This is a genomic window from Coprobacillus cateniformis, from assembly GCF_009767585.1.
Taxonomy (GTDB): domain Bacteria; phylum Bacillota_I; class Bacilli_A; order Erysipelotrichales; family Coprobacillaceae; genus Coprobacillus; species Coprobacillus cateniformis.
This window is the reverse complement of the sequence record NZ_WSNW01000001.1, coordinates 1,355,132-1,470,474: the sequence shown is the minus strand read 5'-3', so window position 1 is coordinate 1,470,474 and position 115,343 is coordinate 1,355,132. Positions and strand designations below refer to the sequence as shown.

The following is a 115,343-nucleotide window of genomic DNA, read 5'->3' as shown; positions in this document are numbered from 1 at the left end:
ACTCTTAGATACAAATCAATTAGTACAAAAGGAAAAAAATAAAAAAGGAATTATTGATGTCACATGTCATCAATTGATGAAACTACTCAATAAAGATATTATTTTCTATCCAGTTGATGAACTCAATCTTCAAAATCCCATTGTGTTTTCAATAGATGACTCAAAAGATATTGAAAAATGTATCAATAATAATGAAACTGCAGTTGCAACCTGGGTTTATAAAAATAATAAACATGCAGGAGCAACAACACATACATTAGGAAATGCAAAGTGTTTATACTTGGCTTTGCGTGTGAATGAGAATGTTTATGGTGTTGTAGGGATTAGAATTAAAAATAAACCTTTAGATCCATTTGAACATAGTATAGTCTTGTCAATTCTAGGGGATGCGGCTATGGCTCTAGAAAAGGAGCAGGTCATAAGAGAAAAGTCTAAAGCTGATTTAATAGCTAAGAATGAGCAGTTACGTGCAAATTTACTACGTTCAATTTCACATGATTTAAGAACACCATTAACATCTATATCTGGCAGTGCAGGGATACTTTTATCGAGTAGTGATACACTAGATGAAAAAAATAAAAAACAATTATATACTGATATTTATGATGATTCTTTGTGGCTTATCAATCTTGTTGAGAATCTCTTATCAGTAACACGTATCGAAGATGGAACGATGCAATTAAATATGACAACTGAATTAATTGAAGAAGTTGTTCATGAGGCATTACAGCATATTAGTCGTCAAGGAAGGGAACATCATATTCAGGTTCAACAAGATAATGAATTCATTCTTGTAAAAATGGATACAAGACTTATGATACAAGTGATTATTAATTTAATTGATAATGCTATTAAATATACACCAAAAGGTTCGCATATTCTGATTCATGTTTTTAAGCAGAAACAAGAGGTATGTATTGATGTTCAAGATGATGGACCAGGTATTACTGATGAGATGAAACCACATATCTTTGATATGTTTTATACAGGTAATATGAAAGTCGCAGATAGTCGAAGAAGTTTAGGACTAGGATTGGCTTTGTGTAAATCTATTGTGAATGCTCATCATGGTACAATGAGTGTTCTTGATAATCAACCAAAAGGTGCTATACTTAGAGTCATATTACCAGTAGAGGAGGTCATATTGCATGAATAAAACATCAACAATTCTTGTAGTTGAAGATGATAGTGCAGTACGCAACTTAATTTCAACAACCTTACAAGCTCACAATTATAAGTATTTATTAGCATCAAATGGTGAAACAGCTATTTTAGAAGCATCTTCACACAATCCAGATATTATTTTGTTGGATCTTGGCTTGCCAGATATAGATGGCATTGAGATTATTAAAAAGGTCAGAAGCTGGTCAAATATGCCAATTATTGTGATTAGTGCACGTAGTGAAGATAGTGATAAAATAGAAGCACTTGATGTAGGGGCTGACGATTATTTAACCAAACCTTTTTCTGTTGAAGAACTTCTTGCAAGATTACGTGTAACTTTAAGACGATTAAGTTATATTGAGAACACAAATGTACATTCATCCACTTTTTTGAATGGTGGATTAAAGATTGATTATAGTGCTGGATGTGCATATTTAAATGATGAGGAATTACATTTGACACCAATAGAATATAAATTGTTATGTGTGCTTTCAAAAAATATGGGGAAAGTTCTGACTCATACTTATATAACTCATGAAATATGGGGAAGTTCTTGGGAAAGTGATGTTGCTTCATTGCGTGTATTTATGGCTACATTAAGAAAGAAAATAGAAAAAGAACCATCTTCTCCACAATATATCCAAACTCATGTTGGTGTTGGATATAGGATGTTAAAGGTTGAGTGAACTCCTTTAGACATCTATTATTCATTCTAATAAAAAATGACTTATAAGAATAAAGCCATTTCATATATGTTATTGATAATCTTTTTCAATACATTCCTTCTGATGGATATAAATTTGTTCAATGATTGGTTTTCCTTCAATATAGTTCCATCTTTGTATAAAAGTTGGTTCAACCATGAACAATCTTTCATTTTCTAAATGAGAATATGATTGAAAAGATGATAAGAAATACTTTTGAAAATATTTACAGAAATCTTGATGATCTAAAGGATGTCCTATCTCTTTACAGATACCTTCAATTTGAATATTATCAAGACATAATGCAACATTTTCATTGTCTTGAATATCTTGGTATTTTCTAAAAGTCTTATCAGTTTGAAAATAAAAAATACCATTCATAATTAAAAAACTCATTTTTCTAGCAGTGACTTTATCTTGATGAGAAGTTGCTAAAACTATTTTCGCATGATCTCCTATTTGCTGAAATATGTTATTGTATTTATTTATATAGTTACTGTTCATTCTCTTCTCCTTATTTTATCATTCCACCATGAAACAATGCTTCATATATTTTATGAGAGCGATAATATATATCTTCACTCCCTTGAAATGTAGAAAAGTCCCCTATGATTTTAGATATATAAGTATACTCACCTCTAGTATAAATCTCAGGCCCTCTAAAGGGTCTTTGTTCATTAACCAAAGCTAAAGCCTCTTTTAAAAATTCACTATTAAAATCTTCACTTAAAACTTTTCCATAATAATTCATAGACCAGCATACATGAACATCATCATAAATAATTTCTTGTCCAGAAAAAAATGAAGCACCAAAGAATGAATCATAATATTGATATTTTCCATTATGATAACTATAATCATGAGAATCCTTTCTTAATGAATTCATTTTGTTTTTATGAGATGCGTATGTTGATTTTTTAGCTTCAACAAGAAAGGAAACAAGCTGATTTGTATTGGTAACTTGTGGTGTATCACTTCTACAATCATCATCTTTAATGAAGTGATCAATAGTTATTCCAAAAATATGTGATAAGTCAATGAGATATTCTAAACTAGGTGTAATGACACCATTCTCCCATTTGGTAATTGTTTGCCTAGATACACAAAGTTTTTCAGCTAATTCTTCTTGTGTGAGCATATTCTTTTTTCGATAATAAATCATTTTATCATGTAACATATATAGCCTCCTTGTCTATCAACAGTATAACATGAACAATTTTCATACACTAGCAAGCAGAGTTTACATTTTTGCTACTTTGTTATCTTTAATGTTTTTGTTTCAGGAGATACTTTTTCTATAACTTGTTTGATTTTTACGGATGACTATGCTACATGTTAAATATTATAGAAATTATTGTTGTGTATATCCTGAAATTATCACTTTTAATGTTATCTTAATAGACTCGTCTTTTTTATTAACACTATCTTGATAGATTATTCTCTATAATATACTTGTAGGGAGGGGAGACATATGAAGAAACAACAAGATTTAGATGAATATTTAATATTAGAGGAATTTAGCCAGGAGATGAAAGAACTCTTTGCATATTGCCCACAAAAATGTGAAGAAAAAATATTAGAAGTTTTAAGTCGCTATCCAGATGCACCACAACCCCAAAATTTATTAGGTATTTTAGCAGAATATAAGAATGATAAAATTTTAGCTATGAAACACTATCGAGCTGCTTGGGCACTGGCTGCTGATTATTCTCCATCGAGTGCAAACATCTCCAGACTAGCAGAATTTGATTATCAAAGACAATACTATTTTCATGTTAAAGATGTTCAGCAAAAAGATGAAGAACAAAATACTTATCAATTTTTAAGAAGAGTATTGGGATAAAAACTATCATTTTTTATCTTTCTTAACATATACTTTATAAAGAGGATTTTATTGTTTTGATTATATAATTCATGATTTAAGTAAAAATAATGTTAATATTTTGCTTTTTTCAAAAAATAAAAGAAAAAGTGTTGACAAAAGAACATTGTCAATGTATTATAAACGCAAGTTAAAAGTGAAATCGAGGATCAGGAAGAGTAATTTGTTGAACGCTTCAAGCGAGGTAACATAGAGTGGAAGGTTACTAAGTAGAAACGAATGAAACGCACCTGTGAGAGTCCATTGGAAAGATAGTATAATGGAACGTCACCTGCGTTAAAGGCAAGAGTGGTTAGAAAATTTTCTAACAACGAGAGTGGTACCGCGTATATATACGTCTCTGGAGTTTTTCCAGAGGCGTTTTTGTTTTAGGAGGGTGATGATTATGCGGCGATTAGGGAGATATGAATTTTAATAAACAAAAATATAAAGGAAGAGGAGAAAAAAATATTATGGAAAAGAAACAATATAAAAAAGTTGTATTAGCATATTCAGGGGGATTAGATACTTCAATTATTATCTCTTGGTTAAAAGAAAATTATGGTTGTGAAGTGATTGCTGTAGCAGGAGATGTTGGTCAGGCAGATGAACTTGAAGGATTAGAAGCAAAAGCTTTAGCTACTGGAGCATCAAAATATTATGTTGCGGATTGTAAAGAAGAATTTGTGAATGATTTTATTTTTCCAGCAGTGAAAGCCAATGCTATGTATGAAGGAAAATATTTACTTGGAACATCACTTGCAAGACCAATTATTGCGAAGAAGTTAGTTGATATCGCAAAAGCTGAAGGTGCCGATGCAATTTGTCATGGATGTACGGGTAAAGGTAATGATCAAGTCAGATTTGAATTAACAATTAAGGCTTTTGCACCAGATATGGATATTATTGCACCTTGGAGAACATGGGAATTAAAAAGCAGAGAAGATGAAATCGAATACGCAGAGGCAAGAAATATTCCTTTAAAGATTAATAAAGAAACAAATTATTCAAAGGATAAGAACTTATGGCATTTGTCTCATGAAGGATTAGATCTTGAAGATCCACAAAATGAACCAATGTATGATAAGATTTTAGAAATGGGTGTCACACCAGAACAAGCACCTGATACACCAACATATATGACATTAACATTTGAAAAAGGTGAACCAGTTGCGTTAAATGGTGAGAAAATGAATGGTGTTGATTTAATTTTGAAATTAAATGAACTTGGTGGAGCCAATGGAATTGGAATTATTGACATGGTAGAAAACAGATTGGTTGGTATGAAATCAAGAGGTGTTTATGAAACACCTGGAGGAACAATTCTTTATAAAGCACATGGAGATTTAGAAGAAATTACACTAGATAAAGAAACACAGCACTTTAAACAACAGGTATCATTGAAATTAGCAGATATCTTATATAATGGTCAATGGTATACACCACTTACAAAAGCTTTATTGGCATTTATTGATGAAACTCAAAAAACAGTAAATGGTGAAATTAAATTAAAATTATACAAAGGAAATATTACAAATGCAGGGATGAGTTCACCTGATACATTATATAGTGAACAAACTGCTTCATTTGGAGAAGATGAAGATTATAATCAAATGGATTCACAAGGATTCATTAACTTATATGGTTTACCAATTAAGGTGAAAGCATTATTAGATCAACAAAGAAATAAATAGGGGAGTGAATATGATGGCATTATGGGCAGGTAGATTTAAGAAGGAAATTGATGAGAATGTGAATGCTTTTAATTCATCTCTTTCATTTGATGCAAGAATGTATAAACAAGATATTATGGGTAGTCAAGCACATGCTAAGATGTTAGAAAAACAAGGTATTATCAGTGCATCAAACTTAAAAGAAATTTTAGATGGATTAGATAAAATCTTACATGATCTAGAGAATGGTGATTTGTTATTTGATCCTACAGCAGAAGATATTCATATGTTTATTGAAAGTGAATTAACAAAACTCTATCCAGAAAGTGGCAAAAAGCTTCACACAGCAAGATCAAGAAATGATCAAGTTGCTTTAGATTTACGTTTATATACACGTGATGAAATGTTAGCAATAAAGCAGATGTTAATCAATATTATTGAAGTTATTATTGAACAGGCCTCTCATCATACAGAAACAATCATGTGTGGATATACACATTTACAACGTGCCCAACCTATAACATTTGCTCATCATCTTATGGCTTATGCGGAGATGTTCTATAGAGATATCACAAGAATAGATGATTGTTATGAAAGAATGAATGTTTCACCATTAGGGAGTGGTGCTCTAGCAACAACAACCTATTCAATTGATAGAAACTTTGTTGCTGAACAATTAGCAATGAAAGATATTACTTATAATTCAATGGATGGAGTGAGTGATAGAGATTACGCTATTGAATTTGCATCTGCTTTAGCATTAATTATGATGCATTTATCAAGATTCAGTGAAGAGATGATACTTTGGTGTTCGTGGGAATTTAAATATATTGAATTAGATGATGCTTATGCAACAGGTTCAAGTATTATGCCACAAAAAAAGAACCCTGATATTGCGGAATTAGTCAGAGGGAAAAGTGCTAGAGTGATTGGCGATGTTTCAACATTACTCACAATGATGAAAGGTTTACCTTTAGCCTATAATAAAGATATGCAAGAAGATAAAGAAGCTTTGTTTGATGCGATTGATACTGTTAAACTTTGTTTACCTGTCTTTACAGATATGTTGAAGACAATGAAAGTCAATACTGAGAAAATGAGGGAATTTGCAGCCAAAGGTTTTATTAACGCAACAGATTGTGCTGATTACTTAGTTAAACATGGAAAAGCCTTCAGAGATGCTTATAAAACAACGGGAGAATTGGTAGCTTATTGTATTGATCATGACCTTGTTTTAGAAACATTACCACTAGATATTTATCAACAACACGATCAAGCATTTGAAGAATCTATTTATGAAGCTATTTCATTGGATACATGTGTTATGAATAGGAAAGTTGATGGGGGACCATCACCTGTTGCTGTTCTTAAAAGTATTCAAATTATGAAAGAAAAGGTAGGTGCATTGTCTTGATAAAAGTAGGAATTATTGGTGTCAGTGGTTATGCAGGTGTAGAATTGTTAAGATTGTTATTAAATCATGATGATGTGGAAATTGTTTCCATAGGGGCAAGAAGTTATCAAGGACAACCTATCTCTGAAATGTATCCATCATTCTATGGAATATGTGATATGATTTGTGAATCAGATGATGATGTCTTAAAGAAAGCAGATATGATATTTGCATCTTTACCACATGGATTAAGTGAAAAATATGCAAAGTATTGTAATGACCATCAAAAGAAGTTTATTGATTTGGGAGCAGATTTTAGATTAGATAAGGAACAGGATTATCAAGAATGGTATAATCTTGATTACAATGAAAAAGAACTTCATCATAAACAGGTTTATGGTTTATGTGAAGTCAATAGAGATAAAATCAAGGAGGCAACAATAATAGGGAATCCAGGTTGTTATCCAACTTCAATAACATTAGGGTTATATCCTTTATTAAAAGAAGGTATGAATAAAAATAATCATTTCATTATTGATTCTAAATCAGGAACAACTGGAGCTGGAAAATCATTAAGTGAAGATACCCATTTTCCTAGATGTAATGAATCTTTCCATCCTTATAAATTAGCAACGCATCGACATACACCTGAGATTGAACAAGAGTTATCAAAAATGGCTCATGATGATATTCATGTGACTTTTGTTCCTCATTTATTACCAGTTAATAGGGGAATTGTATCAACAATCTATGTTGATTTAAAAGATGATATTCAATTTTCTGATATTATCAAAATATATCATGATTATTATGATCAAGAATATTTTATAAGAGTTTTAAAGACTGGAAAAGTCGCTGATTTAAAGTTTGTTAAATATTCTAATTTTTGTGATATATCATTACATTATGATAAGAGATATCATAAACTTATTATTGTTTCAACTATTGATAATATGGTGAAAGGTGCTGCAGGACAAGCTATCCAAAATATGAATATCATGTATGACATAGAAGAAACAAAAGGATTAAAGATGGTTTCACCATCTTTCTAGAGGGGGAAATAATATGAAGGAAGTAAAAGGTGGAGTTTGTGCTCCTTTAGGATTTCAAGCTACTGGAATACATTGTGGTATAAGAAAGAATAAAACCAAAAAGGATTTATCACTGATTGTGAGTGATGTCATGTGTCATGCGGCAAGCACATATACATTAAATAAAGTGAAAGGTGCACCTATTGTTGTTACGAAACAACATTTGTTAAATGGTGAAGCAAAAGCTATTATTTGTAATAGTGGTAATGCAAATACTTGTAATCCAAATGGTGAAGATATAGCTAATCAAGTCTGTGAGTTGTGTGCAGATGCATTAAATATCAAAGCAGATGATATTATTGTTGCATCCACAGGAGTTATTGGTCAGCCATTAGATATTACACCATTTCAAACACATATGGATAAACTTGTTTCATCTTTAAATAACAATGGAAGTGAAGCAGCATGTGAAGGAATTATGACAACAGATACTGTGAAAAAAGAATATGCTGTTGAATTTGAATTAAGTGGACAGACATGTCATATTGGTGCAATAGCTAAGGGAAGTGGTATGATTCATCCTAATATGGCAACAATGCTTGCTTTTGTGACAACTGATGTAGCCATTTCAAAAGAGATGTTAAATACTGTGATTCAAGAAGTTGTTGCAGATACATTCAATATGGTCAGCGTTGATGGTGATACATCAACAAATGATATGTTGAGTGTTATGGCTAATGGACTTGCTAAAAATAATATCATTATTGATAAAGATGCTGATTATGAAGTTTTTAAAGAAGCTCTTATGTATATTTGTATCTGTTTATCAAAAGGAATTGCTAAAGATGGTGAAGGTGCAACAAAACTACTCACTTGTACTGTCTCTCATGCTTGTTCTGTGCAAGATGCCAAAACTGTTGCTAAATCAGTGATTACGAGTTCATTATTCAAGGCTGCAATGTTTGGAAAAGATGCCAATTGGGGACGTATCTTGTGTGCTATTGGATATTGTGATGCATCTTATGATGTGGATAAGATTGAAGTGCATTTAGCGAGTCAAGCTGGTCAAATACTGGTCTGTCAAAATGGTAGGGGATATCCATTTGATGAAGATGAGGCATTAAAAGTATTGAGCGAAGATGAGATAGATGTTTTGATTAATTTACATGATGGATCACATCATGCAACTGCATGGGGTTGTGATCTCACTTATGATTATGTCAAGATTAATGGGGATTATAGAACTTAGAGGGGTTTATATATGGATAAAAATTCAATTGTAAAGGCAGAAGTCTTGTCACAGGCTTTGCCTTATATACAAAAATATAATAGTAAGATTGTTGTCATTAAATATGGTGGAAATGCTATGATTAATGAAGAACTGAAAATGAATGTCATTAAAGATGTTGTTTTATTATCAGAAATTGGTGTCAAGGTCATTCTTGTTCATGGTGGTGGTCCAGAAATTAATAGAACATTAGATAAAATGGGTAAAGAAACACAGTTTATTAATGGCTTGAGATATACTGATGAAGAGACAATTGATGTTGTTCAAATGGTTTTGGCAGGTAAAACAAATAAAGATCTTGTTAAACTCATTATGCAAAAAGGTGGAAATGCTGTTGGGATTAGTGGTGTTGATAACCAATTAATTATTGCAAAGAAGCATGAGTCAGAAGATGATTTAGGATATGTTGGAGATGTTGACAAAATCAATCCAAATATTATTATTGATATGTTAGATAAAGGTTATATTCCAGTCATTGCAAGTGTAGGCACTGATGAAGAAGGCCATACCTACAATATTAACGCTGATACTGCTGCTGCTGAAATAGCTGGGGCATTAGGAGCAGAGAATATGATTCTCGTGAGTGATATTCCAGGCTTATTAGCTGATAAAGATGATGAAGGGACATTGATTCCTTTGGTTCATGTATATGAAGTTAACAGTCTTATTGAAAAGGGGATTATTGGTGGTGGCATGATTCCTAAAGTCGACTGTTGTGTGAGAGCTATTCGCCAAGATGTAAAAAAAGCTGTTATTATTGATGGAAGAATACCACATTCTATTTTAATTGAAATGCTTTCTAAAGAAGGCATTGGAACAATGTTTAAAAGATAAACAAGGAGAGATATATGGTTAATTTAAAACAAAGAAGTTTTTTAACTTTAAAAGATTATTCTCAAGAAGAAATTAGATACTTGTTAGATTTAGCACATAAACTTAAAAAATCAAAAAAAGAAGGAAGAATTGGAAAAACATTAGAAGGAAAGAATATCGTTCTCCTTTTTGAAAAAACATCAACACGTACACGCTGTGCTTTTGAAGTTGCAGCTTTAGATGAAGGTGCTCATGTCACATTCTTAAGTAACTCACAAATGGGTAAGAAAGAATCAATAGAAGATACTGCAAAAGTATTAGGAAGAATGTATGATGGAATTGAGTTTAGAGGATTTCAACAGAAAACTGTTGAAGATTTAATGAAATATTCAGGAGTTCCTGTATGGAATGGTTTAACTGATGTTGATCATCCAACACAAACTTTAGCTGATTTTCTTACGATTGAAGAACATCTCAGCAAACCTTTAAATGAAGTTAAATTTGTTTTTACTGGAGACATTAGAAATAACGTTTGTTATGGTTTAATGTATGGAGCAGCAAAAATGGGTATGCATTTTGTATGTTTAGGACCAAAGAGTCTAGATATAAATCCAGAAGTTTTACAGTATTGCCAAACAGAAGCAGAAAAATCTGGTGGAAAATTAGAAGTTTTAGATAATGTTGAGGAAGCTGTTCAAGATGCAGATGTTATTTATACAGATATCTGGGTAAGCATGGGTGAAGATGAAGCTTTATACAAACCAAGAGTAGAAATGCTATCTCCATACAAAGTTACAAGTGAAATGATGCAGAAAACAGGTAAAGATTCAACAATCTTTATGCATTGCTTACCATCATTTCATGATTTTGAAACTGAAGTTGCAAAAGCAAAATATGAACAAGGAATTGATATTAGAGAAGTCGAAGATGAAGTCTTTAGATCATCACAATCTGTGGTTTTTGATGAAGCAGAAAATAGAATGCATACTATTAAAGCTGTCATGGTAGCAACAATTGGAGAGAATTTAGATTTATAAAAGTGAAAAGATTCAAATCTATAATATATAGACGTGAATCTTTTTTTTATTTATAAATAATGTAGAACAATATCTTTAAATTCTAATAGATTTTTAGTGTTTTTCATGATATTTAAGATATCCTGATTTTCAAATAATGAGAGTATAGATTCATTAATTGTTAAAAAGATTTGTTTATCAAGTTTGTTAATAGCAATGACCAATACTACATTGACATTATTATTTCCCCATATTATTCCTTTTTTACTCATAACAATACCAATCTTTGTTTGAAAAGCATCCATATGTACAGAATGAGGAATGGCAATATTGCCAAAAGAAGTAGAAGAGGCTTTCTCTCTTTCAAAAACATATTCCTTAAAAGAAGATGAGACAAAACCTAATGTTCTCATTTGATCACATACAATTTGAATAGTTTCTTCTCGAGATACATTTTCTAATGTAAAGAACAAATCTTTATGAAAGTATTGATCAAAATTATTAAAAATAAGTTCTTTTTTCTTTGATTGTTGAATTTCATAGATTTTCTCATGTATAGCTCGTTTTTGTTTATCTAAACGAAACGGTGAAATCAAAATGAATGAATAATGATAGTTTCTTTCATCTTTTATAAGAGTAATCAATAAATCAAAAGAATAAGACTCTAATTCTTCATAATCAGATACAATAGCATCTATAATTATATCATCAGAGAAATCCTTTAGTAATTGATTATATATCTTTTTTTTAATATTAAGATAGTGAGAACATAAAAGTACACACTTCAATTTATCTTTTGAAGTATTTTGTCTATCAATCTCATTTCCAATATGTAGAAAGATAAAAGCAACTTCATCTTCTGCTATTTCAATTTGATAAATATCTGATAACTTTAATGATATAAAAATGGCTATATCGTAGATAATTGGCCAATCTTTCTTGATTTGTTCTGATAAAGGATTCTTATTATATTTATTGAGTGAAGCTCTTGTAATTAATGATTGAATATGTAAAGCAAACGGAATAATAAAACTCTCATGACTTAAATTAATAGAATACAGTTCTGAAACTTCATTAATAATTTTATCAACTGTGTTCATATAATCAGACCTAATCACTTTTTTAATAACATCATAATTACCGTCAATAAAATAATTCACATTTGTTTTAAAAAGAATATATATTTCATTCTTTTCGTAAGCATTCAATGTTAATGAAAAGTCTTTTTCTATTCTTGAAGATAAAGCTTTAAGTAATTCTGAATCTTGAGAACTCTTTGTGATTACTTCTCTAATCTCTGAAAGATAATGCCCTTTTTTTACTCTTTCAATGAGAATAGAGAAGTGCAATAATAAATTCATATAAGAAAAATCATTTAAATTATATGCTCCTTTTCTAAAAAAATCATTTATAATATTTGTTATTTTTTCAATATCTTGATTATTAAATGATTGTTTTAATTTTTTTAAATCAAGGACACTATTCTTTGTTTCTTGAAGTATAATATGTGACAATAATGAACGCTTATCTTTCTCAGAACCTTTTATTTGTATAATGTCATTGTGTGTAACAAAATGAATACGAAATGTTTGGAACAGTGTGTTCATTTTTGTAAGATCACTTTTAAGAGTAGAATAACTCATAAAAAGTTCATCACAAAGATCAAAGATATTAAGTGTTTGATGTTCAATTAGTATCTTTTTTATAATATAATATGCTCTTTCAGAATAATTTTGAGGTAAAGATAATTGTTCTTCTAAAAAAGAAAGGTTGTTTTGTTTTATGATAGTATACCCTTGATGAGAAGAAAAGATGATTTTTTGATTTGTCATTGAATTGATATCTTTGACATATATTTTAACGGTTCTTATAGAAATATTGAGAAATTTGGCTAACTGTATGGCTGTACAGGGGGCGTTTTTTTCCATAAGATAAAGAATTAATTTTTTCTTTTTATTTGTTAACATTTTATCACCCTCATTTTGATTTTATTATAATGTAATCAAAATATGAAATCAACTAATGAAGTTCACTATACAGTGCAACTTTTTATTTTTGTGCTTTATTATGCACGAGGGTGTGCAAAAGTGAAGTTGAGACATCTTTTATATTAAACTATAATGAAATTACCATAGAGGAAGGAGAGAGAAAAATGGAAAATATAAAAGTTTTATTATGTTGTGGAGCAGGTTTATCAAGTGGTTTTTTAGCACAAAGAGCAAGAAAATCGGCTAAAAAAAGAAATCTGGATATAAAGATAGAGGCTAAAAGTGAGACTGAGGCTATATTACATTTAAAAAAAATCGATATCTTATTATTGGCACCTCATTATGAAAATTTTAAAGACAAATTCACAGAGTTAGCAAAACCATTAGATGTCGCAGTAGGGGTAATTCCACAAAATGTTTATGGAACTTTGGATGGTGATAAACTCATTGAGTATGCATTAGAACTTTATAAAAATAAAGAATAGATAAAAATAGAGGAAAGTGGAGGATGAAAATATGAATCGTTTTATGGATTGGTTAAGCAATTCTTTTACACCAACAATGAATAAGTTTGCACAAAGACCTTGGGTAGCTGCCTTATCAAGTTCCATGCAGAAAATTATTCCATTTATTTTAACAGGATCAATTATTCATTTATATAATGTTTTACGATCTTACATAACAACTTTACCAAATTTAGTGAGAATCATTAATTTCTCGTTTGGAATGTTAGGGCTATTAACTGCATTTATGGTTGCTAATCAAGTGATGGAGAAATTAGGACATACCAAATATACCATTAATGCAGGTTTAACTGCTATTTCAGTATTTTTAATGTTTATTAAACCAATTATTAATGACAATGGAGTTCTAACTGTTGAATTCGCACGTTTTGGACCTACTGGTATTATTGTTGGAATTGTTGCAGGGTATTTAGTATCTATTATATTTCATTTCATTGGGAAGAGAGATTTATTAAGTGAATCAAGTTTACCAGACTTTGTTATTGGCTGGGTTCAAAATATTATTCCAATTTTTACATCAATTGCTGTAGCAGTATTATTAACTTTCAAGTTTGATATAGATTTATTTGCACTTATATTAAAAGTGTTTTCTCCAATTCAAGGATTTGGGCAAACTTTACCTGGTTTTGTTTTACTCATTTTCTTAATGACATTCTTTTATACATTAGGAATATCTCATTGGTTATGGAATGGAATTAAAACACCTATTTTTATGGCTGGCATTGCAGCAAATATTGCAGCTGTAGAGCAAGGCTTATCTGCAACTAATATAGCAACGAATGAAGCTGTTTTTACTGCTGGTTTGATTACAATGGGAGGTATGGGAGCAACATTGACATTAAATTTGTTAATGTGTTTCTCTAAATCAAAAAGTTTAAAGACAGTAGGAAGACTCTCAATTTTACCATCTATTTTCAATATTAATGAACCCATTATGTATAGTGCACCAATTGTTATGAACCCATTATTAATGGTACCAATGTGGATTAACGCTATCACAGGGCCGTTAGTTATTTGGTTTACAATGAGAAGTGGATTCTTGAATATTCCATCTAAAATGATTCAAGTAGGACAAATTCCTGCACCATTATCTAGTGTTATGATTACAGAAGATTTACGTGCAATTATTGTCTATATTCTTTTGTTTATCATATATCTTGCAACATGGTACCCATTCTTTAAAGTCTATGAAAAACAAAGAATAACGGAAGAGGAATTTGAAGCAACAAGTAAATAAAATAGAAGGGAATAAGAAACAATGATATATGCAGATGAAGAATTATTAGAGCAAGAAAATGAATTAAATACAGTTGCTATGGAGATTATTTTACATGCTGGTCATGCTAAAACATTGGCTGATGAAGCTTTTCAACTTGCAAAAGAGGAAAAATTTAAAAAAGCATATGAAAGAATAGAAGAAGCTACAACTTATGGTATTTTAAAAGCACATCAATCTCAAGTGCAAGTTATTCAAGATGAAGCACAAGGAATTATTCATAAACCTTCTTTGCTATTCAATCATGCTCAAGATCATTTAATGACAATAATGTCAGAGGTTCAGACAACAAAGAAACTGATTGAATTATATGAACTAATAGTTAATAGATATGGCTCAATAGGAGGTTCGCTCAATGGATAATAACACGTTTGCTTTCCCTTCTCATTTCTTATGGGGTGGAGCAACAGCAGCATGTCAAATTGAAGGTGCTTACAATGTTGATGGGAGAGGACTTTCTACATCTGACATTCATAAATATGATACTGGTTTGGATAGGAAAAAGTATCGACATAAATTAGTGGAAAATGAACATACAAGTGCAACTTTGTCTGCTGCGATAGCTGATAAAGAAGGGTATTATCCCAAAAGATTTGGAAATGGGTTTTATTATCGATATAAAGAAGACATTGCTTTAATGAAAGAATTGGGATTGAATAGTTTTCGTTTTTCAATCTCATGGTCACGAATTTTCCCTAAAGGTGATGAGTTAGAGCCAAATCAAAAAGGACTTGAATTCTATGATAGAGTGATTAATGAGGTTATTAATGCAGGGATGGAACCAATTGTTACGATGTTCCATTATGATATACCACTTCATCTTTTAACACAATATGGTGGTTTTAAAAATCCTAAATTGATAGAGTTTATGACAAGGTATGCAAGAGTTCTTTTAAATAGATATGGTGATAGAGTGAAGTATTGGATTCCGTTCAACCAAACAAATTTAATTCAATATTGTTCTTTTAAGTCTTTAGGAATTTTAAGGGATCAAACAGATAATCTTGTGGAAGATCAATATCGTGCTATCCATAATCAATTTCTTATTAATGCAAAAATAAAAAAATATGCGAAGTCATTAAATTCTCATATAGAAATTGGCATCATGTTAGCAGATTGCACATATTATCCACGTACTTGTAAGCCGCAAGATATTGTTTTTGCTATGAAAAGAATTCGTATGCAATACTTTTATGCTGATGTTCCTTTAAGAGGAGAATATCCTGGTCATATGTTAAGGTACTTCAATGAAAATAATATTCGAATTGATATAAGCGAAGAAGATAAAAGTCTTCTTAAAGAGAATACTTTAGACTTTTTAGCATTCTCTTATTACTATTCAAGGACACTTGATTCTCAAAAGAATACAATGGATCCAGCCACTATTAGTGAGAATCCTTATTTAAAAAGTAATGATTGGGGATGGACGATTGATCCATTAGGGTTATATAATGCTATAAGTCAATATTGGGATCGTTATCAAAAACCAATAATGATTGCTGAAAATGGTTTTGGTTATGAAGATGTATTTGAAGATGGAGTGGTTCATGATGATTATAGAATAGATTATTTAAGACAACATATTTTAGTTGTTGGTGAAGCGATTAAAGATGGTGTAAATGTCTTTGCCTACTTACCATGGGGGCCAATTGATTTAGTTAGTTCAGGAACTGCTGAGATGAGCAAGAGATACGGTTTTGTTTATGTTGATTTAGATGACTATGGAAGAGGAACAGGTGAGCGGTTTAAAAAAGATTCTTTTTATTGGTATCAAAAGGTTATTGCTAGTCATGGTACAATTTTATAATATATAATTATTTAATATTAAAAGGGGAGATAATCAGTTTTTCTGATTATCTCCTTATAAATTAAGTATTTTGAGATCTTTATTTAAACTTATTTTCTGGCAACTACACAAATTGTATTTTCTTGACAATTATTTTCACCAGCAACATTCCCATAAAAAGAAATATCTTGAAAACCAACAGCTTCCAAATCATTTTTTAATTCTTGAACAGTAAAAGCATGTTCCCAAACATTATAATGACAAATCTCATCTTCCGTGATGACAACATATTGATTTAAGTAAGTATTCTGCTCACTATAACAATAAAAGGAATGGAGAAGGAGATGAGGAGAACTACTCCAAAATCCATTGTCTTGTGCCTCCCAACTACGCTCTTCTTTACAACCATAATATTTAGCTGGAGTAAAAACATCAAATATGAAAACGCCCTGTTGTGATAAGACATGATAAACTTTCTTAAGAAGAGTATGTCTTTCTTGAGGAGATAAAACTCCATAATCACAATATATAAGTGTTACCAAATCAAATGTTTTTTGAAATTCATACTCAATATAACTATTTAATATATAATCTATATTCATATTATTTTTCATAGCGGATTGTTTGGCATACATAATAGATCTTTTAGAAATATCTATTCCAGTCACATAATATCCTCTATTATAAAAACGTTCAGTATAAATTCCAGGTCCACATCCTAAATCTAAAAGATTATGATATTTTGTTGGAGGGAAAAGTTCAGATATCCAATTTACAGATTTATTCACGAACTTAATATTTCGTGATGCAGAGTCTAAACTTTCATCTAAATGTGCTTGAAGCATACCTTTTGAAACATAATCATTATCCCATATATTATATTGTGTTTTTTCATATAATTTTGGTTTAACTTGTAAAAAACTTAATAATTTATCCATATTTTCTATCCTTTCAATTATTTAACGGTAACTATATAAATAAAAAAACTGTGGCATTTCCACAGTCAAAATTTCTTAAACATATGTGGAAAATTTAAATAATCATTTATGCACAATGAAAATAACCTGTTTTTAACAGGAGTATTTAACTCTGTGATTGTGATTATTTTTGTTTCCACGTTTCACTTATGTTACTGATTTTGCAACATCAAGTGCGCCGGATAGAATCATCTCCCTATATAGTTACCGTGCATCTATTATATAATGAATGATTTATAAAAGCAATAATGTTTTTTGATTCAATTGACCATAGTATGCTTTATCTTTAATAAGTATCAAATTTCTATTCAAATCAACAAAATTGTGCAACTATTTACAATTGATTATATGCTATAATTTGGTAAAATAAATATGTAAAAAAAGGGAGGAAAGAAAAATGAAAAAATTGTTAAGTGTTTTATGTATCTCATTGTTGTTATTAGGGGCTATGCCTGTTATTCATGTACATGATGATAAATGTGGATATGATCCTAAGACACAAACAGGTTGTACATTTGAATATGGTATTGCACCATGTGAAGATAGACTTCCTGGAGCTTAAAAGGAGGGAACATGATAAATAATTTTGGTGGGATTATTAAGCTTAATAGAATTCAGCAAGGACTGACGTTGGATTATATTAGTTATAAAACGGGAATCTCAAAGAGTCAAATAAGTAGAATAGAAAGAAATAAAGAACAGATTACATTTGAAAATGTTGTTAAAATTTTCTCTGTTATGAATATTGAAGTGAGTAATGAAAATTTTGAAACACAATTTGAAAAAGATTTTCAGACTTTTTATAGTGATGTTGTATATGTTAAAGATATTGAGAACTCATATAAAGTAATTAGAAGTTATAGTGATAAAATCAAATCTTCATTATCATATATTAAATATTTATTATGTGAATTAATTTATATGGTAATGAAAGGATATTCACAAAAGATTGAGACTTATCTATTTATTGAAAAATACTTTGAGTATCTTGAGTCTTATCAAATTCAATTGTTTTATGATTATCTTGGAGTTATTTCATATGGAAATAAATTATATAAAGAAAGTTATAATTATTATAATCAAGCGTTTTCGTATAGGGGTAATGATTATTCTAATGCAATGGTTTATTTTCATAGAAGTATTCCATTAACAATCTTTGGAGAGTTAAGTGATGCCTTAGAATGTGCTATTCAGGCAAGGGATATATTTACAAAAACAGTCAATATAAAAAGATTAACTTCAGTTAATTTTCAAATTGCAGTGATATATTCAATGAATGGTCATTTTAAACAATCAGAAAAATTGAATCTTGCATGTATTGAAGCCTTCAATAATTTGGGGATGGTTAAGGAAGTTGAAGATACATATAATAATTTAATATGGGGTTATGTGCGTTCAAGAGAGTTTGATAAAATTATTGATTTAGAAAATAAGGCTCTAGATATTATGCATCACGATCATTGTATCTGTTTTTATCTATCTTATGCTTATTATAAACTTCAAAACAAAAAGAAGGCATCTGAGTATATTAGAAAAGCTAAAGTTCAAATGAATAATCCAACTGAATATATGAAAGCAATGATTAATGCATTCCAAGTTTATTTATCAAAATCCAGTGATGAAAGAAAAGAGAAACAGTTATTAAAGGTTCATCAAATTACTAAAGAAACAAGACAATATGATTTGGAAGTATTTACAATGGAATTGTTAAGGGAATTTTATCAATCTGTTCATAATACTGAAAAAGAATATGAATGCATGGAGAAACTTATTCAGTATTATAAAAAAAGAAGATAATGTTGAAGGAAATCTCACTATTGTAGTGGGATTTTTGAGTTTTTCATGGATTTTTTGTGCAACTTTTAATTATTGACTGATGTAAATCGTTTTAGTATCTTAAAGATAAGGAGATGATAGTATGAAAAAATATTTAAAATTAATTGCAATTTTATCTGTTACATTTTGTACTTTCTTATCTACAAGCAGTGTTGTAAAGGTTATGGCATTAGAAGGTATTAGTACATATGATTCGGTGACAGAAGGGGGATCTGGTACTTGTTATTTTTCATCTGGATCACAAACCTATTCGAGTACAAAAAAAGGTTCAAAAACTTTTGAGTTAACCTCAGTATCAGATTACACAAAATATATTAATGTAGAGATAACAATTACAAATGGGTACATTAAGGATGAATTAAATGGTGGAAAAACAGTTCTTTCTTCATCAACAGGTGGTAGTAAAACAGGAACATTAAAAACTTCTGGAAAAAAAGCTAGATATACATTTGTTTCATATAATGGAAATGTAAATGGTTATAAAATTACAAGATACTATGCATATGCATAATATTCTCTTGAGATAGATAAATAAGATTGGCAGTCATGTCAATCTTATTTATCTATCTATAACTAGTCTTCGTTTGATTATGTTTCAATTTAAAAAATTATTTGTTAAATAATTATAAAAGAAAAGTATGAAATATGTTTAGATATAATCAAGTTAGAAAGGAAAAGCAGTTTATGAAAATTAATAATATTACGAAAATATATCATAATAAATATAATATTATAGAGGCAATAAGTGATATTACATTAGAATTTAATCTTTGTGGACTGATAAGTATTTTAGGACCAAGTGGATCTGGAAAAACAACTTTATTAAATATAATATCTGGTAAGGATAAAAATTATACAGGTGAAATAATAGATAATAATAATATAGAAATTATTGAGCAAGAATTCATGTTATTTGAATCACTAAGCGTATTTGATAATTTAACACTAGTAGCAAGCACCAATAAAGTCATTCACATATTAAAAGAATTCCAAATGCTGAATTATAAAGATAAAATTGTAAAACAACTTTCTAATGGACAAAAGAAAAGAGTTCAAATTATGAGATCATTACTTGTTGAACCAGATATTCTTTTGTGTGATGAACCAACAGCCGCTTTAGACTATGAGAATAGTCAATTTGTATTAGAGATGCTTTCAGTTATAAGTCAAAAAAAATGTGTGATTATGGTGACGCATGAAGTTGCTCTTGCAGAAATGTACAGTACTCGAATAATTAAGATTGATAAAGGGAAGATTCAAGAAGATAAACTTGTTAAGGAAACGACCCCCTTACATACACAGCTTCATTCTCATTCTAGAAAAAGTTTTATGGAACATGTGAAATTTGTCTTGAGAAATATAAAGTCAAGATGGATGTTATCACTGTTAAGTTTGTTTGTTTTGTTTGTTTCAGTGATTGGTGTTTATGCATCATTAAATATGTATAGTACAGTGGAGGAAACTTCAAAAAATGATTTAACGAACTATTATGGTAAAAATATTATTGCTTTAACCCCACATCAAAAGAAAGTGGACTCAAAAGACTTTTGGACACATTTTGATAATATAACTTATCAAGATATAAACAAAATACTATCAGAGATTCCAGAAATACAAGCCTATACTTGTGGAATTGACAGAGCAAATTACGCCTACATTGCTGGAGAAAAAGAATCCCCTTATCAGAAAATATTTGAAGAAAAAAATGATGATGGACTATATTATACATGGATGCCAATAGTGCCTTATGTTATTTTAAACAGGCAAGATTCGCAAGATACAGGAAGAGTTTATCAATTGAAAGAGGGAGCCAATCTCAATGTTTCTTATGGAAAACAGTGTCAAAAAAAAGATGAGGCTATGCTTAGTTATCAAACAGCATTATATTATGCAAAGATATATGGATATGATGATGTAGAAAAATTATTAAATCAAGAAATTTCTTTTTATCAGACTATTGATAACGGAATCATTATTGACTCACCATATAGATTGAAAGTGACAGGTATTTTGACAGAGTCAAATCGCTACGAATATCAAATATTTACAGCTAATGGAGTATTTGATAATCTTCAGTCTGAAGTTTTTAATGTTCCAATTGAGAAATGGGTTTATGATTATGTTGATTTTATGGTTGATCCACAATCCTCTATAGGTGAAGTTATTGAGAAAATAAACACTATTTATCAAGGAAAACAAAGCAATTTTGATAGAAAGGCATATGGTGAAATAAGCAGTTTTGATTTACGTCTTGCAGGGGCAGTAAGTCCTAATACCTTACCTGAAATTGATGTGATTTCATTAGTCAAAGTAAGTCTTATAGTTATTATCATGACAATCGTCATTTATGCAATTATAGAGTCTTTCTTTTTAACAAGAAGAAAAAAGGAAAATGACATTCTTAAAAGGTATCAATATAACGTTATTATTGTAACATGTGTTAAGAACTTTATCTTTTTGTTAATGATAGGGTTGATTTTCGTAATATTTGGTCGTTATATTTGTGAGGCAATAAACTCAATTGTCAATGTGATTTTTAGATCTTACAATACTAAAAATACGATTGTAATTTTGGATTATATGAGTTTGACTGCATCACTAGGAATATGTTTTACCTTAATATTCATAGAGGAGGTTATCTTTAATGGTATTAGTACTAGAAAACATAACTAAGAAATATAATAATCAAATATTGTTTGATAATGTAAATTTAGATATTCAAAAATATGGTTTATATTATATTAATGGAGAAAGTGGAAGCGGAAAAACAACCCTTTTATCTATTATTGGTGGATATGAAGGATTTGAAGAAGGTAAGAGAAGAGTTGATAATTCTCTTTCTTTTGCGTATATATTTCAAAACTTTGAACTCATTCAACAATTAACAATATCAGAAAATATTTCTTTATACCAAAAATTAAGCAATGATGAAAATCCTAATAAAGATGTAATTATAGAACAATTAGGATTAAATGAACTTCTTGACCATTTTCCACATGAACTTTCTCATGGACAACAACAGAGGGTTGCTATTGCAAGAGCACTTATGCAAAATACTGATGTTATACTATGTGATGAGCCCACTGAATCTTTAGATAATGATAATAAAGAAATTGTTATGAAACTTTTAAAAAAACTTTCAATAAATCATATTGTAATTGTTGTATCACATGATCAAGAACTCATGAAAAACTATTATGATTGCCAATATCAAATTATGAATCATGTCTTAAAACTTGTAGAAGATAAAAATGTTTGTGAGTATTTTACATATCCATTAAAAATATCAGAACGTATCAATAACAAATATCTTTTAAAGGTAATTAATAAAATCACATTAAAAAGAAATTGTTTTTATTATGGTCTCATATTATTTTTTACATTATTTATTTTTATAAGTATGAGAGCGAATTTACAACTTCTGGATAAAACAAATATAGATATAAAATCTTTAAATGATCATACGATTTATGTTACAGAAACAAGTTTAAATGGTGCACAAAGATATATTCAAGAAGCAGATGATTATCGCAAGGTTTATGCATTTGAAAATCAAGTTGCATTTGAAGAAAAAACTATCAATTTAAAAATACATTCACTTCCTAAGGAGTATCATAAGTTGAATTTCATTGCAGGTGATGATTCTCAAGAGCAGGGTATTATTATTAATCAATTTGCTGCTCAAAAAATTCAAGAAGCAACAAGTATGAGTTTTCAAGATATGATAGGAAAAACAATAACGTTAAAACTTGGAGTAAATTATACTGTTAAAGAATTTAATTTTCCCATATCTGGAATTGTAGAAGAATACAGTGAACTATATACGACCCAGTTATATTATCCTTACGAGACAGTTGTAAATGAACTTAAACACACATATATTAATGAATCAAATAGTGATTTATATACTTATTATCATACTCAATATAATCAAGGATATGAATTGTTTTATGATCTAGATAAGAATACTCAAGATATATATCAACAGTTACAAAAAAGTTATGGGATTATTTGTATGAATGATTTATTAGAAATTACGAATATCCAAAATCATTACGCAGATCTCATCCAATTCATATTTCAGGGTATTATTTATTTACTTATTGGGGTTATTATTGTCTTTATAAGTTTTTTTGCATTCCAGGATTATAGGAAGCAAGCTGGTAATTTTGCCATTATAAATGCTCTTAATATTTCATTAGCAAAAATTGAAAGAAATTATGTTTATATGAACAGGTTACTATTTATAATAACAATGACAGTAGCTATATTATTAGTACAACCATTATATTCCATTTTTTTATTTATTTTAACTATGTTTGTAAACCTAGAAATATATAACCAGACACAAAGTTTTATTTTAAATGAAGTGATTATGAGTATTGTGTTTTTTGTGATTTACACTTGCATGTTATATATGAGTATCAGGAGATATCATCATAAAAGTATGTCAGCAATCATGAAGGAAAATAAGGATATGTAAATTATTGGAATATATTTAATTATTTATCTGTAACCATATTTCAATTAAAATACGAATCACAATTAATCTTTTTGTTAAATTTTAAACTTCTTCATTGTCTTAACAAGGAATGTTATAATATAAGTAGCTTTTTAAAATTAATGGTTATATATCAAATGGACTTACTAAAAGGAAATGAGTAAGAAAGAACAAATATTTATGAAAATGAATAGAATTCATTTTTTGTATACTTGTTTAGAAAGTCATTCGGTAAAATGTCAAGAAAATAAATAAAATCTTTTTTAGATAAATCAAAAACCATCATCTAAAAAAGAGTACACTAAAAAGAAGTATGAAAAAATTTATGAAATTGACAAATTACTCAATGACTGTGTCATGAGACACAGAAACGTATAATTTACTGTCACGTAGCAAGACATAAATTAAACGAACTAGTTTTCTTGATGTAAGGACGAGTGCTCTACGATGCTTGTGTGTAGAGGCTTCGTTATACTTCTTACGATAAAAAGAAGTCGTATAATCAAAGCCATGCATCACTGACATCTGTGTGGATTGAGTTATGTAATATTTTAAATATTTATTACATGAATTCGCTGAATGTTTTTCATCAGCAATAAAATTGCCCGAGTCATTCTTCTTCCAATGGAAACCGGCATATTTAGCCAATGAAGCATCACTTTTGAAATAGGAAATATCACCAATTTCAGAAAGTATACCTGCTGCAAAGACAGGTCCGATACCTGTTATAGACATCAGAGATTGATATCCGTTAGGATAAAGACCTTTCATTTCCTTCTCAATGGCCTTATCAACCATCTTGATTTGAGATTCAATGCATTGAATCAGGTTGATAGAAGCAGTAATTGAGATAGTTATAGGGTCATATGCAGTTTTATCAAGTCTATAGGAAGAACGAATCGCTTTATCAAAAAGAGAAGCAATTTTACCATAATCATCACATCTGTTTTGAGAAGCAGATTTGAAATATTCAATGATTTCATCCAAAGGTTTTTCAGCCAAATCAAAAGGGGAAGCATAATCAGTTAAAAATTTCGTGTTGGAAGCAGAAAAATTATCACTGAAAGGCAAATCCTTATGAGGAAGGGTCATAAGACCAGAAACCTTTAAATAGATATTGTTGAGAACGTAATTCTTTTCTCTAATAAGCTGCTCAGCTAAATGATAACGTTCACGAGTGAGACGTTTAAGAGCGATATGTTGAGCAGCTTTAAAGGGACGAAGCTTTTTACAGCGACCAACACGAGCAAAATCTGCAATCAAAAAAGCATCACCCAGATCAGTTTTTTCCATTTCAATATAAGACTTCTTATAATTGGCAATGGATTTGGCATTAACAGAATATATGATGACAGAAGTGCCGACAATCGAAAGCTGAGATGAAAGATAAGCACAAATATGATAGTCATATATAGAAGTTGATTCAGTAACGATGATGATGGAATCGAACTTTTCTTTATCAACAAAAGCCAAGACAGATGTAATGAGAAGATCACATCCATCAGGGTTATTTGGAAAAGAGAGATTAAAGAAAACATCCTGATTAAAGTTAACAGCACAGACTTGATTATTTTTGGTTGAAACATCAATACCTACAAAGAGAGTGTTCATGGGATCACCACCTTTCAAAAAAGATAAAACTAGAAACAAAATATTGGAAAGACCTCCGTTCTTTAGACATGATGCGACCTCGCCATAAGAATAGAACAATACAGATCAAAGGCTACGTATCACAAAAGTATTGAACAAACAACATTCGGTAAGCAGAGACATTCTAAAGTTGAGAAACAGACTTTCTATAGAAGATATCATGAAGATACTTCAAGGAGAATTAGAATAAATTCCAATAATAGAGTGACTAGTAACTCTATTATAACTTAGGAAAATCCAATATTGAAATAAACTTGTAAAGATGACTAGTCATCTTTACAAAATATATTATACGAGGAGATTGAATATGTTAAATATTTCAGATATTAATATAAGTTATTCTAATAAACACATTTTTAAAAATGCATATGTTAAATTCTATAATGGAAATATTCATGCAGTTATAGGAGCTAGTGGAAGTGGGAAAACAACACTCATAAAAACTATTCTTACTAGTCAAAGCCAGATAACTTATAATGAAGAAATAGTTATGAATAAGGAAGAGTTTATTTTAAATCATGTTTTTTATGTTGATCAAAATGGAAGTTATTTTGAAAATATGAATATCTTTCAACATTTTCAGTTTTATGGAGAATTGAAGGATAAAAAAGTGGAGAAATCAATAATTTATAAATATCTTCAGAAGGTTGGAATTGATAAGGTGAACCTCAAACATTCACCAAGTCAACTTTCTATTGGAGAAAGAAAAAGGTTTTTAATAGCTTTAGCATTATTCAGTCAAAAAGATATTATTATATTAGATGAACCAACAGCATCTTTAGATTATCAGAGTATTGTTAGATTGAAAAAAGTTTTATCAGAGTTGAAGGATAAAACAATTATATTGACAACACATGAAGGTGAATTGTTAGAAATATGTGATGTTATCTATGAAATTAAAGATTATCAGATTGTAATGAAAGAACAACATTTAAAAAATGAATCTGAATTAGTCAATAAACAAAACAATCATTTTAAACCACTTCAATATCTAAAATATAAAAATAAGTTTCAATGGTTACAACAAATGTTTTTAATTGTCATAGGTGTCTTTTTATGTATTCAGTTAGGCGTTGTGTTTAATAATGAATATACTTTATACAGTGGATTGTCAGGCAATCAATATTTAGCAGAAGATAGTATGATCTATTTTAGGAAACGTCAACTATATGCTCCTCATGAAATGTATGTAAGTGGTGAAGAATGGAATTCGATACCCTTAGAAGATAAAGAAAAAGAAGCAATAGAAAATATTTCAGGAGTGTTATCAATTTATAATATAGGACAGTTTTCAGTAATTAATCCAAATAATACAACAGAAGCCAAAAGCGTTAAAATTATAAGTAATGAGCAAGAACATATTATAGATGAAAATATTGTCATTGCAGAACGCCCTGTTGTTAAACCGTATTTTCCTGAAAATAATATGGATAAAGATAATAAGAAAATCTTTATTTCTTCTCAGTTTGCTACAGAACAAAATATTCAAAGTGGTGATACAGTAGAGTTGCCCCTTCATATACCAACTTATCAATATATCTATAATAATGAAAGTCAAATATATCGATATATATCATATAAACAAATCGATATGAAATTTGATATTGATGAGGCTATAGATGTTAGTAAAAATTATAAAAGCTTTGATACTCCTTATATAATATATATTCCTTATCAGCAGTATGAGGCAATACTTAATCAATATAACGGAGATAGCAGTGGAAGTAAACCTCGTGCAGAAAACGTAACGGCAATGACATACTCATATGATGACTATGTCATCTTTGCAGAAAGAGATAAGATAGCTGATGTATATAAAGATCTAACAGAATTAAATGAAGATTATGATGTTTTTTCACAATCAGTATTCTATACTGAGGGAGCTCAAGAACAATTTGAGTTTCAAGAAAGTAGAGTTATGATTATAGGTGGAATTGGTTTATTAAGTGCTATTGTATATGCAGTCATCTTTTATTTTCAGTTAAGATCTAAGAGAAGAGAAAGACAACAATTAGTATATAATGGGGTTAATCATTCATATATGAGAAAATATTTATCTATTGAAACATTTATTCATGGGTTTTCTTGGATAAGTCTAAGTTTGTTAACTGTTGTTGTATTGGGAACACATTATTTATTGTTAAATATGATTATTTTTATGATTACAGCAATTATTCTTTCTTTAATGGAACAGGCTATATTGTATTATGTATTGCGAAGAGAAAAAAATAATTTATGTTAGAATTAAAAAATATAAATCTTGCATTTGATAAGCCATTAATAAAAGATGGACATATTATCATTCCAGATGAAAGAATAACTGTTCTTTCAGGTAAGAGTGGTTGTGGAAAAAGTACTTTATTATATGATATTGCACTTATGACACAAAATGCTCAAATGAATTATTATTTCTATGACTATGATATCTGTTCAGTAACTTTGGAAAAAAAGAAAGAATTCCAAAGAAGTCATATTGCATTTGTTTTTCAAAATATACAGCTTATTGATAGTATGAGTCTATTTGAGAATATTCAATTTTTTGCATATCTTTCACATCAAGAGTTTGATGAAAAACAGGCTAGAGAATATTTGACTGACCTCAATCTCTTTTTAGATGATCAAACAGACATTAGAAAGTTATCAGGTGGAGAAAAACAGCGTCTTGCGATTGTATGTGCTTTGATGAAAGATACACCATTGATTATTTTAGATGAGCCTACTGCTTATCTTGATTATGATAATAAACTTAAATTAATAGATGTTTTGATTCTCTTAAAAGAAAAGTATCATAAAACTATTCTCATTGCTTCTCACGACAAACTTATTAAAGAGGTAAGTGATTGCCTTTATGAGATTGAACAACAAAAAATTATTAATAGAAAAGATACGCAAATTACGCATAATACTATTCCAAATCCAAAAATATCATCATATCAAAACTCTCTCAATTTATTTTATAGAAAGATATTAAAGTATAATCGATTTCAATATCTTACCTTTAAAATATTACTTACTCTACTCATGACATTTTATTGCTTTTTATCTGTATTCTTCCAAACGTATATAGAAAGATTAAATAATACAATTGAAGAACTACAAAGCACTCAAATAATTGTTGAAGCAAACTATCCATTATCGAATGATGAAGTAAAAGAAATGAAATATAATGAATATATTCAAGATGTTCAAAGATTTATACCTATAGAAACAGATAATGGATATCTCCTATCCCCTTATATGAGTTCTGATTATTTTCAACATTATCTCAATCAGGAAAATGCTCATAATGATCAACAATATTATGGGAATTATGAATTGTATAGGCAACAAAAGAATGAAAATATTGAATGTCAATTATCTAACTATCATTTCACACTTCCAATACATAATTATTTAAACGAGAAGTTTGAAGATTATAGAGGATTATCCTCTTTATCAAGAATTATTTATATTCCCTACCAAGAGTATCAAAACTTAATAAAGTATACAGATATTCAATTAAAATCATCAAAAACATTTATCATTCAACTCAATGACTCTAATGATTATTTAAATGTCTTAAAAGTTCTTATGGATGATTATCCACAATTAGAAGTATCAGCCCATTCAAATCTTTTGAAGGTGATAGGTGTTTCCAATCAATTAGAGATTTTCAATCAATTGAGTATAGGATTTATTATTGGATTATTTATAATCGCTATTATCATTTTAAAAATATTTGATCAATATCAATGGAGAAAGCAAGCGGTTTTGTTGGAGGTTAATGGTGTTTCACAAAAGAAAATGAATAATTTGTTGTTAAAAAAAGAACTTTACTTACTTTTCTATCCTTGGATAATATCGATAATGATAGTGAGTGGTATTTATTGGGGATTAGATTTATTAGATAGAGATGTTATTATTCATATATGCTTATTGATAACATTAGCTATATTCTTTATATTTATATTTTCATACTTTATTTATGTATTGATAAGAAAAGCAGTATCAAATATAAATATTATAAAGAAGTTTTAGATTATGTTATAATGTTGAAAAGAGCATTTCTGGAGGTAGGTATGAATAATGATACTATTTTACTTGAAAATATCAGCAAGTCATTTGGTGAGCATCAAATTATAGAAGACTTGAATATTGAAATGACAAGGGGAGAGATTGTTTCTTTTGTAGGAGCAAATGGTACTGGGAAGAGTACAATCCTGAAAATGATTGCTGGATTAATATATCAGGACAGTGGAAATATCTATGTTTTTGGTATAAATAATCAAAAGAAAAAGAATTTAGATTTATGTGAATTTGTTATGGAAAGTGGACAAGGATATTATGGATACTTGAGTGCTTATGAGAATGCAAGATATTTTTTTGGACTCAATAAAATACGTTATCAATTGATTGAAAAAGAATTTCTTGACTTATGCCAAAGGTTTGATTTTAAGCAGCATCTTGATAAAAAGGTAGATGCTCTGTCACAGGGGAACAGACAGAAATTAGCACTTATTGTTGCTTTAATTATCCAACCAGAAGTTTTATTATTAGATGAACCAACGAATGGATTAGATTCAAAAAGTATACACATTCTATCACAGGTTTTACTTGAGTATAAGCAAAAAAATATGACAATTCTTATGACATCTCATGATATGTCATTTATGAAGGCGATGAACAGTCGCACAATCTTTATTAAAAATAGAAATATTGCATTAGATACATCAATAAATCAATATGTTAAAGAAGATATTTGCATCTATCATATGTGTATTGCAGATGTAGAGTATGAGAAATTCATTTTCCAATTTCCACAAATAGAATTAACAAGAAATGAAACCTATTTTGAAGTATATGTTACTGATATACAAAAAAATGCCATTATTTTAGAATATGATGTTTTAGAGTTTTCTAAAGAGAGTATGGATATTATAGATTTCCAAAAGAGTATAGAATATGTGGTATAATTTTAAAATAGAATGGCGTAGATATTGGAAAGAAATGTTTCATTTCAAATTTAATTTATTTTTTGCTAATATAGGTTTATTAGTATTGTTTTTAGGATTATTAGATTATTTAGATGTTACAGATAAAGAAACTGTTTTAATTCTATTATTTGTATGGTATAGTGCTACCCATGGTTTTATAAATATAAATTATATTATAGAAGAAGAAATTATGGATGGTACTCTTGTTCATATTCTTGGAACAAGGGTTTCATTTTTGAGAATCATTTTCTTAAGATCATTTATTCAAATGATTTATGATTTTATAAAAGCAAGTATTGTCTTTTCTATAATATTGTGCATAGGTGATTTTGATTATTCTTGGTTGTCTGGGATGTCTATGATATTAACAGGAACGCTTATAATTGTGTGTATATTTATTTCTTATTTTATTGGATTAATTATTGGAGCAATGACTTTGAAATATAAGAAATTATCAGCTATTCCAAATCTTCTTTATTACTTTGTCCTATTTTTTGGAGGCATTACATATAACATTTCATCATTGCCAATCCTTGAATTTATATCATATTTGTTTCCTTTTCTGCCATTGCGAGTTATTATTCATGGAATGCAAAATGGACAAATAGATATACAATTCATTGGAATATTGTTTATACAAGGTCTCATTTACTTAGGAATAGGAGTTCTTCTTTACCATTTGATCATGAAAGAAAATTATAGAAGTGGGAGTATCTTTTATGTTTGAGATGATTGGGCAAGAGTTCATGTTTTATTTCCAAACAAAGAAGTGTTATATTTATCAAACGGTTATTCATTATATTGAGAGAATTATTTTTTTATTGGGAATGATATCTCTTGTTATTATTGCAGGAAGTTTATTGAATATAAAAATGATATTGAAAATAGGATTTTGGTTTTCACTTATAAATAGTTTTGCTGAAGTATCTAGTAGAATTGAAAGTGAAATAAGATTGAAGCAATTTCAACATTGTTATCATTTAAAAGTTTCTTATTGGACAATTTCTTTTGTAAGATTAATACCTATACTTATAGAATCTGTGTTGATAGTTATTCTGTCATTCATTTTTTTAAGTCCTTTTGTGAAATACGTCATAGATATATCCTTGAGTGGAAGTCTACTATATATATTGCTGGCTATGATTCAATACTGTATTCTTAATTATTTATTTATCTTTTTAACTTTATATTTTCAAAGAGTACAAGCAGTTCTTGGTTTTGTAGAAAGTTTTACATTTTTTTATTCAGGAATGGTTATTTTTAATGAAAGGTATCAGTTATTCTTGTTCAAAATAATGGATCAAATATTATATAATAATTTTAACTCTATGAGTTATTTAATCATTTATATAATACTAGAGTGTATGGTATTAAAGTTTGGAACAGTGTATTTGAATAGGATTGTTAGAAAGGGAATGTAATATATAACCCTCTTGATGAACTCGAAAGAGTTCTTTTTCTATGTAAAAAGCCTTGTTATATGCTCATAAATATGATATTCTATGTATGTCACGATATAGCGACATACACTGGGAGGTGCAATATGGAATCATACAAGTTACAAGTTAATGATTGTCAACTCAAAATTTATTCAGTAAAACCTGAAATAAGTGAGACAGCTATTCTTTTCTTACATGGTGGTCCAGGAAGTGGAGCGAAAGCAATTATGGAATTATCTGCTTTTCAAACATTAAGTCAAGAATTTCATTGTATTTATTTTGATCAAAGAGGAAGTGGTCTATCCGAATATGACTTGAGAAATGGCTTAAGTATTGAAACAATTACAAATGATGTTTTACAGATTGTTGCGAGTATTAAGGAACGTTGGGGTATTCAAAATCTTTTTCTATGGGGTGGATCATTTGGTGGATGCTTAGCAAGTTTATGTTTGGAAAGGTTTGCAGAACAATTCTGTGGTGTTATATTAAGTAGTCCCGCTATTACATTTTATAGGGAAGAAGCATTAGAGTTTTATAATTTAATGAAAAAGCCATATACTCATAGGTTCAATGATAGTGTTATAAAAACGTTTAAGACATTAGATGATGCTACGCCTGAAGAATTCTTTTCTATACCACAAGTTCGTCAATTTGTTTACAGTGATCTAAATCCACCTCAATCTCTTCGCCACATATGTGCTATGTCTTCTTGGTTTTATCAGCATTCTTTCGAGAATATGATAAAAAACATTGAAACACCAACTCTTATTATGCAAGGAAAAGACGATCGTATATGTCAATACCAATATATAGATAATCAAATCATAAAATATAATAATCCAAACATTGAGTATTATTTATATGATCAATGTGGTCATGAAGTCTTTATTGATAAAGAGAGTGAATTTATTTATAACATGGAACAGTTTATAAGGAGGGTTATATCATGTTAGTATATATTTGTTGTTCTGGAGGTGCAACTTCCAGTTTGTTTTGTTCAAAGATTGGGCAGGCTTCTGATGAAAAGGTTTTGGTTGAACATATTTTTATTGTATTGCAAGATTTAGAACATTTAATGGAATCATATGATATGATTTTGGCGTATGGACCAGCTGAATTACTTAATGACCGCCAAGTTGAGAAGTATCATTTAGACAAAATTATTACAAGTGTTTGGATTGCTCCACAAGTGAGATATCTTAAAGAAACAATATTCAAAGCTATGATGCCATATAATATTCCTGTACACTTGGTAGATATGCGTGCATTTGGAACTATGAATGGTAAGAAAGCATTGGATGATATCAAAGCAAGTTTATGATTTTTGCTATACAACTTCAATAAATTGATTTATAATTAATAAAAATGGAGGTTGCTGATAGTGATAGATCTAACTCAAGTTTTAACATTTAGTGAAGCTGCTGAAAAATGGGGTCTTGCTAATGGAAATACATTAAGAAAAGCTGTTGAAAGAAAAAGATTTCATTCTGATGAAATCCGTAAGAGTGGTGATGTTTGGTTAACAACATATCAAGCTATGCTGCGTGTTTTTGGTCAACCGAGACAATCAGAAATTATTATTTCAATGGAACAGATGTATCAATTGGTATCAAAGATTATATATAAAGACGAAAAAGCCCAAAAAGAGTTGCAGACTATTTTTGATAAGATTGATGAAACAATAATAAATCATAAAACTGTGACTGTTATAGCTTCATCTCAACAGCCAGAAAGTATCATAATGATAATTAAATCAGAAAATGATGTTGAAGTGTTAAAAAAAAGAGTAGAACGATATATATCATCAATTTCAGTTTAAAAAATGACGCAAAAATGCGTCATTTTCATTTACTAAATTTCAATAAGTTCATACTCATGTGTACCTAAACCAATTTTTTCAGCATGTTCTAAGCATGATTTCCAGTTTGTTTCTGGTGAAACATCAGTAAAATGATCATGGTGTTCATGACCATGTTTATGAAGAATACTGTTAGCTGTTGCTGGTTGTTTATTAACTGCATCAGCACATGCTTGATCTAAAGCAACTGGATCAAAAGATGCAAACATCCCAACATCTGGAACAATAGCGATATCATTTTCACTATGACAATCACAATATGGTGATACATCAATAACCAATGAAATATGGAAACATGGACGGCCATCAACAACAGCTTTTGTATATTCAGCAATTTTATAGTTTAAGATATCATTGGCTTCATCCATACTCGCTTTAATAGCATCTTTTGGACAGACTCCAATACAACGTCCACATCCAACACATTTATCATGGTTAATAGAAGCTTTATGATCTGTAATTGTAGGTGCATCATGTGCACAAATTTTAATACATTGTCCACAGCCAATACATAAATCTTGAACAACAGATGGTTTACCAGCACTATGCATTTCCATTTTACCAGCACGAGAGCCACAACCCATACCTAAATTTTTAAGTGCACCACCAAAGCCAGTCAATTCATGTCCCTTAAAGTGGTTTAAAGAAATAACAATATCAGCATCCATAATTGCTTGACCAATTTTAGCTTCTTTCACATATTCTCCATTAACTGGGACCAATTCCTCATCAGTTCCTTTTAAGCCATCAGCAATAATTGTATGTACACCTGTCTGAAAAGGATTATAACCGTTAGTATAGGCACTATCTAGATGATCTAAAGCATTCTTTCGTCCACCTACATAAAGTGTATTGCAGTCTGTTAGAAATGCTTTTCCACCTAATTCTTTAACATAATCACAAACAACCTTAGCATAATTAGGTCTTAAATATGCTAAATTTCCAGGCTCACCAAAGTGAATCTTAATAGCTGCATACTTATTAGTAAAATCAATGTCTTCAAAACCTGCCTTTTTCATTAAGAACTTCAATTTTTCGGGAAGATTCATTCTTCCTGTATGCATATCACAATAATATACTTTTGATTTCTCCATAACTTTCCCTCCTACTTAATAAAAATCCTATTCTCTTATTATCTTAACACTTAAAGTACGCTTGAAGTCAAGAAAAAGAACAATATTCATTGATTATTGTTCTCATTTCATTCAATAAGTTTATAATTCTGTGGTTGACTTTGAATCAATGCTTCTAAGTCAGTTACGTTTTTATAACTATAATAAGAAGATATACCTATATTACATTGATAAATCTTGCCATTCACATAAACAATATTAGCTCTCCAATCAGGATTGCTTGTACAACTAGAATTTGCATATAAGATCATTTCTGGATTATCTTTCTCACCTATATAATAAGGTCTCCAATATAAGTCAGTTTGACTATTTATTTTTTCTAAAATATTATTATCAACTTTCTGTAATTTATTTTCATTAATTAATTTCCCTATTAATTCTTTTCTATCAAGTGTTGTTTGTCCTTTAGCAAGTTCTTTTGTCATCTCTATATAAATGCCCAGCATATTATTCATAGAATCATAAAGAGGATTATCAATTTCATCCTTAGATACAATTGAATATTGAGGGTCCTTAGTCTTATCAAAAAGAACATATATTCCATTACTTGCTTTATATAATAATCTTGTAATTTCATTATTCACTACACTAATATTTCCTTGGATTTCACCATTTTCTACATCAACAAAATCATCAATCCATATCTTATCATCATTGTTTAAATGAATATTATCACTTTTATTTTGAGCATATTTATCAATAACTCTTTTTTGGGATGCTGTAACATAAGCATAACATTCCGTTAAAGCAGGTGCCTCTTGAGCAGTGTCGATATATTTTAAAACAGTTGGTACAGCAACAGCCATAAGCACTGCTAAAATAACAACGACTATAATTATTTCAATTAAAGTGAAACCATGTTTATTTTTCCTCAGCATAGAATCACCTCCATGGTTTAAATATACCACTTTCGCCAAAATGTTACAAACATATATGCTACAGATAATAGTATTTTCAAAAAAAGAAAAGTATTCCTATAAGAATATTTTTTGAAAATAATTCCTTTTTAATACTTGAGAAAAATCATTATAAATATGATATGTGAGATTTATTCCTTTGTTTTTTGAAATATACCAAGCAGAAATTGAGAAGGGTGTCATGAGTAAATAATGAGCTTACTCATCTACTTGAATATTTAAAGCAGGTGTGAATTATCGCTTATCTTCTTAGTTATCATTATGCTGTGTTTTTTAAAAGGGAGACTTTTGTTTAAAGAAGAGATAAAGTTTATAGTAATCAAATAGAATGATATAAAAAACTATAAAACTGCTAAATAAAGATTGTCAATGATGATGGTGGGTATAAAAGTAAAGATTTGTTTTTTTGTTTCAGATAAGAAATAATTTCCAATTTATAAAAATTGATATATACTTATATTATGGATATGGAGGAATGTATATGGAAACAAGAAAATTTGAAAAATTAAATGTTGAAACATCTTTATTAGGATTTGGGTGTATGAGATTTCCATTGACTAAAGATGGAAAAATAGAAGAAGTTGAAGCTGAAAAAATGATTGATTTGGCAATTCAATCAGGTGTCACATATATTGATACAGCTTATCCTTATCATGATGGAATGAGTGAACCCTTTGTTGGACGAGTTCTTAAAAAATATGAAAGAAATTCTTTTAAACTTGCTACAAAGTTACCAATTTGGAAGATTAATAGTCAAGAAGAAGCCAAAGAAATCTTTGAATCACAGTTAAAAAGATTAGATGTTGATTATGTTGATTTTTATTTATTGCATGCATTAGATAGTGATAAATGGAAGAAAGTTATTGAATATAATATTATTGATATGTGCGAGGAATTAAGAAGAGAAGGAAAAATTAAATATTTAGGGTTTAGTTTTCATGATGAGTTTAATGTATTTGAGGAGATTATTCGTTATCATCAATGGGATTTTTGTCAATTGCAATTAAATTATATGGATATGGGAATACAAGCTGGACAAAAAGGTGTTGATTTAGCAAATGAATTAGGTATTCCATTGGTCGTTATGGAACCTATTAAAGGTGGTTCTTTAGCTACCTTACCAGAAGATGTTACAAAACACTTTAAAGATTATGCGCCTGATAAAACGCTTGCTTCTTGGGCTTTGCGTTATGTTGGAACTTTACCAGGTGTTAAAGTAATTTTAAGTGGGATGTCAACACTAGCACAGGTAGAGGATAATTTGAAAACATTTACTGATTACAAAAATTTAACAGACGATGAATTAAAGATTGTGGAAGAGGTTGCAGATACATTGCATTCACGTACAAAGAATGGTTGTACAGGATGTGAATATTGTATGCCATGTCCTTTTGGAATCAATATACCAGGCAATTTTAGATATTGGAATAATCGTTTTGTTTATGATGATGAAAAACTTTTTAAAGGAAAGTATGCAAAGATGTCTGAGCAGGAAAAAGCGAGTCATTGTAAAGAATGCGGCGCTTGTGAAAAAATGTGTCCACAACAAATTTCAATTCGTGAGGATTTAAAACGTGTAGTTATTGATTTGGAAAAATAATCTTATAATATTGACTAGACAACATAATAAAAAATACTCTTATTTATATCATTCTATAAATAGGAGTATTTTTTAGTATAAATATTGTTGTTTTACATTTCTTTTGTTGCTTTATTAAAGAAATAAAATCCAATTACAAACATAATAGAAATCATGCCTACTCCAATGTTCATATATCCAGTTAATTGAGCAGTTATACTTACAAGAGCAGTTCCCATAAAGGATGCACCTTTGCCACAAATATCAAATAATCCAAAATACTCACCAGATTTTTGAGGTGGTATAATTTTAGCAAAATATGAACGTGATAAAGCCTGAATGGCACCTTGGAACATACCAACACAAATTGCCAAAAGCCAAAATTCCCACTGTTTATCAAGTTGAATAGCAAACAAAGCAATACATGTATAAGCAACAATACATATTTTAATAAGTAATTTTGCAGGATAAATTTTAGATAATTTTGAAAATATTAATGCAAATGGAAAGGCAACAATCTGTGTGACAAGTAGCGCAACGAGTAACCCTTGAGTATCTAAACCTAAGGCACTTCCATAGGCTGTTGCCATATCAATAATTGTATAAACACCATCAATATAGAAGAAAAATGCAACCAAGAATAGGAAAACCTTACGGTCTTTCGTAATTTCTTTAAGAGTATGAAACAAGCGTTGAAAGCTTTGCCTGATTGGATGTTTTGGTTTTTCAACATAATAGACTTGCTGATATTTTCTTAATAAAGGGATTGTTAATGCAAACCACCATATTGCATTAATGAAGAAAGCAATCATAATAGCCATTTCAAAAGACATGCCAATACTTTCATAAAAAAGAACAAATACTAAACTGATTACAAAAGGAATACAACTTCCAATATATCCCCAAGCATAGCCATGTGAAGAAACAGTATCCATTCGTTCAGGTGTTGTAATATCTAATAACATTGAGTCATAGAAGATGTTAGCTGTTGAAAAGGCTATTTTAGCGATGACAAATATGGCTAAAAAGATAACCCATGACGTTGGAAATGAGAGAGCAGCAAGAGCCAGTACACCAACCATCATACTTATTGAGAAAAATGGTTTTTTATAACCTTTAGTGTCTACAATAGAACCTAGTACAGGACCAATAATTGCTACAATTGCTGTTGTAAGAGAAGCTGCATATCCCCAATATGCTAAATAATTAACTTCAGAGATATTTGCCATTGAAGAAAGATGATTAAAATAGATCGGAATAATTGTTGAAACTAAGAGTATAAATGCAGAATTTCCTACATCATACATAATCCAATATTTTTCTAACTTTGTTAACTTCTTATCATTCATAAGTTTGCCCAAACCTTTCATTAAGATAATCATCATGAAGATGAATAGAGTAATCTTGTATCAGAGAAACAGCAAGACTGACTGCTTGATTTTTCTTCCTGATCAATTCATCAATACATTCTCGAGATGTTTCATTTTTTACATAATTTATTATGAGACCTTTATAGTTAGGATATATACCAGCAACTTTCATAGCTAATAATACGAATCCTCTTTTGAATCTTCCTGGTGCTTTAATCATATTCAAATAGAATAATAAATCTTTTAAAGATTTCCAAATTTCTTTATCAGTGACTTTAAAAAAAGGAGCAATGACTTGAGAAACCTCTAATGAAGGATGGATATGACTTGTAAGAGAAGTTCTTAAAGGATCTTGGCCTTGTTGAACAAGTAATTCCCTGTCAAACTCTGATTCAATTTCACTGTGAGTCATATTTAATATCTTTTCTTGATTCCCTATGTATCCATGACATTCACTATCTAAAACATAATGAGTGATAAATCCACAAATATAGGCAAAAGCATCTTCTTTATATAGACTGTGATTAATAATATGCTTTGCATCTTTAAAGAAATCATAAGCCTGTTTTTTATGCATAGAGAAACCTAAATCTTTTACTATATTCTTTTTTAATGCCTGATGATAGAATAAAATATCTGGGCCATGAACTCCAATATTATATAAGTTCATATGCTTTTTTAATCGCTCCTGTAGTTCTAAATCTAATTTGTTATAAACTTGTTGTCCAAAATCAAAATGTGCATAACCTGCTGGCATAATCAATCCTCCCACTCTATTATAAAAAGTTAAATATTAAAAACCATCAAATCTATGTTAATTTCTAATTAAATCATATCATGTTTATATACTGAAACATAATAAAATATGATAAAATAAAGAAAATAGGTGGGATAGAATATGAAAAGAAAAATAGGGATAGTTATATTGGGAATTATTATTGTTATTGGGGGGTATTTGATTTATGATCAAATGAGGTTTAAATCAGATGATATTATATTAGAATTGAATGATGTAAAAGTAATCGAATATGGAGAATCATTTGATCCATTAACTCTTATTAAGAAGTGTTCTGGTGAAGTGATTTATCAAGAGTCAATAGATACAACAAAAATAGGAAAGCATAAAATAACTTTTGTAGTTAAGGAAAATCAGGTAACTAAAGAATTTGCATTTGAAATCGAAGTAAGAGATACAAAAGCACCTGACATAACACTGACAAAAGAGAAAGATTCAATAGAATTAGGAAGTCAACTCAATATAACTCAATATATAAAATCAGTAAAAGATAATGCTGATGGAGATTTAACATATAAAAAAGATAAAGATGTTAAAAGTGGAGATGTGGGCTTTTATACATATCATAGCCAAGTAGATACTCAAAAAAATGGAAAATATATTGTGACAATCATTGCTATAGATAAGAGTGGCAATAAGGCAAAAAAAGAGTTGGCTATAACTGTTCAAAAAAAGAAAGAAACAGTTTCGAATCAGCAAAGGAATCAATCCTCACCTCAACAATATAAGGCTAATCCTAACAATAAAATCATTGTCATAGATCCTGGACATCAAGGAAAAGGAAATAGTGAAAAGGAAGCGATAGGACCTGGTTCTTCAACAAAAAAGGCGAAGGTTACAACAGGAACTACGGGGGTATCATCACGCAAGGCAGAGTCACAGATTAATTTAGAGATTGGATTAAAGCTAAGAACAGAATTGCAGTCTAGAGGCTATACAGTTATTATGACGAGAACAACTCAAAATGTGAATCTTTCTAACCAACAACGCGCAGAAATAGGAAATAAAAATAATGCAGCAGCAGTTATTCATTTGCATTGTGATGGTGGTGAATCAAGTGTACGAGGCGCACATACAATTTCACCTGCAAAGAATAATCCATATTGTTCTGAAATATTTAAAGCATCCTCAAAATTAGCACAGAGTGTTATCCAATCATATTCTGCAGCAACTGGAATAAAGAGCAGAGGAGTATCATATCGCAATGATTTGACAGGTATAAATTGGAGTCAGGTTCCTTCTATCTATATTGAGATGGGATTTATTTCTAATGTGTCAGAAGATAAACTTCTCGCTGATTCATCTTTTCAAAATAAATGTGCAAAAGGCATAGCAGATGGTATAGATAAATACTTTCAATAAAGCTAATGAACTTCATTGGCTTTTTTTGTTGTAAATTTTTATATAAAAGTTAGTTTACATAAATATTTGCTTAAAGCATTGTATAATAGTTTGCTGTGTGCTATAATTTGAATGCATACAATAACAATTAAAGCATATGAAAAGGTTAACTTAAGAAATAAGTTAACCTCATTGGAAACCATTAAAATTATTTGGATACTAGTTATTATCATCTTCAGGAGGTATATATTCCATAATATCTCCAATTGTGCAATTAAAATAATGACATAACTTACTTAGAAATAAACTATCAAAACGCTGTACTTCATCTCTACAATATTTATTTAAATTAGGTCTTAATATATCCATATCTTTACAAAGTTTATTCTTACTAATACTTTTCTCTTCTAACAGACTTTCTATTTTAAAATGAAATTTTCCATATTTATCATTCATATTATTATCACCCTTTTAATAGAATTATATATTAAAAACAATATTTCTATAATTTGTAGTTTGACACCTTGTATTAAAACACCTATTATTACTACAAGGTGTATTTTTATATTTAATCATTCTCTTTATTATGATAATATATAATTGTTCTATACATAAAAAGAAGGGAGAAATTTATTATGTATGTATATGATTTTTTTAAATCACTAAGTTTATTAAGAAAGGAGAAAATGCCAGATATAAATGAGATTCCAAATGAAGAAGTATTTATCTTTGGAAGTTATCCAATAGAAGAGTTAGATAATTATCCAATTGAGTTATCATCTCAAAACAAAAATTATCTTATTTATTGTAAACTTGACAATATTATAGACTTAAAATCTTTTCCTATTGATAAATATCTCGATTATATAAAAAGATTAGATAGTGAAAATATTGATCTCAATCTTTATGAACCTATTATGCTTGAAAGTACATTAATGGAAGCTATTTTACTTCTAGACTTGATATCTTCTCTAGAAGAAAATCCCTTTTTCGATGCAGTTTTTAATATTCCATTATCTTATTTAGATGAATTTCTTGATTCACATACATGTGAGTATATTGAGGTGAATGAAAGATTTATGGGAATTGAACTCATAAAAGATATCTATTTTTCACAAATATTATATTTTATTAAAAAGTATGTGAAAGTAAAATTTTGTACGAAACAAGAAGAGATAGTCAATCCGATCTCATATGAAGAGTTTTCATCATTAATTAGAGTTAAAATAAATGAATACCAAAAACTTGATCCGTTTAAAGCACCAATTTCTACTTATACAGGTATAGAAAATGTAGAATACGATAATCTCATATATCAAGTTGAATTATTGGGGGAGCGTCAACTGGATAAAAGAAGGAAGCTATCTTAGTCATTCATTATGTCATAAAAGTCATAAAAACTAATAATCATATCAATCATATGGTCATTAGTTTTTATTATAGATTACATGCTTTGTATAGATCAAATCAATTGTGATAAGTCCTTTCAAAGATCATATACCTATCTCTTTAAGATATACTATAAAGATTCACGAATAGATTAATTAAGGATTTTATACATTTATTATTGTTTAAAAGTAACTTTGAAGGTAGGTGAAATTTAAAAAGAAAGCGGTAACTTATTAAATTTACGTGATTATATGTGGACTTTCAAAATAAAATCAACTAAAATAGTTGTGAAAATGACAAAAAAGGAGATTTACATATATGAGTGGTTTTTTTGGTGTTGCATCTAAAAATGATTGTGTTATGGATTTGTTTTTTGGAGTAGATTATCATTCACATTTAGGAACAAGAAGAGGTGGTATGGCTGTTTATGGGAAAGAGGGATTTAATCGTTCTATTCATAATATTGAAAATTCGCCTTTTAGAACTAAATTTGACAAAGATATTGAAGAGTTTGAGGGGAAGTTAGGGATTGGGTGCATTTCTGATAATGAAGCACAACCTTTATTAGTGAATTCTCATTTAGGATCCTTTGCTATTACAACTGTAGGAAGAATTAATAATTTAGAACAATTGAAAGATAAGTGTTTTGAATATGGAAAGACACACTTTTTGGAAATGAGTGGTGGCGTTATTAATCCTACTGAAATGGTTGCAGCGATTATTAATCAGAAAGATTCTATTGTAGAGGGTATTAAACATGTTCAGGATGTTGTTAAAGGCTCAATGAGTATTCTCATTATGACATCAGAGGGAATTTATTGTGCTAGAGATAAATATGGACGTACACCTGTCATTATTGGTACAAAAGATGATGCAAACTGTGTGACTTTTGAAAGTTCTGCATTCTTAAATTTAGGATATCGACATGAAAAAGATTTAGGTCCTGGAGAAATTGTTTTCATGACACATGATTATTTGAAACAAGAACAAGCTCCGTTTGAAAAAATGAAAATATGTTCATTTTTATGGGTTTATTATGGATATCCAACATCTACATATGAAGGTGTAAATGTTGAAGCTATGCGTAATCGTTGTGGAGACATGCTAGCAAGACGTGACGATGTTTCACCTGATAGTGTTGCGGGTGTTCCTGATTCTGGAATAGCTCATGCAGTAGGGTATGCTAATCGTTCTGGGATTCCATTTGCAAGACCATTCATTAAATATACACCAACGTGGCCTCGTTCATTTATGCCATCTAGTCAAGGACAGAGAAACTTGATTGCTAAGATGAAATTAATTCCTGTTCAGGAATTAATTAAAGATAAGAGCTTATTACTTATAGATGATTCAATTGTGCGTGGAACACAATTGAGGGAAACAACAGAATTCCTATATGATTCAGGGGCAAAAGAAGTTCATGTTAGACCAGCTTGTCCACCACTATTATTTGGATGTAAATTCTTGAATTTCTCTCGTTCTAGTTCAGAAATGGATCTTATCACAAGACGAGTTATTCGTGATTTAGAGGGAACTGAAAATATTAGTTATGAAACATTACAAGAATATGCAGATCCTGACAATCAAAAGTATCAAGATATGTTAGAAGAAATCCGTAGAAGATTAAAGTTTACTTCATTAAGATATCACCGATTAGATGACATGATAGAATCTATAGGTTTAGAACCATGTCAATTATGTACATATTGTTTTAGTGGTAAAGAATAATAGAAAAGCCCTCATATTGATTATGGGGGCTTAACTTATATAATGTTGAGCAATGGTAATGAATAGATAGTTATCTTTTTTCTCTATATAAATACCAATATTTACTTTTTTATAGTTTTTATTTGTCATGACTGCATAATGTGTTGGACTTTTAAGAAGTCCTTGATGAAGATTATTAACAATTTGAATAATTTCATTATCAGTATAGTCTGATTTATAATTAACTTGTGTTTGGGCTAGATTCTCACCATGTGGTGTAGATTGAATGTTAATTATATTTTTTAAGGTTGTATTCCACTTTGTTCCATTTGGTCGTGTATGAGACCATTGAATTGATGCTTCTTGAGCGCGAAGAGTAGTGCTTTTTAATAGTGGTTTATATAAAGAGACAGGTGTTACTCGTGTTGTGTTGATAAGTTGGAGAAATTGTGAACGAATAAGAGTTTCATTTATAGAATGAGTTTTTTTAAGAGTTTGTTGTTTGTTGTCACTTTCTTTATTCTTTTGGGGTTGATCAGATACTTTTTCTTGTGAATTTGAAGGAGTTGAATCTATCTTTTTTTGTTTTTGAATTATCTTTTGACGTGTATCATGTGATTGAATAGTTTTTTTCTGTGTGTTGTGATTAAGTTCTTTTTGAGATATTTTTTTTGAAATAGTTTCTTGTTGTAAAATAATATTTTTTTGCACAATTGCTTCTATATGAATGTTTGTAATTTCAAGATAACAAACTATAAAACTTAAAGTGATGATTGTTATATATGTCTTCATAAAGACTCCTTTCATAAATGAAAGAAAAAAAGGTTTGCTATAAGCATTATAACATAGTTTGCTTAAAGTGAAAATATAAAATTGATATTATTATAAAATAATGTATAATTTATATAATGATAGAAGAATAGACTGGGTTTTGTCAATATGATGATTTCATAAAAAGAGTCAAATAACATTTATGTAACTATTTAGAAAAGATAGAAATAAATACTTTTTAATACAAAACAAATCATTGAATAGAGTTTAAAAAAATATCGTAGCTATGGCAAGATAATGAGATTGTTTTATTTCTATATAAAATATTGCATTAAAAGAGCGGATAATGGTAAAATGTATCAGCAAAGGATGGTATTATGGATAGAACAAAGGAAATTGAGCAAAGTATTATTAAGAAGTACAGAAAGCAAATTTGGCGTAAGTTTGTAAAAGGTGTTCAAACTTATGATATGATTCAACCAAATGATAAGATTGCTGTATGTATTTCAGGTGGTAAGGATTCAATGTTGATGGCAAAACTTCTTCAGGAATTAAAACGTCATGGTAAATTTGATTTTGAATTGGTTTTTTTATCTATGGATCCTGGATATAATGAAAAAAATAGAAAGAAAATTGAAGAGAATGCAGAAATTCTAGATATACCTGTACAATTTTTTGAATCTGATATCTTTCAAGTTGTTACAAATATTGAGAAATCACCTTGTTATTTATGTGCTAGAATGCGTCGTGGTTTTTTATATGCTAAAGCAAAAGAATTAGGATGTAATAAAATTGCTTTAGGACATCATATAGATGATGTCGTTGAGACAATATTAATGGGAATGTTTTATGGATCACAAATCCAAACGATGATGCCTAAGCTACATAGTACCAATTTTGAAGGTATGGAACTTATACGTCCAATGTATCTTATTGAAGAAAAAGATATTATTCATTGGTGTCATTATAATGATTTAGCATTTATTCAATGTGCATGTCGTTTTACAGAAGAGATGGAAGAGCTAGGAGATGTTCACCATACATCTAAAAGAGAAGAAATGAAAAATTTAATTAAGTATCTAGAAACAATGAACCCCAACGTTAAAAAGAATGTTTTTAAAAGTATGGAAAATGTTAAGCTTGGTACGGTTATTGCTTATAGTGATGATGAGGGAGAACATCATTTTTTAGAGAAATACAATAAAGAGGTGCGATAATATGTTTTCAAGATTTGAATTACTTGTTGGAGAAGAGAAGATAACCAAGCTCCAGAACGCTCATGTTTTGGTTTTTGGAGTTGGAGGAGTTGGTGGTTATGCTGTAGAGGCATTGATAAGAAGTGGGCTTGGTCATATAACAATTGTTGATAATGATGAAGTTTCTCTAACAAATCTTAATCGCCAAATTATTGCTACAAGAGACAGCATTGGGCATAAAAAAGTGAAAATCATGAAAGAACGAATAAAATCAATTCATCCTGAGTGTGAGGTTCAAACATTAGAGATGTTCTATCTGCCTGAAAATGCTGATACAATTGATTTAACTCAATATGATTATGTTGTTGATGCAATAGATACAATTACTGCTAAAATAGAATTGGCAGTACGCTGTGAAAAGCAAAATGTAAAATTAATCAGTTCTATGGGAACGGGTAATAAAATGAACCCGTCTATGTTAGAGGTTTCTGATATATATAAAACATCAGTATGTCCCTTAGCAAAAGTTATGCGTAGAGAATTGAAGGCTCGTCATATTAAACATCTAAAAGTTGTTTATTCTAAAGAATTACCTATACAGCCAAAAACATCTGATGAAAAAACAAACAAAAGAACAGTTCCAGGTAGTACTGCTTTCGTTCCTTCAAGCGCTGGACTGCTAATAGCGAGTGAAGTCATAAAAGATTTACTTTTTTAAATAAGTCGAAGGCATTAACTTAATAACCTTATTAAGTTGATGCTTTTTTGTCTGTTTTTTTTCCATAATATATAACTTTTTCTAATAAATCATTATTTTTGTTTCAATAGAAACCATAGTATCAAATCATTTCTAAATTATCTTCAAAACAATGTAAGATAAGATCATTTAGGAAAATACTAACTTTTTAGTAGAACTCTATATATTCATCATCAGCATATTTAATGATACGATTTTTAACTCTGGCGAGTGAGATATATATTGAACACATATCTCAATATTATGATTATCTTGATTTTCTCTTTTTTAGCATAAACATATTATTATAAGTTTAACATTTTGTGTAAAATTAAAAGAGGCAGAGATTTAGAAGAATAGTTGTTTATATCTATCATATAAGTATCTTATCCTTATTTTATAGTAAGAAAAGATGAAAGACATTTCTTATGATTAATCACTCTATGGACAAAATTTATTTTGGACCCTATTTATATGTATTCTTTTTAATATTTTGTGCTATGATTAATTTATTAAGAGTGATAGGGAGGCTTTATTATGCAAACTCATTTAGAAAGAATAAAAAAGGATTTAGAAGTATTAGCCACTTATACTTCAACACCAGGATTTGGTGTTACACGTTCATCGTATTCTAAAGAAGATAAGCAAGCAAGGGAATATTTAATAAGAGAGATGGAAAAACTTAATCTTAAAATCTATGAAGATGGAATTTCTACTTTGTTTGGTCGTAAAGAAGGGACAATGGCAGAGGCACCAGTAATTATGATTGGCTCTCATTATGATTCGGTAGTTAATGGTGGAGCATTCGATGGACCAGTTGGGTGCATAGCGGCTTTAGAAGTATTGCGAGTTTTAGAAGAAAATCATTTTATCAATGATTATCCCATTGAGCTTATTTTGATGAATGCCGAAGAAGGGGCAACGTTTGGTCAAGGGTCAGGAGTTACAAATTCAAGGGGGATGTTAGGAACATTGACAATGGAAGAGTTAACAATGAAAAAGAACCGTTTTGGACAAACAAAACTGGAAGCTATGAAAGAATATGGATTAGTTCCAAATTTAGAATCTGCAAAAAGAAAACCAGGTTCTATTAAAAATTTTATTGAAGTTCATGTAGAACAAGGACCTATTTTAGAAAATGAAAATAAAGACATAGGATTAGTAGGGTTTGTACCAGGGATTGGTAGATATAAGCTTTGTTTATTTAAAGATGAGAATAATGATACAAAAACGGCCATCGATTATTTCAATGCACTTTTTGATGAGATGTTAAAAAGTCTAAAAAATAAGATAACAGGAATCATTATTCCCTTGAGTATAGATAATGATAATTGCATAGAATATAAAGTTGAGATTAGAACATTAAATAAAGAAATAATTGAACAAATTGACTTTAAAAATAAAATCAATGATATGGTTAATATAGTTATTCAAAAGACAGGACTACATATAGAATTAGAAGAGATGGCGAGAATAAATTATCCAAATCCGACTCCTCCAAGCATTATGAATAAAGAGAATGTAGAAAAGATGGAGAGGATATGTAATAAACTAGGATATAGTTATATGATTCTTAATGATGGTAGTGGACATGACGCAATGATGATGACAGAGTTTACAGATACCAATATGTTATATGTTCCAAGTGTTGGTGGTTTAACACATTGTCCCGAAGAATGGACAGATTATGAAGATATTAAAAAAGGAGCAGATGTTCTTCTGCATTTAGTCATGGATATTGCTGTAAATAAAAGGTGAACTGACTTATATATTTAAAGTAATTAACAATTATTTATACTTCCATTAACTTACATTGATTGTCTAATAAATATAAACATCTTATAATATTCATTAAGAGAACGTTTCACAACGAATACATAGTTGTGTCTCTTCATCTTTCATGGTATTTTAATGCTGTCTTCACTAATGAACTTGAGGATTATATCAAACTGATAATAGATTTTTACATTCTTATATAATTATGTCTATATAATATTATAGTATCATTTTAAACAGCGACAGCGCAGTTTGGTGATGCAGTCTTTACCTGAGAACGAAACATAAACAATCCACTACTTTGAGCACATAATATATTCAAAGTGGGATAAGGGCATATGTATTAAATTGTATATCATGAATCAAAGCCTACCGATTATTTTCGGTAAGGCTTTTTTGCCAATGAACTTTTTTAGAGATTTCAATAGAATACGCAACAATTCTCACTTCCCTAGAGGAGTACATAATGGAAGTGTAAACCACCTTCCTTTAAACAAGCGAAACAAGCTCAGTTTGACAGCCTTACAATCTATCCAACCAGTAATATTTTAAAGTTTAAAGAATGGTTAAATTTTAATAAGGATACTTTATGCTTTTTTGGGAAACTCAATATTTAAGTATTTTTTGAGAAATTATGAAAGTATGTAAGTTTTTTCACATTTCAAAATAATTTTCATAGATTATAATGAGGTGTTAGAAATGAAGGAACAACTTCAATCTTATATATATGTAGAAAAGTTATTATGTGATCTTTACAAAAAAGTTGCTACATTAACTTGCTTAAGTGATGAAAAAGGAATGTTTTTAGACTTTTCAAAAAGTTGCCATGAAGCGGTTGGGTGTTTAAAATATTTTTATAAAGAACAATTTGGTTCAGAGTTTGATCCAATGATTCCTGAGATTAACATTCAGGGAACATATCGAGAAGTATTGAATCATATCCAGCAACAGGAACTTGAATCATTCCTAAATTATCGTCGACATACGTATTTTCAAGACAATTATTTGTTACAAGAAACAATGCGAGGAATTGCTGATTCTAAGTTAGAGCATATTATTGCGATTATGGCTATTGTTATTAATATGAATGATCCACAAAAAACAATAAATAATAAGCACAATTTAGAATAAGTTTCATAGTATATATAGAGGTGTATGAAATGAATAGGGAACAACTCCAATCTTATATTTATACTGAGAAATTGTTAGCTCAGTTATATCGACAAGCAGCTGCAATGGCAACACTACAAAGTGAAAGGCAGGTTTTACTTGCATTTGCTAGAGATGCTGAGCAGAATGCTAATTATTTAAATCATTTTTATAGAGAAGAATTTGGAACAAATTTTGATCCAATGATACCAGAAGGGAATATTCAAGGAACATACAGAGACTTATTAAATGAAATTCAAAAACAAGAATTAGCTTCTTATTTAGAACTTAGAAAACTGACATACAATCAGGGGAATATTGAATTAAGAGAAACAATTAGAGCGATTACTGATGTTAAATTAGGACATATACTGACATTATTAGCTATTGTAACAAACATGAATACTCCAGGGGAAGAAAGATCACAAAAGTTCTTTAAGTAAACGTGCATAAATGTACGTTTGCTTTTTTCTTTAGGTTCAAATTGCAAAAATTGAACACATAGACTTTAGTCAGTTGAGCATATGAAATATGCGAAACAAAAAACCACCTGCTATGCGGGTGGAGCAATTAAAAAGTTTAACAATAGTATCACCTTTCCGATATAATGAAGTTGTTCAAGCTATCATTAAAAGAAAGGAAAGGTGATTTGACTATGGCTAAAAAAGCAAATTCTTTAGCACACACAAAATGGATGTGTAAATACCATATTGTGTTCACACCTAAGTATAGACGAAAAGCGATATATAATCAATACCGAGAAGACTTAGGCGAAATATTGCGGACACTATGCAGGTATAGAGGAGTGGAAATCATAGAGGGGCATCTAATGATTGATCATGTGCATATGCTTGTGATGATACCACCAAAGGAAAGCGTATCGTCATTTATGGGATATCTGAAAGGGAAATCAGCATTGATGATGTTTGATAGACATGCCAATCTGAAATATCTGTACGGAAATAGACATTTCTGGGCAGAAGGGTATTATGTAAGCACAGTAGGATTAAACGATGAAACAGTCGCAAAATATATAAGGGAGCAGGAAGCTCATGATATAGCGATGGATAAATTAAGTGTGAAGGAATACAGGGATCCATTTGAAGAAAAGAGAATTACAAAGGAGAAGAAAAAAGAGAAAAAGAAAGGGAAGTAGAAAAAATCCCTTTGAGGGATAGCGAGAGTCAAAAGCGATAGCTTGAGCGAAGTGAAAGCAGCGCCTTGAGACGCGAGCAAGTAGCAAAGGCTTATAGCCGCAGAGAAAACCACGCCTTTTAGACGTGGTTTTTATTTTTGTTTATCAAATGGAAAGAACGTGCTATACTTAATTTGTAAAATAAGGAGGGGAACCTAATGTATGATGTATATGTAAATAACAACAATAAAAAGAAACTTATAATTATTGGGGGAGCAGTTATTGGTGTTATACTGATTGGTTTTTTTGTATTCTTTTTATTAAGTGGTGATGGTAAAGAAAAGAACTTGAAAGATTTTTATGCAAAAATTAATAATCAAAAATATGATGAAATGTATGCAATGATAAGTGATGATGCAAAATCCACATATACAAAGGAAGCTTTTATAAAACGTAATAAAAATATTTATGATGGAATGGAAGTGACTGATATAAATATTGATGTTGTTTCTACTGATGGTGATAAAATAACTTATACTGTCAATATGAAAACGGTTGCTGGATCAACAGAGTTTGAAAATACAACACAATTCAAAGATGATAAAATTATATGGAATGATTCCTTTATATATCCTGATTTAGGAAGCACTGATAAAGTGCGTATCGTTGAAGACAAGGCTCAAAGAGGAAGAATTTTAGATCGAAATGGCACTGTTTTGGCTGGAAAAGGTGAAGCGTATTCAGTTGGACTGGTTCGTGGTAAATTGAATGGTGAAAATGATTATGATAAGATAGCCAAACTGTTAGATCTAACAAAAGAAGGTATACAAAAAACAATGAGTGCATCTTGGATTAAAGATGATTCTTTTGTTCCATTAAAGACAATTTCTAAAGATGATAAGAATTTAGAGAATGATTTATTAGCTATTGCTGGAGTGAAGTTAACTACAACAAATATACGCTCATATCCATATGGAAAAGTAACATCACATTTAGTGGGTTATATGCAGAAGGTAACAGCAGAGGACTTAGATAAGCATAAAGGAGAAGGATATACTGAAAATTCTTATATTGGACGTAGCGGAATTGAAGCCGCTTACGAAAAAGATTTGAAAGGGAAAGATGGTATTGAAATTTATATACAAGATGATAGTGGTGAACGTAAGGCATCAATTGCACGACAGTTAAGAGAAGATGGGAAAGATATGACTTTGACTGTTGATATAACATTGCAAAAAAGTTTATATAATCAATTCCAAAATGATAAGAGTGCATCAGTTGCAATGAATCCAAAAACTGGTGAAGTTTTGGCTTTGGTAAGTACACCAACATTTTCTAGCAATGATTTTATTTTGGGGATGAGCACAAGTCAATGGAATGCATTAAATGATGATAAAAATAAGCCGTTATTAAATCGTTTTAGATCAACATGGGTTCCTGGTTCATGTATGAAACCAATAACTGCTGCAATAGGTTTAGAGACAAAGTCATTGGATCCTGCAAAGGATTTCTCATCAGCTATGAAATGGCAAAAAGATTCAAGCTGGGGAAGTTATTATGTCACAACATTACATGCTCCAACGCCTAATAATCTTAAAAATGGACTGGTTTATTCAGATAATGTTTATTTTGCAAAGGCAGCATTAGAGATTGGTGCGGATAATTTGGTAAAAGGATACAAATCTTTAAAGATTGGTGAAGAAATTCCTTTTGAGTTATCATTGAATAAATCACAATATAGTAGTGGTGATTTCAAGGATGAAATACAAATTGCAGATAGTGGGTATGGACAAGGACAAATCTTGTTGAATCCTGTACAAATGGCATCAGTCTATGGAGCATTTGTGAATGAAGGAAAAATGATGGCACCACATGTTGTAAAAACAACGGAATCTTCAGTATGGGCTCAACCATTTTCAAAAGATGTTGCTAACGAAATCAAAGAAGATTTAATTCAAGTTATTAGTGATAAAAATGGAACTGGACATTCTTTCTATAACAAAAATGTTGTTTTAGCTGGGAAAACGGGAACAGGCGAAATTAAAGATTCACAAGATGATACTGAAGGTACAGAAGTTGGCTGGTTTACTGTTATGACTACTGATTCATCTCAGCCGATTGTTATTTCGACAATGGTTGAAGATGTTAAAGGACGTGGTGGTAGCAATTATGTAACAAATCGTATGAAAGCTCCGTTAAATGAATATTTAAATAAATAAAGATCACAATGTGAAGTGATCTTTTTAATATCGTCTTATTTATCATTGTTAAAATGAACTTTTCTAAAGAGTGTATGATAAGTTATATCTTCTGTCTCAAAGAAATTACTGATGTATGAAAAAATGTTATCAGGAATATTTTGTTTACATGAAAAAATATCAATTGCTACATATTTATATTCTGGCCATGTATGAATAGCGATATGGGAGTCTGCTATGATGGCCATGATAGTGTCTCCTTGGGGTGTGAATGAGTGACTATGAATACTGAGGACAGTTGTATTCATAAGTTTGGATATTTGATGTAATAAAATAGTAAGATCTTTCTTATTTAACTGGCATTGTGAAACATCGATGCATACTTCTTTGCCTACTCTTTTACAAATTTCTAACTCTTTTGTATAAACAGAATCTATCTCCTCCACATTTTTCACATCCTTCCTTTTTTAATTCTTCAATTGTATTAAATTTAGATTTCTCATTAATTTTATATATTTTCTTGCATTTTTTGCATTGATATGAGCGGGTTGTAGGGTTTCTTTTGCCAGTATAAATCATTGCCTTATTATCAATTAAAGGAACTGTAGTTTTGTCTGTCGTTATGAGATGGTAAAAATCACTCTGACTACCTAGAATGCTACCTCCTTCATATTGATTAAAACCAATTATCATATCTAGAAGAAGGATATGATTTTCTACCCATAATTTTTGAATTGTGTACAGAAATTGGTAATCCATTTTAAAAAATGATACATAACATGATAGATTTTCCTCGTGTTTTAAACATAAAATAGCTCTGGATAAAAAGAGGGTTATTCCATTAATCGTATATGGTGGATCCATAATAACAATATCCATAGTTCTTTGGAATCTATTTTCCAAAGTGTCTCTAAAGTCACATACATCTACATGAATTTGTTTTTGAATATATGGTGGACTTTGTTTAATATAGTTTAAAATACGAATATCTTTATCTAACACATGAATATTTTTTTCAGAATGATTTGTAAATATATATGCATTAAATGTGGCAATAATAATACTCATACAATCGTCATCACCTAGACAGAGAATGTTTCGATGAAGCAATTTTTCTTTTTTTAACATATATTGTACTCTTTTGATAGCGGATTCTAGTGTGCATTTTGCTTGGTCAATTGTGACATCAGCACTTGGACGGTTGTTAAAGTAATCTAGAAGCCAAGAAAATTTTGTCATGATTTCTAATGCCGATGTGTTAGATAAATAATGATAGTGTTTTAAATTAAGAGCTTTTATATGAAAACTTAAATCGATGATTTCGATTCCAGATTTAGTTAAAGAAAATCCGCTCCCCTTTTCTAAAATATTTAGTGATTGTAACTCCTTTTTTATAGCAACAATAATAGGGATTGGGATAGATAATGTTTGGGCTAATTGCTTTGAAGAATTATATGAAAATAATCGTATTTCTAAAAGATAGTCTTCGATTTTTCTTTTGCCCTCACGTAAAAGTACTTTGTTGTATATAGTGTCTACAAGATTCATGAACTTAAACCTCCTTGTTTTTAAGTAAAACATGAATATGGTAGTATTACGACCTCAAACTTATTTAAGAAACAAAAAAGCGCCTTATGCGCTTCTTTGTTGACGTATTATTCTTTGTATTGTTTTATGAGATAAATAATAAAGAGTTGCTAATTGAATAGTTGAATATCCTTGTACATATTTTTCAAAGATTTCTTTATTTCTTTGCATTGTATACTCTTTAGTTTTTGTATTTGTACCCCATTCTTTAATATTCTCTTTCTTTTTTGGAATATAAAGATAATCACCATCTACATATTCTTGTATAACTTGTAATATCTCAATGGGTAATATGTCAGTTGCTTTTCTATAGCTCATGTTGTTTCCTCCTAAATAAACATTTATCTAGTCGTAAACAAAAGCTATCATGAGACTCTGTAAATAGCTTTTGCTTACAGAGTTAACCCCAGTTTCGATAATTTATTCATAGAATACTCCTTTCTATTACGCTTTTCAATTATAAAAGGGTAGTTGATTGTTGTCAAGGATAACGATTTTCAATAAAAATATAAATAAAAAAAACGATCAATATGATCGCTCGTTATCAAATGGTGACCTGTACGGGATTCGAACCCGTGAATGCATGCGTGAAAGGCATGTGAGTTAACCGTTTCTCCAACAGGCCACATGGCGCTTGAAGTAGGACTCGAACCTACGACCGATCGGTTAACAGCCGATTGCTCTACCAACTGAGCTATTCAAGCAAATCAATGGAGCGGGTGATGGGAATCGAACCCACGTAGTCAGCTTGGAAGGCTGAAGTTCTACCATTGAACTACACCCGCATGAATGGTGCCCAGGGCCGGAGTCGAACCGGCACGGATTTTAAGGTCCGCAGGATTTTAAGTCCTGTGCGTCTACCAATTTCGCCACCTGGGCATGCACTATTCATTTTTAAGATGGTGACCCGCAGGCGACTCGAACGCCTGACCCTCTGATTAAAAGTCAGATGCTCTACCGACTGAGCTAGCGGGTCCTGTAATGGTGGGGAGGGGCGGATTCGAACCACCGAACCGAAAGGAACTGAGTTACAGTCAGCCGCGTTTAGCCACTTCGCTACCTCCCCATTACTGGTGCCGGCTAAAGGACTTGAACCCTCAACCTACTGATTACAAGTCAGTTGCTCTACCAATTGAGCTAAGCCGGCAAATATTTTGTTATGTTTTATAGAATGGTGGAGGTTAACGGGCTCGAACCGCTGACCCTCTGCTTGTAAGGCAGATGCTCTCCCAACTGAGCTAAACCTCCATATTGGCTGGGATACCTGGATTCGAACCAGGGAGATGACAGAGTCAAAGTCTGTTGCCTTACCGCTTGGCTATATCCCAATAATCATGCTCATATAATATAACAATTTTCTGCGTTTTAGTCAATATCTTTATTCAAATTTTCCTAAAAAATGTTTAAATCATCCCTTTTATTGAAAAACCATCCTTATTATACACATTAAAACTAGAATTATTCCTCATATTTCAAAATAAAAAAGACATAAATTATGCCTTTTCTAATAATTTTTCTACACTTATCAACTTAACACAAAGAACAAATAATTCTGTTGCTTGTTTTAATTCTTCTAATTTTGGGAAAGAAGGAGCAATTCTAATGTTAGCATCATGAGGATCTTGACCATATGGATAAGTTGCTCCAGCTGTTGTTAGGAGTGTGCCCGCTTCTTTACATTTTTGTACAATAGCTTTTGCACAGTTTTCCATTGCCATAAAGGAAATGAAGTATCCTCCTAATGGTTTAGTCCATTCAGCAATTCCTAATGGTTCAAGTTCTCTTTCAAAAATATTTAAAACAGCTTCAAATTTAGGCTTTAATAGACTTGCCTGTTTTTGCATATGTGTATCTATACTTTCAATTTTATTAAAATACTCTACATGTCTTAATTGATTTAATTTATCATATCCAATACATTGAATAGACATGTGTTTTAAAATATCCTCTTTATTTTCAAGTGATGTTGCCAATGCTGCAACACCTGAACCTGGTAAAGTGACTTTAGATGTTGAGCAGAATTCAAAAACGAGATTTGGCTGTCCAGCCTCCTGGCAAGCTTTTATAAGATTTTTAACATGTTCTTGTTTATCATTATATAAATGGTGAACTAAATATGCATTATCCCAAAAGATTCTAAAATCTTTTGCTGCAGGATTCAAATTTGCAAATCGTTCTACAACCTCATCAGAATATGTTATGCCAGTTGGATTGGAATACTGAGGAACACACCAAATGCCTTTAATGCTTTCATCAGTTTGAACATATTTTTCAATAAGGTCCATATCTGGACCATTTTCATGCATAGGAATATTAATCATTTCAATGCCAAAATGTTCTGTTATAGCAAAATGGCGATCGTATCCAGGAACAGGGCATAAGAATTTAATTTTATCTAATTGGCACCATGGTTTCTCTCCTAAATAGCCATGGGTATAACCTCGACTAATTTGATCAAACATAATTGTTAAACTAGAATTTCCATAAACAATAACATTTTGAGAAGAAGTGTTTAACATCTTTGCAAAAAATTCTTTAGCTTCATCAATACCATCCAAAATACCATAATTACAATATTCATATTGACTTCCAAAGTCATAATGACTATTAATGACATCCAATATATCAGTAGATAAAAGTAACTGATTGACATCCGGCTTTCCCCTCGCCATATTTAACTTCAAACCTTTTGCTTTAACCTGCTCATATTGCTTACATAAATCATCATGTAAAGAAACTAATTCTTCATGATTCATGTCTTTATACATCTTCATGATATATCCCTCTCTTTTTACATATTAATCGAGGTAATTGTACTCTTTCAGTACATAAAAATCAATCTCTAATAAACATAAGTTAATAAAAATAACATAAATAGGAATAATTACTATTTATAATCTATAAATTGTGGTATAATCCTTATAAGGAGGTATGAAATATGGATTCAAAAGCATTTTTTAAACTCAGTTATGGATTATATATTGTGACTTCAAAAAACGATAATCAGGAAAGTGGCTGTGTCATTAATACAATGACACAAGTGACAGCAGAACCATCACAAGTCTGTATAACATTAAACAAGGAAAATTATACAACTCAAATCATTGAAAAAAGTGGTGTATTTAATGTCAGTGTCTTATTAGAAAAAGTTCCTATGGAAATAATTAGAACATTTGGATTCCAATGTGGTAAAGATGTCAATAAGTTTGAAAACATTGCGTATGAAACTGATGTTAATGATGTTAAATACTTAACAGAGAACACAGCAGCAATGTTTGCTTGTCGTGTTAAAAAAACTGTTGATGTAGGAACACATCTAATGTTTATCAGTGAAGTTGAAGATGCTCAGACATTGAGTGATGAAACTGTTTTAACATATGCAGCTTATCATGATAAGAAAAATGGTACAACACCTAAGAGTGCACCATCATATGTTGAAGAAACAACGAAGCAAGGTTGGCGTTGTGATGTTTGTGGATTTATTTATGAGGGCGAAACTTTACCAGAAGATTATATTTGCCCAATATGTAAGGTTGATGCAAGTCATTTTCATAAAATTTAAAAAGAGAGCTGTCAAGCATACTCTCTAATCCTGAATTTGCAATTTTCTTAAGACAACAACAAATGTTGTCTTTTCTTTATGACTTGTTGCAAAGATTTGACCATTATGTATTTGCACAATATTCTTAGCTATAGCTAATCCTAATCCTGTTCCTCCTGTTGAAGATGAACGTGATGCATCAGAACGATAGAATTTATCAAAAATATATGGTAAATCTTCTTGAGCAATAGGATGACCATAATTCATAATTTTAATTGTGACGTTCTGGTCATCAGTTAAAACCTCAATTTTAATATCATTACCATCTTGTCCATATTTAACAGCATTTGATAATAAATTATCAAAAACTCTTGCTATTAATTGGCCATCTCCTTGAATGAAAAGATTGGGTTGAGCTATATTAATCACTGGAGTTAAATCATGCTCTTGAAATGTTGGATAGAATTCATCAACAATTTGAAGAATTAATTCAGATATATTAAGAGTTGTCATATGAACTCTTACATCAGCTTTATCTAAACTTGTAAATTCAAATAAATCATCCATCATTCCTTGTAACTTCTTTGCTTTTTCATAAGCAACCGTAGAATACTTTTGAATATCTTCTTTAGAAAGATGTTCATTATTTTTAATTAATTCTAAATATCCAACAATAGTTGTTAATGGAGTTCTTAAATCATGAGCAACATTTGTAATTAAATCATTTTTTTGTTTCTCAGCATTTCTCTCAGCATCAAATGCTAAACGCTCATTTTCTTTTAAAATCTCACTTTCTTTTTCTTTGTCCTTTAATGTTTTTGCCAAAGCATTAATATTGGCAGCTAATAATCCTAATTCATCATCATACTCAATAGGAGCCTCAACATTATAATCTCCTGCAGTGACTTCTTGAATAGTCCCACTAAGTACACTTAAATACTTTAAGGTAATATTCATTAAATCAAAGAAAATAACTAAAAAGAGAAATAATGAAATAATAAATGCAATAAAATATCTTAATTCAATAGACATTCCTAACAAATTAAAATTATCAAAAATAATAATTAATGCACTATAAATTAAGAATGTCATAATATAAGTCACAATTAAATTAATAAAAAGTCGCCATCTAAAACTACTAATAAACAATCTCTTAATCTTTTTCATCATAAATCAAATTTATAACCAATACCCCAAACTGTTTTAATATGACGTGGATTTCTTGGCTGTCTTTCTATTTTTTCGCGTAGTTTTCTAATATGAACCATAATAGTATTATTAGAATTTGTGGACTTTTCATGCCATATCTTTTCATGCCATATCTTTTCAAAAATATCTTCAATTGAAAAAACTGTTCCTGGTTGACTTGCTAATAAGACTAAAATTTCATATTCAATTCTTGTTAATGCGAGTGACTGATTATCTAAAGTAACAGATTTCTTTTGAGTATCAATGATAAGATCACTTGCTTCTATAATATGAGAGGAATCATTAATAGGTTTGTTAAAAACCTGAAATCTACGTAATTGTGATTTTACTCGTGCAACTAATTCCATTGCATTAAAAGGTTTACTGACATAATCATCTGCACCAGTTAAGAGTCCTTCAATTTTATCATTATCTGCTGTTTTTGCAGAAACAATAATAACAGGTATATTATATTTTTCTCTAATCATTTTTAATGCCTGTATTCCATTGATTTCTGGCATCATAACATCTAATATAACAAGATCAATTTGATAAGTCCTAATATCTTCTAATAATGTTAATGCATTATATCTTTTTTCTACATGATAACCTTCTTGACTTAAATAAATTTCAATTAAATCAGTAATCTCTTTTTCATCATCAATAACTAATATATGAGGTGCTTCCATTTTACTTCCTCCTCTTCATTCTTATTATATATAATTTTAAAAAATATCAAAGAAATTTTTTAAAATGTTTAAAGTATGTGTTTTGAAAAGTTTGATTTCATTATCTTAGTTAAAAAGAAAGCTAAAGAATTTCTATTATTTTGTAATACTTTGGTTTTCTGTTATGTTTAAAATAATAATTTTACTTTTTTATCTATTTAACTATTCATAATATAAATTGTATTAAATTATATATGTCTTTTTGACTATCTTTTTATATCTTCTTAAATGTCCGCAAATCCTTATTTTATAGGCTCTACGGGCATTTTGCTTTTGTGGTAAACCTCACATATCTAGGTCTATCTTCTTATATTTTCGCTATCAAGCGTGGTTAAAATCGTGGTAAATACTTCTTATGCGATTAGACGCTGAACCTCTGATTTTGCGGTATCTATGGACGCATGAGCATACCAGTTCATTGTGATACTGATGTTTGAATGTCCCATGATATACTGTAAATCTTTCGGGTTCATGTTCTTGCTTGCCAGTCTTGTGCAGAACGTATGGCGTAGCGTATGTGGTGTGATATGTGGCAAGGGGTTATCCTTGTGGTGTTTGTTATATTTCTTTACCATACGGACAAATAAGGCGTTGTAATCAATCGCAACTTTAGGATTGCCTTTCGGATTGACGAACAGAAAATCTTTGTATCCGTCTATCTCTATCAGTTTCCCTTTTGTGCGTTTCCTTATGACCCGTTGAAATGCCTGTATCGTTTCTCTGCTTAATGGCACTTGCCTTGTTCCACTCTTTGTCTTAGGCGTTTCAATATAATAGCCCTGTTCCTTGTTTTTTAATAACTGGTGGTCGATAACCACAACCTCATTCTTGAAATCAATATCGGCTACTGTCAGTCCGCACAGTTCTGAGATACGAAGTCCTGTCTTTAACAGTATCAGCACATCATCATAATACTTGTGATACACGTTATCCGTCTTGATGAATGACAGTAAGGCTTGTTCCTGTTCCTCTGTCAATGCGACTTTCTCTTTCGTATCATTTTCTAGGACTTCACTCAGCTTGAAATCAAAAGGGTTTTTCCTTACACAATCGTCTTGTATGGCGATATAGAATGACGCTTTTAACGAGCGTTTATGGTTGTTAATGGTGTTATAGGAAAAGCCTTTGTCTTTCATGCGTAACGCCCATTCTTTAGCGTCAGAGGGTTTTATCGTATCAATGCTCCTAGCACCTAACTTGTCCTCTTTCAATAACCGCATGAGTTGTTCCCGTTGTTTCTGTGTGCTTTTCTTCACGTTTGCCCTCTGTGCGTTCTGTTTGGCGTAGAGTTGGCAAAATGTCATTTTCTTGCCTGTGCTGTCGATACCGTCCTCAATATCCCGTCTTATCTGCTGTTCCAGTTCACGAAGTGAGGGTTTTTCCCGTTTTCCCTTTGGTGTCGGGTCTGTGGGTGTCAATCTCCAAGCATACACATATTTTGTGTTTCCAAATGCGTCCACATATTTATATAAGTATTTTCCGTCTGTTCGTTGGCTCTCTCCAGTATGCAGGATACGTCCTTTGCTATCCCGTCTTTTTTCTTTCATGGTGTCTGCTCCTTTCCTTGTTGGAAAGAGCCTTGATATGACTTGTGTTCATCATAACACATACAAGGCTCATTTGCATTAGATTGCGTCTAATTTATCAATAACCTTTTCAAACTGTCGGCGTTTAATCTGTATGCGGTTGCCATTCATAATGAGCCAGCCAGCGTCCTTGTTTTCCTCTGCCAATCGTCTTAGCTTGTTTTCTCCGATACGGAAATACTTAGACGCTTCTTCAATGGTAAGGGTGTATTTTTCCCATACGGGAATATCGTTGTTATTCATCAGATACCCCCTTTCCCATGTTTCGTGTCATACTGGATATAGGGGATAAGGTCGGTGCGGTTTATCCTCTGTAAATGTGCAGTTAGTTTACTGGAAAGGGAAGTGCTGTATCTTGCCTTGTCAAGCATAGTTCCCACTTTTTCAAGTCCACCTAATGCGTCATGTTCTTCTAAGAAGTAAAAACTTTTGACAGCGGAAATCACGCCACCCTCTGTGAGCCATTGCTGTGTTTCTTCAAGGGAATTATATGGTTTTGATACTTGCAGTTTCAAGACTTCCACAGCCCCTAAAAAGCGTTCCCAAAATCGACACGTTTTCCATCGGCTCTTATTACTTTCATTTCTGTTTGCTACGACAAAGCGTAGGTTGTTTGCCAATAGCCCGAAAGCCAATTCCCCAAGTTCCAGCGGTCTGTCCTTAAATGTCATGGCAAAGGCATGAGCCTTATCATCACGCAGTTGCATTTCTGTCCGTTTCCAACTGCCGACTTCATCAAGCGTCTTATTATATCTTGAACAGACTTCCTTATCCTTGTCATAAAAGCGGTAGGACAATCCCGACTTTCCAGCACCGATATAAACCGTCTTTGCAGTGTCGAAATCGTCAAACTTGCTTTCATCAAAGTGGTAGCCCTCACTATTGGAGATAAATTCCTCTTTTTCGCATTTCTTCTTTATCTGCTCTATTGTAAAGAATGGCTTTTCGCTCTTATCATCAATGGCAATATCAAGTCTTGTGAAATGGAAATTATCCAGTCCGTATCTTCGCTCACAGCGTCGGAACATATCCCCAAAGGTATAATTCCTACTGTCAAGAATGCGGAAAATATCATCACAACCTCTGCCAGTCATAACGAGATAACAGCCTAGCCCTTGTGGGTTGTCCTCTGTCTTTCTTGCGTCCCCCGATACATAAATATCTCCAATCTGCCAGCGTGCTTGATACGTCTTGAATTTAACGCTTGCCGGATAGACATTAAAAATATCAGTTGGTAAACCTAAAATGTGCATGATTACATCTTCAGCGGTTACAGTATCAAATACAATGCTGATGTAATCAATCTTAACGGATAAATTTTTGTGTGTAGTTATAGTGCATTGCTCCTTTCGTATGCCCCGTTTTTTGCGGGGTAAAAATCGTGTTTTGTCCTTTATTTATCACAGTTTCTAGGTACTATGACATGTATACGCAGGGCGGTGTTACATATACGCCCTTTACGAACGCCGAAAGGCGTTCCCTTTCTTCCTGTGTCTGCTCCGTTCTTAACGCTCACGAGCCTTGTAAGGCTCGTGGCTAAACGGAACAGCCCCAGTCAGAAACCTTATTTTCGGTCTGATAGTCCATGTTTATTCATGCTATCAAAGTGAAAATACATATTTTTTGTGCTTACTCAAGCGTGTGATTGACCCTAGCGTGCTTAATCACTCTATCTGATACGATAATAACGCCATTAGAATTACTTGTCAAGAAGTTTTTGTTGACTTTTAGATATATATTAAGTATGATATGCTTATAAGTGATGAGAAAAGCAACGAAAGGAGCGATTATACTAAGTCATGGAGGGTTATATAAAGAAAATCAGTTTCTTAGGAGAGAACATACAGACCATAAGAAAACACAGAGGAATGAAACAACAGGAACTTGCGGACAAAATCGGTATCAATATGCAGAGCCTTTCCAAGATTGAACGTGGTGTGAATTATCCTACCTTTGATACGCTGGAAAAGATAATGGACGTGCTGGGTGTAACGCCCAATGAATTATTGTCGGGAGAATGGAAGTATATCGACCACACCGAGCCATATATCATGGATATTATCAAACGGGAACAGGACTTCAATGTTTCTTTAGATTATCTGTCTGAAAATGAATTTTTCGATAATGAAAACGAATACAGATTTTACAAGGTATATAAACTTATACAGTATATCCATAACTATATTACCAATGAGGTTACAGAGTTGGAAGAACTTATGGAAATCAAGCAGTTGATACAGCATCAGAAAATAGAACGCATGATGAAAGTGCATAAGGAAATGCGAGGGTTAGACCGATACAGAGAACAACTGAAAGAATACAAATACCACGACCCTTATGCTGACTGGATATTCCGTCAACTTGCAGATATTGACAACAGAAACAACATACCAGACACTTCGCCACAATTAGACTTTAATGAAGCGGACTATGAAGATTATCTAAAGGCGAAATGGAACAGAGGTCTTTGATTTTCCTCTTGCATGGAAGATACAGCAAACAAAAAGCCCAGTAAAGAGTGCAAAGCACCACCAATGGTGGCAAGGCTCTTGACAGGGCTTTTTCTTGACTGTGGTGGGTAGCCAAGAGGAAGAAAGGGATAAAAGCTAATTTATGATAAATCAGACAAAGGCGACGCAGGTATTGCAGTATGAACTTGTATTACATAAGGATAGTAACTGGAAGATTGTCGGATAATTGGCAAAGTAAGGCGTGTATCTCTTTTATAGGTACACGCTTCTTTAAACTTGACAGGTCTTATTATTTTTGTTATATTTTTATTGCAAGTATGAAAAGTATAACAAAATAGAAATGTTAGATTGGAGATGTGAAAATGTCAATGAAAAAAGGACAACATATATTTGGAACAGTTAAAGTAGGGGAAAAAGGACAAATTGTTATTCCAAAAGAAGCAAGACAGATTTTTGATATTAAATCAGGGGATACCTTATTAGTGTTGGGCGATGAAGAACAAGGGATAGCGATTGTAAAAGCGGACGTTATGAAAGAATTAGCTGTGAAAATATTAAAAGGACTTGGTAAATTAAGTAACGGTATAGAAGATGAAAAATAGCATTATGACTATATTGCCAATAGTTTTCATCTTAGATTTACTTATTCCTTTTATCTTAGCTCCAGCATATAAAGGGTATAATCATTTAATACAAGTTATGAGCGTTCTCGGGAATAGTAAGGCTCCGCTACATATTATATACAATGCGTGGCTGGTAGTCTTTGGAATTACCTTAATAGTGATTGATTTCAACGTATATGCGATTATTTCAGAGAGTTCCAAACTGATTGCAGTAACACTTTTTGTAATATTGTTGATTTATGCAATCGGAGGGTGTATTCTTTCTGGTTTATTCCCTGTTGGGGAAGTAAAAAGTCTTGCTACTCTTTCAGAAAAAATACATGGGTATGGTTCTGTTATTGGTTTTATGTGCTTAGCATTTGCACCACTTTTTCTAGGAATTTATGCATATAAAATAAATAACATTAAATTCTTTTATTTCAACATAGGGTGTTTCATATTAGCAATATTGTGTTTTTCATGTTTTGTTATGGGAGATAAGCCTAATTACAAAAATACAGTTTTAGCCTTTGAAGGCTTATGGCAACGGTTATCATTACTGTTTATGTATTTACCTTTGGGATGTTTAATATTACTGGAAAAATAAATTGTTAGGAGTGAAATCTATGATAGGACTTAAAAACGAGATATAAAAAAGCGTTAAAGTTTGAAATCAAATGAAGTAATCAACGGAATAAACAAAGAAAATATAGGGAGATGCACAGTTATTTGTGCTATCTCCCTTTGTCGTTTTATCATCATATCAAGGCTCATTCAATCGTGGTAAATCTGTGGTAAAATGAGTATTTCCTATACCTCAAAATGTTTAAAAGTGTAGTGTTTATGCGGATAATCTAAAATTAAATATAAAATTTAATATAAATTTTAGCTGAATTTAACGTAGCAACAATACTTATTTAAATGACCATCTTATTAAAAAACGAGAATATTAAATACAGGAAGTTAAAAATCTATCAAATGAGATATTTGGTTTCTTAATTAATTCAAAGAAACGTATATCTTAGCTCATTTTGGATAACATTTGAATAAGTTGTGAAATGGTAATATATTCTTATAGAAATATAGATAAAAAATAATTGCATTAATAATTATTTTTTGCTAGAATGAGAAAGGGCACTCACGGCTTTCCGTTGAAGTGCATTTTTTATTGGAAAAATAAGGAAGGAGACAAGCAAATGGCTAAATTTATATTTGTTACAGGTGGAGTTGTTTCAGGACTTGGAAAAGGCTTAACAGCTGCATCTTTAGGTAGAATATTAAAACAAAGAGGACTAAAAGTATTTATGCAGAAATTAGATCCATATATTAATGTGGATCCAGGAACAATGTCACCTTTTCAACATGGTGAGGTTTTTGTAACAGCTGATGGTGCAGAAACAGATTTAGATTTGGGACATTATGAAAGATTTATAGATGAGGAATTGAATAGAAATTCATCGATTACAACAGGCAGAATTTATAGCAATGTGATTTCTAAGGAACGTAAAGGTGAATATCTTGGGGCAACAGTTCAAGTTGTTCCTCATATCACAAACGAAATTAAAGCAAAGATTTACGCTGCTGCAAAATCTAGTCATGCTGACATTGTGATTACTGAGATTGGTGGTACTGTTGGAGATATCGAAAGTTTACCATTTATTGAAGCTATCAGACAGGTGCGTTTAGATTTAGGCTATGAGAATACTCTTTATATTCATACGACTTTATTGCCATATATTGGGGCAAGTCATGAAGTCAAAACAAAACCTACACAACATAGTGTTAAAGAATTAAGAGGTTATGGAATTCAGCCAGATATGATTGTTTGTCGTAGTGAAAAATATATTGATCAAGATTTAAAAGATAAAATCTCTTTATTTTGCAATGTACCTACAAAAGCAGTTATTTCAAATTATGATGTTGATGTTTTATATGAATTACCAATGATGTTATTGGATCAGCATATGGATGACTTAGTTTTGGAACATTTGAAAATAGATGCACCTCAAGCAAATATGAGTGAATGGAAGGAATTAATAGAGAGAGTTAAAGGTGTTGATAAAGAAGTCACAATTAAAATGGTTGGGAAGTATGTTCAACTCCCAGATGCTTATTTATCAGTCAATGAAGCTTTAAGACACGCGGGTTACTATGAAAATAGTACAATCAATATTGAATGGGTGAATGCCGAAGATGTGCATACAGATAATGTTCAAGATTTGCTAGGGGAAGCTGATGGTATTTTAATACCTGGAGGTTTTGGTGAACGTGGAATAGAAGGTATGATTATTGCTATACAATATGCAAGAGAAAATAATATACCATTCTTAGGAATTTGTTTAGGTATGCAACTAGCTTCTATTGAGTTTGCTAGACATGTATGTCATTTAGAAGATGTTAATTCTATGGAGTTTAACGAATTGTGTCGAACACCTCTTATACATTTAATGAGTGATCAATCATTAGATGATATGGGTGGAACACAAAGACTAGGAAACTATGATTGTGAACTATTAGAAGGAACAAAAGCACAATCTCTATATGGAAAAAATCTCATTCAACAAAGGCATAGACATCGATATGAGTTTAATAATAAATATAAAGATGTATTACAACAACATGGACTGATTATTTCAGGTAGAAATCCTGAAAGAGATCTAGTGGAGATTATTGAATTAAAAGATCATCCTTATTTTGTAGCAGCACAATTTCATCCTGAATTCGCTTCGCGACCTAATCGAAGTGAACCTTTATTTCAAGGGTTTATAACCGCTGCTTGTCAAAATAAGAAATAAATAAAAAAGAAACTATGTAAGCAGAAGATAATCTATCTGCTTACATAGTTTTATTATTGCTGACTATATCTATTATGATATGATTCTTATATAAAAAGAAATTTTTTACGTCTTTAACGAATAGAATAGAACAAGACATGTGATTATCAGATTATTTTCGTTAAATGATTTGTTTCCAATGTTTAAATCTGATATGAGTAAATAAAGAATTTCATAACTTGTTTTTGATTTGCGATATCCATAGTCAATGATTTTTCATGTTCTCTTCTCATACCTTGGTGTTCATAAAATCCATAGTTACAACTTGTATCAGTAAATAGATAGAATTGCTGAATATTTTGTTCCTTCATATAATAAAGCAAAGATTCAAACAAATTCTTGCCAATACCTAAACCACGATAATTTTCATCAATAGCGAAAAACGAAACTTCACCTTGAAAATCTATTTCACAATGATCTAACAATTCTCGATCAATCCCATCCACATCTCTAAAGAGATGAATAGCTTGACGACCTTCATATGATAGTAAAAGTGAAATAATTGAAATCATTTGTTTTATACGATATCGAAATGGACATTTATGTCTAGCAATATTTTTCCCCATAATAATGCCTATAGGGCAATTATCGATAACAGCTACTTTTGTATAAGTTTGATTTGCTAAACAGCTGTATAGAAAAACTTTTGCAAGTTTATTAGCAACTTTATGACTACAGAATTCATCATAATGCCAAGTCTTTCTAATGATGTCTATCATTTCTCTTGTATCTTCTTTTTGAAACTCTCTCAATATCATTTTATTTTTCATTGTTTATAACTCCTTTTCATTGTTTTGTATATCTTGTATACTTATCTTAAAGTATCCAGTAACTGTAGAGTCAAGAGGAAAGAGTATGAATAAGAAGATAATGAAATTAACAACATCACGATTTTCAAAATTACACCATTTGAACAAACGAACATTACATTATTATGATGATATTGGATTGTTTTCTCCACGTTATAAAGGTAAAAATCAATATAGATACTATGATTATGCACAGAGTGTAGATTTAGAATATATATTGATGTTAAAAGAATTAAATATGAGTTTGGATGAAATAAAAACTTATCTTAATCATCCAGATGTTTTGGCTTTTCAAGAAATTGCCAAACAAAAAATAGGGGAAATTGATACAGAAATACAAAGATTAAAAAGGGCTAAACAAATTCTACAAAAGAAGCAACAACAACTTTTATTGTGTAAAAAAATACACAATCATCAAATTGAAATTATAGATTGTGAAGAACAATATATACTTATATCACCGTATAGTTTTGTAGATGATGATATTGAAACAGCTTATGCCCATATCAAGCAAGCATGGGAACCAGAATTATATCGAATGGGTTTTGGAAGTTATATTTCTATAGACAAAATCAAGCAAGGAGATTATGATGAATATGAAGGTTTTTTTATACCAATAACCAATCGTATTAAGAATGCTGATTTAGTGATAAGACCAAAAGGAAAGTATGTTGTTGCATATCTTTTGGGTGAATGGAGTGGACTTTCACAGTTATATCAAGAAATATTAGAGTATGCATCATGCCATCATCTCAATTTAATAGGATATGCTTATGAACTGGGACTAAATGAATTTGCGATTGCCAATATGGACGAATATATAACGCAGATTATGATAAAAGTGGAGGAGACTAAGGACATCACACGTAGGAACTCAAAATATGGCAACAGAAGATGATTATTAAGACACTTTTCATATACAGATGAAGATATTCAATCAATGTATCGAGAACCAGTTTATTGCACTTTAGAAGAATTGAGGAGAGTATTGGATTCATAAAATCCAAATCTGTTATATGGCTCAAAATCTTGTATCAAAGCAAGTTGTTTTAAAATGTAGGTTTCAATATGAGAGAATTTTTTATAAAGATGGTATGTATGTAGAGAAATTGTATTATTCAATTTTAAGGAAGGAGTATAGTCAATTCATATGGAATGTTATATAAAATCAATGTATTTATGTGTCAATGATATGGATAGAGCGATTCATTTTTATGAAGATTTTTTTGAACAAGAGGTATTGATTAGGGATGAAGTTTATAGTATTTTTGATATTCATGGTTTTCGATTTGGGTTGTTTGCATATCAGAAAATGGGTGAGGAACATATTTTCGGAAGTAATTGTTTGCCAAGTTTAGAAGTTGAAAACTTAAATATTTTGCAATCAAAGATTCAACAATTAGAGATTTGTTTTCCATTAACACAAATAGGAGATAACTGGGTTGTTGAATTTATTGATAGTGAAGGCAACCATATTGAACTAACAACACCTATAGTAAAATAAAGGAGAAAAATATTAATAAGACAGGTAACAATTTCATTAGTATTTGATAGGTTGGTACGGATTTGCTTAACCAATGTTGCGACTTTTCCATTTTATGTATATAATGGTCAATGAATATTGACGAAAGGAAAAAGGATATGGGAGAGACAAGAAAGACTTTAGCAAAAGAATTTAATGATTGTCGACCTATTCTTTCTGTGTTAGGTGACACGACAAGACAAAGTATTATTTTATGTTTATTGGAAAATATGAAAACAGGTGGTATGAGAGTTGGTGAACTTGTCGACGAGATTCATATTTCTAGGACTGCTTTATCACATCATTTAAAAATCTTAAAAGGTTGTGGAATTGTTGGGATGCGAGAAGAAGGAACTAAAAACTTCTATTATCTTAATTATCGAAGTAGTCGTGTGACATCACTTATTCGGTTGTTTAGAAAAATTGAAGAAGTCCAGCAGGATAATTGTGAAGCTTGTGAGGAACGATATTGTGAGGGAGTGATTCATCATGATTTATAATATTTATTTTAGTCCAACAGGGAGTACTCAAAAAGTAACAAGTTTTTTAGCTAATCAAATAAATACGTGCACTGATGTTGATCTATCTCTACCTAAAAATAATTTTTCTATTAATATAGGAAAAGATGATTTTTGTATTGTTGGTGTTCCATCGTTTGGTGGACGAGTTCCTGATATTGCGATAAAAAGATTATCTCAATTAAAAGGTCATCAAACACCTGTTCTTGCTGTGGTGACTTATGGTAATCGGGCATATGAAGATACGTTATTAGAACTCAAGGAAACACTAGAACAACAAGGTTTTATTTGTATTGCAGCAATTGCTTGTGTGGCAGAGCATTCAATCATGCATCAGTTTGCAAAAGGAAGACCAAATCAAGATGATTTAAATGAGATGGCAGGATTTATGGAAGAGGTAAAAAAACGCTTGAAAAAACAGGCTATATCTGTATATGTCCCAGGCAATAATCCGTATAAAGAATACCATGTTATTCCCTTGCATCCTAAAGCATCAAGCACATGTCATCAGTGTGGATTATGTGCACGCCGCTGTCCTGTTCAAGCGATTCCACTTGATAATCCTCAAGAGATAATGAAAGGTCAATGCATTTCATGTATGCGTTGTGTCCATATCTGTCCACAACAAGCTAGAAAATGCAGTTCTATAAAAATAAAAATGGCATCACAAAAGTTACAAAAGCAATGCATGGTAAAGAAAGAAAATGAATTTTTTTAGGAGGAAAAGAAAATGATAAAAGCAGTTTTGATTGACCATATGGGAACACTTGTCTATGAACAAAGTGAATATTTAGAAAAATTAATGAGTGAGTGTGTTAAGAATTGCCCTGATTGTGATTCTCAAACGATTACAAAATATTGGTTTACAAAACATGATGAACTCCTTAAAAAATATAATGGAGAGAATTATAAAACTGAATATCAAATTGCATGTGAAGCATTTGAATGCACCAAAGCAGAACTTGGGTTGTTAGGTGATAGTCAACATTATACAGATATGTTAGCAGAACATTGGAAAAACACACCTGCATTTGATGATGCTTATGATTTCTTTGCTAAATGTCAATTACCAATTTATATCCTCACTAACAATGATACAAAATATGTAGAAGAAAGCATGAATCGTTTAGAGCTGCAACCAAAAGCAATTATCTCAAGTGAAATGACACATTATTATAAACCAGCCAAAGAAGCGTTTGAGAAGGCCTTAGAAATCATCGGATTAGATGCTCAAGAAGTTATTTATATAGGAGATAGTCTCGGAAAAGATATCTTAGCTGCTCAAGAAGTAGGAATTCAACCTTATTTCATTGGTAAAGAACATGTTGATGATGAAAATATCAAAGTTTTAGAAACTTTGTTAGATATATTTCAGTATATTTAGCCCAATTGGGCTTTTTTTATAATGAGTGATTTTTAAAATAGAATATAGCAAAGAGGAACAAATCTTGATAGAGTACAAAAAATATACAAGTGAACAATTAAAATTGGTTAGAAAATTGATATGAGAAAAATATGTCACATCACTATTTGAAAAAAGACAGTTTGTGATATGTTTTTTTCAATATTTGCAAGAAATATTGATAGTCTAGAAAAATAGTATATCATAGAAACTAAGAATAAGGAGGAAATGAGATGAGCGTAAGAGTTATTATCATGGATGTTGATGGAACATTAATGAATAGTCAAAAAGAATTAAGTCCTAAAACTAAGGAAACATTAATTCGTGCAGAAAAAGCAGGTGCTATTTTAATTTTAGCTTCTGGAAGACCAACATCTGGATTATTAGATTTGGCAAAAGAATTAGAAATGGATAAACATCATGGGTTATTGGTTTCATATAATGGATCAAAAGTTATTGATTGTGAAACAATGGAAACATTATTTAATCAAGCATTAAGTGTAGAAGAAGGAAAAGCTGTTTTAGAACATATGAAATCTTTTGATAAAGTAAGACCTATGATTGATAAAGGGGAATATATGTATGTGAATAACGTTTATGATAATATGATTCAATGGAATGGGGCACCATTTGATGTTATTCAATATGAATCACGTGGTGGAAAGTTTAAATTATGTGAAGTTGATGATTTAGCAGAATTTGTTGATTTTGAACTAAACAAGATTTTAACTACGAGTGACCCTGAGTATTTACAAGAACATTATCAAGAAATGATGGAACCATTTAAAGATAAATTAAGTTGTATGTTTACAGGTCCATTCTATTTTGAATTTACTGCTCAAGGAATTGATAAAGCCAAAGCTTTAGATACTGTTTTAATTCCAATGGGATATAAAAAAGAGGAAATGATTGCTTTTGGTGATGGTCATAATGATGCTTCAATGGTGAAATATGCTGGTATTGGTGTTGCTATGGAAAATGCTGTTCAAGATTTAAAAGATGTTGCTGATGAAGTGACATTATCTAATGATGAAGATGGCATTGCAGTATGTTTACATAAACATATGCCAGAATTGAATTGATTTGTGCCTAAACTTAATATCATATATAATGTTCATGAGGTGAAAACTTATGAACATTTTTAATAAACTTGAGCAGCTTGTTGATTTAACAGATAATGAGAAAATATTAGTTTGTTATATGAAAGAGCATACGAATGACTTTATTCGTTTAAGTGCAAAAGACATTAGCAAGACATGTTTCGTCTCTGTTTCAACCTTATATAGATTATGCAATAAATTAGATGTGAGTGGACTTTCAGAACTCAAAGTCCATATTTCTGCATCTATTGAAAATCATTTAAAAGAAGAGAAAAAGTTTGATTATAATTTTCCTTTCAAACAAAATGAAACACAATATCAAATAGTTCATAAATTACAAGAAGTTTATGAACAAACAATTACATCTACATTAAATTTAATAGATCTCGAACAATTGCGATTAATTGCAAACCAAATGAGAAAAGCTAAAAGCATAGATGTTTATACTTCAGCAGGAAATATTTATTTTGCTGAAAACTTTAAATTTCAAATGCAAGAAATAGGAATCAATATTCATGTTCCTTTAGAAGAATATCAGCAAAGATTAGCTGCAGCAATGAGTAATCAAGATCATGTTGCACTTGTCATATCTTTTGGAGGACGAGGAAGTTCAATAGGTGCAATTACTGAATTGTTGAAGAAAAATAAGACACCAATAGTTTTAATCTGTTCTACTTTAGAAAACCCTTTAAAGAATTCTGCTGATTATATTCTATACATGAGTTCACATGAAGATCATTATAATAAAATATCGTCCTTCTCAACAAGAATGTCATTGCTTTATATCTTGGATAGTCTTTATACATGTTATTTTAAATTAGACTATGATAGAAATATTAAGAATAAATTAACTTATTACGAAAAGATGACACAAATAAAATAAAAATATTTCGTTGATAAATCTTGAAAAAAACGATGATTATTATTTTAATCATGTTAAAATAAATTAAGGAGGCGATAGAATGAAATTAGGAATTGTAGGAACTGGTATGATTGTCAACGATCTTCTATCTTTTATTCATGATATAGAAAGTATCGAACTGATTCATATTTCAGGTACAAAGCGTAGTGAAGAAAAGGTAAGAGAGTTGAAAGAAAAGCATCATTTTCAAAGGTGTTCAGTTTCATATGATGAATTATTGAATGATATTGAAGTTGATACTGTTTATGTAGCATTACCAAACCATCTTCATTATTCATATACAAAACTTGCTTTAGAAGCACATAAAAATGTTATTTTAGAAAAACCAATGACATCTACAATAGAAGAAGCCAAGGAGTTAAAAAAATTAGCAATTCAAAATCATTTATTTCTATGGGAAGCGATTACGAATCAATACTTACCAAACTTTTATAAAATAAAATCATTGCTAAATGAATTAGGTCATATAAAGATTGTTGAGTGCAATTATTCTCAATATTCTTCAAGATATAATGCATTTAAGGAAGGAATGATTTTACCAGCTTTTGATTATACAAAATCAGGTGGAGCTTTAATGGATTTGAATATTTATAATATTCATTTTGTTGTAGGATTATTTGGGAAACCAATTGATATTGAATATTATCCAAATATAGAAAAAGGGATAGACACATCAGGAATACTTATTTTAAAATATGATACATTCCAATGTGTCTGTATAGGAGCGAAAGATTGTAAAGCACCATTATCTAATAATATTCAAGGAGATAGAGGATGTATTCATATTCCAACACCAGTAAGTTATATAGGTTCGTTTGATTTATTGATGAATGATGGGTCTACACAAACAATTAATGAAAATAATGATGTTCATAGAATGTATGAAGAGTTTTTTGAATTTAGCAGAATGTATGAACAGAATGACTATCAAAAGTGTTATGACATGCTAGAACATAGTATGATCGTGACTGAAATACAAACTATAGCTAGAAGAAAAGCCGGCATTCTTTTCCCAGCAGATGATGAAAATATGTAAAATAAGTTTATTTTGTATTGACCATCGAGCAACTCTATAGTCTAGAATAGAGTGAGAAAGAAGGGGATACTATGAAAACAAATGATTTAGAAAGAGATTTGGGATTATCAAAACATACTATTCGTTATTATGAAAAAGAGGGCTTTATTCAGCCTCAAAGAGATGAAAATGGTTATCGTAATTACAATTCTAATGATGTACAAGTCTTAAAGTTAGTTAAATTTTTAAGAAATCTAGAAATTTCTATTGATGATGTCAAAGCCATCTTAAATGGTGAATTAGATTTTCATGAATGTTTAAAAATTAATCAAATTCATTTGGATAAACAGATTGAAAGCATAAAAGAAATTAAAGAAACAATAGAAGATTACCATGATAAAGATCTTCCTTTAATATCAGAATTAGCAGAAGTAGAAAAGAGTACAAGTCAAGCTAGACTAGGATTTCAAAAAACAACCAAAACTGTTTCTTTGGGAAGAAAACTGACCAAACCTTGGGCAATAAGGCAACTCTTTTATAGTTTAATTGGTTCTTTGGTTATTGGGTTTGGTTTAGGAAGGTTCTTTGTTATTGCAATAGATATTCCAACAGTTCAAGGTATTGTGATTTGTCTAGCAATAACAATTTTCATGGAGATTATTCTTATAGGATTTGCTTGTAGGAATACATCACCAACGATGCTAGATAATTCAATTGATCAGTCTGTAGAATTTTTAAGAGATGGAATATGTTATTATGAGTTTACTGGACCGATTCATAATTTACAGTATTTTATTGCTGTATTATTAGGAAAAGATGAAGCAATGATGCATTATTATCGATATGATGAAATTGAAAAGGTGAGTGTTATTGGGAAAAGGCGTTATATGAAATTAGGAAGTCCAATTGCATATGTAGTGTATACTGCTGATTTTTTGTTTGAATTTCAGGATGGTAAAAAATTTTATTTTTACTGGCCAATGATTCTTGATGATGATGCTCGTTATATAGCAATTATTTTAGAAGAAAAAATAAAAGACATTAGGGATCGTCACAATATCCTTCATGCCTTTAAGAATGGTATCAATCTAACAGATTATTTAATTGATCAATAGTTTTAAGGAACGCTCTACTTCCATAAGGATAGTAGGGTGTTTTTGTTGTGTTTGTAATTCTTGTAATAAATCAATAGCCATTGGAAACGCACTCAAACAAGTCATGAGTTTCCAAAGCATAAGATCGTCATCCCAATAATTTAATATACATGTTTTGATATATTCATAAGTCTCTTTATTGACTAAAGATTGATGATAAAAACAAAGAAAGCCAAAAGCATCTATAGCTTCTAATAATTGCGAATAAGAAAGTTGAGGTAATTCTACAAAAAAATCTTGGAATCGTTGCACCTCCATATGTGCTAAGCTTCTTGCAATGAGATCTCTTGGCAAAGGATAACTTTTTTTCTTTGATCCTCTTAATGGGATAGCTCGATATTGATTGTCTCCAATACACCCTAAATATTGACACATTTTAGATATCTGCCCATATTGAGATAATTGGGTTTGTATTTCAATTTTTGTATAAAGTGCTTTTTCTTTAACAAGCTGTTGGAGTAAAACATCAGTGAATTGTGGATGAGTGTTATATTTTTTAGAAAGAAGATGTATACAGGCTGTACGCCAATCAGCATGAGATGATTGTAGTGTATCTATAAGCTCTTTATAAGAGGCTTCCTGCAGTTGATTGCACAGATTCATATCTAACATTCCTCGCTTTTTATAATCAGATTGAGAGCTTTTCATATCCATTCTCCTTTGTTTAATGATATCACTCATTTTCCCATATATTGTAGATAATCACAAGATAATTAGTTAGTAAAATGATAGTGAAGGTGAAAAAAATGAAACTAGAGCAAGCATTTAAGGATTATAAACAATTAAGACAAATGATGTATCCGTATCGTACAGCAACGCATATTATAAAAGCAAAACTGGAAAGTATTGATGATGAATTGAAATGTGAAAATACATATAGTCCTATTCATATGATTCAATCAAGAATAAAATCTCCTGAGAGTATAATAGATAAATTAGAACGCAAAGGATATCCGAAAACAAATAATGGGATGAAATGTCTTAATGATATTGCAGGCATTAGAGTCGTTTGTCATTATATTAATGATATTCAGTATATATCACAATTACTTTTATTACATGAGGACATTCGCTTGATTAAAAAATCCAATTATATAGATTATCCTAAAGAAAGTGGATATCGTTCGTTACATCTTGTTGTGAAAGTTCCGATTTATACAAAAGATGGAATCATTAGTGTCCCAGTCGAAATTCAGTTACGTACAATAGCTATGGATTGCTGGGCCAGTCTAGAACATGAATTATATTATAAAAACCATTATACTGTGTGTGAAGACATGAGTAGACAACTTAAAGAATGTGCGGAACAAATGGCTAAAACAGATGATAAAATGCAAAAGATTTATCAACAGCTTCATAATAAAACTCAGTAATATGATAAATATGTTATTAAGTTAAAATAAGAAAATATGATCATATATAATAGAATCAAAAAAGCGTTAATTTTATCCTAGTTGAGGATAGAAGTAGAAAAATGAGTCAATTTCCATAAATAGTAATAGGAAGATAAGTTTGCTTTTGTATATTCAAAGAATTTGTGCTAGAATAGGTCAGGAAGGTGATAAACATGATGAGAATTGGGCAATCTATAGATATTCACCAATTAGTTGAAGGACGTAAGTTAATTCTTGGTGGTGTTGAGATTCCATTTGAATTAGGATTAAAAGGGCATAGTGATGCAGATGTTTTGTTGCATGCTATTATTGAAAGTATCATTGGAGCAATGGGTTTAGGTGATATTGGAAAACATTTTCCTGATACAGATCCTAAGTATAAAGGTATTTCTTCAATGGTTCTTTTACAACATACATATGAATTCATGGAACAAGAGGGATATGAGATTGGGAATATTGATAGTATAATCATGTGTGAGGAACCAAAAATGGCTCCATACATTATAACTATGCGAGAGAATGTTGCTCGTGTTTTACATTGTGATATCACACAAGTGAATATAAAAGCAACACGTGGTGAGAAATTAGGTTTTGTGGGAAGAAAAGAAGGTATTGTTTCTCAGAGTGTTGTGTTATTAAATAAGAAAGGATAAATTATGGATAAAGTAAGAGTAAGATATGCACCAAGTCCAACAGGACATTTACATATTGGTGGTGCCAGAACAGCATTGTTTAACTATTTATTTGCTAAACATCATGGTGGAGATTTTATTTTCAGATTAGAGGATACTGATATTGAAAGAAATATTGAAGGTGGCGAAGCAAGTCAATTAGAAAATTTGGAATGGTTAGGAATTATTCCTGATGAGTCACCATTGAAACCAGTAGAAAAATATGCACCATATAGACAAATGGAAAGATTAGATATTTATAAAAAATATACTGATATTTTATTAGAAAAAGGATATGCATATAAATGCTTTTGTACATCAGAAGAATTAGATGCAGAACATGAAAAACAGGTTGCTGCTGGTGTTGCTCCTAAATACAATAGAAAATGCTGTGATTTAACAGCTGAAGAAGTGAAAGCAAAAGAAGATGCAGGAATGCCTTATACAATTAGAGTCAAAGTTCCTGCTGGAAAAACTTATGAATTTGAAGATATGATTAGAGGACATGTTTCTTTTGAATCAGAAGATATTGGTGATTGGGTATTGGTTAAAGCCAATGGAATTCCAACATATAATTATGCAGTTGTTATTGATGATCATTCTATGGATATAACACATGTATTTAGAGGTGAAGAACATTTAAGTAACACACCGAAGCAATTAATGATTTATGAAATGTTAGGCTGGGAAGCACCAACTTATGGTCATATGACTCTCATTGTTAATGAAGATAGAAAAAAACTATCTAAACGTGATGAATCAATTATGCAATTTGTTTCTCAATATAAAGAAGAAGGATATTTACCAGATGCAATGTTCAATTTTATGGCGTTGTTAGGTTGGTCACCAGAAGGTGAACAAGAAATCTTTGATCATGATGGTTTAATTAAAGAATTTAGTGAAAAACGTTTATCTAAATCACCATCTATGTTTGATAAAGATAAATTGAAATGGGTTAATAATAGATATATTAAAGAAAGATCTTTAGATGAAGTTATTGATTTGTGTTTACCATTCTTACAAGAAGTATATGATCTATCTCAACATGATGAACAATGGATAAGAGATTTAATTGCTGTCTATCATGATCAATTATCTTATGGTAAAGAGATTGTTGAGCTTGTTTCCTTATTTTTTGAAGATGAATTACATTTAGATGATGAATCAAGAGAGTTTATGAAAGGTGAGTCAATTCCAAACACATTAAAAGTTTTTAAGACAAAATTAGAAGAATTAGAAGAGTTTACAAAAGAAAATATCCAAGCTGCTATTAAAGCAACTCAAAAAGAAGCTGGAGCAAAAGGAAAAATGTTATATATGCCAATTCGTATTGCAACAACTGGAATTATGCATGGTCCTGATTTGGCAAGTTCAATTATGTTACTTGGAAAAGAAAAAGTATTAGGAAGATTAGAAGGATAATTCATATCCTTCTTTTTTAAATAAAAACGGTACAAAAATGCAAATTATCCGCATAAATACATCATTTAGAGGGATTTAAAAGAAAAAATATTAGGCGATTTACAACAAATGAAAGAGCCTTATATAACGACTTATGCAAAGAAATACAGAGTTATGAAAGAACGACATTTCAAACAGAGTGTCTTTTTCTATGCAGTGAAACAGCAGATTATTTCATTTCTGCTTGATTGTTCTATAACTTATTAGTCTATCGTTTGTCAAGGGCTTGTTACGTAAGCAATGCTGAATAACACCCTTTAAAAATCATAGGCTGATAAGTAACTTTTCAAAAGCAAAAAAGAAATGACAGCGCTTAAAAGAGCGTGATATAATGTTGGTGTAGATAAATTGGTATTTGTAGGAGTATGATTGGATGTCAAAGTATAGTTTAAATGTTGCTCTTCAATATGGAGAAAAGTAAAAAAATTTTAGTAATTTAGATGAGGCAGAAAAATATTATTTAATAAATTAGAAGTATTATGTAAAGATAATTTTTCTTTTTTACCAGATTATACTTTTGATAGTTTAAAGCAATTAGAAAAGTGGTATTTTGATTTATTTGAAAATAATTTATTTGATACTATTGGTTTGGATCGAAAAGAATTTGAGAATTTGATGTCTGTTTATTTTGGAGAAGTCGTAGTTAGAAATAATGATAATGCAAAGTGGGTTGTAGAAGAATATGCTTTTGTAGAAGGAAAATATGAATTGATGGTTAATAAGGGCTTATTAAGTATGAGTATTGATAATAAGTGTAATAATTGGTTTAATGAACCATGCAATAAAAAACATAATTTATTATTTAGACAATATAATAGATATTTTAAATGATAAGCTAAACTATCTAAAAAATATAGTATTTAACAGAAGCTGTTTAATGAGAATTTATGAAAAGGAACATGAAGATGAAAATTAAGCTAATTGAGGATTATGAGGATAAGCAGAAAATTGCAAGACAACTATTAGAAGCACTGCCTGAGTGGTTCGGTATAGAAGAAGCAAGGGAGAATTACATTAAAGATAGTACAGACCAACTTTTCTTTGTTGCACTTGATGAAAATCAAGCAACAGGTTTCTTATGCTTGAAAGAAACGAGTAAGGATACACTGGAACTGAGTGTGATGGGCGTGTTAAAGGAGTATCATCGCCAAGGAATTGGGAAAGAGCTATTTTTGAAGGCTAAGAGGTTTGCATCAGAAAATGGATATTCGTTTCTTCAGGTAAAGACTGTTCAAATGGGACATTACGAAGAATATGATAACACCAATCGTTTCTATCTCGGTTTAGGATTTAAGGAATTTGAAGTCTTTCCTACTCTATGGGGCGAATGGAATCCTTGCCAAATTTATATAATGTCACTACGATAAACCTGCTAATAAAAATCAAGTATGTTTTTGAAATAATCAATCAGTTTTCTAAAGCATAATGAAAAGACCATAAAAATATGGTTTTTAAAATATGAGTATTATATGTTTTATGTATCGCCTTTTTCCGATTCACTTAATACTTTTGATACACGTGAATGATATATCCTTAGAAATTTATTATAGGCAGCTATCATGGATACTCTATACGGCTTTCCCTCTGCACGTTTCTTTAAAAAGAATTGACATACAGTGTCACCAGTCAAAAACCTTTGGAGCTTGTTTTATGTAATAGAGCTGGCGGGCTTCATTTTCATTTTGGCGGTATCCTTTTTTCTTTAACCAGTTAAGATACTTCTTAATGAATACTTTCTTTGAACTCTTTGTAATATTATCACAATGCCAATTGTCAAAAATAAAGTCACAAGCTTATCTTTGCCATTATAGCGATTAAAATCATCTAATAGACCATATGCATCAGGCATTGTTTGATCAATTAATTGATTCAATAACTGACAACGAGCGACGTAGGATTTCAAATACTGCTCGTATTGTTTTCCTAATAGAAGGAGTTCCTGACGCTCTTGAGTTCTGTCAATCTGCTGCTTTGTACGATACCATAAATCAATACTATATTGAGCTATAATTAATGAATCAATATGATCTGTTTTAGGGTTACGAATGCCTTGGCATCATTTCTAATGGATTGATGATAGAGACAAAGAAATCTTTTGACCTAAAAAATAGTCATAACATGACTATTCTTAAAGAAGAAAATATTGAATCATCCCAATGAGTGTGCCTAAAACAATTGACATTATGATCATTGGAGGTGTTGATTTCTTATCCTCTTTTGCTACTATAATAATAGTTGGTAAGGCTAATGCGAAACCTACAATACTACCTTTTAACCACCAAGTTATTCCATATAAATCAATATTAAATATTACAAATGGAAGTATGAAATAAAAAACATAAGCAGATATAATTGAATATTTATCTAATCTCATTTTGATCATAGGTAAAACATCAATTGCTCCTACAACAATTCCGATTATACAAGTTAATAAAATTTCCATCATTACACTTTTTCCTCCTGATATTTTCTTTTACATTCTACACACACAATCTCAAATTTATAATCTTCTAACTTTTCTGAAAAAATAGTAAGTAATGGTGAATGATCGTGTGGGCAACATAATCTATTTTTAATAATAATGAATTTATCTTGAGAAGTTTTTATATAGTTACTATCTTGAAAAGCAATATGCATATGTCCATGATGACCACATTTACACTTATAATCAAAGGTAAAATGGTCATAAGTCACATAACATAAATAACCAATATTTTGACCACAATAATCACAGTATATCCAACCACCATATGTACTAGCTAGTCTTGTATTGATGAGTTCTTTAACCTTTGGAATTCTTGCCATAATATATCCCTCCTTTTATGACTGTATTAATTATGTCTCTATTCTATTTTTCTTCTCTTTTATTAGACAGTCTTTTATGTGTTATGTGACAAATAAATTGAATTATTTTTAATATTTTTTATTTTTACTGTATAATTATGATAAGCAACGATACGTATCATCAATTCTACGAATTGATGGTAGTGAGAAGATGGGGAATATCTTATATTAAAAGAGAGAGGGGAGAAAAGTATGACATTAGGAAAAAGAATTCAATATTATCGTAAAAGAAAACAATTAACTCAAGAGGAATTAGCTGAAAAATTAATGGTTTCTAGACAGGCTATATCAAGATGGGAATCAGATAATAATGAACCGGATGTAAAAACATTACTGATTCTTGCTAATATCTTTGAAATAACTGTTGATGAATTGGTTAGAGAAAATGAAGTGAATATTGATAATCAAAATATTATAGAAAATGGAAGCGAAGATATAATCATACATCAACAAGAGGAAATCCTTAGAACGCATCGTAAGAATCATAGATTGTTAGTTATTGTGACTTCAATTGTTCTTATCTTATTAATGGTTTTTGTCATATGTCCTTTATTGACATCATTAGGAAATATCACTTATGAAACATCATCATTACCTGAAGTTGAGAAAGTGAATAATATGACATATCAGATCTCAAAGAGTCAAGTCATACGTGGATTAAACATCAATGTAGGAATTACAAGTTATCAACAACAAAAGATTCGTTTTGAAGGATTTTTATCACTTATTGGTACAAGATATGAAGAATCAGATAAACGAATGATTATTCATTATGATAATAATACGACAGAGACATTAGAAATTTTTGAAAATATATCTAGTGATTCTTCTGATCCTCAGTTTATGTTTAATAAAGAAATAGCAGCAAGAGATATAAAAAGTATAACGTTTATCATTGGTGAACAAACAATAAACGTTACAGATATTGCATTTCCTATTGAAGAATATCTATATGGCTTAAAAATAAATCCTCAGTTTTCTAATCAGGATAATAAAAGTTTTTTCATTGATTTATGTTATATAAATTCAGAAGATGGGATAGGATATTTAGGAGATGATATACAATTTGAAACATGCATGCATATCTATCAGGAAACTTCTGCCATGGAGGAATTCGAGATAATAGATCAACTGCGTCAAGATCAGAAAGTTGAAGTTTATAAGAATAATCAGTTGATTCATACTGAGAAAGTGACGTCAAAAACGATAACAGAATTGATTCATGTTGAAGAGACATATGATATAAATGCAGAATATAAAATTATATATTCGTTTAAGACACCACTAGGAAAGACAATTACTTATGAGATAATACATTAGTTGAAGAATCAGGTAAACTTCTGGTTCTTTCTTTTTGACTACAAATAATATAAAAGGTTATTTGTTTTATGTTGCACTTTATTTATGATATCTTTTTGACAAACAACATTATAAATGTGATAATATGACACAGGAATTTCACATTTGTATGATATAATAATTATCGGAGGTGTACGCAATGCAAAATAAGATTATAATTTCTATCTTATCTGGTTTTATTTTGGTAGATGTCTTGTTGATCTATTTAGCATTGACAATTTCACCAATTAAGTTAAGAAGGAATAGTTTTACGTATCAATATGGTGAGGAAATTTCTACAAATGTTGTTGATTATGTTGATGCGAATCCCTCTGTTTTGGAAAGTGTGAAGTTAGATTTATCACATGTATCTACAGAGGTTGGAAAATATCAAGGAACTATTGAATACTTTGGAGAAAAGCAAACTTTTGAGATATTAGTTGTTGATACTGTAAAACCAAAGGTACAATTAAAAAAAGTGCAATGGAATATCCAATTAGGACAGACCATTAAAGCAGAAAGTTTAATTAAAAATATAGAAGATCGTTCTCAAACAGAAGTTTATTTCTATGATGAGAAGTCGAAGCAGAAATCGAAGTCAAAATCTTATAATGTTGAAGGTTCATATATTGAAAAGATAGTTGTTGAAGATGAACATGGAAATCAATCTTCAGCTTTAAGAGTAAAGATTGTTGTTGAAGCAAATAAGGTTTTACCTGAAATTAATGGTGTTAAAGATATAACAATTAAAGTTGGTGAAAAGATTGATTTATTAAAAGGCATTACAGCTATTGATGATCTTGAAGGAGATATTACATCTCGTATCATTGTTGAAGGAACAGTTAATAGTGAAGAGCCAGGAGATTACCAGATTGTTTATACAGTTAAAGATAATGCTGGTAATGTTGGTAAAAAAGTTAGAAAGGTAACAGTTGTCAAAGATGATAGTGACTAATATAATTTTAATTATTTGTGCAGGCGTATTTATTTATATAAATTTTGTTCAGCAAGGAGATAAAATGGATTGTGCATTGAGGTTAGGTGCATTTTATCCACCAAATGTTAGAGAGAGAAAAGAATATTGGCGTTTTATGACTTGTCATTTTATTCATATTGATTTCTTGCATTTTCTAATGAATGCATATGCTATTTATGAATTGGGAAAATTCTTTGAATATATATTAGGGACTGGAAGTTATCTTATACTTGTAGTTGTATCTATGTTGTTAAGTTCGCTGATGTGTTATAGTGCAGCTGAGATATCTAGTCGATATGACTGGACAGTGACTATTGGTGCAAGTGGGATTGTTTATGGTTTCTTTGGTGCGATTTGTGCATTAGGTTTTTTAGTTGGTGGGATATATATGAATTTATTGGAACAGTTTTTAACTGTTATCTTCATCAATTTACTCTATACATTATTTAATCCACGCATATCAAAAACTGGTCATCTTGGAGGCTTTATTGGAGGCATACTAAGCATTGTTATTTTGCTTGTTTTGAAATTAATATGAGACTTTTAATTGATGGAGATGCTTGTCCTAATAAGGAAGAAGTGAAAAATTTAGCACAAAAATATGGTATAGAGATGATTGTTTTTGCGGATTATGCTCATCTATTAGAAGATGATTATTATCATGTTGTTCATTGCGAAGTTGGACGTGATAGTGTAGATATGCAGATTATTAATCAGGCTCGACCATATGATTTGGTTGTTACTCAGGATTATGGATTAGCGAGTTTATTATTAGGAAAACAAGTGAAGGTTATACATGTTTCTGGAATGATAATAAATATTGATAATATTGATCAGTTGTTAATGTCACGATATATTTCAGCAAAGCAAAGGCGTGCTCAAAAACATCTTAAGGGACCCTCTAAGAGAACTTTGGAGATCAAAAATAAATTTTTAAATACACTAGAGAATTTGCTTGAAAATAAGGATATTATTTAATTATGAATAGTATTCTTTTTTTATATTTTCTTTTTTTGAAACGAGGCAGTAATCATTGACATTAATAATCTATTGTGAGTATTATAAGAATATATTGTATCAAAAAAGGAAGATTTGTATAAATAAGATGAGGAGGGACGAATAGATGAAGAAATTAGTTACAATTTTAACTTTATTCATTATGATAATAACATGTATTGTTCCGCTCTCTGCAAAAACAAAAGTAAAGGTAGCATATCCTATTCAAGATGGTCTAACTGAAATTTCAGAGAATGGGGTGTTTTCTGGATATACATATGATTATTTAAAAGAACTTGAACGTTTTACAGATTTTGAATTTGAATTTGTAACTTTAGAAGGAGATGTAAATGATCAACTTGTAGCTGCACTAGAAAAGGTTAAAAATGGTGAATTAGATCTTATGGGGGCCATAATATATGATGAGAGTTTAGCATCTATATATGATTATACTTCAACCAACTATGGTATGGGAAATATGGCATTATATGTATCAGCCAATAATGCCAATATTAATGAGACAAATATTTATTCTATGAAAAATCTAAAAGTGGGTGTTTTATCATCATCAAATAAAAAGAATCCTAGTTTAGATAAGTTTGGAGAAACAAATGGAATTGTTATTGAACAAGTTTGTTATGATTCATTTGAAAAGATGAATCAAGCTTTAGAAAAGGGCGATGTTGATAGTATTTCAGTTTCGGAACAATCTGCATTAAAAGGAAACTATAGGGTTGTTGCAACCTATTCTCCAAGACCATTTTATTTAGCCACAACAAAAGGGAATTCTCATCTTATTTCTGAACTTAATGATGCTATGACGAAACTTAATAAAGAACAACCAACTTTAATGAGTGAGTTACATGATGAATATTTTTCTTTAAGAAATAACGAGTTTAGTTTAACTGATAGTGAGAAAGCATTTATTCAAGAGAATCCAGTTATTGAAGTTGCGTTCTTAGGTGGAAAGGCACCATTCCAATCGATGAATGGTCAAGGAGATATCTCAGGTATTACAGTAGATGTACTTGATAGTATTGGTAAGTTAGCTGGCATACAATTTAAGTATGTATATACGGAATCATATGATGAATATCGGAAATGGGTATCTGAAGGGGATTATATGTTATTAGGGGGGATTGCATCTCCTTATCATTCACAAGAAGAAAAATATACATTATCACGTTCTTTTTTAGAGTCAAGCGTTGAGCTTGTCTTAGTTAAAAACATAGAAGCTACAGATATATATAATCACACAATTGCTTTGCCGAAGGGTATTAGCGTTACGAATGACTATGAAGGAAAAGTGAAGTATTTTGATAATCCACTTGCATGTTTGGATGCGGTTGAAAGTGGAAAAGCGGATTATACTTACTTAAATAGTCACACAGCCATGTTTTACAATACATCATCAAAATATGATAATATTAATATGATTCCACAGGAAAAGAATTATAGTCAAAAAACAAGTATAGCAATTAGAAATGACGTTTCATCGCAATTGACCAATATTATTAACAAGGGAATAGATAGTGTAACAGCATTACAAATACAAGATATTGTATTTAAAAATGCTACATACGTAAAAGAAGACTTATCATTAATTGATTATATTCAGGAAAATCCAGTAGAGTTTATACTCTTTGGATTGGTGCTTCTTGGACTCTATCTATCTTTGCGTTATTATACAAAGCTAAAAAATGATAAGAAAATTCGTAGAGAATATGAAAGATTTCAACAAATAAGTGAACTGTCAGGTGATTGTTTTTTAGAATATAATATTGCTAAGGATTGCTTGACCTTAAGTGGAGGTGGTGCATTCTTATTGAGTTCTGTTTTAATATATCCGGATTATCTAAAAAATTGTTATCGAGAAAGTGAAAGAATTCGTTCAGTATTAAATACTTTACAAACATTTAATGAAGAATGTTATATAGAATTTTTAGATGGTGAAAAACGTTGGCAGAATGTATTGTTGCAGCCAATTTATGATAATCAAAATCAAGCTACTCATATCATAGGGAAAGTAACAGATATACAAGCTCAAAAAGAAGAACAATTATTATGGCGTGAGCTTGCTCAAAGAGATAGTTTGACAAAAATCTATAATTCTGCAGCATGTCGAGATCTCATTAATAAATTTTTAGAAGAAGAAAAGAATTATAAAGGTAGGCTTGCTTTTATTATTTTAGATATTGATCATTTTAAATCTATTAATGATCAGTATGGTCATTATTTTGGTGATCGTGTTCTTCAGGAATTAGCAATGACTCTATCACGAGTAACGAAATCTACAGATATTCTTGGCCGTGTTGGTGGTGATGAGTTCATTATAGGTTTAAAATATCCTGAAAGTATAGAGTATGTAGAGGTTTATTGTCAACGATTGTTAGAGGTAGTATCTCATCATATATGTAAGGATAAAGAAATAGATGTAACAGTAAGTTTAGGAGTTGCTTTTTCAAGAAAAGCCAATACTTTTGATGATTTGTATCAGTTTGCTGATCAAGCTTTATATCAAGTGAAGAAGACAGGTAGAAATCATTATCAATTATATAACACATTAGAAAAGGACGAAAATTAATGTTTCGCCCTTATTTTTATTATCATAGTGTTTGAATAAGATGATATTTGTTATGCAGTAGAAATGCAATAAATAAAACAATGAGTTCGGTAAGAGGAAAAGCCAACCAAACACCAGTTAATGAGAAGAACTGAGATGTGACTAAAACAATAGGTATAATTAACAACCCTCCTCTTAAAATAGATATTAAAAAAGATGGTTTGACTTTTTCAACAGATGCAAAATAGGAAACTGCAATCATATTAATACCAACACAGAAGAAACCAGTAAAATAATACAATAAGCCATTTTTAGCAATTTCTGTCATGACAATATTGTTTTCACTATTAAATAAAGAAATAATATTTTCTGGGAACATAAAGATAAGAATATAGACAATTCCAGAAACAATTAAACTCATAACAATAGCGTAACGAGTAATTGTATGAATTAATTCATTTTGATGATGACCATAACATTGACTTAGCAGTGGCTGAATCCCTTGGGCTATACCTGTATAAAAAGATGTTACAACCAAAGCAAGATTACATACAATTCCATAACTTGCAACTGCAATATTTCCACCAATATTAAGAATAACAATATTGAAAATAAAAATAATAACGCCACCTGATAATTCCGTTACAAATGATGGAATCCCAATAGTTATAAAATGATAAAGATGTTCATAATAGAGTTTTGTTTTTACAAAAGTAAAGTTATTTCTCTTTTTAGCAAAATGGAACATACAAATCAATAAAGAAACAACAGGTGAAAATCCAGTTGCTAAAGCAGCACCAAACATACCTAATTGACAAGGAAATACTAAAATATAATCAAAAATAATATTGAATAATGTTCCCATTAACATAGCAATACTGGCAAGTTTAGGATTATGATCATTTCTAACAAATGTTACCATAATTTGATTGAGTATAAAAAAAGGTGTAAAAATAATAAATGTACGCAAATAATCAACCGCAATAGGCAGAACTTCACTATTTCCACCTAATAATTGAACTATAGTTGCTGGAAAGAAGATTCCAATAATCATAAAAGGAATAGAAATAATGAGACCAACAATTAGAGATTGACTAAAATATTGATTCGCTTCATGATGTTTATCTTGACTCTTTAAAATAGAAAAACGTGTTGCTGCTCCCACACCTAACATTGTACCTAAACCGAATATAATATTATAGATAGGTAAATCTAAATTCAATGCAGTTAATCCTAAAGGACCAACACCATTAGCTATAAATAAAGTATCTGCTAGTATATAACAAGATAAGCCTATCATACTAAGCATACTTAAGCTTGTGTACTTAATAAAGGTTGCAAATATATTTTTTCTGTTCATAAAATTCACCTCCCATGCTATAATAAACTATGGTGTTACCCTATAGTCAAGGAGGAAAATAAAAATGTCTCAATATTATCAAACATACTATACAACTGGTGAATTTGCAAAACTATGTCATACAACCAAAGAAACACTTTTTCATTATGATCAGTTAGGATTGCTTAAACCAGATCTTGTTAAAGAAAATGGCTATCGTTATTATTTATCTAAACAATATTTTGAATATGATTTTATCAAAGTTCTTCAAGAAGCAAAGATGTCATTAAAAGAGATTCAACTTTTTATGAAAGAAAGAAACAGTCAGAATTTTGTGAATATTTTAAGTGAAAAAAATCAGGAATTAGAAAACGAAAAAAAGAAGATTCAAAGAATGCAATACCGTATTCAACAAGCTATTCATATGACTGAATATGGAATGAAGACAAAACACATGGAACCTTTTTTTGAAGAGTGTAAAGAAGAACATCTGTTGACTATATCTTTACCTGGTCGACAAATGACTGATAAAGAAATGATGACTTATATTAGTGAACACTTGGAGTATTGTCATCAGAATCATTTGACAGAGGAATTGCCAATTGGAAGTATTGTTTATAAAAATCAATATTTAAAGGGAAGTTATAATGAAAATTGTTATTATGTTAGAATAGAAAAGAAACGTAAAGATGATAATTATTGGTTGAAACCTAAAGGTTTATATGGCACAATTCTTCATGAAGGATTCTATGATACTATACATGAATCTGTTTGTAAATTATTGGATTTTATTGAGAAAGAGGGTTATCAAGTGATTGGTGATATGTATGAATATGAGATTCATAATCATTTTACATCCCAAGATATTTATAAGTATCTTATACAGATATCAATACCAGTTGAGAAAAGATAGACAAAATATATAAAATCATTTAGTATTATAAAAAATGGAGGGAATTATGAAATATAAATTAATAGCATTAGATCTAGATGGTACATTAAAAAATTCAAAGAATAAAATTACGCCAAAGACAAAAAAAGCATTAATACAAGCACAAGAATTAGGCATGAAAATTGTGCTGGCATCAGGTCGACCAACACCAGGATTGCGTCATGAGGCGAAAGAGTTAGAATTAGAAAAGTATGAAGGGTATATTTTATCTTTTAATGGGGCTAGAGTTGTTGATGTAAAAACAGGAGAAACAGTTTATGAACAGACACTTACTCTTGAAGAGGCTAAGAGAGCTTATGAACGCTCAAAAGAATATCAGTTATCTTGTATGACATATAAAGATAATATGATTATGACTGAAGATATTGATGATAAATATGTATGCATTGAAGGACAAATTAATGATATTGAAAAAAAGAAAGTCAGTTCATTTATTGATTGTTTAGAAGAGCCAATACATAAAGTTTTATTAACTGGTGATCCAGATTATGTGGGTAATATTGAAGCAGAATTTAAAGCACCATTTGGGGATACATTGAGTATTTATAGAAGTGCTCCATTCTTTATTGAAGTGATGGCGCAGGGAATCGATAAAGCAGCTTCATTAGACAGATTAGTTAAGACATTGGGAATTCGTCAGGAAGAAGTCATTGCGTTTGGTGATGGATATAATGATTTGAGTATGATAGAGTATGCTGGATTAGGTGTGGCTATGGATAATGCTGTTGATGGTGTCAAAGAAAGAGCGGATATGATTACAAAATCTCATGATGATGACGGTATTGCCTACACACTTTCACAAGTTATAGAAGGGATTGATGTATAATGTTACCAAATGATCCAGCGATGTTGTTAAGTTATATTAATATGAAACTAAGAGATCAATATGATTCATTGGAACGACTATGTGATGATTTAGATATTTCTAAGTCAGAAATTGTAGAAAAACTAAAAACAATAGATTATATTTATGATAATGAAAAAAATCAATTCAAATAATAAAATGTTTGTGCTATAATTGGGGAAAATATGTGGAGGAGAAGAATATGTTAAAATTAGAACAGTTTCAAGAAGCAAAAAAGAGAGTCGATGAAGTTATTATTCCAACTCCCTTAATATATAGTGATGCCTTTTCAAAAGAATGTAAGAATGAAGTTTATATAAAACCAGAAAATCTTCAAAGAACAGGGGCTTTTAAGATTAGAGGTGCTTATAATAAAATAGTCAAAATGGATGATTCAGCAAAACAACATGGATTAATTGCTTCTTCAGCTGGAAATCATGCTCAAGGTGTTGCATATGCTGCTAATAAGCTTGGTGTTAAAGCAACAATTGTTATGCCTAAACATACACCACTTATTAAAGTTGAAGCGACACAGTCACATGGAGCAGAAGTGGTTTTAGCTGGTGAAGTTTATGATGATTCATATAAGGCAGCATGTGATTTACAAAAAGAATATGATTATACTTTTGTTCATCCTTTTAATGATGAGGATGTTATTGAAGGGCAGGGAACAATTGCTTTAGAAATCTTAGAGGAATTACCAGATACAGATATCATCCTTGTTCCAGTTGGTGGCGGTGGTTTAATTTCTGGAATTGCCTGTGCAGCCAAACAAATTAAGCCAACGATTAAAATTGTTGGTGTGGAACCAGAAGGAGCCGCAAGTGCTTTAGCTGCTATTAATGAAGATCAAGTAGTTGCTTTAAAAGAAGCTGTGACAATTGCTGATGGAACTGCAGTTAAACAAATTGGTGAATTAACTTTTGATTACATTAAAGAATATGTAGATGGAATTATTACTGTTTCTGATTATGAATTGATGGATGCTTTCTTGCTGTTGGTTGAAAAACATAAATTAGTCGCTGAAAATTCAGGTATTTTATCATTAGCAGGTTTAAAAAAACTCAATGAAAAAAATAAAAAAGTTGTATCATTAATTAGTGGTGGAAATATTGATGTGATGACTATCTCATCAATGATTAATAAGGGCCTTATTGCGAGAGGAAGAATTTTTACATTCTCTGTTCAATTACCAGATAAACCAGGACAGTTAGAATATGTTGCACATGTTTTATCACAATGTAATGCAAATGTTATTGGCGTTGACCATAACCAGTTTAAAAACTTTGCCCGTTTTAGTGAAGTTGAACTTCGTGTGACTTGTGAGACAAATGGTGAATCACATATTCAAAAGATTATTGATACATTTAGTGAAGAAGGATATATTATTACAAAGATTAACTAGAATAGGTTTGATTAATGGGATAGAAATATCCTATTTTTTGTCTTGCATTACCTTGAAATCACAATTATTGACATTTATACATATGTGTTCTATAGTAAAATAAAGAGTTTTCTTCAGTGTAGTGGGATATATGAGTTATATTAATATATAGTGTCAAGTAGGGTAATAAGCTATAAGATTTATAATTGCCCATATACTGGCAGTCTCTCACTTTGGTTTAGATAATTTTAGAAATGAGCTCCCAAATTTATAAAAAGGAGATGAATTATGCTAAAAAAATTATGTTGTATTTTTATGTTGGTGGTTTTAGTAGCTTGTCAACAAGCTGATATAAATGTTGAACAAGGAAGTTATATATATAAAGGTGATGATATATCAGTACTGGCAACTTTGGAACTTAAAGAAAATGATGATGAAACTTGTTTTGAATTATCACCTGCGACTATCAGTTCTACCATGTATCGAGGAGATTATAAAGTTGATGGACATCGACTGATCTTACATGATGATGAAAAAGATATAGATATTTATTTTACAATTTATCAAAAGAAATTAATATTCTATGGGAGTTCTAAAGATAAAGTTGATTATTTGGATGAAAATAGTCAATTTATATTTGTCGAATAAGTATTGATAAAAACACAGAATGTTATAAGAAATTGATATGTTTATATAATTATAGAAAGTATCATTGTTGCCATGACTGATTTATAAATATAATATATGGATTAATGATATGATAAAGAAATGTAATTAAAATAATGTGGATATATGATTGATGTAAAACAAAAAGTTTTTAAAATTTTCCTTGAATATTGTTGTTATATCTAATATACTATATAAGAATAAGGAAGGAATGAGGAAAAATGACATTTTTTAGAGATATTGTAGTTAAAAACAATTGCAAAAAAAGTTCTTTTTCTCGTTTTTTATATTTGTTTCATTAGGCATATCATTTTTGTTGATATGTCTTTTTTATGAGAATTTTTATAAAGAGAAAGTGGAGGAATATATATGCCAAAAAGAGAAGATATTAATACTGTATTAGTTATTGGTTCTGGACCAATTATTATTGGTCAAGCGTGCGAATTTGATTATTCAGGGACACAAGCATGTAAAGCATTAAGAGGTTTGGGATATAAGATTGTATTAGTCAATTCAAACCCAGCAACCATCATGACAGATCCAGAAACTGCTGATGTGACTTATATTGAACCATTAAATTTAGACAGATTAACACAAATCATTGAAAAAGAAAGACCAGATGCATTGTTACCAAACTTAGGTGGACAATCAGCATTAAACTTATGTTTAGAATTACAAGAAGCTGGTGTTTTAGATAAATATAACGTGAAAGTATTAGGTGTTCAAGTTGATGCAATTGAAAGAGGAGAAGACCGCCTTGAATTCAAAAAAGAAATGAATAAACTTGGCATCGAAATGGCTAAGAGTGAGATTGCGAATACAGTTGAACATGCATTAGAAATTGCTGAAGATTTAGGGTATCCAGTCGTTGTTAGACCTGCTTACACTATGGGTGGAGCTGGAGGAGGACTTGTCTATAACGTAGAAGAGTTAAAAACAGTTGTTTCTCGTGGTTTACAAGCAAGTTTAGTTCATCAGTGTTTAATTGAAGAATCTATCTTAGGATGGGAAGAATTAGAAGTTGAAATTGTCAGAGATGCAAAAGGAAACATGATTACAGTTTGCTTTATTGAAAATATTGATCCATTAGGGGTTCATACTGGAGATTCTTTCTGTAGTGCTCCAATGTTAACAATATCTCAAGAAGTTCAAGATCGTTTAAAAGATCAAGCATTTAGAATTGTTGAATCTGTAGGTGTTATTGGTGGAACAAATGTACAATTTGCTCATGATCCAGTCTCTGATAGAATTGCTGTTATTGAAATCAATCCAAGAACTTCACGTTCTTCAGCATTAGCATCTAAAGCAACTGGTTTCCCAATCGCCCTTGTTTCTGCTATGTTAGCAGCAGGATTAACATTAGATGAGATTGAATGTGGAAAATATGGAACTTTAGATAAATATCAACCAGATGGTGAATATGTTGTTATTAAATTTGCAAGATGGGCATTTGAAAAATTCAAAGGTGCGGAAGATAAACTTGGAACTCAAATGAAGGCTGTTGGAGAAGTTATGAGTATTGGTAAGACTTATAAAGAAGCTTTCCAAAAAGCAATTCGTTCACTTGAAATTGGTCAATATGGATTAGGATATGCGAAAAACTTCAATGAATTAACAAAAGAAGAATTACTACAAAAGTTAACTGTACCAACAAGTCAAAGACAATTCATTATGTATGAGGCTTTAAGAAAAGGGGCAACAGTAGAAGAATTATTTGAATTAACTCAAATTAAACATTATTTCATTGAACAAATGAAAGAATTAGTTGAAGAAGAAGAAAATATAAAAACATTCAAAGGAAAAGAATTACCTGTAGATGTTTTAAAACAAGCAAAACAAAACGGTTTCTCTGATAAATATTTAAGTGAAATCTTAGATGTAGAAGAAGCAGTGATTAGAAATGAAAGATTATCTAATGGAATTAATCAAGCGTGGGAACCAGTTCATGTGAGTGGTACAAAAGATAATGCTTATTACTATTCTACATATAATGCTCCAGATCATAGTGATATTCATACTGATAAAAAGAAAATTATGATTTTAGGCGGAGGACCTAACAGAATTGGTCAAGGTATTGAATTTGACTATTGTTGTGTTCATGCTTCTTTAGCACTAAAAAAACTAGGATTTGAAACAATTATTGTCAATTGTAACCCTGAAACTGTATCTACTGATTATGATACTTCTGATAAGTTATACTTTGAACCATTAACATTAGAAGATGTCTTAAGCATTCATGAAAAAGAAAAACCAGTTGGTGTTATAGCCCAATTTGGTGGACAAACACCATTAAACTTAGCTGCTCAATTAAAGAAAAATGGTGTAAATATCCTAGGAACAACACCAGAAACAATTGATATGGCTGAAGATAGAGATTTATTCAATGCAATGATGGAAAAATTAGAAATTCCAATGCCTGAATCAGGAATGGCAGTCAATGTAGAAGAAGCATTAGAAATTGCAAAACGTATTGGTTATCCATTAATGGTAAGACCTTCTTATGTATTAGGTGGTCGTGGTATGGAAGTTGTTTATGATAATGAATCATTAGAACAATATATGAAAGCGGCTGTTGGCGTAACTCCAGATAGACCAATCTTAATTGATAGATTTTTAAATAATGCTATGGAATGTGAAGCAGATGCTATTAGTGATGGTACAAATGTATTTGTTCCTGCAGTTATGGAACATATTGAATTAGCTGGTATTCATTCAGGAGACTCAGCATGTATCCTACCTTCTAAACATATTCCAATGAGACATTTAGAAACAATTAAAGAATATACAAAGAAAATTGCTAAAGAAATGAATGTTCGTGGTTTAATGAACATGCAATATGCAATTGCTGATGATAAGGTCTATGTATTAGAAGCCAATCCAAGAGCTTCAAGAACAGTGCCTTTGGTATCTAAAGTATGTAATATTAACATGGTTAAAATTGCTACTGATATTGTGACAAGCGAATTAACTGGAAGAGTTTCTCCAGTTCCTACATTAACTGAAAAGAAAATTCCACATATTGGGGTTAAACAAGCTGTTTTCCCATTCAATATGTTCCCAGAAGTTGATCCAATTTTAGGGCCTGAAATGAGATCAACAGGAGAAGTTTTAGGAATTGCCAGTTCATACGGTGCAGCAATGTACAAAGCTGAAGAAGGTGCAAAAACAATTCTTCCAACTGAAGGAAAAGTTTTATTCAGTGTTAATGATTTAGATAAACCACAAGTTGTAGCTTTGGCTCAAGGATATTATGATGCTGGATTTACAATTGTCGCAACTGGAAATACATATGAATTGATTAAACAAAGTGGAATTCCTGTAGAAAAGATTAAGAAGATTCATGAAGGTAGACCAAATATTAATGATGCTTTAACAAATGGTGATTTAGCAATTATTATTAATACACCTCATGGTAAACAAAGTGCTCATGATGATAGTTATATTCGTAAATCAGCTATTAAAATGAGAATTCCATATATGACAAATATTGCTGCTGCAAAAGCTTCATTAGAAGGTATTATGGAAATGAAGATTCATGGTAGTCATGAAGTTAAATCTTTACAAGAATATCATAAAGCCATTAAATAATTGATAAATAGAAATCTATCACGTGGGAAAACCACGTGATTTTTCTATTATTAAGTTTGTAAAAATAATTCTCTCCTTGAAATAGACAAAAGAGTTAAATATAGTTAAGATAGAGTTGGAGGAAAAGAATATGAAAATAGAAGATTTATTCAAACAAGCAGATACTATATTAGAAGATGAAAAACTAAGAGAAATGTTTAAAAAATGCTTTCTATCAACATTAGAAACAAGTGTCAAAGTAAAAGGAGATAAAACGTATATCATTACTGGCGATATTAATGCTATGTGGTTACGTGATTCTAGTTGCCAAGTGAATCATTATCTTAAGTTTATAAAAGATGATTTAAAGTTACAAAAACTTATTAAAGGTCTAATTAAAGCGCAGGTTGATTACATATTGCTTGATCCTTATGCTAATGCTTTTCTGAGTGAACCAGATGTTGAAAGAGAATATCATGATACAACAATAATGAAACCTTATGTCTGGGAAAGAAAATATGAATTAGATTCTTTATGTTATCCTGTCAAACTGACTTATCAATATTATCAAGAGACAAAAGATCAAAGTCTCTTTGATGAAAAATATTTACATTTTATTCATACAATACTTAATATTATCGAATTAGAACAAAAACATAGTGAAAACTCTACATACACTTTTGAAAGAGATATAGCTAAGACATGGGATTTAAGAAAAACAGAAACACTTCAAAATCATGGACATGGCTTTGATACAAGATATACAGGAATGACATGGAGTGCTTTTCGCCCATCTGATGATGCGTGTACATTTAACTATAATATTCCTGGTAATATGTTTTGTAGTGTAATTTTAAATTATTTAAGAGAAATTGTTAGAGATATTTATAAAGATTCGTATTTAGAAGAACGTATTGTTGATTTGAAATTTCAAATTGACTATGGAATAGAATTATTTGGAATTGTTCATCATCCTCAATATGGTAAGATGTATGCATATGAAACAGATGGATATGGAAATCATGTTTTAATGGACGATGCCAATGTACCAAGTTTATTATCAGTTCCTTATTTAGGGTTTACTGATTATCAAGATGAAGTTTATCAAAATACGAGACAATTTGTTTTGAGTCATGAAAATCCTTATTATTATGAAGGAACACGTGCAAAGGGAATTGGTTCGCCACATACATGGCCACAATATATCTGGCCAATTGCATTATCAATGCAGGGTTTAACTTCACAAAATGAAAATGAAATGAAAGAATTAATTGATATGATTATGAATAATACTGGTGGGACTGGAGTCTGTCATGAAAGTTTTGATGTCAACGATGACTCAAAATATACAAGGCCTTGGTTTTGCTGGGCAAATTCTTTATTTGCTGAACTTGTATTGAAAGCATATTTTAAGATGTAAAAAAATTACAGTTTCTGTAATTTTTTTATGTAACCGCTTATTATATACTTGAATATGCAAGGGAGGAAGTTTCAAATGAAATATATTATGACTTTTTTAGAAAAATATTTGATGCCATTTTCAGATAAAATTACATCAAATAAATTATTAAATGCGATCAAAGACGCATGTATCTTAACAACACCATTTACTGTTGTTGGTTCTTTGGCAGGGCTTGTCAGCCAACAAGCGACTTATTGGTTTGGACAATGGGGAATCCCATTAGAAGGAATTTTAGGTAGTGTTGTTCATGCTTTTTCTAACATCAATACAGTTGCTATGGGGTTGATTGGTATTGTTGTTGTGCTTGCATCTTCATATAATTATGCAACACAATTAAGAATGGGTAAAGAAGGAGATAAATGTGTTCCTTTGGTTGCAAGTATTGTTTCTTTAATTGCTTATATTGCAACAATTCCAAATGCACTTCAAGTAGGTGATAATACAATTACAGCATTCCAAATTAATTTCTTTAATTATGAAGGAATGTTTGCTGGAATGATTATCGGACTACTATCATCTTATATGTACTACCGTTTAATTAATTCTAACTTTACAATTAAATTGCCTGGACAAGTTCCACCAATGGTGTTGAATTCATTTATGTCTATCATTCCATTCTTAGTTATTATTACAGTGTTTTCAGTTGTGAAAGAAGTTGTCTTATTAGCAGGATTTGAATCTTTGCAACAATTAATTACACAATTTATTATTTCGCCACTTAATGGTATTGGTACTGGTTTACCAGCAGTTATTATTGTCATTATTATTATGCAGTTATTATGGTTCTTTGGAGTTCATGGATTCTCAATTATGTGGGGATTAATCTCTGTATTATGGATGCCAATCTTCTACGAACATATTCAATTATATGTTGAGACTGGATCGTTTGCTGCAATTAAAGAAATTGCACCTAATACATTATGTAATGTTTATGCAATGATTGGTGGTTCTGGTTCAACATTAGCATTAGTTGTCTTATTACTTGTTTTAGGTAAGAAAGGTTCAGCTGAAAGATCAATTGGAAAGGTTGCTATTATTCCTGGATTATTTGGAATTAATGAGCCAGTAACATTTGGATTACCAATTGTTTTCAATCCAATTATGTTCTTACCATTTGTATTTGTACCAGTTATTAATGCAATTGTTGGTTATGTTGCAACCGCTGCTGGATGGGTTAATCATTTGGTTGTATTAAATTCAGGTGTAGAACCAGTTTTTGCAAATGCTTGGGTATTAGGTGCATTTACAATCAGTCCAGTTATCTTAATGGTTGCTTTGTTTGCATTAGATTTAGTTCTTTATTATCCATTTGTGAAATTACAAATCAAACAAAATAGTGAAACTGCTGAGAATGTGGGTGTGACAGTTGAGTAGAATACATTTTATTCCACATGTTCACTGGGATCGAGAATGGCTACGTTCAACAGATTCATCAAGAATAAAGCTTGTCTATTTCTTCGATCGTTTAATTGATATGTTAGAGAATGATCCCAAAATGTATTACTTTACTTTTGATGGTCAAACTGCTGCTTTAGAAGACTATCTTGCAATTCAACCGTTTCAAAAAGAGACAATAAAAAAATTAGTAAAAGAACGAAGACTCTTCATTGGTCCTTGGTATGTTCAACCTGATATGATTATTCCTTCAGGTGAAGCATTGGTTAGAAATTTACTCATTGGGTCTCAATATGCATCATCATTAGGTCATTGTATGAATGTTGGGTGGGTTCCTGATGCCTTTGGGCAAAATAAAATTACACCATATTTATTTAAAGAATTGGGCATGAAAGGAATTTATGCTTGGCGTGGATTTGATTATGAAGTCTTAAAGGATTCCTTGTTTATGTGGAAAGGAAATGGGAATGTTAAATTACCTACTGTTCATTTTGCTTTAGGTTATGGTCATTATCGTGGTTTTCCAGAAGAATATGAAAATGTCAAAGCAGATATGCAAGACTTTATACCAAAATTAGAAGCACGTTTTCAGGATCAGGAAGTTTTGTTTATGCTAGGAAGTGATTATGCCTTTCCACGTAAGCACTCTTCTTTAATGATTGAAAAATTAAAGCAAGAAGGTTATGATTGTCAAATGAACAATCCTGAAGATTACCTAGAGACTCTCTTATCAGCTGCTAAACACAATCATCATGTTCTTGAAGAATATCAAGGCGAAGCAAGAAGTGCGACGTTAGGGAGAATTCATGCTGGTATTACCTCAACTCGTATTGATATTAAAAATGCCATGAGATATTATGAGACCCTTATGGCTAAGGTTGTTGAACCAATGATTGCTATTTCACGTTTTCAAGGTGGTCATTGTCATCAGGAATTGGTGAATTATTTTTGGAAAATTATCTTTAAAAATCAATTTCATGATTCTATATATAGTTCATCACCTGAGAGTATTAATCAAACTGTTGAGAATCGTTTATTAAATTTAAGACATGGTTTAAATGAACTTATCTGGATGAATTTTAGATATTTGGCAGAATCAGCAAATCTAAGTTCAGTACAAAAAGATGAAGATATACTTGTATTGTTTAATACTTTGCCATATCAAAGACAGGATTATGCATTTGTAAGCATGATTGTTAAACATAAAGATTTTGTATTAAAGCGTCAAGATGGGACAATTGTTCCGTATCAGATGATGAATGAAGTCATAGCAACGTGTCACGATATTGAGTATTACAATGGTATGGAGAACTTTCATGATTCTGGAGAGGTTTTAGAAGGTACAAAATATAAAATACAAATCAAAATAGATGCATCTATTCTTCCAGCAATGGGATATGAAATCTTAAAAGTTTGTTTTCATCAACAAAATTCTCAAGAAATGATTGGCGATGTTCAAATCTTAGAGAATGGAGCAGAAAACCAATATTTAAAGATGTTTATTCAAAAAGATGGAACAATATCAGTTGAAAATAAGAAAACAAAAGAGGTTTATCATCATTTAAATGCTTTCGTAGAAAAGGGAGATGATGGTGATGAGTATAACTATTCACCATGTGGAAACGATAAAGAAATCAGTATTTATCATAATCAACCAACAATAACATGTATTGAATCTTCTGATATTGAAGTCAAGTATCGTATAGAATACAATGCCAAGGTTCCAGCAAAAGTCGTTAATCATGAACGAGTTCAGGAATTAGAAGCATTAAAAATAATTAGTGATGTTTCATTAAAAGCAAGAAGTCAGACAATTGATTTTACAACAACAATTGAAAATCATTCATGTGATCATATTGTTAGAGTCACTTTTGATGATCTTTACCAATCAGAAGAAAATTGTAGTCAAGATCAGTTTGGAACAATTATTCGTAAAAATATTATCGAAAATCAAAAGAGTTTAGAAGACGGTGCAACTGAATATGTTTTACCAATGTATGCAATGCAGCGCTTTGTTCAATTACATCACCAAAAGTCAATTATGGCACTGATTAGTAAAGGCCCTTTAGAATATGAAATAGAAAATAATCAGAAAATCTGTTTAACTTTATTAAGAAGTGTAGGGAAATTTGGAAAAGCAGACTTGCTAATTAGACCAGGAAGAGCTTCTGGATATCGTATGGATGCTCCATCTTCGCAGTTATTAAATAAGAACATAACGAGTGAATACTCTTTATTCTTTGGCATACAAGCAGATATGTCAAAGATGATACAAGATGCAGAAATGCTAAATACGCCTGTACAAACACGTTATTTAAATGATATAAGTAGACAGAAAAATCAAGGTCTAGATTGGCAGTATAGTGCTATCAGTCTTGATACACGTGTAGAACTTATGGCTTTAAAGAAAGCAGAACATGGACAATATTCAGTTATTCGTATAGTAAATAATCGTGATAATGATGTGGAGAATGTTAGATTTCATGTTCCTTTAACAAAGAAATGTTATTTGAGTGATGTTCAAGAGAAGAAAAAAATAGAACTTGAAAATAAAAATGGTGAAATTATTATCAAAAATATTATGTCAAATACTTTTGTTACTGTTATAATAGAGTAGATGAATTCTACTCTATTTTCTTGTAGAAAGGATGGTAATATATGAGTTTGATTAAGAACTTTCAAAAACATGGTAATCATTTAACTGAATTAGAAATAGAATGCTTTAATAAATTATTAGCATTCCATGATTTAGAACCAAGCCTCACTATTTCTTCTTTAGCAGATACACTTAATGTTTCTACTACAACAATTTTTAGAATGGTTAAGAAATTAAATTATAAAACATTTATGGATTTTCGGTATGATTTATTATATCATCGCAGAGATGAATATGAATATCAAGCACCAACTGAAAGTACCTGTGATTCATTAGAAAAAGAAATTAAAGATACAATGGAAATGTTAAGAAATGTAGATATTAATGATGCAGTTAAAGATATTGTTCAAGCAAAAAGTGTCTTGATTTGTTCTTCAGGGATGAATAAATATGTTGCTAAAATATTAGCTGTTAAATTAAGCTTGTATGGAATTAGAACAATATATCCTGATGATCATTGGTTTCTTTATTTAGAAGCTAATAATTTAACGGCAGAAGATTTTGTTATTGTCCTTTCTAGAGGTGGAACAACAGAGCCTATTCTTGATGTGATGAAGAATGCTAAATTAAGTGGCTGTAAAATCTTGTTAGTCACAGAAACAAGAAATTCACCAATGACACAATTATCTGATTATGTTATGAATGTTTCTGTATCTAAAGACGAAGGTTATGATATTGATTCTCGATTACATATCCATCTTGCTATTGAGTATTTATTAAGAGAATTAATGAATCAATATTTGTATAATAAAAAGTATTTATAGAATTCATGATAGAGTTTTATTTTATGTCAAATATTGTCTTTTTCTGTATTATAACTTAAATATGTAGATTTTATCTAAATGTAAGGGTTTCCATTCGTGGAAACTTTTTTGATTTTGAGAAAACTTTTGAATATAATAAAGGTGAAAAGAGGAGGGGGCATGTCAAGATTTATTATAGAACTGATCAAGCTATCATAAATCAGATAACATTATTCATTCATTTTATGTAAGTCTCTTTTTAAATGAATGACTGAACTAAAAAAGGAGGAAGAAAGTATGCAAGCTTTAAATCGTTTTTTTGAAAAATATTTTATGCCTTTTGCGACGAAACTCAATAGTATTAAAGGGCTAATTGCTATCCGTGATGCATTTATACAGATTTTCCCTCTTACATTTGTGGGGTCAATCGTTGTCTGTATTAATGTTGTATTATTAAGTTCTACAGGTTTTATTGGTCAGTTTCTTGTGAAATTGATTCCTAACTTAGATGATTTCCAAGCTGTTCTTGCACCAGTAGGGAATGGAACAATTAATTTAATGGCTGTCTTTATCGTTTTCTTAATTGCTAGAAATATGGCCAATCAATATAAAGTTGATGGCTTAAAAGCTGGGCTTACAGCTTTGGCATCATTCTTTGTGTTATATCCACCTAAAGTAGAAGGCATGTTAACTGATTCTTATTTAGGAGCAAATGGTATCTTTGTAGCCATTATTGCTGGATTACTAGTTGGTTATGGTTTTAGTAAGTTAACAAAGGTTGACAAACTTCAAATTAAGATGCCTGAACAAGTTCCACCTGAAGTGGCAAAATCATTTATGGTTGCAATTCCTTCGGCTATTCTTATTATATTGACTTCAATTGTTTCTTATTGTATTTCATTAATTGAACCTGCTGGGTTAAATGCATTGGTTTATGCTGCTTTACAAGCACCAATTCAATCTTTAGGAGCTACTCCATTTACACCACTTATCTTAATCTTGATGGCTATGATTTTATGGTCTGTAGGAATTCATGGAACATTTACAGTTTCTCCTATTTATCTAACACTCTATGCATCAATGAATATTGCTAATATTTCTTATGCTGCACAAGCTGGAACAACTGCTGGATCACCATATCCTTATACATGGTTTGCACTTTTTGAAAATTATGGATGTATTGGCGGGACAGGAAATACACTTGCATTGATAGTTGCTATCTTAATTTTATCTCGCAAGAAGGGTTGGAAAAGGGATGATTATACAAAAACAGCTAAGATTGGATTCATACCAGGCTTATTCTGTATTAATGAACCTATTATCTTTGGGCTGCCAATTGTCTTAAATCCAATACTTGTGATTCCATTTATATTAAGTCCAATTGTTTCAATGGGTTTAGGTGCATTAATGATTTCAACAGGATTTGTATTGCCAGGTACATTAGATGTTGGCTGGACAACTCCACAACCTATTAAAGCTTTCTTATCAGCTTCAGGTTCATGGGAAACGGCAGTATCAGTCTGTCTTGTCTTTGTCATATGTGTATTGATCTATTTACCATTTGTTGCAATGGCTAATAAGCAACAAACACAACAATCGTAAAGGAGAAGAGTTATGAGTCAATTTCCAAAAGATTTTTTATGGGGTGGTGCTACAGCCGCTAATCAGTTAGAAGGAGCATATAATGAAGGTGGTAAGGGTTTAAGCACTGCTGACATGGTTAAATTTGTACCAAGAGAGATTAGTCAAGGTAAAAATACTGAGACAGTGACATATGAAGAAGCTCTAGAGATTATAGCAGGGCAACATGATAATGAATATTATCCGAAAAGGTGGGGGGTAGATTTCTATCATCACTATAAAGAAGATATTGCATTAATGGCAGAGATGGGCTTTAAATGTTTTAGAATGTCTATTAACTGGCCTAGAATATATCCAAATGGTGATGATGAAACCCCTAATGAAGAGGGATTAGCTTTCTATGATAATGTTTTTGACGAATGTTTAAAATATGGCATTGAGCCATTAGTGACTCTATCACACTATGAAACACCACTAAATCTTGCCTTAAAATATAATGGATGGGAAAATAGAAAGTTAGTCCAATTCTTCAAGAATTATGCAACGACTGTATTTCAACGTTATAAAGATAAAGTCAAATATTGGATTCCATTCAATGAAATTAACATGTCACTACATTTACCATATACAGGTGGAGCTATATTTATTGAAAAATCAGAAGGTGAATTACAAGCCACATTCCAAGCTTTGCATCATCAATTTGTTGCAAGTGCTGTTGCTACAAAAGTAGCAAGAGAAATCAATCCTCATTTTCAAATAGGGTCAATGTTAGGAATGTCATTATATTATCCAAAAACAAATAAACCAGAGGATATTTTAGCAGCTCAATCAGCGAATCGTGTGAATTACTTTTTCTTAGATATATTATCTAAAGGTCGATATCCTGAATATGCTTTGACATATCTAAAGAAAAATCATGTGAATATTAAGATGGAGCCAGAAGATATAACTCTTCTTAAAGAGAATACAGTAGATTTCAATTCATTTAGTTATTATTATTCTTTATGTACTTGTGCATCGCCTGAAAACGAAGAAGGCTTAGTTGCTTTTGTTCCAGACAATGAAATTATTGATGAATTTCATCCAAGAAAAGTACGTAATGATAATCTAGAAGTGACTGATTGGGGATTTCAAATTGATCCAATTGGATTAAGAATTGCGATTAATGAAGTATGGGATCGTTATCATAAACCAATTATTATTTCAGAAAATGGATTAGGTACATATGATACACTTACAACTGATAAAAAAGTCCATGATGATTATCGTATCAAATACTTAAAGGAACATATTCACCAAATGAAAATATGTATTGATGAAGGCGTAAAAGTGATTGGTTATACATCATGGGGATGCATTGATATTGTCAGTGCCGGAACATCAGAACGTAGTAAACGTTATGGTTATATCTATGTAGATAGTGATGATTATGGAAAGGGAACAATGAAGAGATATAAGAAAGACTCTTTCTACTGGTATCAAAAAGTCATCTCGTCTCATGGGGAAGACCTAGATTGATGAATGTACAAACGATTGACTCTTGCTATGTATGAGTAAGAGTTTTTCGTGTATAATGAAAGAAAGAGAAGTAAGGGGATGAATATATGATTATTGATAAACTCAATGAAGTCCTGAATAGTGTTGAATCTTATACGACAATGTATGTGTTTTGTGCATATATAAAGTCCAATATTCATGATATTGCTCATATGACAATAGAAGAAGTTGCAAAAGATTGTTATACTTCTAAAGGCCAAATATCAAAATGTGCTAAGAATCTTGGCTTTGCATCTTATTTAGAATTTAAAGATGCTTGTGTCGATTATAGCCATTCCTTTAGAGATAAACCTGCGTTCTTCTCAAAAGAATATGATTTACCCCAAAATGCCAAGATATTCGCTGAATATATGTCGCAAACAATTATGTATGTTGGTGATAAGATCAATTATTCTAATTTGAATCATTTGATTAACGATATATTAAGGAGTCAAAAAGTTTATCTTTATGCTCAAGGAGATAATCGTTCACTTTGTAATGTGATTCAGGTAGAATTAAGCGCCCTGTATATACCTGTAGTTATTTGTGATGCAGATTTTATTAAAGAGTATCAATTTAAAGAAGATCATCTTTTAGTGATACTGAGTACAAATGGCACCATTTTTCAATTAAATAAGAGAATTATTTCACGTTTAGTCAATGCTGATGTCAAAACATGGCTAGTCACTTGTAATCATAATATTGAATTTCCTAAATACACTTTAATAGTTCCTTCATATGAAGATAAATATAATAAATTTGCAATTAGACATATTGTTGATATTATCATTGCTTCTATTCGTTTAATTCAACAACAACAATAAAACCAGAAATCAAACACTATTCTTTCTATCAAAGGAATATGTTTATATTTCTGGTCTCTTTAATCAAAGTAGAATAATTCTTCAAATGTTTTATCTAAAGCAATACATAATATGAGTGCTAATTTGGCAGTTGGGTTAAATTGCCCAGTCTCAATTGAACTGATAGTTTGTCTAGAAACACCAACCATTTTAGCTAGCTCTGTTTGCGAGATATTCTTTTCATGACGTGCCTCTTTTAAATTATTTCTAAGAATTAATTGATCATTCATTTTATCTTATCCCATCCTAACATATCATAAGCTTATTTTATAAATCATTAAGCCGATAAAATTCAGTGTACAAGTTCTATCGATTTTAAAATATCCACTCATTCCATAAAAACAAATAAGAAAAATGAATTGGAGGATAAAGACAACATCTGTAATCACGTCCTCTTAAGATCATAAAAATGACATGACTATATATACCAACAAGCCTCATCGATATAAAGTCTTTCAATAAAGAGTTCTCCTTCATTTTTCCACTATTGGATATTTATCATGTCCTAACCAAGTACATCAATAATATAAGTTCCAATAATAAGTATTGTGAGAAGACCCCAACCAATACCTAAAACAATATGTGTTCTTTTATGGGTTTTTAAACCAAAATAAAGATTTTGGCAACACATAATCATACAAACAATACCATAAACATCATAATAAGGCTGATTTGCTAGTATTTTAATAACCATGAGAACAATACAAATGATAAAACTTGAAATGACAGCAAACTGATTAGCTTTTAACATTATTTGCATCTCCATTTCATCAAGATCATTTTCATTTTTCTTTTTTGCCTTTTCAAGAATCTCATCTTTTTGCATATTATCATCTCCATCATTGACAAGTTTTCTTTACATATCTATTATATCATGACAAGTTTACTTGTCAATATGTTTGGTATAATAAATATATTTCCAATGTTTGTAATAAAATAATAACATAATAATAAAAAATTATAAAAAGTTCTTGCATATTTATATAAATTTAACTATACTGTATAAAGAAAAAAGAAAGGAATGAGAAGTATGGTGAATTTTTATAAAATTGTTAATAACAAAATATGTCATCAATCACTTTTCTCATTTTTATATTTATTAAAAACATATCATTATATTTGATATGTTTTTTTGTAACATAAGGAGGCACTATGAAAGCATATTTAATTTTAGAAGATGGTCATATTTTTGAAGGTGAGAGTTTTGGAGCGCAAAGAGAAATCATTAGTGAATTTGTATTTAATACATCTATGACAGGTTATTTAGAGGTTTTAAGTGATCCGTCTTATGCAGGACAAAGCGTTGTTATGACATATCCGTTGATTGGAAATTATGGTGTATGTTTAGAAGATCAGGAATCTTCTCAACCATATATACAAGGATTAATAGTCAATGAACTTGCAAGAGTAGGAAGTCATTTTAGAAAGAATATGGATTTAGAGGAATATTGTATTCAAAATGATATTCCAGGAATTCAGGGTATTGATACAAGATATCTGACAAAGATGATAAGAAATCAAGGTTGTATGAATGGTATGATTACAACAACCTATTATGAAAATCGAGAAGATATTATAGAAAAAATAAAAGCGTTTCAAGTGACTGGTGAGGTTTTAAAAACAACTTGTCAAAAACCGTATACAATAGGCATTGGTAAAAAGAAGGTAGCCCTTTATGATTTTGGTGCTAAAAAGAATATTGCAAAAGAATTGGTCAAGAGAGATTGTATAGTGACAGTTTATCCTGCTACAACTTCAGCTGCTGATATTTTAAAGGAAGGTTATGATGGTATTATGTTATCTAATGGTCCTGGTGATCCTAGTGAATGTGTTGATATTATTAATCAAATTAAGATATTAATGAAGAGTGGAATACCGATTTTTGCTATATGTTTGGGTCATCAGTTAATGGCACTGGCTAATGGATTTCAAACAGAGAAATTGAAATATGGACATCATGGAGCAAATCATCCAGTCAAAGATTTATCAACTGGACGTGTCTATATTTCTACACAGAATCATAATTATGTCGTGAAAGATGAGACGATTGATAGTTATATCGCTAAACCATGGTTTCGTAATGTGAATGATCAAACGATTGAGGGGATAGAGTATATTCATAAGAATATTAAAACTGTGCAATTTCATCCTGAAGCATGTGCTGGACCATTGGATACAAGTTATTTATTTGATGAATTTATGAAAATGATGGAGGATAAGAATCATGCCTAAGAATAAAGATATCAAAAAAGTTTTAGTCATTGGTTCTGGACCAATTATTATTGGTCAGGCTGCTGAGTTTGACTATGCAGGAACACAAGCATGTCGAGCATTGAAAGAAGAAGGCGTTGAAGTTGTTTTAATCAATTCTAATCCAGCAACAATTATGACAGATAAAGATATTGCTGATAAAGTTTATATAGAGCCATTGACATTGCCAGTAGTTAAAAACTTAATTAAGAAAGAAAAACCTGATAGTATTTTACCAACATTGGGAGGACAAAATGCTTTAAATATTGCAATGGCGTTAGCTGATGAAGGGTTCTTAAAGGAACATCATGTTGAGACTATTGGAACGTCCACAAGAACAATTAAATTAGCAGAGGATAGATTGGAATTTAAAACATTGATGGAAACAATCAATGAACCTTGTGCTGCATCTATTGTAGTAAATCATGTTGATGATGCGATTGTTTTTGCAGATAAAATTGGTTATCCTGTTGTTGTCAGACCTGCTTATACATTGGGAGGAACAGGTGGTGGTATTGCTGCAAATGAAAAAGAATTACATGACATTTGTTCCAATGGTTTGCGATTGTCACGTGTCAACCAATGTTTAATTGAACGTTGTATTGCTGGGTGGAAAGAAATCGAATATGAGGTTATGCGTGATAGTGCAGGCAATTGTATTACAGTATGTAACATGGAAAACTTAGATCCTGTTGGAGTACATACTGGAGATAGTATTGTTGTGGCACCAAGTCAAACACTGAGTGATAAGGAATATCAGATGTTAAGAAGCTCAGCTTTCAATATTATTACTGCATTAGATATCCAAGGGGGATGTAATGTTCAATATGCATTAAATCCTGATAGTTTTGAATATTGTGTTATTGAGGTCAATCCACGCGTTTCGCGTTCATCTGCTTTAGCCTCTAAAGCAACAGGGTATCCAATTGCAAAATTAGCAGCCAAAATTGCTTTAGGGTATACTTTAGATGAAATTGTCAATGTTGTCACTGGAAAGACATTTGCTTCCTATGAACCAACTTTAGATTATATTGTTTGCAAAATTCCAAAGTGGCCATTTGATAAGTTTGTAGGTGCATCTAGAGAATTAGGGACACAGATGAAAGCAACTGGTGAGGTTATGAGCATCTGTAATAATTTTGAAGGTGCACTTATGAAAGCTATTCGTTCTCTTGAACAAAATGTATATGATCTGTTTATTCCGGAATTAGAAAATCTTCAAAAAGAAGAACTCATTCATAAGTTAAAAGATGTTGATGACCAAAGAATCTTTGTAGTAGCACAAGCTCTTAGAAAAGAAATTGCTGCGAAAGATATTCACGAGATTACAAAAATTGATCTTTGGTTTATTGATAAAATTCAGCATCTTATTGAGGTTGAACAGCAATTAAAAACACAAGAGCTCACAGTTGAGTTATTAAAGCTAGCCAAACGCTTAGAATTTCCGGATAGAGTTATTGCTAAGTATACAGGAAAAAGTGAAAAAGAAATTCATGAAATGAGAAAAACTCAGCATATAACAGCGGCCTACAAAACAGTTGACACATGTGCTGCTGAATTTGATGCATCTACACCATACTATTATTCTGTTCATGGTGGTTATAATGAAGTGAATCCCCAAAATGATAAAAAGAAAATTATGGTATTGGGGTCAGGACCCATCCGTATTGGTCAGGGGATAGAGTTTGATTATTGTTCAGTCCATTGTGTATGGGCACTTAAAGCTGCTGGATATGAAACGATTATTGTGAATAATAATCCAGAAACAGTTTCTACAGATTTTGATATAGCAGATAGATTATATTTTGAACCATTAACCCCAGAAGATATTGAAAGTATTATTGACATTGAAAAGCCAGATGGTGCTATTGTTCAATTTGGTGGACAAACAGCAATACAATTAACAAAGGCTTTAATGGAAATGGGAGTAAAAATCTTAGGAACATCTGCTGCTGATGTAGATGCTGCTGAAGACAGAGAAAGATTTGATGAAATTTTAGAAAAATGTGGAATTGATCGTCCAAAAGGTTCAACAGTTTTTACAATTGAAGAAGCAATTGAAACTGCTCAGCGCTTAGGCTATCCTGTCTTAGTAAGACCATCATATGTTTTAGGTGGAGCAGGTATGGAAATTGCTTTAAATGATGGTGATGTAAAGAAATTTATGGGTATTATTAATCGTCAATATCAAGAACATCCTATCTTAATTGATAAGTACCTGGCTGGTAAGGAAGTTGAGGTCGATGCCATATGTGATGAAAATGGTATCCTTATTCCTGGAATTATGGAACATGTTGAACGTGCTGGTGTTCATAGTGGCGATAGTATTTCTGTTTATCCAACACAAAAGATTAAATCTGAAATTAAGGAGATTATAGTTGATTACACGAAAAGGCTTGCTGAAGCTCTGCATGTTATTGGATTGATTAATATTCAATTTATTGTTTATGAAGATCAAGTTTATGTTATTGAAGTCAATCCAAGGTCGTCTCGTACAATTCCTTATATTTCTAAAGTAACAGATATTCCCGTTGTAGATATTGCGACTCATGTGATTATGGGAAAATCAATCAAAGACCAAGGTTATAAATATGGCTTAGCACCTGAAAAAGATACAATTGCTATTAAGATGCCAGTTTTTTCCTTTGAAAAAATTAAAGGTGCTGAAATAAGTCTAGGACCTGAAATGAAGTCTACTGGTGAAGTACTAGGAATTTCGACAGATTATGATGAAGCCATCTATAAAGCCTTTATTGGAACTGGAATACAATTACCTAAGAAAAAGAATATTATTTGTACAATTAAAGATAGTGCAAAAGATGAATTCTTGCCAATTGCTAAAGAATATTATCAATTTGGATATGACATATATGCAACAAAAGGAACATATCAATTCTTAAAACAGCATGATATTCCAGTTCAATTGGTCAATAGAATTAATGATCCAGCTGATACAATCTTTGATTTAATGTTAACAGATACAGTCGATCTTATTATTGATATCCCAACCAGAAATAATAATTTAAAAGATGGATTTATGATTAGAAGATTTGCAGTTGAAGCAGGAATTCCTATTTATACATCATTAGATACTGCTCAAGCATTAATCCACTGTCTACAGATTCGTCAACAAGGAGATACTTCATTAGTAGATATAACAAAACTCACATAAATAGGAAAAGGACAAATGAATGTCCTTTTCCTTTATAATAACGTTATATACGACTTTCAAGCAAATAGAGTTTCAATTCTTGAGGAGAATAAATAATAAATAAAGAATCATTATCTTTATCAATTTTTTTCCAAGTGTATTCTTGTGTAAAATCAGGCATTTTATCATAGCCTTTTCCTGATTGTGTTGCCTGGATAAAAGCATTTTCAAGATCAGTGTCTTGAATACGATTCATTTTTATTGTTTGAATTTGGTTTTCATTCTTTAATTTGAGGACAAAGAACTTTTCAGAATCGCCTCTAAAACTCATATCTGATATTTTATAATCAATCAGTTCTGGGGAACCATCTATTTGAATTTTCCATTCATTTTGAATGGTGCGAACTGTTTTATAAGCATACTGCTCATCAGGATCAGTCTTAAACATACCAGTATAATCACAAAAGAATACAATACTTATAAATATGAGACCAAATATAGGTATAATGAATAAAATTTTTTTCTTTTTCATGCAGATTCCTCCTATTCTTAAAGTTCTTTATTATTGTTTCTTATATACCAAATGTATATCTTGATTGATGATTTGTCAACATATGTCATTGCAATATAAACTATAATTTTATGAAATAGTAGAAATTAATGAGAAATTAAGGAATTTTGTGGCAAGATAGTCTATAATAATAACATAAGGAGGTTATCATTATGATATGGATTATTGTAGGTATTATCGTTGTGTTGGTTTTATATGTGGGAATGACATATAATTCTCTCACAGGATTAAGAAATAAAGTGAAAACAAATTGGGCACAAATTGATGTTGTCTTAAAGAGACGTGCTGATTTAATTCCTAATTTGGTAGAAACAGTGAAAGGATATGCTAAGCATGAGCAAGAGACATTGGATCATGTTATTAAAGCAAGAAATACTTATGTGAGTGCTTCTTTGCCAGAGGATCAGATGAAAGCAGCTGGTGAATTAACACAGGCATTAAATAAATTAATGATGTTAAGTGAAGCTTATCCAGATTTAAAAGCTAATACAAATTTTATTCAATTACAAAATGAATTAAGAGATACAGAAGATAAAATTACTTATGCAAGACAGTTTTATAACGATTCTGTTTATGCATATCAAAACAAAATTGAAATGTTCCCTTCAGTTATTGTGGCGAATATGTTTGGATTTAAGCCAGCAACATTCTTTGAAGTTGATGAGGCTGATAAGCAAGCACCAGAGGTTAAATTCTAAAATGAAAAAGAAAATATGTATCATATTTTCTCTTTTTCTCAGTTGCCTCTTTTCTATAAGTCCAGTTGCTGCTAGCAGTGTGGATTTAAATGATATGGTTGTCAATGCCTATATTAATGAGGATGGGAGTGCACATATACAAGAAATATGGGATATGAATGTTAATGAGGGAACAGAAGTTTATAAAGTCTTTGATAATATGGGAGCATCACAGATTTCAAATTTACAGGTCAAAGATGAAAATGGTCTTGTTTATCGCAATATTGGTGAATGGGATGTTAATGCCAGTCGTACTGAGAAAAATGGTAAGTGTGGACTTGTTACAAAGGCGGATGGCTATGAACTGTGTTTTGGTGTTGGTGAATATGGCAACAGAACGTATACGTTTGAATATGATGTCTCTTATTTTGTAAATCAATATACGAATGATCAAGGTATTAATTATGCATTTTTCTCTGAAATGGAATTAGAGCCAAGACAAGCAAAAATTACTCTTTCTTCACCATATGAATTTAATGAGAATAATGCTTCTATATGGGCGTTTGGTTATAATGGAAAAGTATCATTTGAAGATGGAAAAGTCATTATGGAATCTGATGGAAGTGTTCCAGAAGGTGCTAAAATGCAACTCTTAATGCGTATTGATAATGGAACTTTTACAAAGGCATATGATAAGGGTGAAGATTTTCAGGATGTTTTAGCTGATGCTAAACAAGGCAGCGACTATAATGATAATGATTATAGTCAAAATAATGGATATTATAATTCATTTACCTATGACAGTTATGGAAATTCAAATAATGGATATTTGAGTATATTTATCCCTGGGTTTGTTATTTTTTGCATTATAGGTTTTATTGTCATTGTTTCATTTTTGGCTAAATCAAGTAAAAAAGAAAAATTTACGTTTAGTGATCAAATACCACTTGATATCAACAATGTGAATATGTTTAGAGATATTCCTTGTCAAAAAGATATTTTTAAGTTTTATTACCTAGCCAAGAAAATTGGACTGATTAGCGATAGTGATAAAGGCGGAATGATTTCAGCTGTATTGTTAAAATGGATTCGTAGTGGCTTTATTGAATTTGAAAAGACTGAAGAAACACATATGATATTCTTGAAAAAAGAAGGTTTTTCAATTGATTTAGATAAAGAAATTCTTCTAGATCATCCTTTAGAATTGAAACTATTGGGATTTTTTAGAAATGCAGCTGGATCTAATAGAAAACTGGAAACAAAAGAATTTGATCAGTGGTGTCAATCTCATTATGAAGAGATTGATCATTGGTTTGAAGAGATTGAAACGAATATTGAAAGTGAATATCGCGAAAAGGGTTTATTAAAGTTAGAAACAACCTATACTCAATTTATGGGTATGAAAATCTCTCATAATACAGATGTTTTTGATGCATCAGTACGTGAGGAAATGGAGCATATTATAGGTTTAAAGAAATTCTTGCAAGAGATGAGTTTAATAGATGAAAAAGAAGTGATAGAGGTCAAATTATGGGAAGAA

General features: G+C 30.5%; 107 protein-coding genes, 9 tRNA genes and 1 other annotated feature (2 of these 117 running past the window's edge). Of the genes, 78 read left to right on the top strand and 38 right to left on the bottom strand.

Annotated elements, in window-relative coordinates:
• Together GQF29_RS07465 and GQF29_RS07460 are read left to right on the top strand one after the other, a co-directional pair.
• Nucleotides 1-1,156, top strand: the final stretch of a protein-coding gene (locus GQF29_RS07465; protein ID WP_029158229.1) for an ATP-binding protein. Its footprint begins 1,532 nt before the window's first position; the window shows 1,156 of its 2,688 coding nt (coding positions 1,533-2,688); its start codon lies beyond the left edge, outside the window; its stop codon occupies nt 1,154-1,156.
• A complete protein-coding gene (locus GQF29_RS07460) occupies nt 1,149-1,850 on the top strand; it encodes a response regulator (protein WP_008789164.1) in 702 nt (233 codons plus the stop codon). The genes GQF29_RS07465 and GQF29_RS07460 overlap by 8 nt, the downstream gene beginning before the upstream one ends.
• A 69-nt stretch (nt 1,851-1,919) precedes the next feature.
• Here the strand turns inward: GQF29_RS07460 and GQF29_RS07455 are convergent, their stop codons facing one another.
• Nucleotides 1,920-2,372 carry a pyridoxamine 5'-phosphate oxidase family protein gene (locus tag GQF29_RS07455; protein WP_008789165.1) on the bottom strand — a complete coding sequence of 151 codons (453 nt, stop codon included), beginning with the start codon at nt 2,370-2,372 and terminating at the stop codon, nt 1,920-1,922.
• 10 nt (nt 2,373-2,382) lie between these two features.
• Nucleotides 2,383-3,045 (bottom strand): DUF5680 domain-containing protein, encoded by a 663-nt coding sequence (locus GQF29_RS07450; protein ID WP_008789166.1) that lies wholly within the window; start codon nt 3,043-3,045, stop codon nt 2,383-2,385.
• Nucleotides 3,046-3,339: 294 nt separating this feature from the next.
• Between GQF29_RS07450 and GQF29_RS07445 the strand changes: the two genes are divergently transcribed.
• The 7 genes from GQF29_RS07445 (at nt 3,340) to argF (ending at nt 10,964) form a co-directional block, all read left to right on the top strand.
• A complete protein-coding gene (locus tag GQF29_RS07445; protein ID WP_008789167.1) occupies nt 3,340-3,711 on the top strand; it encodes a hypothetical protein in 372 nt (123 codons plus the stop codon).
• A 175-nt stretch (nt 3,712-3,886) separates the two neighbouring features.
• Nucleotides 3,887-4,095 (top strand) — a binding site (T-box leader).
• A 107-nt stretch (nt 4,096-4,202) separates the two neighbouring features.
• Entirely contained in the window at nt 4,203-5,423 is a 1,221-nt protein-coding gene (locus GQF29_RS07440; RefSeq protein WP_008789168.1) for an argininosuccinate synthase, read from the top strand.
• 10 nt (nt 5,424-5,433) lie between these two features.
• On the top strand, nt 5,434-6,816 hold the full coding sequence (gene argH, locus GQF29_RS07435; protein WP_008789169.1) for an argininosuccinate lyase: 1,383 nt from the start codon (nt 5,434-5,436) through the stop codon (nt 6,814-6,816).
• Nucleotides 6,807-7,847, top strand: a complete 1,041-nt coding sequence (gene argC / locus GQF29_RS07430; protein WP_199805904.1) for an N-acetyl-gamma-glutamyl-phosphate reductase — start codon at nt 6,807-6,809, stop codon at nt 7,845-7,847. Before argH ends, argC begins: the two co-directional genes overlap by 10 nt.
• A 13-nt stretch (nt 7,848-7,860) precedes the next feature.
• Nucleotides 7,861-9,075, top strand: coding sequence for a bifunctional glutamate N-acetyltransferase/amino-acid acetyltransferase ArgJ (gene argJ, locus GQF29_RS07425; protein WP_008789171.1), 1,215 nt, complete (start codon nt 7,861-7,863; stop codon nt 9,073-9,075).
• Nucleotides 9,076-9,087: 12 nt separating this feature from the next.
• Entirely contained in the window at nt 9,088-9,948 is an 861-nt protein-coding gene (gene argB, locus GQF29_RS07420) for an acetylglutamate kinase (protein ID WP_008789172.1), read from the top strand.
• A 14-nt stretch (nt 9,949-9,962) separates the two neighbouring features.
• Nucleotides 9,963-10,964 carry an ornithine carbamoyltransferase gene (gene argF / locus GQF29_RS07415; RefSeq protein ID WP_008789173.1) on the top strand — a complete coding sequence of 334 codons (1,002 nt, stop codon included), beginning with the start codon at nt 9,963-9,965 and terminating at the stop codon, nt 10,962-10,964.
• A 50-nt stretch (nt 10,965-11,014) separates the two neighbouring features.
• Here the strand turns inward: argF and GQF29_RS07410 are convergent, their stop codons facing one another.
• Nucleotides 11,015-12,910: a BglG family transcription antiterminator gene (locus GQF29_RS07410; protein WP_117598884.1), complete on the bottom strand. Its 1,896-nt coding sequence runs from the start codon at nt 12,908-12,910 to the stop codon at nt 11,015-11,017.
• 185 nt (nt 12,911-13,095) lie between these two features.
• Between GQF29_RS07410 and GQF29_RS07405 the strand changes: the two genes are divergently transcribed.
• From GQF29_RS07405 to GQF29_RS07390, 4 genes are read left to right on the top strand one after another with little or no spacing between them, the layout of a single operon-like run.
• Nucleotides 13,096-13,416 carry a PTS sugar transporter subunit IIB gene (locus GQF29_RS07405; protein WP_008789175.1) on the top strand — a complete coding sequence of 107 codons (321 nt, stop codon included), beginning with the start codon at nt 13,096-13,098 and terminating at the stop codon, nt 13,414-13,416.
• Nucleotides 13,417-13,447: 31 nt separating this feature from the next.
• On the top strand, nt 13,448-14,692 hold the full coding sequence (locus GQF29_RS07400) for a PTS sugar transporter subunit IIC (protein ID WP_008789176.1): 1,245 nt from the start codon (nt 13,448-13,450) through the stop codon (nt 14,690-14,692).
• Nucleotides 14,693-14,713: 21 nt separating this feature from the next.
• Nucleotides 14,714-15,094 carry a PTS lactose/cellobiose transporter subunit IIA gene (locus GQF29_RS07395; RefSeq protein ID WP_008789177.1) on the top strand — a complete coding sequence of 127 codons (381 nt, stop codon included), beginning with the start codon at nt 14,714-14,716 and terminating at the stop codon, nt 15,092-15,094.
• Nucleotides 15,087-16,538 (top strand): glycoside hydrolase family 1 protein, encoded by a 1,452-nt coding sequence (locus tag GQF29_RS07390; protein ID WP_008789178.1) that lies wholly within the window; start codon nt 15,087-15,089, stop codon nt 16,536-16,538. The genes GQF29_RS07395 and GQF29_RS07390 overlap by 8 nt, the downstream gene beginning before the upstream one ends.
• Before the next feature lie 89 nt (nt 16,539-16,627).
• On the opposite strand, the gene GQF29_RS07385 is transcribed toward GQF29_RS07390, so the two are convergent.
• The gene (locus GQF29_RS07385) at nt 16,628-17,455 is read right to left on the bottom strand and encodes a class I SAM-dependent methyltransferase (RefSeq protein ID WP_008789179.1); all 828 of its coding nucleotides are present in this window, start codon (nt 17,453-17,455) and stop codon (nt 16,628-16,630) included.
• Nucleotides 17,456-17,891: 436 nt separating this feature from the next.
• Here GQF29_RS07385 and GQF29_RS18365 point away from each other — a divergent pair, with 436 nt between their 5' ends.
• The 5 genes from GQF29_RS18365 to GQF29_RS07365 all read left to right on the top strand — a co-directional run bounded on the left by GQF29_RS18365 (nt 17,892) and on the right by GQF29_RS07365 (nt 23,813).
• Complete coding sequence (locus GQF29_RS18365) at nt 17,892-18,056, top strand: hypothetical protein (RefSeq protein ID WP_008789180.1); 165 nt, start codon at nt 17,892-17,894, stop codon at nt 18,054-18,056.
• Between the two features lie 11 nt (nt 18,057-18,067).
• Nucleotides 18,068-19,291 (top strand): helix-turn-helix domain-containing protein, encoded by a 1,224-nt coding sequence (locus GQF29_RS07380; protein WP_008789181.1) that lies wholly within the window; start codon nt 18,068-18,070, stop codon nt 19,289-19,291.
• A 121-nt stretch (nt 19,292-19,412) separates the two neighbouring features.
• Complete coding sequence (locus GQF29_RS07375; protein WP_008789182.1) at nt 19,413-19,841, top strand: hypothetical protein; 429 nt, start codon at nt 19,413-19,415, stop codon at nt 19,839-19,841.
• Nucleotides 19,842-20,014: 173 nt separating this feature from the next.
• Nucleotides 20,015-22,003: an ATP-binding cassette domain-containing protein gene (locus GQF29_RS07370; protein WP_017144039.1), complete on the top strand. Its 1,989-nt coding sequence runs from the start codon at nt 20,015-20,017 to the stop codon at nt 22,001-22,003.
• On the top strand, nt 21,975-23,813 hold the full coding sequence (locus tag GQF29_RS07365) for an ATP-binding cassette domain-containing protein (protein ID WP_008789184.1): 1,839 nt from the start codon (nt 21,975-21,977) through the stop codon (nt 23,811-23,813). The genes GQF29_RS07370 and GQF29_RS07365 overlap by 29 nt, the downstream gene beginning before the upstream one ends.
• A gap of 357 nt (nt 23,814-24,170) precedes the next feature.
• Here the strand turns inward: GQF29_RS07365 and GQF29_RS07360 are convergent, their stop codons facing one another.
• Entirely contained in the window at nt 24,171-25,442 is a 1,272-nt protein-coding gene (locus tag GQF29_RS07360; protein WP_008790900.1) for an IS110 family RNA-guided transposase, read from the bottom strand.
• Nucleotides 25,443-25,788: 346 nt separating this feature from the next.
• Here GQF29_RS07360 and GQF29_RS07355 point away from each other — a divergent pair, with 346 nt between their 5' ends.
• The 8 genes from GQF29_RS07355 (at nt 25,789) to GQF29_RS07320 (ending at nt 33,712) form a co-directional block, all read left to right on the top strand.
• Nucleotides 25,789-27,723, top strand: a complete 1,935-nt coding sequence (locus tag GQF29_RS07355) for an ATP-binding cassette domain-containing protein (protein ID WP_017144040.1) — start codon at nt 25,789-25,791, stop codon at nt 27,721-27,723.
• On the top strand, nt 27,717-29,498 hold the full coding sequence (locus GQF29_RS07350; protein ID WP_008789186.1) for an ATP-binding cassette domain-containing protein: 1,782 nt from the start codon (nt 27,717-27,719) through the stop codon (nt 29,496-29,498). The genes GQF29_RS07355 and GQF29_RS07350 overlap by 7 nt, the downstream gene beginning before the upstream one ends.
• Before the next feature lie 41 nt (nt 29,499-29,539).
• The gene (locus GQF29_RS07345; RefSeq protein ID WP_236916402.1) at nt 29,540-30,433 is read left to right on the top strand and encodes an ABC transporter ATP-binding protein; all 894 of its coding nucleotides are present in this window, start codon (nt 29,540-29,542) and stop codon (nt 30,431-30,433) included.
• Nucleotides 30,423-31,181, top strand: a complete 759-nt coding sequence (locus GQF29_RS07340) for an ABC transporter permease (RefSeq protein ID WP_008789188.1) — start codon at nt 30,423-30,425, stop codon at nt 31,179-31,181. Before GQF29_RS07345 ends, GQF29_RS07340 begins: the two co-directional genes overlap by 11 nt.
• Nucleotides 31,174-31,875 carry a hypothetical protein gene (locus GQF29_RS07335; RefSeq protein ID WP_008789189.1) on the top strand — a complete coding sequence of 234 codons (702 nt, stop codon included), beginning with the start codon at nt 31,174-31,176 and terminating at the stop codon, nt 31,873-31,875. The genes GQF29_RS07340 and GQF29_RS07335 overlap by 8 nt, the downstream gene beginning before the upstream one ends.
• Nucleotides 31,876-31,997: 122 nt before the next feature.
• Entirely contained in the window at nt 31,998-32,846 is an 849-nt protein-coding gene (locus tag GQF29_RS07330) for an alpha/beta fold hydrolase (RefSeq protein ID WP_117599142.1), read from the top strand.
• Nucleotides 32,840-33,214 carry a PTS sugar transporter subunit IIB gene (locus tag GQF29_RS07325; RefSeq protein ID WP_008789191.1) on the top strand — a complete coding sequence of 125 codons (375 nt, stop codon included), beginning with the start codon at nt 32,840-32,842 and terminating at the stop codon, nt 33,212-33,214. The genes GQF29_RS07330 and GQF29_RS07325 overlap by 7 nt, the downstream gene beginning before the upstream one ends.
• Before the next feature lie 60 nt (nt 33,215-33,274).
• Nucleotides 33,275-33,712 (top strand): helix-turn-helix domain-containing protein, encoded by a 438-nt coding sequence (locus GQF29_RS07320; protein ID WP_008789192.1) that lies wholly within the window; start codon nt 33,275-33,277, stop codon nt 33,710-33,712.
• Nucleotides 33,713-33,744: 32 nt separating this feature from the next.
• Here the strand turns inward: GQF29_RS07320 and GQF29_RS07315 are convergent, their stop codons facing one another.
• On the bottom strand, nt 33,745-34,845 hold the full coding sequence (locus tag GQF29_RS07315; protein WP_008789193.1) for a DUF362 domain-containing protein: 1,101 nt from the start codon (nt 34,843-34,845) through the stop codon (nt 33,745-33,747).
• A gap of 107 nt (nt 34,846-34,952) precedes the next feature.
• Nucleotides 34,953-35,762, bottom strand: coding sequence for a prepilin-type N-terminal cleavage/methylation domain-containing protein (locus tag GQF29_RS07310; protein ID WP_017144042.1), 810 nt, complete (start codon nt 35,760-35,762; stop codon nt 34,953-34,955).
• 520 nt (nt 35,763-36,282) lie between these two features.
• Here GQF29_RS07310 and GQF29_RS07305 point away from each other — a divergent pair.
• Entirely contained in the window at nt 36,283-37,401 is a 1,119-nt protein-coding gene (locus GQF29_RS07305; protein ID WP_008789195.1) for an aldo/keto reductase, read from the top strand.
• A 92-nt stretch (nt 37,402-37,493) separates the two neighbouring features.
• Here GQF29_RS07305 and GQF29_RS07300 read toward each other — a convergent pair whose 3' ends face one another.
• Nucleotides 37,494-38,750: an MFS transporter gene (locus GQF29_RS07300; protein WP_017144043.1), complete on the bottom strand. Its 1,257-nt coding sequence runs from the start codon at nt 38,748-38,750 to the stop codon at nt 37,494-37,496.
• Nucleotides 38,722-39,507: a zinc dependent phospholipase C family protein gene (locus GQF29_RS07295; protein WP_008789197.1), complete on the bottom strand. Its 786-nt coding sequence runs from the start codon at nt 39,505-39,507 to the stop codon at nt 38,722-38,724. The genes GQF29_RS07300 and GQF29_RS07295 overlap by 29 nt, the downstream gene beginning before the upstream one ends.
• 141 nt (nt 39,508-39,648) lie before the next feature.
• Between GQF29_RS07295 and GQF29_RS07290 the strand changes: the two genes are divergently transcribed.
• Complete coding sequence (locus GQF29_RS07290; RefSeq protein WP_117599144.1) at nt 39,649-40,908, top strand: N-acetylmuramoyl-L-alanine amidase family protein; 1,260 nt, start codon at nt 39,649-39,651, stop codon at nt 40,906-40,908.
• Between the two features lie 198 nt (nt 40,909-41,106).
• Here the strand turns inward: GQF29_RS07290 and GQF29_RS07285 are convergent, their stop codons facing one another.
• Nucleotides 41,107-41,343 (bottom strand): helix-turn-helix domain-containing protein, encoded by a 237-nt coding sequence (locus GQF29_RS07285; protein WP_008789199.1) that lies wholly within the window; start codon nt 41,341-41,343, stop codon nt 41,107-41,109.
• A gap of 179 nt (nt 41,344-41,522) precedes the next feature.
• Between GQF29_RS07285 and GQF29_RS07280 the strand changes: the two genes are divergently transcribed.
• Both GQF29_RS07280 and GQF29_RS07275 read left to right on the top strand, forming a co-directional pair.
• Nucleotides 41,523-42,257: a hypothetical protein gene (locus GQF29_RS07280; protein WP_008789200.1), complete on the top strand. Its 735-nt coding sequence runs from the start codon at nt 41,523-41,525 to the stop codon at nt 42,255-42,257.
• Between the two features lie 337 nt (nt 42,258-42,594).
• The gene (locus GQF29_RS07275) at nt 42,595-44,004 is read left to right on the top strand and encodes an amidophosphoribosyltransferase (RefSeq protein WP_008789201.1); all 1,410 of its coding nucleotides are present in this window, start codon (nt 42,595-42,597) and stop codon (nt 44,002-44,004) included.
• Between the two features lie 30 nt (nt 44,005-44,034).
• Here GQF29_RS07275 and GQF29_RS07270 read toward each other — a convergent pair whose 3' ends face one another.
• Nucleotides 44,035-44,775: a CAP domain-containing protein gene (locus GQF29_RS07270; RefSeq protein ID WP_017144044.1), complete on the bottom strand. Its 741-nt coding sequence runs from the start codon at nt 44,773-44,775 to the stop codon at nt 44,035-44,037.
• A gap of 356 nt (nt 44,776-45,131) precedes the next feature.
• Between GQF29_RS07270 and GQF29_RS07265 the strand changes: the two genes are divergently transcribed.
• The 7 genes from GQF29_RS07265 (at nt 45,132) to GQF29_RS07235 (ending at nt 52,965) form a co-directional block, all read left to right on the top strand.
• Entirely contained in the window at nt 45,132-45,971 is an 840-nt protein-coding gene (locus tag GQF29_RS07265) for a tRNA 2-thiocytidine(32) synthetase TtcA (protein ID WP_008789203.1), read from the top strand.
• Nucleotide 45,972: 1 nt separating this feature from the next.
• Nucleotides 45,973-46,668 carry a tRNA threonylcarbamoyladenosine dehydratase gene (locus GQF29_RS07260; RefSeq protein WP_008789204.1) on the top strand — a complete coding sequence of 232 codons (696 nt, stop codon included), beginning with the start codon at nt 45,973-45,975 and terminating at the stop codon, nt 46,666-46,668.
• 555 nt (nt 46,669-47,223) lie between these two features.
• Nucleotides 47,224-48,444 carry a M20/M25/M40 family metallo-hydrolase gene (locus GQF29_RS07255; RefSeq protein WP_054325674.1) on the top strand — a complete coding sequence of 407 codons (1,221 nt, stop codon included), beginning with the start codon at nt 47,224-47,226 and terminating at the stop codon, nt 48,442-48,444.
• 717 nt (nt 48,445-49,161) lie between these two features.
• Nucleotides 49,162-49,593: a hypothetical protein gene (locus tag GQF29_RS07250; protein ID WP_008789206.1), complete on the top strand. Its 432-nt coding sequence runs from the start codon at nt 49,162-49,164 to the stop codon at nt 49,591-49,593.
• Nucleotides 49,594-49,622: 29 nt separating this feature from the next.
• Nucleotides 49,623-50,054, top strand: coding sequence for a hypothetical protein (locus tag GQF29_RS07245; protein ID WP_054690300.1), 432 nt, complete (start codon nt 49,623-49,625; stop codon nt 50,052-50,054).
• Between the two features lie 212 nt (nt 50,055-50,266).
• The gene (tnpA, locus tag GQF29_RS07240; RefSeq protein ID WP_054325826.1) at nt 50,267-50,767 is read left to right on the top strand and encodes an IS200/IS605 family transposase; all 501 of its coding nucleotides are present in this window, start codon (nt 50,267-50,269) and stop codon (nt 50,765-50,767) included.
• Between the two features lie 197 nt (nt 50,768-50,964).
• Nucleotides 50,965-52,965, top strand: a complete 2,001-nt coding sequence (locus GQF29_RS07235; RefSeq protein ID WP_117599145.1) for a penicillin-binding transpeptidase domain-containing protein — start codon at nt 50,965-50,967, stop codon at nt 52,963-52,965.
• A gap of 35 nt (nt 52,966-53,000) precedes the next feature.
• Here GQF29_RS07235 and speD read toward each other — a convergent pair whose 3' ends face one another.
• The 13 genes from speD to GQF29_RS07170 form a co-directional block, all read right to left on the bottom strand.
• The gene (gene speD, locus GQF29_RS07230) at nt 53,001-53,390 is read right to left on the bottom strand and encodes an adenosylmethionine decarboxylase (RefSeq protein ID WP_160340772.1); all 390 of its coding nucleotides are present in this window, start codon (nt 53,388-53,390) and stop codon (nt 53,001-53,003) included.
• Nucleotides 53,344-54,492 (bottom strand): bis-aminopropyl spermidine synthase family protein, encoded by a 1,149-nt coding sequence (locus GQF29_RS07225; protein WP_236916400.1) that lies wholly within the window; start codon nt 54,490-54,492, stop codon nt 53,344-53,346. Before GQF29_RS07225 ends, speD begins: the two co-directional genes overlap by 47 nt.
• Before the next feature lie 84 nt (nt 54,493-54,576).
• Nucleotides 54,577-54,849 carry a CD3324 family protein gene (locus GQF29_RS07220; protein ID WP_008789211.1) on the bottom strand — a complete coding sequence of 91 codons (273 nt, stop codon included), beginning with the start codon at nt 54,847-54,849 and terminating at the stop codon, nt 54,577-54,579.
• A 231-nt stretch (nt 54,850-55,080) separates the two neighbouring features.
• Nucleotides 55,081-55,156 (bottom strand) — tRNA-Glu (locus GQF29_RS07215).
• A gap of 3 nt (nt 55,157-55,159) precedes the next feature.
• A tRNA-Asn gene (locus tag GQF29_RS07210) sits at nt 55,160-55,235 on the bottom strand.
• A 7-nt stretch (nt 55,236-55,242) separates the two neighbouring features.
• A tRNA-Gly gene (locus tag GQF29_RS07205) sits at nt 55,243-55,316 on the bottom strand.
• A gap of 5 nt (nt 55,317-55,321) precedes the next feature.
• Nucleotides 55,322-55,410: transfer RNA gene (locus tag GQF29_RS07200), tRNA-Leu, on the bottom strand.
• 21 nt (nt 55,411-55,431) lie between these two features.
• Nucleotides 55,432-55,507 (bottom strand) — tRNA-Lys (locus GQF29_RS07195).
• Nucleotides 55,508-55,513: 6 nt separating this feature from the next.
• Nucleotides 55,514-55,597, bottom strand: a tRNA-Tyr gene (locus tag GQF29_RS07190).
• 5 nt (nt 55,598-55,602) lie between these two features.
• Nucleotides 55,603-55,678, bottom strand: a tRNA-Thr gene (locus tag GQF29_RS07185).
• A 25-nt stretch (nt 55,679-55,703) separates the two neighbouring features.
• Nucleotides 55,704-55,779, bottom strand: a tRNA-Val gene (locus GQF29_RS07180).
• Nucleotides 55,780-55,783: 4 nt separating this feature from the next.
• A tRNA-Gln gene (locus GQF29_RS07175) sits at nt 55,784-55,859 on the bottom strand.
• Between the two features lie 165 nt (nt 55,860-56,024).
• Nucleotides 56,025-57,305, bottom strand: a complete 1,281-nt coding sequence (locus tag GQF29_RS07170; protein ID WP_117599188.1) for an aspartate aminotransferase type Ic — start codon at nt 57,303-57,305, stop codon at nt 56,025-56,027.
• Nucleotides 57,306-57,469: 164 nt separating this feature from the next.
• Here GQF29_RS07170 and GQF29_RS07165 point away from each other — a divergent pair, with 164 nt between their 5' ends.
• Nucleotides 57,470-58,093 carry a flavin reductase gene (locus GQF29_RS07165; RefSeq protein WP_054690444.1) on the top strand — a complete coding sequence of 208 codons (624 nt, stop codon included), beginning with the start codon at nt 57,470-57,472 and terminating at the stop codon, nt 58,091-58,093.
• 24 nt (nt 58,094-58,117) lie between these two features.
• Here GQF29_RS07165 and GQF29_RS07160 read toward each other — a convergent pair whose 3' ends face one another.
• From GQF29_RS07160 to GQF29_RS07135, 5 genes are all read right to left on the bottom strand, one after another.
• On the bottom strand, nt 58,118-59,164 hold the full coding sequence (locus GQF29_RS07160) for a sensor histidine kinase (protein ID WP_236916399.1): 1,047 nt from the start codon (nt 59,162-59,164) through the stop codon (nt 58,118-58,120).
• Nucleotides 59,165-59,238: 74 nt separating this feature from the next.
• On the bottom strand, nt 59,239-59,949 hold the full coding sequence (locus tag GQF29_RS07155; protein WP_054325795.1) for a response regulator transcription factor: 711 nt from the start codon (nt 59,947-59,949) through the stop codon (nt 59,239-59,241).
• Nucleotides 59,950-60,341: 392 nt separating this feature from the next.
• Nucleotides 60,342-61,535 (bottom strand): site-specific integrase, encoded by a 1,194-nt coding sequence (locus GQF29_RS07145; protein WP_160340770.1) that lies wholly within the window; start codon nt 61,533-61,535, stop codon nt 60,342-60,344.
• 78 nt (nt 61,536-61,613) lie between these two features.
• Nucleotides 61,614-61,817, bottom strand: coding sequence for an excisionase (locus tag GQF29_RS07140; protein ID WP_002610247.1), 204 nt, complete (start codon nt 61,815-61,817; stop codon nt 61,614-61,616).
• Nucleotides 61,817-62,878, bottom strand: a complete 1,062-nt coding sequence (locus GQF29_RS07135; RefSeq protein WP_269010599.1) for a replication initiation factor domain-containing protein — start codon at nt 62,876-62,878, stop codon at nt 61,817-61,819. Before GQF29_RS07135 ends, GQF29_RS07140 begins: the two co-directional genes overlap by 1 nt.
• Before the next feature lie 495 nt (nt 62,879-63,373).
• Between GQF29_RS07135 and GQF29_RS07130 the strand changes: the two genes are divergently transcribed.
• From GQF29_RS07130 to GQF29_RS07110, 4 genes are all read left to right on the top strand, one after another.
• The gene (locus GQF29_RS07130; protein WP_054689536.1) at nt 63,374-64,045 is read left to right on the top strand and encodes a helix-turn-helix domain-containing protein; all 672 of its coding nucleotides are present in this window, start codon (nt 63,374-63,376) and stop codon (nt 64,043-64,045) included.
• Between the two features lie 362 nt (nt 64,046-64,407).
• Complete coding sequence (locus tag GQF29_RS07120) at nt 64,408-64,647, top strand: AbrB/MazE/SpoVT family DNA-binding domain-containing protein (RefSeq protein ID WP_008791134.1); 240 nt, start codon at nt 64,408-64,410, stop codon at nt 64,645-64,647.
• Between the two features lie 4 nt (nt 64,648-64,651).
• Nucleotides 64,652-65,254: a DUF998 domain-containing protein gene (locus GQF29_RS07115; RefSeq protein ID WP_008791135.1), complete on the top strand. Its 603-nt coding sequence runs from the start codon at nt 64,652-64,654 to the stop codon at nt 65,252-65,254.
• A gap of 589 nt (nt 65,255-65,843) precedes the next feature.
• On the top strand, nt 65,844-67,442 hold the full coding sequence (locus tag GQF29_RS07110; RefSeq protein ID WP_008789216.1) for a CTP synthase: 1,599 nt from the start codon (nt 65,844-65,846) through the stop codon (nt 67,440-67,442).
• 182 nt (nt 67,443-67,624) lie between these two features.
• On the opposite strand, the gene GQF29_RS07105 is transcribed toward GQF29_RS07110, so the two are convergent.
• Nucleotides 67,625-68,251: a GNAT family N-acetyltransferase gene (locus tag GQF29_RS07105; RefSeq protein WP_008789217.1), complete on the bottom strand. Its 627-nt coding sequence runs from the start codon at nt 68,249-68,251 to the stop codon at nt 67,625-67,627.
• An 85-nt stretch (nt 68,252-68,336) separates the two neighbouring features.
• Between GQF29_RS07105 and GQF29_RS07100 the strand changes: the two genes are divergently transcribed.
• The 9 genes from GQF29_RS07100 (at nt 68,337) to GQF29_RS07060 (ending at nt 75,884) form a co-directional block, all read left to right on the top strand.
• Nucleotides 68,337-69,188 carry a MerR family transcriptional regulator gene (locus tag GQF29_RS07100; protein WP_117599008.1) on the top strand — a complete coding sequence of 284 codons (852 nt, stop codon included), beginning with the start codon at nt 68,337-68,339 and terminating at the stop codon, nt 69,186-69,188.
• A gap of 252 nt (nt 69,189-69,440) precedes the next feature.
• Complete coding sequence (locus GQF29_RS07095; protein WP_008789219.1) at nt 69,441-69,794, top strand: VOC family protein; 354 nt, start codon at nt 69,441-69,443, stop codon at nt 69,792-69,794.
• 137 nt (nt 69,795-69,931) lie between these two features.
• Complete coding sequence (locus GQF29_RS07090) at nt 69,932-70,312, top strand: ArsR/SmtB family transcription factor (RefSeq protein ID WP_008789220.1); 381 nt, start codon at nt 69,932-69,934, stop codon at nt 70,310-70,312.
• Nucleotides 70,302-71,048 carry an EFR1 family ferrodoxin gene (locus GQF29_RS07085; protein WP_008789221.1) on the top strand — a complete coding sequence of 249 codons (747 nt, stop codon included), beginning with the start codon at nt 70,302-70,304 and terminating at the stop codon, nt 71,046-71,048. The genes GQF29_RS07090 and GQF29_RS07085 overlap by 11 nt, the downstream gene beginning before the upstream one ends.
• Before the next feature lie 12 nt (nt 71,049-71,060).
• Nucleotides 71,061-71,714 (top strand): HAD family hydrolase, encoded by a 654-nt coding sequence (locus GQF29_RS07080; RefSeq protein ID WP_008789222.1) that lies wholly within the window; start codon nt 71,061-71,063, stop codon nt 71,712-71,714.
• Between the two features lie 251 nt (nt 71,715-71,965).
• Nucleotides 71,966-72,814: a Cof-type HAD-IIB family hydrolase gene (locus GQF29_RS07075; protein ID WP_008789223.1), complete on the top strand. Its 849-nt coding sequence runs from the start codon at nt 71,966-71,968 to the stop codon at nt 72,812-72,814.
• Nucleotides 72,815-72,863: 49 nt separating this feature from the next.
• Nucleotides 72,864-73,715, top strand: a complete 852-nt coding sequence (locus tag GQF29_RS07070) for a MurR/RpiR family transcriptional regulator (RefSeq protein WP_008789224.1) — start codon at nt 72,864-72,866, stop codon at nt 73,713-73,715.
• A gap of 79 nt (nt 73,716-73,794) precedes the next feature.
• Complete coding sequence (locus GQF29_RS07065; RefSeq protein ID WP_008789225.1) at nt 73,795-74,790, top strand: Gfo/Idh/MocA family protein; 996 nt, start codon at nt 73,795-73,797, stop codon at nt 74,788-74,790.
• Nucleotides 74,791-74,861: 71 nt separating this feature from the next.
• Nucleotides 74,862-75,884 (top strand): MerR family transcriptional regulator, encoded by a 1,023-nt coding sequence (locus tag GQF29_RS07060; RefSeq protein ID WP_008789226.1) that lies wholly within the window; start codon nt 74,862-74,864, stop codon nt 75,882-75,884.
• On the opposite strand, the gene GQF29_RS07055 is transcribed toward GQF29_RS07060, so the two are convergent.
• Nucleotides 75,870-76,571 carry a hypothetical protein gene (locus tag GQF29_RS07055; RefSeq protein ID WP_017144048.1) on the bottom strand — a complete coding sequence of 234 codons (702 nt, stop codon included), beginning with the start codon at nt 76,569-76,571 and terminating at the stop codon, nt 75,870-75,872. The two genes, GQF29_RS07060 and GQF29_RS07055, sit on opposite strands and share 15 nt — an antisense overlap.
• A 98-nt stretch (nt 76,572-76,669) precedes the next feature.
• On the opposite strand from GQF29_RS07055, the gene GQF29_RS07050 reads away from it, so the two are divergent.
• The 5 genes from GQF29_RS07050 to GQF29_RS07030 all read left to right on the top strand — a co-directional run bounded on the left by GQF29_RS07050 (nt 76,670) and on the right by GQF29_RS07030 (nt 80,816).
• A complete protein-coding gene (locus GQF29_RS07050) occupies nt 76,670-77,296 on the top strand; it encodes a GTP pyrophosphokinase (RefSeq protein ID WP_017144049.1) in 627 nt (208 codons plus the stop codon).
• 194 nt (nt 77,297-77,490) lie between these two features.
• The gene (ispF, locus tag GQF29_RS07045) at nt 77,491-77,970 is read left to right on the top strand and encodes a 2-C-methyl-D-erythritol 2,4-cyclodiphosphate synthase (RefSeq protein WP_008789230.1); all 480 of its coding nucleotides are present in this window, start codon (nt 77,491-77,493) and stop codon (nt 77,968-77,970) included.
• A 3-nt stretch (nt 77,971-77,973) separates the two neighbouring features.
• Nucleotides 77,974-79,410 (top strand): glutamate--tRNA ligase, encoded by a 1,437-nt coding sequence (gltX, locus tag GQF29_RS07040; RefSeq protein WP_008789231.1) that lies wholly within the window; start codon nt 77,974-77,976, stop codon nt 79,408-79,410.
• 627 nt (nt 79,411-80,037) lie between these two features.
• Entirely contained in the window at nt 80,038-80,280 is a 243-nt protein-coding gene (locus GQF29_RS07035; RefSeq protein ID WP_236916398.1) for a hypothetical protein, read from the top strand.
• Nucleotides 80,281-80,354: 74 nt separating this feature from the next.
• Nucleotides 80,355-80,816 (top strand): GNAT family N-acetyltransferase, encoded by a 462-nt coding sequence (locus GQF29_RS07030; RefSeq protein ID WP_008789233.1) that lies wholly within the window; start codon nt 80,355-80,357, stop codon nt 80,814-80,816.
• Nucleotides 80,817-81,151: 335 nt separating this feature from the next.
• Here GQF29_RS07030 and GQF29_RS07025 read toward each other — a convergent pair whose 3' ends face one another.
• The 3 genes from GQF29_RS07025 to GQF29_RS07015 form a co-directional block, all read right to left on the bottom strand.
• Nucleotides 81,152-81,352 (bottom strand): hypothetical protein, encoded by a 201-nt coding sequence (locus tag GQF29_RS07025; protein WP_017144051.1) that lies wholly within the window; start codon nt 81,350-81,352, stop codon nt 81,152-81,154.
• Nucleotides 81,353-81,577: 225 nt separating this feature from the next.
• Nucleotides 81,578-81,895 carry a hypothetical protein gene (locus tag GQF29_RS07020; protein ID WP_008789235.1) on the bottom strand — a complete coding sequence of 106 codons (318 nt, stop codon included), beginning with the start codon at nt 81,893-81,895 and terminating at the stop codon, nt 81,578-81,580.
• Nucleotides 81,895-82,254: a hypothetical protein gene (locus tag GQF29_RS07015; RefSeq protein ID WP_008789236.1), complete on the bottom strand. Its 360-nt coding sequence runs from the start codon at nt 82,252-82,254 to the stop codon at nt 81,895-81,897. Before GQF29_RS07015 ends, GQF29_RS07020 begins: the two co-directional genes overlap by 1 nt.
• A 231-nt stretch (nt 82,255-82,485) precedes the next feature.
• On the opposite strand from GQF29_RS07015, the gene GQF29_RS07010 reads away from it, so the two are divergent.
• The 5 genes from GQF29_RS07010 (at nt 82,486) to GQF29_RS06990 (ending at nt 88,187) form a co-directional block, all read left to right on the top strand.
• Nucleotides 82,486-83,613 carry a helix-turn-helix domain-containing protein gene (locus GQF29_RS07010; RefSeq protein WP_008789237.1) on the top strand — a complete coding sequence of 376 codons (1,128 nt, stop codon included), beginning with the start codon at nt 82,486-82,488 and terminating at the stop codon, nt 83,611-83,613.
• Nucleotides 83,614-83,791: 178 nt separating this feature from the next.
• Nucleotides 83,792-84,586 (top strand): immunoglobulin-like domain-containing protein, encoded by a 795-nt coding sequence (locus tag GQF29_RS07005; RefSeq protein ID WP_008789238.1) that lies wholly within the window; start codon nt 83,792-83,794, stop codon nt 84,584-84,586.
• Between the two features lie 64 nt (nt 84,587-84,650).
• Nucleotides 84,651-85,145, top strand: a complete 495-nt coding sequence (locus GQF29_RS07000; protein ID WP_017144052.1) for a rhomboid family intramembrane serine protease — start codon at nt 84,651-84,653, stop codon at nt 85,143-85,145.
• The gene (locus tag GQF29_RS06995; RefSeq protein ID WP_008789240.1) at nt 85,142-85,585 is read left to right on the top strand and encodes a YaiI/YqxD family protein; all 444 of its coding nucleotides are present in this window, start codon (nt 85,142-85,144) and stop codon (nt 85,583-85,585) included. Before GQF29_RS07000 ends, GQF29_RS06995 begins: the two co-directional genes overlap by 4 nt.
• Nucleotides 85,586-85,730: 145 nt before the next feature.
• Nucleotides 85,731-88,187 (top strand): GGDEF domain-containing protein, encoded by a 2,457-nt coding sequence (locus GQF29_RS06990; RefSeq protein ID WP_008789241.1) that lies wholly within the window; start codon nt 85,731-85,733, stop codon nt 88,185-88,187.
• 22 nt (nt 88,188-88,209) lie between these two features.
• Here the strand turns inward: GQF29_RS06990 and GQF29_RS06985 are convergent, their stop codons facing one another.
• Nucleotides 88,210-89,526 (bottom strand): MATE family efflux transporter, encoded by a 1,317-nt coding sequence (locus GQF29_RS06985; protein WP_008789242.1) that lies wholly within the window; start codon nt 89,524-89,526, stop codon nt 88,210-88,212.
• Between the two features lie 64 nt (nt 89,527-89,590).
• Here GQF29_RS06985 and GQF29_RS06980 point away from each other — a divergent pair, with 64 nt between their 5' ends.
• The 13 genes from GQF29_RS06980 (at nt 89,591) to GQF29_RS06920 (ending at nt 107,115) form a co-directional block, all read left to right on the top strand.
• A complete protein-coding gene (locus GQF29_RS06980; RefSeq protein WP_008789243.1) occupies nt 89,591-90,418 on the top strand; it encodes a MerR family transcriptional regulator in 828 nt (275 codons plus the stop codon).
• A 46-nt stretch (nt 90,419-90,464) separates the two neighbouring features.
• Nucleotides 90,465-91,283: a Cof-type HAD-IIB family hydrolase gene (locus tag GQF29_RS06975; protein WP_008789244.1), complete on the top strand. Its 819-nt coding sequence runs from the start codon at nt 90,465-90,467 to the stop codon at nt 91,281-91,283.
• Complete coding sequence (locus tag GQF29_RS06970; RefSeq protein ID WP_008789245.1) at nt 91,283-91,456, top strand: DUF4250 domain-containing protein; 174 nt, start codon at nt 91,283-91,285, stop codon at nt 91,454-91,456. The genes GQF29_RS06975 and GQF29_RS06970 overlap by 1 nt, the downstream gene beginning before the upstream one ends.
• A 47-nt stretch (nt 91,457-91,503) precedes the next feature.
• Entirely contained in the window at nt 91,504-92,706 is a 1,203-nt protein-coding gene (gene ilvA / locus GQF29_RS06965; RefSeq protein ID WP_017144053.1) for a threonine ammonia-lyase, read from the top strand.
• A gap of 267 nt (nt 92,707-92,973) precedes the next feature.
• Nucleotides 92,974-93,333 (top strand): hypothetical protein, encoded by a 360-nt coding sequence (locus tag GQF29_RS06960; RefSeq protein WP_008789248.1) that lies wholly within the window; start codon nt 92,974-92,976, stop codon nt 93,331-93,333.
• Nucleotides 93,334-93,720: 387 nt separating this feature from the next.
• Nucleotides 93,721-96,939 (top strand): carbamoyl-phosphate synthase large subunit, encoded by a 3,219-nt coding sequence (gene carB, locus GQF29_RS06955; RefSeq protein WP_008789249.1) that lies wholly within the window; start codon nt 93,721-93,723, stop codon nt 96,937-96,939.
• A gap of 130 nt (nt 96,940-97,069) precedes the next feature.
• On the top strand, nt 97,070-98,338 hold the full coding sequence (locus GQF29_RS06950) for a glycoside hydrolase family 125 protein (RefSeq protein WP_008789250.1): 1,269 nt from the start codon (nt 97,070-97,072) through the stop codon (nt 98,336-98,338).
• 75 nt (nt 98,339-98,413) lie between these two features.
• Nucleotides 98,414-99,754: a PTS sugar transporter subunit IIC gene (locus GQF29_RS06945; protein ID WP_008789251.1), complete on the top strand. Its 1,341-nt coding sequence runs from the start codon at nt 98,414-98,416 to the stop codon at nt 99,752-99,754.
• Entirely contained in the window at nt 99,747-102,392 is a 2,646-nt protein-coding gene (locus GQF29_RS06940; RefSeq protein ID WP_008789252.1) for a glycoside hydrolase family 38 N-terminal domain-containing protein, read from the top strand. The genes GQF29_RS06945 and GQF29_RS06940 overlap by 8 nt, the downstream gene beginning before the upstream one ends.
• A gap of 41 nt (nt 102,393-102,433) precedes the next feature.
• Nucleotides 102,434-103,195, top strand: coding sequence for a MurR/RpiR family transcriptional regulator (locus GQF29_RS06935; RefSeq protein WP_008789253.1), 762 nt, complete (start codon nt 102,434-102,436; stop codon nt 103,193-103,195).
• A 276-nt stretch (nt 103,196-103,471) separates the two neighbouring features.
• Nucleotides 103,472-104,776, top strand: coding sequence for a PTS sugar transporter subunit IIC (locus GQF29_RS06930; RefSeq protein ID WP_008789254.1), 1,305 nt, complete (start codon nt 103,472-103,474; stop codon nt 104,774-104,776).
• A gap of 12 nt (nt 104,777-104,788) precedes the next feature.
• Nucleotides 104,789-106,273, top strand: coding sequence for a glycoside hydrolase family 1 protein (locus GQF29_RS06925; protein WP_008789255.1), 1,485 nt, complete (start codon nt 104,789-104,791; stop codon nt 106,271-106,273).
• Between the two features lie 86 nt (nt 106,274-106,359).
• A complete protein-coding gene (locus tag GQF29_RS06920; RefSeq protein WP_008789256.1) occupies nt 106,360-107,115 on the top strand; it encodes a MurR/RpiR family transcriptional regulator in 756 nt (251 codons plus the stop codon).
• Between the two features lie 59 nt (nt 107,116-107,174).
• On the opposite strand, the gene GQF29_RS06915 is transcribed toward GQF29_RS06920, so the two are convergent.
• Both GQF29_RS06915 and GQF29_RS06910 read right to left on the bottom strand, forming a co-directional pair.
• Complete coding sequence (locus tag GQF29_RS06915) at nt 107,175-107,384, bottom strand: helix-turn-helix transcriptional regulator (RefSeq protein ID WP_008789257.1); 210 nt, start codon at nt 107,382-107,384, stop codon at nt 107,175-107,177.
• Between the two features lie 275 nt (nt 107,385-107,659).
• Nucleotides 107,660-107,980, bottom strand: a complete 321-nt coding sequence (locus tag GQF29_RS06910; protein ID WP_008789258.1) for a DUF6442 family protein — start codon at nt 107,978-107,980, stop codon at nt 107,660-107,662.
• A 326-nt stretch (nt 107,981-108,306) separates the two neighbouring features.
• On the opposite strand from GQF29_RS06910, the gene GQF29_RS06905 reads away from it, so the two are divergent.
• Nucleotides 108,307-109,386: a carbamoyl phosphate synthase small subunit gene (locus tag GQF29_RS06905; protein ID WP_008789259.1), complete on the top strand. Its 1,080-nt coding sequence runs from the start codon at nt 108,307-108,309 to the stop codon at nt 109,384-109,386.
• The gene (carB, locus tag GQF29_RS06900; RefSeq protein WP_117599010.1) at nt 109,379-112,576 is read left to right on the top strand and encodes a carbamoyl-phosphate synthase large subunit; all 3,198 of its coding nucleotides are present in this window, start codon (nt 109,379-109,381) and stop codon (nt 112,574-112,576) included. Before GQF29_RS06905 ends, carB (GQF29_RS06900) begins: the two co-directional genes overlap by 8 nt.
• 43 nt (nt 112,577-112,619) lie before the next feature.
• Here carB (GQF29_RS06900) and GQF29_RS06895 read toward each other — a convergent pair whose 3' ends face one another.
• A complete protein-coding gene (locus tag GQF29_RS06895; protein WP_008789261.1) occupies nt 112,620-113,087 on the bottom strand; it encodes a hypothetical protein in 468 nt (155 codons plus the stop codon).
• Between the two features lie 191 nt (nt 113,088-113,278).
• Between GQF29_RS06895 and GQF29_RS06890 the strand changes: the two genes are divergently transcribed.
• Together GQF29_RS06890 and GQF29_RS06885 are read left to right on the top strand one after the other, a co-directional pair.
• Nucleotides 113,279-113,824 (top strand): LemA family protein, encoded by a 546-nt coding sequence (locus tag GQF29_RS06890; RefSeq protein WP_008789262.1) that lies wholly within the window; start codon nt 113,279-113,281, stop codon nt 113,822-113,824.
• 1 nt (nt 113,825) lies between these two features.
• Nucleotides 113,826-115,343, top strand: the 5' portion of a protein-coding gene (locus tag GQF29_RS06885; protein WP_017144054.1) for a DUF2207 family protein. 267 nt of this gene lie beyond the right edge of the window; 1,518 of the gene's 1,785 nt are visible here — the first part of the coding sequence; it begins with the start codon at nt 113,826-113,828; its stop codon lies off the right edge, out of view.

Bases quoted from the DNA above. Each gene is read 5' to 3' on its own strand.
- GQF29_RS07010 (WP_008789237.1), top strand. From the start codon at position 82,486: ATGACATTAGGAAAAAGAATTCAATATTATCGTAAAAGAAAACAATTA.
- GQF29_RS07105 (WP_008789217.1), bottom strand. From the start codon at position 68,251: ATGAAAAATAAAATGATATTGAGAGAGTTTCAAAAAGAAGATACAAGA.
- GQF29_RS07065 (WP_008789225.1), top strand. From the start codon at position 73,795: ATGAAATTAGGAATTGTAGGAACTGGTATGATTGTCAACGATCTTCTA.
- GQF29_RS07380 (WP_008789181.1), top strand. From the start codon at position 18,068: ATGATAAATAATTTTGGTGGGATTATTAAGCTTAATAGAATTCAGCAA.
- GQF29_RS07390 (WP_008789178.1), top strand. From the start codon at position 15,087: ATGGATAATAACACGTTTGCTTTCCCTTCTCATTTCTTATGGGGTGGA.
- GQF29_RS07260 (WP_008789204.1), top strand. From the start codon at position 45,973: ATGTTTTCAAGATTTGAATTACTTGTTGGAGAAGAGAAGATAACCAAG.
- GQF29_RS06895 (WP_008789261.1), bottom strand. From the start codon at position 113,087: ATGAAAAAGAAAAAAATTTTATTCATTATACCTATATTTGGTCTCATA.
- GQF29_RS06905 (WP_008789259.1), top strand. From the start codon at position 108,307: ATGAAAGCATATTTAATTTTAGAAGATGGTCATATTTTTGAAGGTGAG.
- GQF29_RS06990 (WP_008789241.1), top strand. From the start codon at position 85,731: ATGAAGAAATTAGTTACAATTTTAACTTTATTCATTATGATAATAACA.
- GQF29_RS07090 (WP_008789220.1), top strand. From the start codon at position 69,932: ATGGGAGAGACAAGAAAGACTTTAGCAAAAGAATTTAATGATTGTCGA.
- GQF29_RS07385 (WP_008789179.1), bottom strand. From the start codon at position 17,455: ATGGATAAATTATTAAGTTTTTTACAAGTTAAACCAAAATTATATGAA.
- GQF29_RS07120 (WP_008791134.1), top strand. From the start codon at position 64,408: ATGTCAATGAAAAAAGGACAACATATATTTGGAACAGTTAAAGTAGGG.
- GQF29_RS07085 (WP_008789221.1), top strand. From the start codon at position 70,302: ATGATTTATAATATTTATTTTAGTCCAACAGGGAGTACTCAAAAAGTA.
- GQF29_RS07330 (WP_117599142.1), top strand. From the start codon at position 31,998: ATGGAATCATACAAGTTACAAGTTAATGATTGTCAACTCAAAATTTAT.
- carB (WP_008789249.1), top strand. From the start codon at position 93,721: ATGCCAAAAAGAGAAGATATTAATACTGTATTAGTTATTGGTTCTGGA.
- GQF29_RS07315 (WP_008789193.1), bottom strand. From the start codon at position 34,845: ATGGAGAAATCAAAAGTATATTATTGTGATATGCATACAGGAAGAATG.
- ilvA (WP_017144053.1), top strand. From the start codon at position 91,504: ATGTTAAAATTAGAACAGTTTCAAGAAGCAAAAAAGAGAGTCGATGAA.
- GQF29_RS07245 (WP_054690300.1), top strand. From the start codon at position 49,623: ATGAATAGGGAACAACTCCAATCTTATATTTATACTGAGAAATTGTTA.
- GQF29_RS07305 (WP_008789195.1), top strand. From the start codon at position 36,283: ATGGAAACAAGAAAATTTGAAAAATTAAATGTTGAAACATCTTTATTA.
- GQF29_RS07070 (WP_008789224.1), top strand. From the start codon at position 72,864: ATGAACATTTTTAATAAACTTGAGCAGCTTGTTGATTTAACAGATAAT.
- GQF29_RS07275 (WP_008789201.1), top strand. From the start codon at position 42,595: ATGAGTGGTTTTTTTGGTGTTGCATCTAAAAATGATTGTGTTATGGAT.
- GQF29_RS06960 (WP_008789248.1), top strand. From the start codon at position 92,974: ATGCTAAAAAAATTATGTTGTATTTTTATGTTGGTGGTTTTAGTAGCT.
- argH (WP_008789169.1), top strand. From the start codon at position 5,434: ATGATGGCATTATGGGCAGGTAGATTTAAGAAGGAAATTGATGAGAAT.
- GQF29_RS07115 (WP_008791135.1), top strand. From the start codon at position 64,652: ATGACTATATTGCCAATAGTTTTCATCTTAGATTTACTTATTCCTTTT.
- GQF29_RS07410 (WP_117598884.1), bottom strand. From the start codon at position 12,910: ATGTTAACAAATAAAAAGAAAAAATTAATTCTTTATCTTATGGAAAAA.
- GQF29_RS07270 (WP_017144044.1), bottom strand. From the start codon at position 44,775: ATGAAGACATATATAACAATCATCACTTTAAGTTTTATAGTTTGTTAT.
- GQF29_RS06920 (WP_008789256.1), top strand. From the start codon at position 106,360: ATGATTATTGATAAACTCAATGAAGTCCTGAATAGTGTTGAATCTTAT.
- GQF29_RS07250 (WP_008789206.1), top strand. From the start codon at position 49,162: ATGAAGGAACAACTTCAATCTTATATATATGTAGAAAAGTTATTATGT.
- GQF29_RS07170 (WP_117599188.1), bottom strand. From the start codon at position 57,305: ATGAAGATGTATAAAGACATGAATCATGAAGAATTAGTTTCTTTACAT.
- GQF29_RS07000 (WP_017144052.1), top strand. From the start codon at position 84,651: ATGGATTGTGCATTGAGGTTAGGTGCATTTTATCCACCAAATGTTAGA.
- GQF29_RS06890 (WP_008789262.1), top strand. From the start codon at position 113,279: ATGATATGGATTATTGTAGGTATTATCGTTGTGTTGGTTTTATATGTG.
- GQF29_RS07370 (WP_017144039.1), top strand. From the start codon at position 20,015: ATGAAAATTAATAATATTACGAAAATATATCATAATAAATATAATATT.
- GQF29_RS07365 (WP_008789184.1), top strand. From the start codon at position 21,975: ATGGTATTAGTACTAGAAAACATAACTAAGAAATATAATAATCAAATA.
- ispF (WP_008789230.1), top strand. From the start codon at position 77,491: ATGATGAGAATTGGGCAATCTATAGATATTCACCAATTAGTTGAAGGA.
- argF (WP_008789173.1), top strand. From the start codon at position 9,963: ATGGTTAATTTAAAACAAAGAAGTTTTTTAACTTTAAAAGATTATTCT.
- GQF29_RS07455 (WP_008789165.1), bottom strand. From the start codon at position 2,372: ATGAACAGTAACTATATAAATAAATACAATAACATATTTCAGCAAATA.
- GQF29_RS07360 (WP_008790900.1), bottom strand. From the start codon at position 25,442: ATGAACACTCTCTTTGTAGGTATTGATGTTTCAACCAAAAATAATCAA.
- GQF29_RS06945 (WP_008789251.1), top strand. From the start codon at position 98,414: ATGAAATATATTATGACTTTTTTAGAAAAATATTTGATGCCATTTTCA.
- GQF29_RS07130 (WP_054689536.1), top strand. From the start codon at position 63,374: ATGGAGGGTTATATAAAGAAAATCAGTTTCTTAGGAGAGAACATACAG.
- GQF29_RS07295 (WP_008789197.1), bottom strand. From the start codon at position 39,507: ATGCCAGCAGGTTATGCACATTTTGATTTTGGACAACAAGTTTATAAC.
- GQF29_RS07080 (WP_008789222.1), top strand. From the start codon at position 71,061: ATGATAAAAGCAGTTTTGATTGACCATATGGGAACACTTGTCTATGAA.
- GQF29_RS07395 (WP_008789177.1), top strand. From the start codon at position 14,714: ATGATATATGCAGATGAAGAATTATTAGAGCAAGAAAATGAATTAAAT.
- GQF29_RS07445 (WP_008789167.1), top strand. From the start codon at position 3,340: ATGAAGAAACAACAAGATTTAGATGAATATTTAATATTAGAGGAATTT.
- GQF29_RS06930 (WP_008789254.1), top strand. From the start codon at position 103,472: ATGCAAGCTTTAAATCGTTTTTTTGAAAAATATTTTATGCCTTTTGCG.
- GQF29_RS07160 (WP_236916399.1), bottom strand. From the start codon at position 59,164: ATGACATTCTTAATTTATAGTGCATTAATTATTATTTTTGATAATTTT.
- gltX (WP_008789231.1), top strand. From the start codon at position 77,974: ATGGATAAAGTAAGAGTAAGATATGCACCAAGTCCAACAGGACATTTA.
- GQF29_RS07050 (WP_017144049.1), top strand. From the start codon at position 76,670: ATGAAACTAGAGCAAGCATTTAAGGATTATAAACAATTAAGACAAATG.
- GQF29_RS07280 (WP_008789200.1), top strand. From the start codon at position 41,523: ATGTATGTATATGATTTTTTTAAATCACTAAGTTTATTAAGAAAGGAG.
- GQF29_RS07235 (WP_117599145.1), top strand. From the start codon at position 50,965: ATGTATGATGTATATGTAAATAACAACAATAAAAAGAAACTTATAATT.
- GQF29_RS07015 (WP_008789236.1), bottom strand. From the start codon at position 82,254: ATGGCAAGAATTCCAAAGGTTAAAGAACTCATCAATACAAGACTAGCT.
- argB (WP_008789172.1), top strand. From the start codon at position 9,088: ATGGATAAAAATTCAATTGTAAAGGCAGAAGTCTTGTCACAGGCTTTG.
- GQF29_RS07440 (WP_008789168.1), top strand. From the start codon at position 4,203: ATGGAAAAGAAACAATATAAAAAAGTTGTATTAGCATATTCAGGGGGA.
- tnpA (WP_054325826.1), top strand. From the start codon at position 50,267: ATGGCTAAAAAAGCAAATTCTTTAGCACACACAAAATGGATGTGTAAA.
- GQF29_RS07005 (WP_008789238.1), top strand. From the start codon at position 83,792: ATGCAAAATAAGATTATAATTTCTATCTTATCTGGTTTTATTTTGGTA.
- GQF29_RS07400 (WP_008789176.1), top strand. From the start codon at position 13,448: ATGAATCGTTTTATGGATTGGTTAAGCAATTCTTTTACACCAACAATG.
- GQF29_RS06995 (WP_008789240.1), top strand. From the start codon at position 85,142: ATGAGACTTTTAATTGATGGAGATGCTTGTCCTAATAAGGAAGAAGTG.
- GQF29_RS07265 (WP_008789203.1), top strand. From the start codon at position 45,132: ATGGATAGAACAAAGGAAATTGAGCAAAGTATTATTAAGAAGTACAGA.
- GQF29_RS18365 (WP_008789180.1), top strand. From the start codon at position 17,892: ATGAAAAAATTGTTAAGTGTTTTATGTATCTCATTGTTGTTATTAGGG.
- GQF29_RS07345 (WP_236916402.1), top strand. From the start codon at position 29,540: ATGAATAATGATACTATTTTACTTGAAAATATCAGCAAGTCATTTGGT.
- GQF29_RS07340 (WP_008789188.1), top strand. From the start codon at position 30,423: ATGTGGTATAATTTTAAAATAGAATGGCGTAGATATTGGAAAGAAATG.
- GQF29_RS07460 (WP_008789164.1), top strand. From the start codon at position 1,149: ATGAATAAAACATCAACAATTCTTGTAGTTGAAGATGATAGTGCAGTA.
- GQF29_RS06975 (WP_008789244.1), top strand. From the start codon at position 90,465: ATGAAATATAAATTAATAGCATTAGATCTAGATGGTACATTAAAAAAT.
- GQF29_RS07290 (WP_117599144.1), top strand. From the start codon at position 39,649: ATGAAAAGAAAAATAGGGATAGTTATATTGGGAATTATTATTGTTATT.
- GQF29_RS07165 (WP_054690444.1), top strand. From the start codon at position 57,470: ATGGATTCAAAAGCATTTTTTAAACTCAGTTATGGATTATATATTGTG.
- GQF29_RS06980 (WP_008789243.1), top strand. From the start codon at position 89,591: ATGTCTCAATATTATCAAACATACTATACAACTGGTGAATTTGCAAAA.
- GQF29_RS07155 (WP_054325795.1), bottom strand. From the start codon at position 59,949: ATGGAAGCACCTCATATATTAGTTATTGATGATGAAAAAGAGATTACT.
- GQF29_RS07225 (WP_236916400.1), bottom strand. From the start codon at position 54,492: ATGAATCTTGTAGACACTATATACAACAAAGTACTTTTACGTGAGGGC.
- GQF29_RS06935 (WP_008789253.1), top strand. From the start codon at position 102,434: ATGAGTTTGATTAAGAACTTTCAAAAACATGGTAATCATTTAACTGAA.
- GQF29_RS07335 (WP_008789189.1), top strand. From the start codon at position 31,174: ATGTTTGAGATGATTGGGCAAGAGTTCATGTTTTATTTCCAAACAAAG.
- GQF29_RS07350 (WP_008789186.1), top strand. From the start codon at position 27,717: ATGTTAGAATTAAAAAATATAAATCTTGCATTTGATAAGCCATTAATA.
- GQF29_RS06985 (WP_008789242.1), bottom strand. From the start codon at position 89,526: ATGAACAGAAAAAATATATTTGCAACCTTTATTAAGTACACAAGCTTA.
- GQF29_RS07405 (WP_008789175.1), top strand. From the start codon at position 13,096: ATGGAAAATATAAAAGTTTTATTATGTTGTGGAGCAGGTTTATCAAGT.
- GQF29_RS07325 (WP_008789191.1), top strand. From the start codon at position 32,840: ATGTTAGTATATATTTGTTGTTCTGGAGGTGCAACTTCCAGTTTGTTT.
- GQF29_RS07020 (WP_008789235.1), bottom strand. From the start codon at position 81,895: ATGATGGAAATTTTATTAACTTGTATAATCGGAATTGTTGTAGGAGCA.
- GQF29_RS07075 (WP_008789223.1), top strand. From the start codon at position 71,966: ATGAGCGTAAGAGTTATTATCATGGATGTTGATGGAACATTAATGAAT.
- GQF29_RS07100 (WP_117599008.1), top strand. From the start codon at position 68,337: ATGAATAAGAAGATAATGAAATTAACAACATCACGATTTTCAAAATTA.
- GQF29_RS07095 (WP_008789219.1), top strand. From the start codon at position 69,441: ATGGAATGTTATATAAAATCAATGTATTTATGTGTCAATGATATGGAT.
- GQF29_RS07140 (WP_002610247.1), bottom strand. From the start codon at position 61,817: ATGAATAACAACGATATTCCCGTATGGGAAAAATACACCCTTACCATT.
- GQF29_RS06970 (WP_008789245.1), top strand. From the start codon at position 91,283: ATGTTACCAAATGATCCAGCGATGTTGTTAAGTTATATTAATATGAAA.
- GQF29_RS07055 (WP_017144048.1), bottom strand. From the start codon at position 76,571: ATGAAAAGCTCTCAATCTGATTATAAAAAGCGAGGAATGTTAGATATG.
- GQF29_RS07285 (WP_008789199.1), bottom strand. From the start codon at position 41,343: ATGAATGATAAATATGGAAAATTTCATTTTAAAATAGAAAGTCTGTTA.
- GQF29_RS07375 (WP_008789182.1), top strand. From the start codon at position 19,413: ATGAAAAAATATTTAAAATTAATTGCAATTTTATCTGTTACATTTTGT.
- argJ (WP_008789171.1), top strand. From the start codon at position 7,861: ATGAAGGAAGTAAAAGGTGGAGTTTGTGCTCCTTTAGGATTTCAAGCT.
- GQF29_RS07060 (WP_008789226.1), top strand. From the start codon at position 74,862: ATGAAAACAAATGATTTAGAAAGAGATTTGGGATTATCAAAACATACT.
- GQF29_RS07030 (WP_008789233.1), top strand. From the start codon at position 80,355: ATGAAAATTAAGCTAATTGAGGATTATGAGGATAAGCAGAAAATTGCA.
- GQF29_RS07310 (WP_017144042.1), bottom strand. From the start codon at position 35,762: ATGCTGAGGAAAAATAAACATGGTTTCACTTTAATTGAAATAATTATA.
- GQF29_RS06915 (WP_008789257.1), bottom strand. From the start codon at position 107,384: ATGAATGATCAATTAATTCTTAGAAATAATTTAAAAGAGGCACGTCAT.
- GQF29_RS07220 (WP_008789211.1), bottom strand. From the start codon at position 54,849: ATGAGCTATAGAAAAGCAACTGACATATTACCCATTGAGATATTACAA.
- GQF29_RS07255 (WP_054325674.1), top strand. From the start codon at position 47,224: ATGCAAACTCATTTAGAAAGAATAAAAAAGGATTTAGAAGTATTAGCC.
- GQF29_RS06950 (WP_008789250.1), top strand. From the start codon at position 97,070: ATGAAAATAGAAGATTTATTCAAACAAGCAGATACTATATTAGAAGAT.
- carB (WP_117599010.1), top strand. From the start codon at position 109,379: ATGCCTAAGAATAAAGATATCAAAAAAGTTTTAGTCATTGGTTCTGGA.
- GQF29_RS07450 (WP_008789166.1), bottom strand. From the start codon at position 3,045: ATGTTACATGATAAAATGATTTATTATCGAAAAAAGAATATGCTCACA.
- GQF29_RS07110 (WP_008789216.1), top strand. From the start codon at position 65,844: ATGGCTAAATTTATATTTGTTACAGGTGGAGTTGTTTCAGGACTTGGA.
- GQF29_RS07355 (WP_017144040.1), top strand. From the start codon at position 25,789: ATGTTAAATATTTCAGATATTAATATAAGTTATTCTAATAAACACATT.
- GQF29_RS07300 (WP_017144043.1), bottom strand. From the start codon at position 38,750: ATGAAAGGTTTGGGCAAACTTATGAATGATAAGAAGTTAACAAAGTTA.
- GQF29_RS07145 (WP_160340770.1), bottom strand. From the start codon at position 61,535: ATGAAAGAAAAAAGACGGGATAGCAAAGGACGTATCCTGCATACTGGA.
- GQF29_RS06910 (WP_008789258.1), bottom strand. From the start codon at position 107,980: ATGCAAAAAGATGAGATTCTTGAAAAGGCAAAAAAGAAAAATGAAAAT.
- GQF29_RS06925 (WP_008789255.1), top strand. From the start codon at position 104,789: ATGAGTCAATTTCCAAAAGATTTTTTATGGGGTGGTGCTACAGCCGCT.